The 115,343-nt window shown below is 45.1% G+C and carries 103 protein-coding genes, 11 tRNA genes, 1 pseudogene and 1 riboswitch (2 of these 116 cut by a window edge); of the genes and pseudogenes, 23 read left to right on the top strand and 92 right to left on the bottom strand.

The annotated features are described in order from the left end of the window. From ARA78_RS10795 to ARA78_RS10680, 24 genes are all read right to left on the bottom strand, one after another. Positions 1 to 1,441: the 5' portion of an O-antigen ligase family protein gene (locus tag ARA78_RS10795; protein ID WP_055280503.1), read on the bottom strand. Its footprint begins 341 nt before the window's first position; 1,441 of the gene's 1,782 nt are visible here — the first part of the coding sequence; it begins with the start codon at positions 1,439 to 1,441; its stop codon lies off the left edge, out of view. A gap of 15 nt (positions 1,442 to 1,456) precedes the next feature. Continuing rightward, positions 1,457 to 2,989 (bottom strand): cardiolipin synthase, encoded by a 1,533-nt coding sequence (cls, locus tag ARA78_RS10790; protein ID WP_022216246.1) that lies wholly within the window; start codon positions 2,987 to 2,989, stop codon positions 1,457 to 1,459. Between the two features lie 13 nt (positions 2,990 to 3,002). Further along, positions 3,003 to 5,555 (bottom strand): heavy metal translocating P-type ATPase, encoded by a 2,553-nt coding sequence (locus ARA78_RS10785; RefSeq protein WP_055280502.1) that lies wholly within the window; start codon positions 5,553 to 5,555, stop codon positions 3,003 to 3,005. A gap of 65 nt (positions 5,556 to 5,620) precedes the next feature. Next, positions 5,621 to 5,956 carry a metal-sensing transcriptional repressor gene (locus ARA78_RS10780; RefSeq protein ID WP_022216248.1) on the bottom strand — a complete coding sequence of 112 codons (336 nt, stop codon included), beginning with the start codon at positions 5,954 to 5,956 and terminating at the stop codon, positions 5,621 to 5,623. Positions 5,957 to 6,279: 323 nt separating this feature from the next. Continuing rightward, positions 6,280 to 7,851 (bottom strand): hypothetical protein, encoded by a 1,572-nt coding sequence (locus tag ARA78_RS10775; RefSeq protein ID WP_055273349.1) that lies wholly within the window; start codon positions 7,849 to 7,851, stop codon positions 6,280 to 6,282. Positions 7,852 to 7,927: 76 nt separating this feature from the next. Continuing rightward, positions 7,928 to 9,046: an ABC transporter ATP-binding protein gene (locus ARA78_RS10770; RefSeq protein WP_330376001.1), complete on the bottom strand. Its 1,119-nt coding sequence runs from the start codon at positions 9,044 to 9,046 to the stop codon at positions 7,928 to 7,930. Next, positions 9,036 to 9,716, bottom strand: coding sequence for an ABC transporter ATP-binding protein (locus tag ARA78_RS10765; protein ID WP_015533878.1), 681 nt, complete (start codon positions 9,714 to 9,716; stop codon positions 9,036 to 9,038). Before ARA78_RS10765 ends, ARA78_RS10770 begins: the two co-directional genes overlap by 11 nt. Positions 9,717 to 9,719: 3 nt before the next feature. After that, positions 9,720 to 12,551 (bottom strand): ABC transporter permease, encoded by a 2,832-nt coding sequence (locus ARA78_RS10760; RefSeq protein ID WP_055280501.1) that lies wholly within the window; start codon positions 12,549 to 12,551, stop codon positions 9,720 to 9,722. A 15-nt stretch (positions 12,552 to 12,566) separates the two neighbouring features. Continuing rightward, positions 12,567 to 15,017, bottom strand: coding sequence for a biotin/lipoyl-binding protein (locus ARA78_RS10755; RefSeq protein ID WP_055280500.1), 2,451 nt, complete (start codon positions 15,015 to 15,017; stop codon positions 12,567 to 12,569). Next, positions 15,017 to 16,048: an efflux RND transporter periplasmic adaptor subunit gene (locus tag ARA78_RS10750; RefSeq protein ID WP_022216253.1), complete on the bottom strand. Its 1,032-nt coding sequence runs from the start codon at positions 16,046 to 16,048 to the stop codon at positions 15,017 to 15,019. The genes ARA78_RS10755 and ARA78_RS10750 overlap by 1 nt, the downstream gene beginning before the upstream one ends. A 138-nt stretch (positions 16,049 to 16,186) precedes the next feature. After that, positions 16,187 to 16,270 (bottom strand) — tRNA-Leu (locus ARA78_RS10745). 71 nt (positions 16,271 to 16,341) lie between these two features. After that, a tRNA-Leu gene (locus tag ARA78_RS10740) sits at positions 16,342 to 16,425 on the bottom strand. An 83-nt stretch (positions 16,426 to 16,508) separates the two neighbouring features. Beyond that, on the bottom strand, positions 16,509 to 16,814 hold the full coding sequence (locus tag ARA78_RS10735; RefSeq protein ID WP_015533881.1) for a hypothetical protein: 306 nt from the start codon (positions 16,812 to 16,814) through the stop codon (positions 16,509 to 16,511). 172 nt (positions 16,815 to 16,986) lie between these two features. Continuing rightward, positions 16,987 to 17,343: a 50S ribosomal protein L20 gene (rplT, locus tag ARA78_RS10730; RefSeq protein WP_004849136.1), complete on the bottom strand. Its 357-nt coding sequence runs from the start codon at positions 17,341 to 17,343 to the stop codon at positions 16,987 to 16,989. A gap of 22 nt (positions 17,344 to 17,365) precedes the next feature. After that, positions 17,366 to 17,563 (bottom strand): 50S ribosomal protein L35, encoded by a 198-nt coding sequence (gene rpmI, locus ARA78_RS10725; RefSeq protein ID WP_004849138.1) that lies wholly within the window; start codon positions 17,561 to 17,563, stop codon positions 17,366 to 17,368. 39 nt (positions 17,564 to 17,602) lie between these two features. Beyond that, the gene (gene infC, locus ARA78_RS10720; protein ID WP_015533882.1) at positions 17,603 to 18,097 is read right to left on the bottom strand and encodes a translation initiation factor IF-3; all 495 of its coding nucleotides are present in this window, start codon (positions 18,095 to 18,097) and stop codon (positions 17,603 to 17,605) included. Positions 18,098 to 18,393: 296 nt separating this feature from the next. After that, on the bottom strand, positions 18,394 to 20,514 hold the full coding sequence (locus ARA78_RS10715) for an RNA degradosome polyphosphate kinase (RefSeq protein ID WP_015533883.1): 2,121 nt from the start codon (positions 20,512 to 20,514) through the stop codon (positions 18,394 to 18,396). Between the two features lie 3 nt (positions 20,515 to 20,517). Continuing rightward, positions 20,518 to 22,050 carry an HD domain-containing protein gene (locus tag ARA78_RS10710; RefSeq protein WP_022216254.1) on the bottom strand — a complete coding sequence of 511 codons (1,533 nt, stop codon included), beginning with the start codon at positions 22,048 to 22,050 and terminating at the stop codon, positions 20,518 to 20,520. Between the two features lie 26 nt (positions 22,051 to 22,076). Next, on the bottom strand, positions 22,077 to 23,135 hold the full coding sequence (locus ARA78_RS10705; protein WP_242849714.1) for a prephenate dehydratase: 1,059 nt from the start codon (positions 23,133 to 23,135) through the stop codon (positions 22,077 to 22,079). Next, positions 23,089 to 23,907, bottom strand: coding sequence for a 2-amino-4-hydroxy-6-hydroxymethyldihydropteridine diphosphokinase (gene folK / locus ARA78_RS10700; protein ID WP_022216256.1), 819 nt, complete (start codon positions 23,905 to 23,907; stop codon positions 23,089 to 23,091). The genes ARA78_RS10705 and folK overlap by 47 nt, the downstream gene beginning before the upstream one ends. Before the next feature lie 19 nt (positions 23,908 to 23,926). Further along, positions 23,927 to 24,736, bottom strand: coding sequence for a dihydropteroate synthase (folP, locus tag ARA78_RS10695; RefSeq protein ID WP_055280499.1), 810 nt, complete (start codon positions 24,734 to 24,736; stop codon positions 23,927 to 23,929). A gap of 59 nt (positions 24,737 to 24,795) precedes the next feature. Next, positions 24,796 to 25,287: an HD domain-containing protein gene (locus ARA78_RS10690; protein WP_015533888.1), complete on the bottom strand. Its 492-nt coding sequence runs from the start codon at positions 25,285 to 25,287 to the stop codon at positions 24,796 to 24,798. Then, positions 25,287 to 26,636, bottom strand: coding sequence for a bifunctional folylpolyglutamate synthase/dihydrofolate synthase (locus ARA78_RS10685; RefSeq protein WP_242849713.1), 1,350 nt, complete (start codon positions 26,634 to 26,636; stop codon positions 25,287 to 25,289). The genes ARA78_RS10690 and ARA78_RS10685 overlap by 1 nt, the downstream gene beginning before the upstream one ends. Beyond that, positions 26,611 to 27,492, bottom strand: a complete 882-nt coding sequence (locus ARA78_RS10680) for a polysaccharide deacetylase family protein (protein WP_238051350.1) — start codon at positions 27,490 to 27,492, stop codon at positions 26,611 to 26,613. Before ARA78_RS10680 ends, ARA78_RS10685 begins: the two co-directional genes overlap by 26 nt. Positions 27,493 to 27,632: 140 nt before the next feature. Between ARA78_RS10680 and ARA78_RS10675 the strand changes: the two genes are divergently transcribed. Beyond that, a complete protein-coding gene (locus ARA78_RS10675; protein ID WP_055280498.1) occupies positions 27,633 to 28,181 on the top strand; it encodes a hypothetical protein in 549 nt (182 codons plus the stop codon). 74 nt (positions 28,182 to 28,255) lie between these two features. On the opposite strand, the gene ARA78_RS10670 is transcribed toward ARA78_RS10675, so the two are convergent. From ARA78_RS10670 to clpX, 9 genes are all read right to left on the bottom strand, one after another. Continuing rightward, a complete protein-coding gene (locus tag ARA78_RS10670) occupies positions 28,256 to 28,585 on the bottom strand; it encodes a hypothetical protein (RefSeq protein ID WP_055280497.1) in 330 nt (109 codons plus the stop codon). Between the two features lie 24 nt (positions 28,586 to 28,609). Then, complete coding sequence (locus ARA78_RS10665) at positions 28,610 to 28,963, bottom strand: hypothetical protein (protein WP_055273339.1); 354 nt, start codon at positions 28,961 to 28,963, stop codon at positions 28,610 to 28,612. Positions 28,964 to 29,004: 41 nt separating this feature from the next. Continuing rightward, a complete protein-coding gene (locus ARA78_RS10660; protein ID WP_015533893.1) occupies positions 29,005 to 29,499 on the bottom strand; it encodes a hypothetical protein in 495 nt (164 codons plus the stop codon). 14 nt (positions 29,500 to 29,513) lie between these two features. Continuing rightward, the gene (gene thrH, locus ARA78_RS10655) at positions 29,514 to 30,116 is read right to left on the bottom strand and encodes a bifunctional phosphoserine phosphatase/homoserine phosphotransferase ThrH (protein WP_015533894.1); all 603 of its coding nucleotides are present in this window, start codon (positions 30,114 to 30,116) and stop codon (positions 29,514 to 29,516) included. Positions 30,117 to 30,217: 101 nt separating this feature from the next. Beyond that, complete coding sequence (locus tag ARA78_RS10650) at positions 30,218 to 30,628, bottom strand: hypothetical protein (RefSeq protein ID WP_015533895.1); 411 nt, start codon at positions 30,626 to 30,628, stop codon at positions 30,218 to 30,220. Between the two features lie 9 nt (positions 30,629 to 30,637). After that, the gene (locus ARA78_RS10645; protein ID WP_055223325.1) at positions 30,638 to 32,299 is read right to left on the bottom strand and encodes a S8 family peptidase; all 1,662 of its coding nucleotides are present in this window, start codon (positions 32,297 to 32,299) and stop codon (positions 30,638 to 30,640) included. Between the two features lie 138 nt (positions 32,300 to 32,437). Beyond that, positions 32,438 to 34,276 carry a DUF885 domain-containing protein gene (locus tag ARA78_RS10640; RefSeq protein ID WP_055280496.1) on the bottom strand — a complete coding sequence of 613 codons (1,839 nt, stop codon included), beginning with the start codon at positions 34,274 to 34,276 and terminating at the stop codon, positions 32,438 to 32,440. A 97-nt stretch (positions 34,277 to 34,373) separates the two neighbouring features. Further along, positions 34,374 to 34,940 (bottom strand): manganese efflux pump MntP family protein, encoded by a 567-nt coding sequence (locus ARA78_RS10635; protein ID WP_015533897.1) that lies wholly within the window; start codon positions 34,938 to 34,940, stop codon positions 34,374 to 34,376. Between the two features lie 276 nt (positions 34,941 to 35,216). Then, positions 35,217 to 36,704: an ATP-dependent Clp protease ATP-binding subunit ClpX gene (gene clpX, locus ARA78_RS10630; RefSeq protein ID WP_022215922.1), complete on the bottom strand. Its 1,488-nt coding sequence runs from the start codon at positions 36,702 to 36,704 to the stop codon at positions 35,217 to 35,219. A 303-nt stretch (positions 36,705 to 37,007) separates the two neighbouring features. Here clpX and ARA78_RS10625 point away from each other — a divergent pair, with 303 nt between their 5' ends. Continuing rightward, the gene (locus tag ARA78_RS10625; protein WP_015533899.1) at positions 37,008 to 37,346 is read left to right on the top strand and encodes a P-II family nitrogen regulator; all 339 of its coding nucleotides are present in this window, start codon (positions 37,008 to 37,010) and stop codon (positions 37,344 to 37,346) included. Positions 37,347 to 37,417: 71 nt separating this feature from the next. On the opposite strand, the gene ARA78_RS10620 is transcribed toward ARA78_RS10625, so the two are convergent. Continuing rightward, positions 37,418 to 38,176 (bottom strand): helix-turn-helix transcriptional regulator, encoded by a 759-nt coding sequence (locus ARA78_RS10620; RefSeq protein WP_022215920.1) that lies wholly within the window; start codon positions 38,174 to 38,176, stop codon positions 37,418 to 37,420. Positions 38,177 to 38,487: 311 nt separating this feature from the next. Between ARA78_RS10620 and ARA78_RS10615 the strand changes: the two are divergent. After that, positions 38,488 to 39,744: pseudogene (locus ARA78_RS10615) on the top strand (ammonium transporter); the annotation flags it as partial. A gap of 312 nt (positions 39,745 to 40,056) precedes the next feature. Here the strand turns inward: ARA78_RS10615 and ARA78_RS10610 are convergent. The 14 genes from ARA78_RS10610 to ARA78_RS10545 form a co-directional block, all read right to left on the bottom strand. Further along, complete coding sequence (locus ARA78_RS10610) at positions 40,057 to 40,509, bottom strand: DUF6465 family protein (protein ID WP_022215918.1); 453 nt, start codon at positions 40,507 to 40,509, stop codon at positions 40,057 to 40,059. Positions 40,510 to 40,739: 230 nt separating this feature from the next. Then, positions 40,740 to 42,107 (bottom strand): UDP-N-acetylmuramoyl-tripeptide--D-alanyl-D-alanine ligase, encoded by a 1,368-nt coding sequence (locus tag ARA78_RS10605; protein ID WP_022215917.1) that lies wholly within the window; start codon positions 42,105 to 42,107, stop codon positions 40,740 to 40,742. Positions 42,108 to 42,212: 105 nt separating this feature from the next. Continuing rightward, a complete protein-coding gene (locus ARA78_RS10600; protein WP_055273334.1) occupies positions 42,213 to 44,681 on the bottom strand; it encodes an ATP-dependent DNA helicase in 2,469 nt (822 codons plus the stop codon). Beyond that, positions 44,681 to 45,226: a DJ-1 family glyoxalase III gene (locus ARA78_RS10595; protein WP_055273332.1), complete on the bottom strand. Its 546-nt coding sequence runs from the start codon at positions 45,224 to 45,226 to the stop codon at positions 44,681 to 44,683. The genes ARA78_RS10600 and ARA78_RS10595 overlap by 1 nt, the downstream gene beginning before the upstream one ends. Then, the gene (locus ARA78_RS10590; RefSeq protein WP_015533906.1) at positions 45,226 to 45,756 is read right to left on the bottom strand and encodes a CYTH domain-containing protein; all 531 of its coding nucleotides are present in this window, start codon (positions 45,754 to 45,756) and stop codon (positions 45,226 to 45,228) included. The genes ARA78_RS10595 and ARA78_RS10590 overlap by 1 nt, the downstream gene beginning before the upstream one ends. Positions 45,757 to 45,793: 37 nt before the next feature. Beyond that, positions 45,794 to 46,615: a DUF1189 domain-containing protein gene (locus tag ARA78_RS10585; RefSeq protein ID WP_015533907.1), complete on the bottom strand. Its 822-nt coding sequence runs from the start codon at positions 46,613 to 46,615 to the stop codon at positions 45,794 to 45,796. Between the two features lie 45 nt (positions 46,616 to 46,660). Continuing rightward, positions 46,661 to 47,479 (bottom strand): Cof-type HAD-IIB family hydrolase, encoded by an 819-nt coding sequence (locus ARA78_RS10580; protein ID WP_055273331.1) that lies wholly within the window; start codon positions 47,477 to 47,479, stop codon positions 46,661 to 46,663. 144 nt (positions 47,480 to 47,623) lie between these two features. Beyond that, the gene (ribE, locus tag ARA78_RS10575) at positions 47,624 to 48,085 is read right to left on the bottom strand and encodes a 6,7-dimethyl-8-ribityllumazine synthase (protein WP_015533909.1); all 462 of its coding nucleotides are present in this window, start codon (positions 48,083 to 48,085) and stop codon (positions 47,624 to 47,626) included. Between the two features lie 56 nt (positions 48,086 to 48,141). Continuing rightward, the gene (locus ARA78_RS10570) at positions 48,142 to 49,347 is read right to left on the bottom strand and encodes a bifunctional 3,4-dihydroxy-2-butanone-4-phosphate synthase/GTP cyclohydrolase II (protein ID WP_055273329.1); all 1,206 of its coding nucleotides are present in this window, start codon (positions 49,345 to 49,347) and stop codon (positions 48,142 to 48,144) included. A gap of 25 nt (positions 49,348 to 49,372) precedes the next feature. Further along, on the bottom strand, positions 49,373 to 50,056 hold the full coding sequence (locus ARA78_RS10565) for a riboflavin synthase (RefSeq protein ID WP_055273327.1): 684 nt from the start codon (positions 50,054 to 50,056) through the stop codon (positions 49,373 to 49,375). 24 nt (positions 50,057 to 50,080) lie between these two features. After that, positions 50,081 to 51,229 carry a bifunctional diaminohydroxyphosphoribosylaminopyrimidine deaminase/5-amino-6-(5-phosphoribosylamino)uracil reductase RibD gene (gene ribD / locus ARA78_RS10560; RefSeq protein WP_055273325.1) on the bottom strand — a complete coding sequence of 383 codons (1,149 nt, stop codon included), beginning with the start codon at positions 51,227 to 51,229 and terminating at the stop codon, positions 50,081 to 50,083. Positions 51,230 to 51,415: 186 nt separating this feature from the next. Then, positions 51,416 to 51,543: riboswitch (FMN riboswitch) on the bottom strand. 94 nt (positions 51,544 to 51,637) lie between these two features. Beyond that, on the bottom strand, positions 51,638 to 53,287 hold the full coding sequence (locus ARA78_RS10555) for a vWA domain-containing protein (protein WP_055273323.1): 1,650 nt from the start codon (positions 53,285 to 53,287) through the stop codon (positions 51,638 to 51,640). A gap of 12 nt (positions 53,288 to 53,299) precedes the next feature. Continuing rightward, positions 53,300 to 53,878 (bottom strand): hypothetical protein, encoded by a 579-nt coding sequence (locus ARA78_RS10550; RefSeq protein ID WP_022215910.1) that lies wholly within the window; start codon positions 53,876 to 53,878, stop codon positions 53,300 to 53,302. Positions 53,879 to 53,905: 27 nt separating this feature from the next. Continuing rightward, complete coding sequence (locus ARA78_RS10545; RefSeq protein WP_055273422.1) at positions 53,906 to 55,078, bottom strand: hypothetical protein; 1,173 nt, start codon at positions 55,076 to 55,078, stop codon at positions 53,906 to 53,908. A 282-nt stretch (positions 55,079 to 55,360) separates the two neighbouring features. Here ARA78_RS10545 and ARA78_RS10540 point away from each other — a divergent pair, with 282 nt between their 5' ends. Continuing rightward, entirely contained in the window at positions 55,361 to 55,867 is a 507-nt protein-coding gene (locus ARA78_RS10540; RefSeq protein WP_015533916.1) for a YqeG family HAD IIIA-type phosphatase, read from the top strand. A 140-nt stretch (positions 55,868 to 56,007) separates the two neighbouring features. Here the strand turns inward: ARA78_RS10540 and hisS are convergent, their stop codons facing one another. The 4 genes from hisS to ARA78_RS13540 all read right to left on the bottom strand — a co-directional run bounded on the left by hisS (position 56,008) and on the right by ARA78_RS13540 (position 61,800). Next, positions 56,008 to 57,273, bottom strand: coding sequence for a histidine--tRNA ligase (gene hisS / locus ARA78_RS10535; RefSeq protein WP_015533917.1), 1,266 nt, complete (start codon positions 57,271 to 57,273; stop codon positions 56,008 to 56,010). 161 nt (positions 57,274 to 57,434) lie between these two features. Beyond that, the gene (locus tag ARA78_RS10530; protein WP_015533918.1) at positions 57,435 to 59,492 is read right to left on the bottom strand and encodes a hypothetical protein; all 2,058 of its coding nucleotides are present in this window, start codon (positions 59,490 to 59,492) and stop codon (positions 57,435 to 57,437) included. Between the two features lie 229 nt (positions 59,493 to 59,721). Further along, entirely contained in the window at positions 59,722 to 61,500 is a 1,779-nt protein-coding gene (locus ARA78_RS10525) for a MutS-related protein (RefSeq protein WP_055146945.1), read from the bottom strand. Between the two features lie 30 nt (positions 61,501 to 61,530). Beyond that, positions 61,531 to 61,800, bottom strand: a complete 270-nt coding sequence (locus ARA78_RS13540; protein WP_015533920.1) for a hypothetical protein — start codon at positions 61,798 to 61,800, stop codon at positions 61,531 to 61,533. 172 nt (positions 61,801 to 61,972) lie between these two features. Between ARA78_RS13540 and ARA78_RS10520 the strand changes: the two genes are divergently transcribed. Next, positions 61,973 to 62,653 carry a YtxH domain-containing protein gene (locus ARA78_RS10520; RefSeq protein WP_022215906.1) on the top strand — a complete coding sequence of 227 codons (681 nt, stop codon included), beginning with the start codon at positions 61,973 to 61,975 and terminating at the stop codon, positions 62,651 to 62,653. 71 nt (positions 62,654 to 62,724) lie between these two features. Here the strand turns inward: ARA78_RS10520 and ARA78_RS10515 are convergent, their stop codons facing one another. The 3 genes from ARA78_RS10515 to ARA78_RS10505 are packed head-to-tail and all read right to left on the bottom strand — an operon-like array spanning position 62,725 to position 65,514. After that, positions 62,725 to 63,639: a hypothetical protein gene (locus tag ARA78_RS10515; protein ID WP_022215905.1), complete on the bottom strand. Its 915-nt coding sequence runs from the start codon at positions 63,637 to 63,639 to the stop codon at positions 62,725 to 62,727. Between the two features lie 30 nt (positions 63,640 to 63,669). Next, positions 63,670 to 64,545: a TPM domain-containing protein gene (locus ARA78_RS10510; protein ID WP_015533922.1), complete on the bottom strand. Its 876-nt coding sequence runs from the start codon at positions 64,543 to 64,545 to the stop codon at positions 63,670 to 63,672. Then, entirely contained in the window at positions 64,546 to 65,514 is a 969-nt protein-coding gene (locus ARA78_RS10505; protein WP_207641799.1) for a hypothetical protein, read from the bottom strand. 258 nt (positions 65,515 to 65,772) lie between these two features. Here ARA78_RS10505 and ARA78_RS10500 point away from each other — a divergent pair, with 258 nt between their 5' ends. The 4 genes from ARA78_RS10500 to ARA78_RS10485 all read left to right on the top strand — a co-directional run bounded on the left by ARA78_RS10500 (position 65,773) and on the right by ARA78_RS10485 (position 67,474). Beyond that, a complete protein-coding gene (locus ARA78_RS10500; RefSeq protein WP_055273319.1) occupies positions 65,773 to 66,060 on the top strand; it encodes a hypothetical protein in 288 nt (95 codons plus the stop codon). 168 nt (positions 66,061 to 66,228) lie between these two features. Next, entirely contained in the window at positions 66,229 to 66,711 is a 483-nt protein-coding gene (locus tag ARA78_RS10495) for a hypothetical protein (protein ID WP_055146954.1), read from the top strand. 2 nt (positions 66,712 to 66,713) lie between these two features. Beyond that, complete coding sequence (locus ARA78_RS10490) at positions 66,714 to 66,968, top strand: hypothetical protein (RefSeq protein ID WP_015533925.1); 255 nt, start codon at positions 66,714 to 66,716, stop codon at positions 66,966 to 66,968. Positions 66,969 to 67,120: 152 nt separating this feature from the next. After that, entirely contained in the window at positions 67,121 to 67,474 is a 354-nt protein-coding gene (locus tag ARA78_RS10485; protein ID WP_082423626.1) for a helix-turn-helix domain-containing protein, read from the top strand. A 79-nt stretch (positions 67,475 to 67,553) separates the two neighbouring features. On the opposite strand, the gene leuS is transcribed toward ARA78_RS10485, so the two are convergent. Then, positions 67,554 to 69,971, bottom strand: a complete 2,418-nt coding sequence (gene leuS, locus ARA78_RS10480) for a leucine--tRNA ligase (protein ID WP_055273314.1) — start codon at positions 69,969 to 69,971, stop codon at positions 67,554 to 67,556. A gap of 133 nt (positions 69,972 to 70,104) precedes the next feature. After that, a complete protein-coding gene (locus tag ARA78_RS10475; protein ID WP_055280494.1) occupies positions 70,105 to 70,605 on the bottom strand; it encodes an NUDIX hydrolase in 501 nt (166 codons plus the stop codon). A 191-nt stretch (positions 70,606 to 70,796) separates the two neighbouring features. Between ARA78_RS10475 and ARA78_RS10470 the strand changes: the two genes are divergently transcribed. From ARA78_RS10470 to typA, 3 genes are all read left to right on the top strand, one after another. Further along, positions 70,797 to 71,609: a class I SAM-dependent DNA methyltransferase gene (locus ARA78_RS10470; protein ID WP_055280493.1), complete on the top strand. Its 813-nt coding sequence runs from the start codon at positions 70,797 to 70,799 to the stop codon at positions 71,607 to 71,609. A 142-nt stretch (positions 71,610 to 71,751) separates the two neighbouring features. Continuing rightward, positions 71,752 to 72,636 carry an Hsp33 family molecular chaperone HslO gene (gene hslO / locus ARA78_RS10465; RefSeq protein ID WP_015533929.1) on the top strand — a complete coding sequence of 295 codons (885 nt, stop codon included), beginning with the start codon at positions 71,752 to 71,754 and terminating at the stop codon, positions 72,634 to 72,636. 130 nt (positions 72,637 to 72,766) lie between these two features. Beyond that, positions 72,767 to 74,593 (top strand): translational GTPase TypA, encoded by a 1,827-nt coding sequence (gene typA / locus ARA78_RS10460; RefSeq protein WP_055146965.1) that lies wholly within the window; start codon positions 72,767 to 72,769, stop codon positions 74,591 to 74,593. Positions 74,594 to 74,836: 243 nt separating this feature from the next. Here typA and ARA78_RS14300 read toward each other — a convergent pair whose 3' ends face one another. From ARA78_RS14300 to ARA78_RS10445, 4 genes are all read right to left on the bottom strand, one after another. Next, on the bottom strand, positions 74,837 to 75,028 hold the full coding sequence (locus ARA78_RS14300; RefSeq protein ID WP_242849712.1) for a hypothetical protein: 192 nt from the start codon (positions 75,026 to 75,028) through the stop codon (positions 74,837 to 74,839). Beyond that, positions 75,009 to 76,181 carry an ABC transporter permease gene (locus ARA78_RS10455; RefSeq protein WP_242849711.1) on the bottom strand — a complete coding sequence of 391 codons (1,173 nt, stop codon included), beginning with the start codon at positions 76,179 to 76,181 and terminating at the stop codon, positions 75,009 to 75,011. The genes ARA78_RS14300 and ARA78_RS10455 overlap by 20 nt, the downstream gene beginning before the upstream one ends. A gap of 74 nt (positions 76,182 to 76,255) precedes the next feature. After that, positions 76,256 to 76,600, bottom strand: a complete 345-nt coding sequence (locus ARA78_RS10450; RefSeq protein WP_055273308.1) for a hypothetical protein — start codon at positions 76,598 to 76,600, stop codon at positions 76,256 to 76,258. A gap of 208 nt (positions 76,601 to 76,808) precedes the next feature. Then, a complete protein-coding gene (locus ARA78_RS10445) occupies positions 76,809 to 77,168 on the bottom strand; it encodes a helix-turn-helix transcriptional regulator (protein WP_022215893.1) in 360 nt (119 codons plus the stop codon). 221 nt (positions 77,169 to 77,389) lie between these two features. On the opposite strand from ARA78_RS10445, the gene ARA78_RS10440 reads away from it, so the two are divergent. The 3 genes from ARA78_RS10440 to ARA78_RS10430 are packed head-to-tail and all read left to right on the top strand — an operon-like array spanning position 77,390 to position 79,946. Continuing rightward, positions 77,390 to 78,064 carry a response regulator transcription factor gene (locus ARA78_RS10440; protein ID WP_015533934.1) on the top strand — a complete coding sequence of 225 codons (675 nt, stop codon included), beginning with the start codon at positions 77,390 to 77,392 and terminating at the stop codon, positions 78,062 to 78,064. Beyond that, positions 78,052 to 79,374 carry a HAMP domain-containing sensor histidine kinase gene (locus ARA78_RS10435; protein WP_055273306.1) on the top strand — a complete coding sequence of 441 codons (1,323 nt, stop codon included), beginning with the start codon at positions 78,052 to 78,054 and terminating at the stop codon, positions 79,372 to 79,374. Before ARA78_RS10440 ends, ARA78_RS10435 begins: the two co-directional genes overlap by 13 nt. Positions 79,375 to 79,430: 56 nt before the next feature. Further along, complete coding sequence (locus ARA78_RS10430; RefSeq protein ID WP_022215889.1) at positions 79,431 to 79,946, top strand: immunoglobulin-like domain-containing protein; 516 nt, start codon at positions 79,431 to 79,433, stop codon at positions 79,944 to 79,946. 142 nt (positions 79,947 to 80,088) lie between these two features. Here ARA78_RS10430 and ARA78_RS10425 read toward each other — a convergent pair whose 3' ends face one another. From ARA78_RS10425 to ARA78_RS10345, 17 genes are all read right to left on the bottom strand, one after another. After that, positions 80,089 to 80,508, bottom strand: coding sequence for a hypothetical protein (locus ARA78_RS10425; RefSeq protein WP_055146970.1), 420 nt, complete (start codon positions 80,506 to 80,508; stop codon positions 80,089 to 80,091). 4 nt (positions 80,509 to 80,512) lie between these two features. Continuing rightward, on the bottom strand, positions 80,513 to 80,974 hold the full coding sequence (locus ARA78_RS10420) for a hypothetical protein (RefSeq protein WP_055273304.1): 462 nt from the start codon (positions 80,972 to 80,974) through the stop codon (positions 80,513 to 80,515). 123 nt (positions 80,975 to 81,097) lie between these two features. Next, positions 81,098 to 81,313, bottom strand: coding sequence for a hypothetical protein (locus ARA78_RS10415; protein ID WP_015533935.1), 216 nt, complete (start codon positions 81,311 to 81,313; stop codon positions 81,098 to 81,100). 297 nt (positions 81,314 to 81,610) lie between these two features. Continuing rightward, positions 81,611 to 83,362, bottom strand: coding sequence for an aspartate--tRNA ligase (gene aspS, locus ARA78_RS10410; RefSeq protein WP_055280492.1), 1,752 nt, complete (start codon positions 83,360 to 83,362; stop codon positions 81,611 to 81,613). A 561-nt stretch (positions 83,363 to 83,923) separates the two neighbouring features. Beyond that, the gene (locus ARA78_RS10405; protein ID WP_015533938.1) at positions 83,924 to 84,286 is read right to left on the bottom strand and encodes a YccF domain-containing protein; all 363 of its coding nucleotides are present in this window, start codon (positions 84,284 to 84,286) and stop codon (positions 83,924 to 83,926) included. An 89-nt stretch (positions 84,287 to 84,375) separates the two neighbouring features. Further along, complete coding sequence (locus ARA78_RS10400) at positions 84,376 to 85,344, bottom strand: tRNA dihydrouridine synthase (RefSeq protein WP_055146980.1); 969 nt, start codon at positions 85,342 to 85,344, stop codon at positions 84,376 to 84,378. Positions 85,345 to 85,470: 126 nt separating this feature from the next. Next, positions 85,471 to 86,892: a sodium-dependent transporter gene (locus ARA78_RS10395; RefSeq protein WP_055280491.1), complete on the bottom strand. Its 1,422-nt coding sequence runs from the start codon at positions 86,890 to 86,892 to the stop codon at positions 85,471 to 85,473. Between the two features lie 23 nt (positions 86,893 to 86,915). Further along, positions 86,916 to 87,767, bottom strand: coding sequence for a PHP-associated domain-containing protein (locus tag ARA78_RS10390; protein WP_055280490.1), 852 nt, complete (start codon positions 87,765 to 87,767; stop codon positions 86,916 to 86,918). A gap of 38 nt (positions 87,768 to 87,805) precedes the next feature. After that, positions 87,806 to 88,846, bottom strand: a complete 1,041-nt coding sequence (gene lepB, locus ARA78_RS13690) for a signal peptidase I (protein ID WP_015533941.1) — start codon at positions 88,844 to 88,846, stop codon at positions 87,806 to 87,808. 132 nt (positions 88,847 to 88,978) lie between these two features. After that, positions 88,979 to 90,430 carry an IMP dehydrogenase gene (gene guaB, locus ARA78_RS10380; protein WP_015533942.1) on the bottom strand — a complete coding sequence of 484 codons (1,452 nt, stop codon included), beginning with the start codon at positions 90,428 to 90,430 and terminating at the stop codon, positions 88,979 to 88,981. Between the two features lie 151 nt (positions 90,431 to 90,581). Continuing rightward, complete coding sequence (locus tag ARA78_RS10375) at positions 90,582 to 92,717, bottom strand: LTA synthase family protein (RefSeq protein WP_055280489.1); 2,136 nt, start codon at positions 92,715 to 92,717, stop codon at positions 90,582 to 90,584. Between the two features lie 174 nt (positions 92,718 to 92,891). After that, positions 92,892 to 92,963: transfer RNA gene (locus ARA78_RS10370), tRNA-Gly, on the bottom strand. 98 nt (positions 92,964 to 93,061) lie between these two features. Beyond that, a tRNA-Gly gene (locus ARA78_RS10365) sits at positions 93,062 to 93,133 on the bottom strand. A 99-nt stretch (positions 93,134 to 93,232) separates the two neighbouring features. Continuing rightward, on the bottom strand, positions 93,233 to 93,589 hold the full coding sequence (locus ARA78_RS10360) for a heavy-metal-associated domain-containing protein (protein WP_015533943.1): 357 nt from the start codon (positions 93,587 to 93,589) through the stop codon (positions 93,233 to 93,235). 21 nt (positions 93,590 to 93,610) lie between these two features. After that, complete coding sequence (locus ARA78_RS10355) at positions 93,611 to 94,093, bottom strand: transcriptional repressor (protein ID WP_015533944.1); 483 nt, start codon at positions 94,091 to 94,093, stop codon at positions 93,611 to 93,613. A gap of 107 nt (positions 94,094 to 94,200) precedes the next feature. Continuing rightward, the gene (locus tag ARA78_RS10350; RefSeq protein WP_055273294.1) at positions 94,201 to 96,633 is read right to left on the bottom strand and encodes a sensor histidine kinase; all 2,433 of its coding nucleotides are present in this window, start codon (positions 96,631 to 96,633) and stop codon (positions 94,201 to 94,203) included. Next, positions 96,633 to 97,322, bottom strand: coding sequence for a response regulator transcription factor (locus tag ARA78_RS10345; protein ID WP_022215879.1), 690 nt, complete (start codon positions 97,320 to 97,322; stop codon positions 96,633 to 96,635). The genes ARA78_RS10350 and ARA78_RS10345 overlap by 1 nt, the downstream gene beginning before the upstream one ends. A 213-nt stretch (positions 97,323 to 97,535) precedes the next feature. Between ARA78_RS10345 and ARA78_RS10340 the strand changes: the two genes are divergently transcribed. After that, positions 97,536 to 98,729 carry a DUF4317 domain-containing protein gene (locus ARA78_RS10340; RefSeq protein WP_015533946.1) on the top strand — a complete coding sequence of 398 codons (1,194 nt, stop codon included), beginning with the start codon at positions 97,536 to 97,538 and terminating at the stop codon, positions 98,727 to 98,729. A gap of 64 nt (positions 98,730 to 98,793) precedes the next feature. Here the strand turns inward: ARA78_RS10340 and ARA78_RS10335 are convergent, their stop codons facing one another. The 6 genes from ARA78_RS10335 to ARA78_RS10310 form a co-directional block, all read right to left on the bottom strand. After that, on the bottom strand, positions 98,794 to 99,741 hold the full coding sequence (locus ARA78_RS10335) for a magnesium transporter CorA family protein (RefSeq protein ID WP_015533947.1): 948 nt from the start codon (positions 99,739 to 99,741) through the stop codon (positions 98,794 to 98,796). A gap of 123 nt (positions 99,742 to 99,864) precedes the next feature. After that, positions 99,865 to 101,406, bottom strand: coding sequence for a sodium:solute symporter family protein (locus ARA78_RS10330; RefSeq protein ID WP_055280488.1), 1,542 nt, complete (start codon positions 101,404 to 101,406; stop codon positions 99,865 to 99,867). 317 nt (positions 101,407 to 101,723) lie between these two features. Beyond that, the gene (locus ARA78_RS10325) at positions 101,724 to 102,686 is read right to left on the bottom strand and encodes a calcium/sodium antiporter (RefSeq protein WP_015533950.1); all 963 of its coding nucleotides are present in this window, start codon (positions 102,684 to 102,686) and stop codon (positions 101,724 to 101,726) included. Positions 102,687 to 102,771: 85 nt separating this feature from the next. Continuing rightward, entirely contained in the window at positions 102,772 to 103,281 is a 510-nt protein-coding gene (locus ARA78_RS10320; protein WP_055146992.1) for a shikimate kinase, read from the bottom strand. After that, positions 103,278 to 103,736, bottom strand: a complete 459-nt coding sequence (locus tag ARA78_RS10315) for an Lrp/AsnC family transcriptional regulator (protein WP_022215931.1) — start codon at positions 103,734 to 103,736, stop codon at positions 103,278 to 103,280. The genes ARA78_RS10320 and ARA78_RS10315 overlap by 4 nt, the downstream gene beginning before the upstream one ends. A 24-nt stretch (positions 103,737 to 103,760) precedes the next feature. Then, positions 103,761 to 104,705, bottom strand: a complete 945-nt coding sequence (locus ARA78_RS10310; protein WP_022215932.1) for an AEC family transporter — start codon at positions 104,703 to 104,705, stop codon at positions 103,761 to 103,763. 217 nt (positions 104,706 to 104,922) lie between these two features. Here ARA78_RS10310 and ARA78_RS10305 point away from each other — a divergent pair. The 7 genes from ARA78_RS10305 (at position 104,923) to ARA78_RS10275 (ending at position 105,693) form a co-directional block, all read left to right on the top strand. Continuing rightward, positions 104,923 to 104,997, top strand: a tRNA-Pro gene (locus ARA78_RS10305). A 30-nt stretch (positions 104,998 to 105,027) separates the two neighbouring features. Then, positions 105,028 to 105,098, top strand: a tRNA-Gly gene (locus ARA78_RS10300). Positions 105,099 to 105,139: 41 nt separating this feature from the next. Beyond that, positions 105,140 to 105,213: transfer RNA gene (locus ARA78_RS10295), tRNA-Arg, on the top strand. 79 nt (positions 105,214 to 105,292) lie between these two features. After that, a tRNA-His gene (locus ARA78_RS10290) sits at positions 105,293 to 105,366 on the top strand. A 33-nt stretch (positions 105,367 to 105,399) separates the two neighbouring features. Further along, a tRNA-Gln gene (locus ARA78_RS10285) sits at positions 105,400 to 105,471 on the top strand. Between the two features lie 20 nt (positions 105,472 to 105,491). After that, a tRNA-Lys gene (locus tag ARA78_RS10280) sits at positions 105,492 to 105,564 on the top strand. Between the two features lie 49 nt (positions 105,565 to 105,613). After that, positions 105,614 to 105,693 (top strand) — tRNA-Leu (locus ARA78_RS10275). 134 nt (positions 105,694 to 105,827) lie between these two features. Here ARA78_RS10275 and ARA78_RS10270 read toward each other — a convergent pair. From ARA78_RS10270 to ARA78_RS10235, 8 genes are all read right to left on the bottom strand, one after another. Continuing rightward, positions 105,828 to 106,097 carry a hypothetical protein gene (locus ARA78_RS10270; RefSeq protein WP_015533951.1) on the bottom strand — a complete coding sequence of 90 codons (270 nt, stop codon included), beginning with the start codon at positions 106,095 to 106,097 and terminating at the stop codon, positions 105,828 to 105,830. A gap of 169 nt (positions 106,098 to 106,266) precedes the next feature. Further along, positions 106,267 to 108,615 (bottom strand): DNA helicase PcrA, encoded by a 2,349-nt coding sequence (gene pcrA / locus ARA78_RS10265; protein WP_055280487.1) that lies wholly within the window; start codon positions 108,613 to 108,615, stop codon positions 106,267 to 106,269. A 131-nt stretch (positions 108,616 to 108,746) separates the two neighbouring features. Further along, positions 108,747 to 109,727: an SPFH domain-containing protein gene (locus tag ARA78_RS10260; protein WP_055223264.1), complete on the bottom strand. Its 981-nt coding sequence runs from the start codon at positions 109,725 to 109,727 to the stop codon at positions 108,747 to 108,749. 39 nt (positions 109,728 to 109,766) lie between these two features. Next, entirely contained in the window at positions 109,767 to 110,444 is a 678-nt protein-coding gene (locus ARA78_RS10255) for a PspA/IM30 family protein (protein ID WP_015533954.1), read from the bottom strand. A gap of 237 nt (positions 110,445 to 110,681) precedes the next feature. Then, positions 110,682 to 111,641 carry a hypothetical protein gene (locus ARA78_RS10250; protein WP_055280486.1) on the bottom strand — a complete coding sequence of 320 codons (960 nt, stop codon included), beginning with the start codon at positions 111,639 to 111,641 and terminating at the stop codon, positions 110,682 to 110,684. 80 nt (positions 111,642 to 111,721) lie between these two features. After that, positions 111,722 to 112,405, bottom strand: a complete 684-nt coding sequence (locus ARA78_RS10245; protein ID WP_015533956.1) for a gamma-glutamyl-gamma-aminobutyrate hydrolase family protein — start codon at positions 112,403 to 112,405, stop codon at positions 111,722 to 111,724. A gap of 5 nt (positions 112,406 to 112,410) precedes the next feature. Continuing rightward, complete coding sequence (locus ARA78_RS10240; RefSeq protein ID WP_055280485.1) at positions 112,411 to 114,801, bottom strand: PEP-utilizing enzyme; 2,391 nt, start codon at positions 114,799 to 114,801, stop codon at positions 112,411 to 112,413. A gap of 93 nt (positions 114,802 to 114,894) precedes the next feature. Next, positions 114,895 to 115,343, bottom strand: partial view of a nitroreductase family protein gene (locus ARA78_RS10235; RefSeq protein WP_015533958.1) — the 3' portion only. Its footprint extends 94 nt past the window's final position; only the last 449 of its 543 coding nucleotides appear in the window; its start codon lies off the right edge, out of view — the gene reads right to left on this strand; the stop codon is at positions 114,895 to 114,897.

The following is a 115,343-nucleotide window of genomic DNA, read 5'->3' as shown; positions in this document are numbered from 1 at the left end:
CACCTGTGGTAACCAGCAGTCCTACGTAACTCACTGCACCGAATATTCCTGTGGTTATCAGATACTGCAGATACTCATTGTGAGCATTATCATATATAACACCCACCGTATTCATCATATCGTCATAGTACCTGTCAGTCATGATCGCCTTCACTGATTCATTTCCATAACCGAACAGCCTCTGTGGAACACTGAAATCACTATACGCCTCCATGAGTCTCCTCCACACAAAACCCCTGTAGTTTCCCCAGGAATCTTCAAATGAAAATATACCCATGTGGTTGTGCGCCGCATATATAACAACAGCCACGATGCCTGCAAGTGATACGCCGACCGATACAGCAAGAGCTGCCTTTCCGCGGAACTTCACAGTCCACTTTGAAGCCAGCCTTATGGCCGCCCATACAACGAGAACGACCACGGACACTATCCACACCATCCGGCTGTCACTCACAAAGTAGCTCAGTCCGTCAAGCTCCGAATATCCACTGTCCGTCTGTCCCAGAATAATACTGATCGCCAGGACTCCGCACGCCATGACCAGGCATACATCCGCAAATTCTTTTATCTTTCCTCGGTATGACGCCCATATCCACGCAGCTATCATGGCACCGCCCACACCTGCGTATGCAAGGTTTGCATTGGATATGATCACCGCACCTGTTCCTGTGAGCACAGCGATGACTGCTGTTATCCGTATCACTATGCTCTCTTTTCCCTCCGAGCTGATATACGCCCCGGCTGCCACCGGAACCAGCACGCACAGGAAGCTTGCAAATATGTCGATATTGCCCAATGTGGATATGTATACATTTCTTATGCTCTGCATCAGCCCTTCCCTGAGTCCAAGGAAATCATATCCCATGAACTGGCATATGCCGACAATTCCCACAAATGAGCCCGCAAGCATGAATATGACCACCACATACCGCCTTATCCTGCAATATCTCGCCATACACACATACAGGAAAAAGGCCAGCAGCACGAACTGAAGTCCGCACCTTCTGCCCTCCTCGCCTGTATATGCTGCTGCCTTATTCCCTGACATAAAGAATGCCAGAACATTTGCCAGAACAAATCCTGCCATGAATATATCCATGGTCATGATATTATGCATATCCATAAAATGTCTCAGGCGTCCAATAAACCTGCTGCCATGTGCCGCCCCTGCTGAAGCATCTACATTCCCGCCTGAGCTCTGCAACCCATGCCCTGTGCTGACATTCCGTCCCAGCACATCCACCAGCACCGCCAGCACCATGAGCACCGCATATATGCACAGCGCAATATAGAACGCCCTGTACTTGGTTACTGTTATATCAAAATATTTGTCATGCATTATCAGGGGATATGCAGCCCCCATATATATAAGAAATAATGTGGTTATTCCGTTCTGAAGTTCCCGCCTGCCGTCTCCTGCAATGTTGTCTTTTCTGCCCATACGGCTATACTCCTTTTATAAAAGCGGTGACAATAATCTGAGTATCGCACCAAGTATATTCACCCTGCTTATGTTATTTCTGCACCACGGAATATCTATCTCCTCCGACTCGGCAAATGTATCCATCATATCCTTCTTCACATCTTCTATGGCCTTGCAGTCATACAGGAGAGTTCCACACTCAAAGTGGTGATAGAAGCTCCTGTTATCCAGATTGATGGATCCCACAGATGCAAGCTTGCCATCCATGAGCAAAGTCTTTGAATGTATAAATCCAGGCGTGTACTGATATATCTTCACACCCGCCAGAAGCAGCTCCTTGTAGCTGAACTGGGTCATCTTGTATATATATTTCTTGTCCGGAATGGCCGGCGTAACAATACGCACATCCACGCCCCTCTTGGCTGCCAGCTTCAGTGCCAGCATGAGCTCGTTACACACGATAAGATATGGGGTAAATATATAAATGTACTCCCGTGCATCATTTATCATCTGCATGTACAGATTCTCACCCACATTCTCTCCGCTCAGAGGACTGGACTTGTACGGCTGAACATATCCGTCACTTACGCCACTATAGTCGATCTCCACCGGTCTATAGTTGTTGTAGCTTCCCTCTGAATATCTGAAGCTGTTCCACATCTGAAGGAACATAACAGTGAAGCTCCAGGCGCCCTCGCCCTCAAGTCTCACTCCACTGTCCTTCCATTTGCCGTACTTCTCTATCTTGTTGATATACTCGTCAGCCATGTTGTAACCGCCGGTGTGAGCTATCTTGCCATCAATAACAGTGATCTTCCTGTGATCCCTGTTATTGAAGATAGTGGCAAAGAATGGAACCACCTGATTGAACGCCATACATTTGATACCGTAGGATTCAAGTTCCTTCCAGTAATACTTCGGCACATTGAACACAGATCCGATGTCATCATACATGAACCTGACATCAAGTCCCTCCGCAGCCTTGCGCTTCAATATCTCAAGTATGGTATCCCACATATAACCCTTGTCCACGATGAAATATTCCATGAATATATACTTCTCCGCACTCTCCAGGTCTCTGATGAGATCATCCATCACATCATCGCCTATGGCATAATACTTTACACTGGTATGCTTGTACAGAGGCGCCTCAGCCACATTCTCCATATAATTACATATCCTGTATGTAGGCTCCGACTTTAAATTCTCCGCTGGGACCCAGTTGTCCCCCTTGACGTTCTCATATACCTCCTGCTGGAGAACCCGCAGAAAATTCTTTCTGAGTTTTTTAGGTATCAGCACATGTCCATAGAGCACATACATGAGACCTCCCAGCACCGGGAATATGAGTATCGGCACCATCCATGCCATCTTTACCATAGGGTTAGTATCCTTTGTTATAAGATACATTACAACTATTACGCTGAGCAGCTTGAGAGCACCCGATATATAGATATATCTGTCCTGAAGAAAAACAACCCCCAGTATCATGATCGCCAACTGGACGACCACAAGAAAGCACGTTATTACCATTCTGCTTAGCAATCTGTTCAGTATCTTCTTCATATATTTCCTGCCTTTACTGAATTGATGTCACCTTATAATCCTGATCCTCTACTGTCTTCTTGAGCACGCTGTCATCAACGTCTGCCTTGAGAGTGACAACCGCTGTTCCTGTCTCATGGCTGACTACAGCCTCCTGCACCTGGTCAAGGGCCTCAAGACTCTTCTTGACTCTGGCTTCACAATGTCCACACATCATACCTTCGATCTTCATTGTCTTTGTCATAACTTTGTCCTCCTTGATTCTATACCTTTTATTTTTATCATAAATGTCTGTCAAATTCAACCTCAGCGCATTTGTAACAACACAAAAACTTGACAGGCTCATGGCAAACGCTCCGAACATAGGATTGAGCGTCCAGCCAAATATCGGGATCCACACGCCGGCGGCAAGTGGTATTCCAATTATATTATATATAAATGCCCAGAAAAGATTCTCTTTTATGTTCTTAACTGTTGCCCTACTGAGTCTTATGGCCGCCGGAACATCTGTGAGCTCACTCTTCATGAGAACAACATCCGCAGCATCTATGGCTATATCCGTGCCTGCACCTATGGCTATTCCTATATTTGCCCTTGTGAGTGCAGGGGCATCATTTATTCCATCACCAACCATGATCACATGCCCCTTCTGCATGAGATCGCGCACAACGCTCTCCTTGCCGTCCGGACGCACGCCCGCTATTACTCTGTCCACGCCGACCTGCTCTCCTATGGCTTTTGCGGTTCTCTCATTATCACCGGTTAACATAACTACTGAAAGTCCCATTGACTGAAGCTGGCTTATGGCCTCAGCGCTGTCCTCCTTCACAGTATCCGCCACGGCTATTATTCCAAGGACTCTGTAATCTCCGTCAGCCTCCTCGGCAAAGAACATAGGTGTCTTTCCCTGCTGTGATACCTTCTCCGCACTGTCCTTCATCGTCTCAGGTACATCTGCATATCCCTTTATATAATCCATATTTCCGCCGATGATCTTTCTGCCGTTCAGACTTCCCATCAGACCGTTGCCCGCAACAGCCTTGAAATCGGATACCTCATAATTTTTATCCTTCTGTGCATCACCTGTCTGGTAATTCTCACTGTAGTATCCAACCACAGCTCTTGCCAGAGGATGCTCTGACAGCTTCTCCAGAGCCGCAGCCTTCTGCATCAGCTCGTCACCACTGACATTCTCGGCTGCCAGTATATCCGTCACTACAGGCTCTCCCTTTGTGATCGTTCCGGTCTTGTCCATGACCACTATGCTGCTCTTTCCTGTCTCCTCAAGAGCAGTCGCAGTCTTGAACAGTATTCCGTGCTTGGCACCTATTCCATTTCCCACCATGATCGCAACAGGTGTGGCAAGTCCAAGTGCACATGGGCAGCTTATAACAAGTACCGATATTCCTCTCGCCAGCACATAACCGGCATCCTTACCCACTATTATCCACACTATCATCGTGATAAATGCTATCAGTATGACAACAGGTACAAACACTCCCGAAACCTTATCAGCAAGCTTTGCTATTGGAGCTTTGGTAGCCGCCGCATCACTTACCATATCTATTATCTTGGACAGTGCGGTATCCGCACCTACCTGTGTAGCACGACATTTCAGATAACCCGACTGGTTGATCGTCGCCGCAGACACACGGCTTCCTGCAGTTTTATCCACAGGTATACTCTCACCCGAGAGAGCTGACTCGTCCACAGCGGAATCCCCCTCAAGGACTACTCCGTCCACAGGAACGCTCTCACCCGGTCTAACGGCAAATATATCTCCAACCGCAACTTCATCTATATCCACGGTGACCTCCTCACCATCTCTGATGAGAACGGCTGTCTTCGGGGCAAGATCCATCAGACCTTTGAGTGCGTCCGTGGTTCTTCCCTTTGAATATGCTTCAAGCGTCTTGCCGACTGTTATAAGCGCCAGTATCATGGCCGCAGATTCAAAATAAAAATCATGCATGAGCGTCATGACACGCTCACCGTCACCTGCTGTCTGCGCCGCTGTCATGGCATAGAGCACGTACACGCTGTATATGAATGAGGCACCTGAGCCCATGGCAACAAGTGTATCCATATTAGGCGAGCCGTGTATAGCTCCCTTAAATCCACTCACAAAGAATCTCTGATTTATCACCATCACGATTATGGTTAGCAGCATCTGCGTGAGTCCCATCGCCACATGATTGCCGTCAAAGAAGCTTGGCAGCGGCCAGTTCCACATCATATGTCCCATTGATATATACATGAGGGGAATAAGAATTATAACTGATGCCACCAGTCTCTTCTTCATTTTTCCAAATTCTTTGTCCGCCTCACTCTCACCGGAACCGCTGCTCTTCCCACCTGAATGTGAAGTATTTCCGCCAGCAGATCTTCCACCCGCCAGACTCGCACCGTATCCTGCCTTCTCAACTGCAGCCACTATAGTTCCGCTGTCGGCTGTTCCATCCACCATCATGGAGTTGGTCAGGAGATTCACCTGACACGAGGTAACTCCCTCAACATTGGATACGGCCTTCTCGACTCTTGCACTGCATGCACTGCATGTCATTCCTGTCACATTGTACTTGTCCATATATTTCACCTTCCTTTATCAAGCATCAGTCAGTTCGTAACTGCACTTGCCAATAACTGACATATCTATTTCATAAGTCTGGTAACCGTATTTACCAGATCCTCTATAGTATCATCCTTGCCATTTCTTATATCGTCTGCAACACAGGTCCTGATATGTTCGGCAAGGAGCTGTCTGTTGAAGCTGTTGAGTGCCGCATTGATCGCCGACACTTGGAGCACGATGTCTGTGCAATATGCATCATTTTCCAGCATACTCTTCACGCCTCTTATCTGCCCCTCTATCCTGTTCAGTCTGTTGAGAAGCTTCTTATACTCCTCGTCTGTCCTTGTCCTCACCCTGGCTTCCACGTCGCTTATCTCTCCGCCATGATGACAGCAGCATTTCTTCTGTTCTTCCATATATCTTTCCTCCATCCTTATTGAACTCCAGCCATGCAAAATTTGCCTTCGGCAAATGGCTGGAGCTACATGTCAAGTTTTCATAGAAAACTTGACACATCCCTTGTACATCAGCCATTTCTGTTCACATTTCAAACGACGCTGCATATATGCCATCTGTTTATTATCTGCACATTACGGCTGTTAAATTCTCTTTTCATCCACGGATTATATACCCCCTAGGGGTATGTGTCAACAATAAAAAATCCTCATAGACCAATATTTATACCACTTTATCAGTCTATGAGGTTTTTTCTCCTTTAACCTATATGTATGAGTTTTATTTACTCTGTTGTATCCTGATCGCCCATGTCGATATCAGCATCTCCGATATCAATCGCATCTGCGCTTGACTCATCACTGCTGTCTGCATCGTCAGTATCAGTTATATCAGTCTCATCAATGAGGCTGTCGTCACTTATATCAAAATCTGAATCACTGTCAATAACAGAATCAACTACAGATGAATCATATGTCTGCTGGTTCAGGACATCCTTAAGATCTATCATATCTCCTGTGGTAGCATCTAACATGATGAGCTGTATTGGATAATCCTTATCGAGGCTTCCATCCTCCATCTTGTCGCACTGTGCAAATACCCATACAGGGCTGTATGTGTACTTATCTCCATCCTTGAGCTTGTAGTATGTAAGTCTTACATCGTTGAACTCAATGGTGCTGTACTGTGTCTTGTTGTCTGTGTAATACTTATTTACAGCCTCTGGAAGCTTCTTGAGTGCATCTTCCCAGCTTATCAGATCAACATTGTCCTTCTTGTCTCCTGTTGCCCTGAAGGAATCTAGGCAATATGCTGAGATAAGTCCATTGTCATCAATGCCGAGCTGGAATGTCTCATCCATGGTGTCATACCACGTTTCATCACTTGTTGCGAGTGTGTCAAGGCCGTATACATTAGGTGTATATGGAGCCACGCCGTCCACAGAACGCTTATATGTTACCATGTAACCATTCTTCTCTGCGGCAACTGTGCTGTTTGATGCATCGCTGTAATCCCACAGCAGATCAAAATTACTTGTTTCTATGACATCTGAGATTCCACATGATGCAAGGAAATCTGTTCCCTTCTGCTCAGCATCTGCCGCACTGATGGAAGCTGTGTTTGCGGAAGCCTCCTCGTCAGAATATTCACTGCTGTAGCAGTATACACTTGTTGCGCCATCCTTAGGTCTGTACTGTATAAGCTGATCCGATGGATAGTAATCCAGTGAGAATCCGCCGCCTGTGGACATGTCATCGCCACTTCCATAGAATGTTACCATGAACTCGTTGTCCCCTACAGATCCGATGAATGTGTCTCCACTGTAGTCTCCGGCTCCCTCTCTCGTATCAGACGCTGTCTTGAGTTGATCCTTAAGTGACTTCATGTAATCCTCATAATAGCTCTTATCATCATCCGATGTAGCCTGATCCATCATGGACTGAAGTGAATCTATCTCTCTCTGTATATCCTCCTTGTACGGCTTATCCCAGTTATATACATATACACCTGCGCTCACGTCAAATATATTCTCGCACACACGCTTCTTGTAGTCATTGTCTACATTGTTAAGCTCATAGTAAAGCACTGACATCTTATCTGTGTCAGGCACCTCTATCTCTGTGGCATTTATGGATACATCTGTGAGACCTGTATCTGCATTGATGCCCTCAAGCTTGCCATTGTATGACTCTGGTACGTCGAGTCTTGATGCCAGCTTACCGCCACCACCGCCGTTCTCGTCGTCTCCCATGTTGTAATCCACCTTCTTCTTGCCACATCCTGTAAGCGCAGTTCCTGCCACAAGTGATGTCACCAAAAGCAGCGCCGCCGCTTTTTTGTAACCCGCTTTTCTCATATAAAATACCAACCTTTCCTTACTTAATTGAAGTAATTATAATATATTTTCCCCGCTGACACAACACCATCTGCTATCACTCTTTTGTGATGATGACCTTGCCGTCAACAACCTGAACCTTGACCTTATTGCTGTCGATTCCGGCAGCCGCCAGCATATCAGGGCTTATCTGTACACGATTTGCCTTATCGAGTATCGAGAACTCCTCATGTGAATCATCAGATGAGAAGCCGTCTGTCGTCAGCTCGTTCATTCTGTCCTTGTAAGATTCCTTCATGATCTTCTCTGTGCTAATCTTGCCGTCCGCAATCATAACCACACGTCCCACCTTATTTGCAAGGCTTATATCATGTGTAACTATGATTATCGTTATCCCGAGCTCTTCGTTCAGCTTTCTGAACAGATCCTGTATCATGTTGGATGTCTTGCTGTCCACGGCTCCCGTTGGCTCATCCGCAAGAAGTATCTTCGGATTATTTGCCAGGGCTATGGCTATGGCAACTCTCTGCTGCTCACCACCTGACATCTGAGATGGATATGAATTTATCTTGTCCTCAAGTCCCACTCTGCAGAGCAGATCATGGGCTCTTGCATACTTGTCTTCCTTGTTACTCTTGTCGAAGTACATAGGTACCTGAACATTCTCTATGGCTGTCATATATGGCAGAAGGTTTCTGGAGTTTTTCTGCCACACAAATCCTACAGTGTGCTTTCTGTACTCCACAAGCTCCTTATCCGTCATCGCAAACAGATCCTTGCCGTCGACATACAGCTTTCCGGCCGTAGGTCTCTCAAGTCCTCCGATCATATTGAGGAGTGTGGACTTTCCTGATCCCGACTTTCCGATGACCGCCATGAGCTCGCCGTATTTGATGTTGAGCTCCAGGCCCTGAAGAGCCATGACCTCCACATCGTCAGTCTTGTATATCTTGACAAGGCTGTCACACTCTATGATATTCTCCTCAGAACCAAGGCGTTCCCCGCCGGCTTCTTTATCTGTGCCAGCCTCAGGATCTGCTTCCACGTCTTTCCCGCTGTCAGTGCCCTCGTCTTCCTGAAGATCCATGCCGTACACGAACTCCTGCGTCTCCTGGCCATCCGTGTTCTCCATGTCCTGTGTCTCCACATCCGGTGCTATAGTTTCAGGCTCCACAGCATCGTTCTTCTTTTTTCTGAATAAATGCTTATCGCTCAACTATCTCACCATCCTCTATCTCATATACTACATCACCGAGCTCCATAAGCTTCGGATCATGTGTCGTCATGACTATCGTTATTCCTTCCTTGTACACCAGCTCCTGGAACAGCTTCATGACTGCAAGTCCCGAAGCCGTATCAAGGGCTCCTGTAGGCTCATCCGCAAATATTACCTTTGGCTTATGAGCCACCGCTCTGGCTATGGCAACTCTCTGCTGCTCACCACCTGACATCTGATTTGGGAAATGCGTCATTCTGGATGACAGTCCCACCAGATCGAGCACCTCTTTTATACGGGCATCCCTGTTGCCCTCATATTCCGCAAGTCTGAGTCCGAAATCGACGTTCTCATACGCACTCATAATCGGGATCAGGGCAACCGACTGGAATACAAATCCTATATTGTATCTTCTCAGCTTCTCCTTTTCCTTCTCGTTCATCTCGCTGTACACGTGGCCGCCGACTATCACTTCGCCCTCAGTAGGCTCATCCAACGCGCTCAGGATATTGAGCAGTGTCGTCTTACCCGATCCTGAACGACCTTTGAGTATAGTGAGCTTTCCAGCCGGGACTGTTATATCTATTCCCTTGAGTGCATAGAAATCTTCTCCGCTTCCAAGTCTGAAACAGCGTTTGATTCCATGTGCCTCTATCATAATTTCATCCATAGATTAATCCTCCCCCAGCTTTAATGCCTGTGTTATATTCATCTTCTTCAATATAGTTCTTATGACTACGAAACATACAACAAACATAAATACAACAACCGCTGTGAGCTTTATGATGTCGTAAGGATCCACAGCTATCGATATCGCTATGTTGTGTGATTCCGGCAGATAAACCACGGCAACCAGCTTGACGAAAAGCACCGTAGCCGCAGCACCGACTCCGTATCCCGCCAGACTGGCAAGTACCGAGCTGAATATCTGCTCATTTATGAGCATCTTGTTGATCTCACGCATGCTCATACCCATAGCTCTGTAGATACCAAACAGAAGTTCTCTCTGTTTGATGGATGTTATCCAGTATATCAGGAATCCCACCGTACAAAGTATGATCGCTATGATAAATGACAGTGAGAACAGACCATTTGTTATGAGCACCAGAGGTGACTCCTGCATCTCTGACACATCCTTATCCACACTCTCATACTGCACTATATTGACATCCTCATCACTGAGTGCCTGAAGTACATCCTTGTAGTCCACACCATCCTTGAGATGCATCCATACCTGGTATGGTGTCTGACTGAATGCACCAACAACATATGCATAGTTGGCAACTACGAGGTATCTCTCCACCTCCTGCATCTCTCCCTCGGAATCCTTCTCATACACATACTGTTGGAATCCCGGGAATGCATCCACTATGGCACATACCGTTCCGCTAGGAGATGCGATCTCCTCCTTCTCCTTGCTTGCAATAGGACTGTATCTCGCATAGTTTATTGAATCTCCAACCTTTATATTGTACTTCTTTGCAAGGTTTGATGAAATGATGACTCCATTCGACACTGTTGCAAGATCATTCAGGTAATTGTACCAGTGCTCCTTGTTGAGTCCGCTCTGCAGTCTGGCCGTCTCACCGAACTCCTTGGTGTTGATACCCATGAGTACGCTGCCCGCCAACTCCTCGCCGCCCGCTTTTATGACGGCATTGTCGTCGTATATGACTCTTGTCACCTTGTCACACAGGCTGTCCTCGAGCTTTGTAAATCTCTCAAAATCCTGCTCTGTGTAATACCAGTGGGTCTTCTTGTCTTTGTCTATGTATGTTCCTCTGGTCCACTGCTCCTGTACCACAAGATCCGTTCCCAGATTGTAATCTATTCGCTGTGTCTTGTTCTTATTTATGGTTCTTGCCATGTTCGAGTTGAACATACCCATGGCTATTGTCATTACAAGGAACACCGATATGAATCCCTGCTTCTTGACCGTACGTGTGATCTGCAGGAATGATGCATACACAGCCGGTGACCATCTCTTTCTTCCGATCCTGTATATCAGTCTTATCAGATATTTGATGAGTCTGAGCACCAGAAGTCCCACTGCAAATATAAAGAGTGAGGAGTTCAGGAAGATGACCGGATCAGGTCTTGAACCCGCAAGTATATCGAGTGCTATCGTCGATTTCTGCTTGTTGTAATTGTACAGAAGGTATATTGAAAGTGCCACAAGGATGACGTCCACAAAGAACTTCTCCCAGAATGGCTTGTAATTTACCTTTCCTATTCTGCTCTTCTGCTCCACTATGGAGTTCTTGGCATATTTGAACACCGGAAGTGTCACAAATAATATAGCTATAACAGCGGCAGCCAGACTGTATACTATCATCCACGGATCTACTCCATAGAAATGTGTATCCTTAAATCCAAACTGCAGGAACGAATCCGTGCTTGCTGCAAGCTTACACAGAAGATATCCTATAGGGATTCCTATCACTATGGCTATCGCCGACAGTATTGCCGACTGTCCAAGGTATATTCCGAGAACCTGCTTCGTGCTGGTACCACGGCTCTTGAGCATGGCGATCTCTCCATCCTCCATCTCAAGTATCTGACTTGATACCATGTAAATGAATGCCAGAAGCAGAACCAGTATTGGGAGCTCCAGAACCCATATGATTATACCGATGGTTCTTGCATCGCCTTTATAATCTATGAGCACACTGCTGAAATTCTGCTCAAAATATTTATCTGACTTCTCAAATGACTGGAGATAATACAGCGTGTCCATGGCATTCTTGTGTGTTATCTGTGAGTAGTCAAGCATGACGTGATCCACGTAGTATATTGTGAGGAAGCCGTACTTGCCTATCATGTCGTTGAAGTCATCCTTCTTCACATATACCTCGCTGTCGAGATCTGCAAGCTGGTCATACCAGAAGCTGTCTGAGTAATCCTTCTCCTCAAATACACCTACGATCTGATACTTCATAGGATTGCCCTGTGAGTCAACGGCATCGCTGAGTCCGGTATCTATGCTGAATACCTCTCCAACGACAAGGCCGTATTTGTCAAGGTTTCTCTGTGAGATGATACAAGGATACACACCATCCTCTGTCTTGGCATCCTCGAGTGACGTTCCATATGTTATGTTCACATGATCCTCTATCTGTGGCATATATGTCATGTTGAAGCTGGTCCTGTGATTCAGGTTGCTCTGGGTGTACCCCGCCTGAAGTGACAGGCTGGTCTGCTTCTGCAGAGCATCTATCTCCATGTAGTAGTTCCACATGTCCTCATATTTGCCGATCCTGCCAAGCACTGCATCGGCATCGGCATAATCGTCTACCGCGCATGAGCCTGATCTGCCGATAGTTGCCGGATACTTGTTCTGCTCTACCATCGCCGCGCCAAACTTGGACGACATGAGCATATCCAGCGCTCCGTTTTTGAACATTGGGTTGCACGATGCAACAGCCACCAGCAATATGATTCCAAGCAGGAGACATGCATTTAACCACTTCTTGTTCAATAATTTATGTGATAAAAATTTAAACATTATATCTCCTCTCTGCTACTCTGCTGCCGCCGCATCTCCGCCAGATGAATCCGATCCGCCATCCGACTGGCTGTCTGCGCCTGACTTTGAATTATCGGAACCATCTGATGAACTCGATGAGCCACCGGTGGATGTTGCTCCTGATTCCTTAGCTATGACATCGCCCTCTGAAAGACCTGACAGTATAACCGTCTTGGTCTTGTCTGCCTCGCCGAGAGTGACATACTGCTTTATGATCTCATCATCCTTGATGAGCCATACATAGTCATACTCATTTGAATTGTTCTTGCTCGTCTCATGATAGATCATGTTGTTAGGTATCATGACCACGTTCTCATAGGACTTTGTCGGGTAGCTGACCTGATATGACTTCGGCTTCTTGTAAAAGCTTGCATCATCAACCTTTATATAATACTTCAGTTCATCACTGCCTGAACACTTGGTTACGTGAACCCCACCCTCTGAATCAGTACTTATATATGACTTGGAGCTGTCTCCGGTGCTTCCGACACACACTCCGCTTATCTTCTTACCGCTGTTGTTCTTATTTGATATTGAAACCTTCTGGTTTACAGCAAGTTTTCCCTCTGATATGGATATCGCCAGGATCACATTGTCGTTGCTTCCGACTGTGAGTACATTTGCACCTTCCTTGACAGCCACATCAGTCTTCGCGCCAACCGAGAGGACTGTTCCCGCCTGGTCAGCGTAGACAGTTATCTTTCCGCTTCCATCATTGTTCTTGTTGAGCTTTTCTCTCTGTGCGTTTAAGCTCTTGATGGTTGCATTGTGTGTATATATCCTAAGATCCTTGTTGTATGTAACAACATTTCTCTGGCACACGAGCTGCTCCGCCATGTAGAGAGTGTTCTCTGCATCCGTCGGCGTTGCCACCTTACCCTTCTGGTATCTCGTGATCTCATTTGTAAGCTCATTTATCTGATCATCAAAATCCTTGAGATCCGAACTATAAGTCTGGTTCTCCTCGCTGATCTGGTTATCTATATCCTTGACCGCCGCTGTTCCGCCGCCACTGTCAATGACAAACAGCACATCCCCCTTCTTAACCTTCTGGCCCTTCTTGACGTTGAGTGACGTGAAACGTCCATCGCATGGTGCAGTGTAGCTGACACTGTTGAGGTCCTCCACCGAGAACGAATCGCTCTTCACCGTTGCTGTCTTCGTATATGAATCGAGTGCCACCGTGTATTCTGTGTAATCACTAGGCATGACCGCATCTGAAGCGTAGTAGATAAGATCTCCTTCCTTGAGTCCGCTGACTACCTCTGTGTAGTTATTGTCGCTGGCACCGGTCTCTATATCCCTGCGCTCCTTCTCACTGGAATCTGTCTTGACATATACAAATTTCTGGTTGTTCTCCTCGTATATGGAATCATTTCCCACTGTGAGTACGTCCTTTGCATCGGATGTACTGAAATACAGTGACACCGTGTTGCCCACGCTGAGGATCTTATCTGCATCCTTCACACCCTTGAGCTTAAATCTTGTGTATGGAAGACTTGACTTGCTCTGTGCCACAGCTATCTCCTGATTGGTGTAGTTGTATGGCACTATGTCATACTGCTTTCCATTTATCACAGTGTACATGTTCTTATACATGCTGTATGTATTCTTCTTGAAGCTCTCACCGGTTATCTCTATATATGGATCACTGTAATCTGAAACCACGACCACGTTCTCACCGCCGCCGACAGTATTCTCACTGCCGCTTATCTTCTTGGCGTATGTTACCGTGCCCGGACGGTCTGCCTTGAGCGTTCCGCTCTGCTTGACCTTGTCCTCATCCTCGTCCTGCTGTGTGAGCTTTTTCTGCTCATACTCATATAAAAGATTATCGTACCTGTTGTTCTCCTCATTTATGGCTTTTTCTGTTCTGGCCTCTGCAGCGCCCTTTGAATCACCGATCTCTTCGCACGCCTTTATCTTCCAGTCCAACTCAGCCTGATTCTGCTCATATATCTTCTGCTTGATCTCATGTGAATACTTCTTCACATCCTGGGAATCAGCTCCAGAGCTGTCGTCCCCATCCATCGATGTTGAAGAATCATCCACTATTGAGCCTGAATCTGTATCACTGCCATCGTCTCCCGATGCTGTGGATGCATTGCTGTCGGTCTCTGCAAGAACCGTGTCCTTCTTGACCTCATCGCCCACATTCACATACACCTTTGACAGAGTCACAGATGTGTCATAGTAATAACAATAGTCAGTTGGGACTATCGTTCCGGTCTTGATGACCTTTTTGCCTATATCTCCATATGTGACCGGTCTGTATGCCTCGTTTGTACTTACAGGTTCAACGAGCTCAGGAACCTTCTCGCTGTTCTCCTTGCCACAGCCCGCCATTCCTCCTGCCATGACAAATGACATTACCAGGCATGCTATTCTGGCGGTCATATTCTTTTTTGTCCGTGTGCTGCCTTTATGCATAATATTCTGTCTCATCAATTTATCACCACCTGCTCTCCGGCCTTCAGTCCTGATTTGATAACTGTATAATCATCCACCGTATCTCCAACGGTAACTTCTACCGCATTCCTGTATCCGTCCTCATTTACAGTGTACACATACTTCTTCTCACCCGAGCCGTCAAACACAGCCTTTTTATTCACATATACAACGTTCTTTACAACCGGCTTATCTATGACCATCTTGAGGGTATCCGCTTCGGTCACTCCGGTCATATCACTGACAGGCTGAAATGTAAGTTTCTGCATCTCCTCTCCGGTGGCAGAGCTTGTATACTTCTCACACTTCGTGAGCTTCAGTGTAAATGTTGCCTCCTGAAAATCAGCATCGTAGGTCTGCCCCTCCTTGAATTCGTATGAATCCGCAGTCTCTGATACATAATCAGACGAACCCGAATCCACCGTTATGAGCGTATCACCCGCTGTGACATATCCATACTGCAGATCTGAGTTGACATAAGTCACTGTTCCGTTCTTGTCTGCAATGACCTGATACTCCTTCATTCTCTCGTTCTGCTCTTTGATGTATGTATCCGCCAGATCCATATCCTCCTTCGCCGCGGATATGTCACTGGAGTAATCCTGGCTGCTGTCTATGCTCGCCAGCCTGTTGTAATGGTCTATAAGAAGCTGATCCCGCTCCTTCTGATCCGTATACTGATCTATGGTCTTCTGGATATCCTTGGCCTCAAACTGAATCATCACATCGCCTTTGGCCACCTTATCGCCCTCTTTTACCTTGACCTCCTGAACCTTGTAGTCAGACTGCTGTATCGAGTAATCATTGCTGCTGTAACCATCAGGCTTGAGCTCCAATGTCAATGAGGACTGGATATCTCCGCTCTTAACCTGATCCGTATTGAATTCCACCTTGCTATACGGCTCTATATTTATTCTGGAACTTCCTGTCTGTCCACCGGTACTGCCTCCACAGCCAACCAGCGACACGGACATCAGACCGGCAATCGCTGCCGCCAGAACCTTCTTATTGAATATCGCTTTTGACACGCTCTATTCCTCCTGTTTTTATGAATATATTTGATTCTACCCCCTGTCAGCCCATATATCAAGGAAATCTCCCGGGAGTTAATATTAGTTAAAAAAAAGAGAAAGCTTATGTTTTAAGCTTTCTCTAGAAATAAAAAATGCGGGAGATGGGACTTGAACCCACACGCCGTTTCCAGCACTAGATCCTTAGTCTAGCCTGTCTGCCAATTCCAGCACTCCCGCATATTCTATATGTAATTGATAACCGCCCATTCTCTCACATCCGAAATTCCATAGGACTTTCAAAATAAAAATGCGGGAGATGGGACTTGAACCCACACGCCGTTTCCAGCACTAGATCCTTAGTCTAGCCTGTCTGCCAATTCCAGCACTCCCGCATATTTATGTGATGTCGACTTCTGTGCTCGTCACCAACGAATAAGATAATACCATCTATCGAATACAAAGTCAACAACTTTTTTCAGATTTTTATCATATTAGTGAGCTTTCTGTCCACATCCTTCATAAGGTACTCCTTGAACGCTGTGTAATACTCATGTGTGAACTGTGTATACAGGAACTTATTCCAAAGATTACTGCAGTATGTACTGTCAAAATCATAATATGAATCAGTATATACCAGACCATTGCTGAACCTGGTCACATCCAGATACGGTTCCTTTCCTGCATAGTTAAGTCTCATAACGAGGTTCTTCTGCTCACTACAGCAAGCAAAAGTCTCAAGAAACATCTTCATCTGATCCTTTGTTATTCTCTCTACGAACATATGTGCCTCCTACTCTGTGTCTTTACTCTCATTGGTCATCCCCCTAACCTCTATAATTATAGCATACGCCTCCGAATTATAAAACCTTTTCGCGCAACAAAAGAACCGGATGTGTAAGTTTATACCACATCCGGTTCTTTTTACTTATATATAGAAGATTCTATATTCTATATTATGATAACTGTGCCTTTGCAACCTCAACAAGCTTTGCAAATCCCTCAGCATCGCTGATAGCCATCTCTGAGAGCATCTTTCTGTTGATGTCAACACCTGCCAGCTTAAGACCATGCATAAGCTTGCTGTATGAGATGTCATTCATTCTTGCTGCTGCGTTGATACGAGCGATCCAGAGCTGTCTGAACTGTCTCTTTCTCTGCTTTCTGCCAGCGTATGAAGATGTAAGTGCTCTCATAACTGACTGCTTTGCTACTCTATACTGCTTGCTTCTTGCTCCTCTGTAGCCCTTTGCAAGCTTTAATACCTTATTGTGCTTCTGCTTTGCGTTCATTCCGCCTTTAACTCTTGCCATTGGTTTTCTTCCTCCTGATCTATTAGATATAAGGTAATATCTTCTTCATTACCTTCTCGTTTGTTGCGTCTGTCATTGTAGCCTTTCTAAGATTTCTCTTTCTCTTAGTGGTCTTCTTTGTTAAGATATGACTCTTATAAGCTTTAGATCTCTTTAAACCGCCGTTAGCTGTTTTCTTGAAACGCTTAGCTGCTGCTCTTTTTGTCTTTAATTTAGCCATTTTACTTACTTCCTCCTTGAATTATATGTCTATAATAATTTAACGCTTTTGTGTTAAAAACATTATCATGCTTCTTCCTTCAAACTTAGCAGGCTTATCGATAACTGCTATCTCTGCAAGCTTCTCAGCAAAGTTGTCAAGAATAACCTTTGACTGCTCTACATGCGCAAGCTCTCTTCCCCTGAATCGCAGTGTAACCTTAACCTTATCGCCATGCTCAAGGAACTTTCTTGCCTGATTGATCTTGGTATTAAGGTCATTCGCATCGATGTTCGGTGAAAGTCTGACTTCCTTGACTTCCATGGTCTTCTGCTTCTTCTTGGCCTCTTTCTCTTTTCTGGCCTGCTCATAACGATACTTACCATAGTCAACTATCTTGCACACCGGTGGCTGTGCCTTAGGTGCTATCTTCACAAGATCAAGTCCTGCATCCTGAGCCATCTTGTATGCATCCCTGGATGACATTATTCCAACAAGCTGACCATCTTCTCCGATGAGTCGTACCTCTCTGTCTCTAATCTGTTCGTTGATCATTAAATCGCTAATGACTCTCTACCTCCACACTTTTAAAATTCAATTCTCTGACATAAGAAAAGTGGATAGAACCATCTATCCACTTTCTTAATACAAAGCATATTCAAACTCAGGAAAACCCTGTAAATCTTCTAAGCTAAATATTAACCCGAGTCATGTCAGACCATGCTGAGGTGAGAGTGGATACTCTGCTTCTATGTTCACTGTTTCACACAGCAATGGTAGAATACCACATCGCCAGCCGTGTGTCAACTGTTATTTTTCTTTTGTCGATATGCCTCTGTGCTGCCTTTATATCACTCATTATCGCCGTGGGATTCAACCGGGATGAACACCCTGTCATTGTCCTCTTCCTTCACCGGCTTCTGACTCTCCTGCGCAAGCTTCACAAAATACATCTGTGAATCAAGCTTTGCCTTGCCCCTGAGATCCTGCTTCGCATATGAGCCGTCAGGCTGCATGATGTGAGCCTTGAGTGTATCCTCAAGCTGTATCTTAAGGATATTCTTTATCTTCTTCTTAAGCTCCGGATCCTCTACAGGGAACGTTATCTCAACTCGCTTGTCCAGATTTCTAGGCATCCAGTCCGCACTTCCCATGTATATATCCTCAAATCCGTCATTATAGAAATAGAATATTCTCGAGTGCTCAAGATAATTTCCAACTATGGATCTTACTGATATATTATCTGAAAGTCCCGGAACTCCTGCCTTGATACAGCATATTCCCCTGACGATGAGTTCGATCTTTACGCCTGCCTTTGAGGCATCGTAGAGCGCATTCATGATCACCGGATCACAGAGACTGTTCATCTTGGCAACTATCCTTGCCTTTTTGCCCTGTCTCGCATTCTCTGCCTCACGGCCTATCAGCATGAGGAATTTGTCCTTCAGCCAGATCGGGGCAACTGCAAGCTTGTTCCACTTCTTCGGCTCTGAATATCCTGACAGCATGTTGAACACCGCCGTCGCGTCCTCTCCTATGGCATCACTGCAGGTGAGAAGTCCCATGTCAGTGTAAAGCTTTGCGGTCTGATCATTGTAATTTCCTGTTCCCAGATGCACATATCTTCTAATTCCGTCCTCCTCGCGTCTGACAACCAGTGCGATCTTGGAATGTGTCTTAAGACCCACAAGGCCATAGATAACATGACAGCCCGCCTGCTCCAGCTTCTTGGCCCACGCTATATTGTTCTCCTCGTCAAATCTTGCCTTGAGCTCGACGAGAACAGTTACCTGCTTGCCATTTTCGGCAGCCTGTGCAAGTGCCGCGATGATAGGTGAATTGCCGCTGACACGGTAAAGTGTCTGCTTGATCGCCAGGACATCAGGATCATTTGCCGCCTGTTTTATGAACTCTATGACCGGTGTGAACTCATAATATGGATGGAACAGAAGGATGTCTCCCTTCTTTATCCTGTCAAATATATGGCTGTAATCGCCCATTCCAGGTACAGGCTGCGGTTTGTACTTAGGATACTTCAGATGGTCAAAACCATCTATGCCGTTCACCTTCATGAGGAATGTGAGATCCAGAGGTCCGTTGATCTTGTATACGACCTCGTCATCGACTCCGAGATGCTTCTTGAGCTCCTTAAGGAGCTTCTTGTCCATGGCCTCGTCCACCTCAAGTCTTATGACCTCGCCCCACTGTCTCTGCTTGAGCTGCTTCTCGATCTCCTTCAGCAGATCTGCGGTCTCCTCCTCATCTATGGAGAAGTCTGCATTTCTCATGATACGGTATGGATATGCACACACTATGTCGTAGTTCAGGAACAGCTTGTCAAGGTTCTTCTCGATAACCTCCTCCAGAAGAATTATCTCGGTAACGCCCTTCTCCTCAGAAGGAAGTCTCACGATCCTTGGAAGTACAGATGGAACCTGGACGGTCGCTATATCCGTCACGTCCTTTTTCTTATCGTATATGAGTGCACCTATATTCAGTGATTTATTGCGCACCAGCGGGAATGGTCTGGACGAGTCCACCGCCATAGGTGTGAGTACCGGGTATACATCCTTCTCAAAGTATTTGTCCACATACTTTGCCTGCTTTGGAGTGAGATCCTCATGGTGTCTCACAAGCTTCAATCCGTTCTGGGCAAGCTGAGGGATGAGGGATCTGTTCAGTGTCTGATACTGGTTCTTCATGAACTCTTTGGTGCTGGCATGGAGTGCGTCAAGCTGCTCCCGCGCCGTCATTCCGGCTATATCCTTCTTGGTGTATCCGGCATGCACCATATCCGTGAGTGATGCTATTCTTACCATGAAGAACTCATCCAGATTGGATGCCGTTATACTCAGGAACTTTATTCTCTCAAACAGAGGAATGGTCCTGTCCTTCGCCTCGGACAGACATCTCTTGTCAAATTCAAGCCAACTGAGCTCTCTGTTATAAAATATCGGATTCTTATCTGCCATCCTTTACAACCCCCTTTTCTGTTTTAACACAGGCTTCACTCCAAAGACCTTTCTGAACAGTTCAGTCTTGGTCTTGAACACCCCTGCCTCAAGCGTAATATCATTCAGTGTATCTACCGTCATCGTGAGCACGTAGTCCTTGAAGCTGAACTTCATATCACTTATCTTCTGCCTGTGGCTCTTGTCAAGGACATCCGCAAGTCTCAGTATGGATGCCAGCTTGGCGACCTTCATGTAATCCGCAGTCATCAGCGATACCTGTGCCTTTGTCTGTGAAGGGAGATAATACTCGTTGAACTTCACGATATTTGCAATCTCCTCCCTCTCCTTGTGGGACAGTCCAAGTATCTCCGTGGACATGATTATGTGATAGGACATCATGGTGCCCTCGTTCATATTTACAAATTTGCCACAACTGTGGAGCATGGCTGCGATCTGAAGCTGCAGTCTCTCTCTCCTTCCGAGTCCGTGGACGCTCTTGAAGGAATCAAATATATCCAGTGCGTTCTGCGTCACATTCTGTGTGTGCTTCCTGTTGACCTTATACTTCTTGGCTATGCTGTTTGCCGATGCAATGATATCCTCGTCGAAATTCTTATTCAGCAGAAGCGTTCCGTTCTTATCCATATAATCGGCAACTATTCCGTCACAGAACGTAACATCCGGCGTGATGATATCCTCCGCCCTTGAGTTGTCGAGGAATGACTGGTAAATGATCGCCATCGGAAGCATCAGTGTCGCCCTCTCGTATGGCACACCGTATTTTTCTGAAAGGACCTCCGGGGTGGTCTCAACTACCTTGTGATAAAGCACGCGGAACTGATCTCTTGTGATCTTGTCTGTGATATTCAGCTCCGGTCCGACCTTCTTCAGATTTGCGATTCCGTCTCCTATGGCTATTATGCTCTTGATGTCCTTATCGTTTATAAAGAGGTTCCTGAACTCCTCTATGAAGTTCGATACGAACTCCTCCATGATATTCTCCAGAGCCACCGTGTCTGCGCCGTATTTTGCCAGATAATCCCTTATTCTCACGGCTCCTATAGGAAGGTTCTGTGTCTGGATCAGATTCTGCTTGTCAAATATAGATATCTGAAGACTTCCCGCTCCTATGTCCAGAAGCGCCCTGTTCTTCGTGTCGGCATCCTCAAACTTTGACTTTGCCGCATACGCCTTGTAGTTCATGAATCTCTGCTCCGAGTTGCTGAGCACTGCGACGTCGATGCCTGTGTGCTGCTTTATCCTCTCAAGGACCATGACTGAATTCTCCGCCTCACGCACAGCGGACGATGCATACGCCTTGTATTCACGCACATCGTATTCCCTCATCTTCCTGCGGAATTTGTTGAGGATCTCACATACCTTCATTATGGAATCCTCGGTTATCCTGCCACTGTTGTAGGTATCACTTCCGAGCTCAACTGTGCTGTTGACGTAATCGATCTCCCTCGCCCCTTTTTTGGGAGTTATCTCATACACCTTCATTGACAGCTCGTTAGAACCTACATCGATGGCTGCAAATACCTTACTTGCCATATCTACCCCACCTTTCATGTTACTTATCAGTATGTTCCAATTATCTTGAAATCCATAGAATCCTTATTTATATGATCCAGCGCATCTATCGTCGCCGGATCCATGAGACTTCCCTCAAGAGTTATGAAGAATGAATATTCCCATTTTCTTCCCCTGAGAGGCCTCGACTCAATGCTTGTCATATTGAGCCCGTTATGTTTTATATGTCCAAGTATACTGTAAAGGGTTCCACTCTCATGTGGCAGTGCAAAGCATACGGATATATTTCCCGCACTCTTCACATACTCCTTTTTCTTTGACAGTATGATAAATCTCGTTGTGTTGTTCTCATTGTTGACTATATCGTCCTTGAGTATCTCAAGTCCGTATATATCTGCGGCAAGAGCGCTCGCTATGGCAGCCTGAGTAATATCACCTTCATCCCTGACCTTCACCGCACCCACTGCAGTGTTCGCAACCGGGCACTGTGCGTATCCGGCTCTGTTTAGGAATTCACTGCACTGCAGAAGCCCCTGCGGATGGGAATATACAGTCTGTATATCAGAAAGCTTTGAGCCCGGAACTCCCATGAGCATATGTGCCACCTTGACCTCGTCTCCGCCCACGATGGTCAGGCCGCTGCTGCCAACCATATCATATATACCACTCACAAATCCGGCAGAGGAATTCTCTATAGGCAGGACTCCGTAATCAGCCTTGCCGCTCTTCACCGTCTCTATGACATCCTCAAATTTTGCAACATTTACATTCTTTATATCCTTGCCAAAATAGTCATGCATAGCCTGATGACTGTAAGCCCCCGGAACACCCTGGTATACAACCACCGTGTCTTTATCGACCTTCAGATGATCCACGGGCACAAACCCGCTCACCACATCAGAGCTTATATGTGCCAGCGCAATATCTCTGCCCTCAACACACGCTCTGTCGATAAGCTCATTCTTTCTGGTGATAAGCTGCTGTATCTGCTCCTCCAGACTGTTTATCTCTTCCAATGTATTCATTCTATCTATCCTTCCACTTGAAGTGTCAAATTTGTCACTGTTTGTCCAGCCCGGCACGAAGCTCGGATATCGTCTTGCCAAGCAGCGGGTGCCTCTTGTATCCCGCTATCATGGACAACGGTTCAAGTACAAACTCTCTCTTGTGCATCTCCACGTGTGGTATGTGAAGATCCTCACTGTCATACACGACATCATCATAAAGCAGGATATCGATATCCAGAGTTCTCGGTCCCCAGTGGATCAGCCTCTCTCTTCCCGCCGCTTTCTCTATTCCATTCACCAGTCTCAGCAGTTCCTCAGGAGTCCTGAGCGTCTCTATCTCCAGACAGCCGTTCAGAAAATCGTCCTGCTCAACGCCGCCATACGGCTCGGTCTCTATAAAATCTGATACTCTTGTCACCTTGGTGTATTTATCCTTGTTCAGCTCATCTATGGCCATGTCCAGATATGATTCCCTGTCGCCGATATTTGACCCAAGTCCAAGATATGCTGTGTGCTTTTTTCTGCTTATGGACACGGACACTGTATCTACATGTACCATGACCGGAGCCCACGGCTTCTTCACCGTCACATTTACCCCTCTCACATCATCGTAAGTGAGAAGTATCATGTCTGCTATCTCCTCAGCCACAGTCTCTATCAATTTATAATTTCTGTTCTTCATGACCTTCTGTATGCCATCGCACACGCTGCCATAGTTCACAGATTTTCTTATATCATCACTTCTGCCGGCCTCCTGGGTCGACACCTGCATGGATACGTCCACCACGAACTTCTGTCCAAGGACATTCTCCTCCCTGTACACTCCGTGATGTGCAAATACCTCAAGTCCTTTTATATTGATACTGTCCATACCGCACCTCCGCTATATGTTATCTGGCACTCAGCATCGCATGCGTCATCTTGAGTGCTCTGTAGTTGCTCTTCACATCGTGTACTCTGAAGAAATCGCAGCCCTTCACAAGCCCAAGCACTGATGTGGCAACTGTTCCCTCCTCGCGCTCGGTCACCGGAAGATCAAGTGTAAGTCCTATCATCGACTTTCTCGACGTTCCGAGGAGTATCGGGAGATCCCATTTGTGGAGCAGCTCCAGATTGTTCATGAGGAGCAGATTCTGATGCAGATCCTTTGCAAATCCTATTCCCGGATCCACCATGATCTTGTCCCTGTCTATGCCTGCTGCCAGAGCCATGTTAACCGACTCATCCAGATCTGATACAACATCAGCCAGATAGTCTGTGTAATCTGTGTTCTCCCTGTTGTGCATAAGACAGCACGCCTTGTCGTACTTCGCTATGACAGCCGCCATCTTCTCATCGTACTTCAGTCCCCATATATCGTTTATGAGATCTGCACCTGCATGTATACCCGCCTCAGCCACCGCAGACTTGTATGTGTCGAGTGATACTGCCACGTCGAAATCTCTCTTTATCGCCTCTATGATCGGTGCGGTCCTATCTATCTCCTCCTCATCCGATATCTTTGTATATCCAGGTCTTGTGGACTCACCGCCAACATCTATTATCACAGCACCCTCAGTTATCATCTTCTCTGTGGTAAACAGAGCTGTGTCCATGGTGTTATGCTGTCCTCCATCCGAAAATGAATCCGGGGTCACATTCAGTATCCCCATCACATAAGGTTCTTTTCCACTCTCAAATGTCTTGTTTCCTATTATCATCCTTTTATCCTCCAGATATAAAATATCCGCACATGACGTGCGATCCCTTGGTACTTCCCTTAATATTTTATCCCTGTATTGCGTGCACTCTCCAGCCAGTAACACTGGTCTGATGCCTTGCAGTCAAAACAGTTTCGAGACAGCTTATCCGCATTATACAACACATATGCCAGTCCTTCCCGCTCTGCACCGTCTGTATTGTGTGAGCCTATGGCATCACATATCTGCTCATTCTCCTGCGTGGAAAATCCGCACTGCTCCAGTATCCTGCCCGCATACTCAACACTCAGCTCATGATGCTTCCTGCCGGTGTCATCAGGATCTGCCCGTCCCACATCGTGAAGAAGTGCCGCGGCATATATGATCTCCCTGTCTATCGCATATCCCTGTTCGATATTCATTATATACGCTATCCTGGCAACATCCAGGCAGTGCTCAAGTCCATGCCGGCAGAATATCCTGTCGGTCTCCTTGTTCCGCACAGTCTCCATGAGACGTCTGTATTCATCGTTGTATATGATCCTGTCCACTCTGTCCATCTCTGTCTGCATCAGCTTTCTATATATCCTCCATGTTCCGCACGGTCTATGATCGGCCCAATAAATGACAGTGAGCCAAATACCATCACCACCGGATCCTGTCTGTCATCAGCCAGCGTCATCGCCTGCCTCACGGCATCGTCCACATCTTCCTGCTCATAGACTTCATCTATATATGTCCCTGCCAGCCTTTTCAGCTCATGCCTTGAAAGTGCTCTCGGGTTATCCGGCTCAACTGCTATGAACGCAGAAGCCCCCGGCATCATGATCCTGAGCATCTGCTCATAGTCTTTGTCCTTGAACACCCCACATATATATATGAGGTCTCTTCCGGCAAAATACTCATCTATGTTCTGTCTAAGTGCTCTCCAGCCTCCCGGATTGTGCGCGCCGTCCACATACATGAGAGGTTTGTCCATAAGCTTCTGGAATCTTCCCTTCCAGAACGTCGCTTTAAGTCCTCTCCTTATGTCATCCTCAGTCAGCTCATATCCAAGCCTCATGAGAACATGTGCGGTCGCAGCCGCTGTGGCACTGTTATATATCTGATATATGCCCGGGACCTGAAGTTCGTATCTCTGTCCGCCATATATATATTCACTTCCATCAACAGACTCTCCGCATATCTCTATATCCTTCTCCCTGATAAGTACCGCCAAGTCCGATATATTATTCTGCTCACATGCCATATCCCACATATCCTCAAGCTCTGAGGCAAGCGGGTACGCCACACATGGGCAGTTCTTTTTCAATATTCCAAGCTTCTGTCTGTATATATCCCTCAGGGTGTTCCCGAGAAAATGCATGTGATCCATGCTTATACTTGCTATTATCGTACAGACCGGATGACTGCACACATTTGTGGCATCCTCCAGTCCTCCCATTCCGGTCTCAAGCAACAGGAAATCGACCTTTTTGTCGCAGAAATAACAGAACGCCACCGCTGTCTCCGTCTCAAACGATGTGGGCCTTCCCCAGCCGTCCGACACCATGTCATCCGCTGCATCTTTCACCGTCTCAAGATATACGGCAAAATCCTCCTCAGACATATATTCCTTATCTATCTGAAATCTCTCAAGATATGTAAATATCGTCGGAGATATATATCTTCCCACACTGTATCCTGCACTCTCAAGTATCTCGTCCAGAAATGCGCATATTGAACCTTTGCCATTTGTTCCTGCTATATGTATAACCGGGACTGCGTCCTGCGGATCGCCCAGCCTTCTCAGCAGCTCCTTTATACTGTCAAGCCCCAGAACGCTTCCCATGGTGTCCGTATATTCTATATAACTTCTTGCCTCTTCATAAGTCATGGCATATATCCGTCCCTTCTCATCTGTGCCTGATAAGTGGTGCATTCTCATCTATAGGCAGCAGCTCATACCCGTCATCCCGGAGTCTTTCAATGAGCATCGGCAGTGATTCCACCGTGGTGTGCCTCGACTCAAGATCATGCATCAATATGACCACATCGTCGTGCTGCAGTGCATCCTTCATGATATTGTCGACAAGCTGCTCCGGCGTGTAGCTGCCACACACGGCATCATTGTTCAGCGCATTCCAATCATAATATATAAGCCCCTCGGCATTCACATAGTCTATCAGGGTGTTCATATCCACTCTGGATACCGTATTTGAACTGCCGCCCGGGAATCTGTAATATACACAATTTACACCTGTTACATCATACAATAAATTTCGCAATTCCTCAATATCTTCGGAGAAATCAGCAAGGCTTCCATATATTTTATCGTAATCATGGGTGTACGAATGAAGCCCCAGTGTATGTCCCCTATCCACTATATCCCGGTAGGCATCATAATAGCTCTTGTCGCGCCCCACGACAAAAAATGTTGCCTTCACATCGTATTTATCAAGGATATCCAGTATCTCCACTGTGTTCCCGGATGGCCCATCGTCAAATGTGAGATACGCCCTCTTCGTTATCTCCGGCTCCGCATCAGACTCCGTTTCGTCCTTCTCCGGCTGCATCTCCCCGGTATCATTTGCCCCATCCACCTCCGATGGTGTGCTCTCATCCGCCCCCAGGACATTTGCCTGCTGCCTGACCGGCCCTCCGGCAGTATAAAAGCCCCACCTCGACTGGCTGATTATGTAATAACAGCAGAAAATTATGGCAAGAAATATGGCAACCGCCAGCATAATATACTGCCATCTGTCAGTCACCTCCTGCACATTGTCAATTTTTTTCAAATGATCCTCGCCGCCTATAGCATTTTTTCTATTATATTATTTTTTATTTTTAATTATGTGTCTATTTTTTATGCCATGAATATTTCTCAGATATACGGAGAATATAAATAGCAAATATTAAAAAAAGGAGAACATGTACAATGAAAAAATACTTTTTACTTGTGATGTGTATGACACTCACCATGATCCTCTTCTGTGGTTGTGGCAATTCAAACGGTGCTTCAAGCACTGGCTCATCTTCAGCAGCCAGCACCCAGACAACATCTGAGGCTCAGAATGGTAACAGCTCTGAAGGAAACAGCACCGACTCATCTGACAAAGGCGTTGTAGGCGGAGCAGCCGACGCTGTAAAGGATGTCGCTGACGGCGTGGCCGACGGTGTAAAGGATGTCGCTGACGGCGTGGGAAACACCGTGTCAGGCATCTTCGGTTCATTCGATGATGCCCAGGACTGGTTCATGGATCAGCTTCCCGCAGGTGACGGAAGATTCGAGGTTGCCAACAGTGACAAGGATCTCACAGAATTTTCCGGTGGAAAAACAGGCTACCACATCGAGCTCCACGACAACAATAAAGAGGGCGACACCAAGGTCGGTGATTTCTATATCGACTCCAGCGATGGCAAGGTGTACAGATCCGATGAGCACGGGAAGACATTTGCAGAGTATGATTTCTCTGATTATAAATAGATGAAATATCCCGCATGAAAAAACAAGCGGCACGGAGGTATCTAAAAACCTCCATGCCGCTTTATTCTATGTTCTTATTCTGCCACATCCGCTGCATCATCAGCTTCAGTAACAGTCACTTGTTCGTCTTCACCCTTATTGTCTGAGCTCAGCATCTCTCCTGTGAGCGGATTGATCTTGACTCCCATCTCCGACGCAATGAGATTGTACATGTCAAACTCTCTGTCTCTGGCAGCCTTCTTTCTGGCCTTTACGCCCCTGGATCTGACCAGCTCCACTATTCCGAATCCGATCATCAGTATGCCGAAGAATATGAAGCCCGCCATATTTTTTGAAAAAAATGCATGAGCCACACTTATTGCGCCTATTCCGATCATCACGATACCCATAACGAAATTGAACATATATGCTTTACCGCCTTTCACCAATCATCTGTTTACAAACGCATCTATGCCCGCCTTCTCGAGCATTCTGTCGTATTGCTCATACATATACTGGACACTGTTCTCAAGAAGATGATAGTGCATTATATATGGAACAAGCAGCACCATGAATGCAAGTGCAAGTATCAGCAGCGATATATTGGCCGTCACTACAAATGTTATACATGTTGCAACCGTCAATACGGCAAACAATACCAGCACTATGAGGTGGATAAGTCTCTCATGCATGAAAAATCCTACCTGCGTGAGATGTCTCTCTGCCTCCCGTGCAAAGTCCACATCATTCCTCTTTAAAAGCTCATCAATATATGCTATATACCGGCGTATCCTCTTTGCCATCTGCCGCATCTTCCTTTCCTGATCCCTGCCGAACCGTCAGGCTAGTTCATCACCTTGTTCATAAAGTGCTCCCACTGTGCGATCACCTTATCATAGTAAAAACTCAGAACATAGGATTCCTCATCCACATCTATTATCATCTGATAGCATTTTCTGTCAGCATTCTCCGAAGACTTGAGCATCTCCTTTGGCTGGCCCGAATAAAATACAACCTTGCCCTCAAAGCTCTTCAGCACATCCTCATAGTCCGCCCTGTCCACAGGCTTATCCGGTACTGACTCCTGGAGGACATCGTTCGCATCGTAATACTTATGACCCTCGAGCAGAAGTGCCTCAATCTCAGGCTCAGTGAATCTGACCTGCATATCACTGGCATATCTGTCAGTATAGAGCTCATTTGCAGAGTTGTCCTCTCTGACTACCGCGCCGTCAAATTCAAATTCCAGGATTCCCTGCTTCTCCGAATATATACATCTGATCAGAGTCGCATCCCTGAAAGAGAGCGTCTCGATCTCATCTACACTCTTGTACTTCATATCTGTATCTCCAACTAGTCCATTGCCTTCTTGATGGCCGCAAGAAGCTCATCGTATGTCTCAAATGCCTCAAGATCAGGATTGTCCGCCTTGATCTGATCTGTGCTCTTGAACAGGAAGCCTGCCTTGCTCGCATAGATCATTCCCAGATCGTTGTGGCTGTCACCGCTTGCTATAGTGTCGTAGCCGATTGACTGCAGAGCCTTGACTGTTGTGAGCTTCGACTGTGGGCATCTCATCTTGAAGCCTGTGATCTCACCGTCATCTGCAACGATCAGCTCATTACAGAATATTGTAGGGTAACCGAGCTTCTTCATGAGAGGGCCTGCAAACTGTGAAAATGTATCGCTTATGATTATCACCTGTCCTATGGATCTCAGCTCATCCAGAAACTCCTTTGCTCCAGGGATAGGATCTATCTTTGCTATAGTCTCCTGTATCTCCTTGAGTCCAAGTCCGTGCTCCTTAAGTATACCAAGTCTCCAGTTCATGAGCTTATCGTAGTCAGGCTCATCCCTTGTTGTTCTCTTAAGCTCAGGTATTCCGCTTGCCTCCGCAAATGCGATCCAAATCTCAGGCACCAGTACTCCCTCTAAATCAAGACATGTTATATACATATTATATTATCCTCCGTTCTTATAAATAGTGTGAATTAATGCATGTCATACTCCTCCCGTTTCTGACCACACAGATGCATTATAGCACAGTATCACGCAGACTAACAATCACTACTTTCAGGCATTTGCCCGGACTTCTTCCATCTGTCCAGAGCGTATCCATAATCCCGGATTATCATGTCGAGCTGCACCCTTTCCGTCACTCTCATGTGGCTTCCCTTCAGGTATACTCCGTCCATGAAACCGGTCCGTATCGTCATTCCGCACTCACCTCTCATCGCAGCCGGTCTCTTCACCACACTTGCACCCGCCGCCTTCTGAAGCTCTTCGTACCTTTCATAATTCTTCTGCCATGCCCTCATATAGGTCTCAACTTTCCTTCCCGGAATATTGACCCTCACTCCACCATAGCGTCCATCCGGGCCCGGGAAGAAATACTCTATCCTGAAGTCATTCTCACTTATTATTAGCGTACCGCCGCTCGCCAGCTCTTCTCTGCATGTTCTTCCCATAACTTATCCTCACACATTCCTGAGACTTTCAAATGTATTGTAAATGTTCAGCAGGCCATATCCCCACTCGGGATTCGGATACTGCCTGATCTCCAAAAGCCCGCCCGAACTTCCCGGTCTCACCGCTCCCCTTATCAGGTAGCCCCTTATCTGGTTGCCGTTTATATTCCTTATCATCTTTCTCCCATACGACCACTCAAGCATGATGGCACTGCAGCCCGCAGTGTATGAAGCCGCCACTGAGGTGCCGCTTCTTATAACCGTCTCCCCGCTGGCTCCTTCTCCCCTTATATTCACTCCGGGAGCGAGAAGATCCGGTTTCACCCTGCCGTCCGCCGTATAGCCTCTGCTGTTGTCTATATACAGATTACCATTTGAGTGATCATATGCGCAAGTGCATATCGCAGTCTCCGCCACCGCCGGGCTGGTTATGGTCACCCCCGGATCACTTGACACAAATCTCGTTCCCGGGGATACAAAGCTGCTTATGGGCAGCCACGCGTTAAAGCTGAGCTCCGTGGTTCCAACACCGTACACCCTTATCCGCCATATACCATTTGCCGGGGTTATAAATCTGAGCATGATGAGCTCCTGCCCAGCAGAATCCTCTACGAGAAAATAGTCGACATATATCATCCCACCTCCAAATATCGGACGGATGATCGAACTCCTGTCATACCTCGGCGATATCCTCTCTATAAATTCCCCGCCGGGAATCTCTATGGCCACCGAGTAGGTATTGGTGGACTTACCCCATATCTCAAGTGTAAAGCTGTTGTGATCTGCCACATCGATCTCAACGACATCATATGCCCCTGTGACGATCCCGGAATAATGATGTCCTGCTCTCCCCTCGTTGCCACCGGCAGCAGATACCGCAAACCCCTGAAGATCTCCTATGTTGTTTATATATTTGTCCAGCGCTCCCGCCCCCGTATGGCTTCCACTGTTGGTCCCAAGCGTCACGAGTATGCTCATAGGTATGCGCAGCTTTTTCTGCTGCTCAAGCAGATATGCTATCGCTGTCATTATGTCAACCTCACTGTACGCATTTGCATCCGATGGAATACCATAAAAACTGCGAAGATTCTCCTTTGCCTGCTTTAACTTCACCACCACCAGGTCTGCCGACGGAGCCACGCTCACAGCCGTTCCCGCGCAGAAGCTTCCATGCCCGGTGGTATCCGTCAATATCCTTTGTCTCTCATCCACAGCAGCCTGTATCTCCTCCGTGCTATACTCCCTGCCGTAGCCGTATGATGCGTTGTCAGCCTCCTCCATAGTCTGATCCCACGCCGCAAGTATCTTTGTCTTACCCCCATCCCGCACAAATGAACTACCAAATATATCGATCCCCGTATCAACGATGCCAAGCAGTATCCCCTTTCCGGTGAGTCCGAGTATATTTTCCTGCTGGATATTGATAACCCCTATAGCCTCAAGAGCTCCCACGTCGTCCATCAGGCCGTACACTTTGGGGAAAAGATTGTACTCAAGCCTTGAAAAGCTCTCCATATACCCGGCCGGAAACGGCTGATATGCCACCGCATATCTGTCGTCTATTATGTTGAGCCCGTATGGCTGATACAGATCCATCAAAGCTTCCCTGTCTCCGTTGTATTCTATTATATATTCCACATAATCCTCTGAGTAAGCAGCATCTGATATCACCGCACATCCCTCCAGGGGCAATCTATATAGTATATGCAGCAAATTCCGAATCTTTACACAAAAATACCGCAGCACGGAAATTTCTCCGGCTGCGGTATGTCTCCATCTGTACATTATATGTACCGGCTATATTCTATTTTATTGTTTTGTTTCAATATACTTCTGAACCTGCTGCTTCAGGATATTGAACTGGCATGGACCTGTCTCGAGAACGACTGTATTGAACTCCTTCAGGTCAAACTTTGATCCAAGCTGTTCCTCAGCATAATCCCTGATCTCCTGCATCTCATAGAAGCCTGTTGAATAACTCTGGTATACGGCAGGATCACCTATCATGGTAGTATACAGATCGTCGGCGGCATCGCCGTTGAATCCATTTTCATTCAGGTAATCTTTTGCTTCCTGCAGTGACCAGCCCTCATAGTTGATTCCTATATCGATCCTTCCACTTATGAGATAATTGATCTCATCGTTTAACCTGTACAGTTTTGCAACGGTGTCCGAATCAGATGCCCCATCAAATGTGTAATAGTTTATGGCATCATAGCACGCATACATTGCCCAGCCCTCCTTGTATCCAAGGAAGCTTAATATGGTACGTACCGGTTCAGGATCTGTTGACATGTAGTATGCATTCTGCAGCATGTGTCCCGGATATCCCTCATGGGCAAGTGTGGTCCACATACCATCCGTATGTTTGCCATTTACCCTGATAAGGTTGTTGTCTTGGTCATCGATCGCAGGTGACATATAGTATGCCAGCGTATTCTCCTGAATATCCTCAAGGCTCTTATCAAGCTTCTTCGCCTGATACTTTATCTCTCCAAAGTCTGGGTAGTTCTTGGTGGCTGTATTCATGAGTATATCTATTATTTCTGAAGGCTCCTTTGAGTCACTGTCTCCAAAGAGGTCATCGTAGTGCTCCACAAAATATTCATATGAATCGTACTGTGTCATGGCTATGGAATACAGATCTGTCATGAGATCTGACAGGTTGTCATCCAGCATCTGTGCCACTTCCTCAGGTGTCTTATCAGTTCCCGCAGCGTCCTTCAAAAGGTAAGCGTAATACTCTTTACCACCTTCATAGCCACACACACCGCCCTGGTTCTTACCGGTTCCCTTGAGCGATGACAGCACATCTATAACATCCTCATATGCAGGTATAAGACTTTCCGCAACGGCCTTCTTATTCTGTTCCTCAAAGTCCGCTATCTCGTCCGCAGTCAGGAAGTCCAGCGCCTCGATGTTATCGTTGAACACCTGTATCATGAAGTGATTGTCCTTGTCCTTGATGAAGTCTTCGCACTGCTCGATGACCTTATCGCACACGGCATCACTCATAAAATATCCCTTCTCGGACTTTGTCTTCTCAAACTCTAGATTGTCATCAAAATAATCCCTTACCATTCCAAGCACCTGGAGATATCTCTCCACATCACCCTTGTCGTCAAAACGGTAGTCTGTGAAATATGTGGATATATTCGACTGCAGTCCCTTCATAGGTGAGAACGGCTCGCTGAGGTATATGTTCAGATAACCCTCTGACTCCGTCTCCAGATACTGATTAAGTATATCGTATGTGAGCTGCTGGCTCTCCGTGAGATCGTCCCTGTCAAATGACTTGAGCTTGTCAAAGGACTCATCAAACTCAGCCTTACGTTTTTTGATTCCCTCATCGCTCATATCCGAATCGCCCAGAGATACCTCCGGCTCAGGAATACCAAGGGCATCCCCATCCTTTATCTCATAGTTGTACGAGAGTGTGTCCGATGTCACACTGTCCACATACTCATCGTGCAGATATTCCTCGAACTCCTTCTGCACCTTTGTGTAGTCGTCCGCATTATCCTTTATTGTTCCTGTGATAGTCTTCTCATCAAACATATGAGAAGTACATGCAGTCATCGACATGGCCATGGCTCCGACAACAGCAGCCACGACAAATCTTCTCATATTCTTTTTGAATCTGGTCATACATCTACTCCTTACTTAATATATTTTCCCTTCACATAACCTATCTACACATTGTATGCCATAAACCATACTATTGTCCATTTATTTTATGTTAAGGTTACAATATACCGAGTCCGTCCAGAACAACCTTTACTCCTATGAGTATAAGTATGATACCTCCGGCAAGCTCAGCCTTTGACTTGTACTTTGTTCCGAATATACTTCCGATCTTCACTCCGACCGCTGAACATATGAATGTGATACATCCTATGAATAATACCGCAAGTATGATATACAGAGTGGACAGCTTGAGGAATGCAAATGACACTCCAACCGCCAGTGCGTCTATGCTGGTTGCAACCGCCAGAAGGAACATGACCTTAAAGCTCATATCTGCATCTACTTCCTCTTCCTCGCCAAACGACTCCTTGATCATACTTCCGCCGATGAACAGGAGGAGCACAAATGCGATCCAGTGTGACCATTTGCTTACCAGATCTGCAAAAAAGCTTCCGAGGACATATCCTACCGTCGGCATAAGTGCCTGAAATCCTCCAAACCACGCACCTGCGATAAGCATGTGCTTCACCTTGATGTTGCGCAGGGACAACCCCTTACAGATAGACACGGCAAATGCATCCATTGAAAGACCAACTGCCAACAGGAATAACTCTGCAATACTCATAATTTTTCTCCTTGATATAGATTTGACGGATGCAGTCACAGACACATATAAAAAGAGACCTCCCGGGCAGCTAAAAGCTGTCCAGAAAGTCTCATCATCTACAGTAATACCAGATTCACGCCATCATCGACCGATGGCTGCCAATCATTATGTTGATATCACAACGCAAGCTCTGCGCTGACTACTCCCTTAATGAACGGTGATATTCTAGCATATTGATAAAATATTATCAAGTAGCATTTTCCTGTTATCGCATTATTGTCATTACAGATCTGTTCAGTCCTGCTTATCGATCTGAGTTGCGCTTGCCTCCTCAAGTGCCGGTGTTCCGCGCAGTTCTATGATAGGGCTTCCCTTGCCCTTTATATAATCACCTGTGATGGTCACCCTTCCTATGGTGTCATCCCTTGGGATCTGGTACATGATATCCAGCATGAATTTCTCTATAATTGCACGCAATGCTCTGGCTCCCGTCTTCCTCTTGATCGCCTCCTCGGCTATCGCCTCGTATGCCGAATCGTCAAATCTAAGATCCACCTCATCCAGTGCAAGGAGCTTCTTATACTGCTTTAATATCGCATTCTTAGGCTCTTTGAGTATGCTCACGTACATATCCTTGTCCAACGCATCAAGTGTGAAGAGTACCGGAAGTCTTCCAAGAAACTCAGGTATCATGCCAAACTCACGGAGATCCTCGGTTGTAACCTGTCTCAGCAGATTCGGATCATCATCATATTTGTCCTTGAGCTCAGCCTTGAAGCCCATTGACGCCTGCCTGCTTATTCTCTGCTTTATAATCTCCTCTATATCAGGGAATGCTCCACCACATATAAAGAGGATGTTTCTTGTGTTGATCGTAGTCATAGGAACCATGGCATTCTTGCTTCCTGATCCAACAGGCACCTCGACATCCGCGCCCTCGAGGAGCTTCAGCAGTCCCTGCTGTACGGATTCACCGCTCACATCCCTGCTGTTGCTGTTCTGCTTCTTGGCGATCTTGTCTATCTCATCTATGAACACGATTCCTCTCTCTGCCTTCTCCACATCATTGTCGGCGGCGGCGAGAAGCTTTGACAGAACACTCTCAACATCATCGCCTATATAACCGGCCTCTGTAAGAGTTGTCGCATCAGTTATTGCGAGAGGCACCTTGAGAAGTCTTGCTATGGTCTTGACTATATATGTCTTACCACAGCCTGTAGGTCCCACCATCAGCATGTTGGACTTCTCTATCTCTATATCATCCATGGTATCTGTGAGAACCCTCTTATAATGATTGTATACAGCCACGGATATAACCTTCTTGGCATATTCCTGTCCCACAACATACTCGTCCAGCATAGCCTTGATCTTATGAGGAGCCGGAATTGTCTTAAGCGTGAGTTCTTCCTCCTGCTTCTTTTCCTTTGGCGCCTTCTTCTTGACTTTCTGTGACTTTGGCACGTCATTCTGTGCCTTGAACTTGGACATATCTATATTGCCAAATGGCATATTTGTCAGATCTATGAACTGCATATTGCCAAGCCCCGGCATGTTGCCAAACCCGGAATTGTTGAAGCTGTCAAATGATCTCTGCATGCAGTCTGCACATATATTTATATCTCCAGGCATATGTATCAGCTTGCCGGCCACGCTCTCCGGTCTCCTGCACAGGTAGCAGTATTTCTCGTAGTCGTCATCGTTGTCCTTATCATCCGATGCATGTCCATCGGTATCCACCGTATCCGGTGTCTTCTTATCTATATCATCATAATTCTCTGCCATATCTCATTTTCCTTTCCTGATTATACATATAGTCTCAGTCAGAAATATAATAACACACATATACCACATTTACCAACACCTGCAAATATGAAATTACTGTAAATTAACCGCTGGCACGCAGCGTCGCCCCGCTTCCGTCCTTAATATTATTAAGTCATTTGTCTGTTTTTTGTATTATTTTACCGCTGGCATCTTTCGAATCGTTTTAAAATTTCGGCATTTGCGAAGTGCTATGGAATTGGATTTTTCGCTATGCTATAATCATAAAAAATAAATCCAACGGGTAAAAGGAGGACTGTAATTATGAAGAAACTTGAAATCGTAGTTCGTTCAGAAAAGCTTGATGATGTAAAGTCAATACTTGATGAGTGTGAATCAACAGGTGCCATGGTATCAAACATCATGGGTTACGGTAATCAGAAGGGATATAAGACAACTTACAGAGGAAGCGAATATGTTGTAAACCTTATTCCAAAGGTAAAGATCGAGACCATAGCAGCAGACGATGTTGCGGACAAGATCATTTTCAAGGTTTGCGAGAGAATATCCACAGGTAAGATCGGTGATGGTAAGATCTTCGTATATGATGTGGCAGATGTCGTTCGTATCCGTACAGGCGAGCGTGGAGAGACAGCGCTCTAATAAGCACAGGTATCCAGTATCATTCCTTTTTCTAAATTGGCAGGCAGTGGCATTTGTCCACTGCCTGTTTTTTATCGTTCAGCTCTGTCTCCCAGTATCTTCAGCAGACTCCCCGGGGTCATCCCTGTATACCACTTAAACTCTCTCTGGAAATGCGCCTGGTCAGAATATCCCATGTCATCCATATAATCCGTGACATGTCCGCCCGGATGCTCCAGCATTTTTCTCACAGTCTCCCTGATCCTCACGATGCGGGCAAACCTCTTGGGGCTGACCCCCAGCTCCTCCACAAATCTCCTATGCACATGTCTAACGGTGCATCCCATCTGCTCAGCAAGCTCTAATATGCTTATCTTCCCTTTTGCCGCATATATGACATCCGCCTGTTTCACGATGTCCGAATCAGCCATGCCATTCCTCTGCCACAACGATCCGCATTTCTCTATATGCTCCGTGATCTCCTCTGTCGCACTCTCTATCGGATCTTCTGCACCATTTCCTGTAAATGCATGATCAGCCGTCAGCAGTTTTTCAAGCAGACGCATATCTTGGGTATCCAGAGTCTCCCTGCCAAATCCAAGATCCTGCTCCACAGATATGAAGCTGCAGCTCTCCTCAATGCAAACAGCCGCCTCCAGTTCACCCGGATACACCCTTTTGATGTGTCCATCCATACATATCACACATATCCCAGCATTCTCCTGTGGCACTATTCTCAGCCCACCCAAGCTGTAACCAGCTCTCACATACACAGACTTCTCATTCTTTTCTATTAAATTAGTATGTACTTCACTGCAAAAATTAACATTCAATAAAATCTGACTATCCATACGCCATCTCCGCATAACTTTATTTATCTTTACCGTATCTTTGCTTTATTATATTAAGTCCGCGCAAAATATAATAAGGTTTATCGTTCCACGTCCGATTTTTTCAATATTTTACCATATCTCAATACTATACTCAACCCAAGTTAGTAATTGAGGTGTGGCACTGAGATACTTATTATCAGTCATATCTCAGTGACGTACGATCAGATATAATGTGCACAAAGATGTGTTTTGTCAGGAGCATACCTGGCGGGACGCATCTTTTTTTATTATCTGATCACTTCCACAACTACAATGTATTAAAAGGAGGAATGATTATGGAAGACGTAAGCACAATTGTATTTGGAGTATGGTTCCTTGTCGGAGCCGCACTGGTATTCTGGATGCAGGCCGGATTTGCAATGGTTGAGGCCGGTTTCACAAGAGCCAAGAATGCCGGAAACATTATAATGAAGAATCTCATGGATTTCTGTCTCGGTACAGTTTCATTCATGATCCTCGGTTCATCACTTCTGCTCGGCAGCAGTGACTGGGCACTCGGAGGTTTCATCGGAAAACCATCATGGGATTTGTTCCTTCACTTTGAAAACTATGACTGGTCAAGCTTCGTATTCAACCTTGTGTTCTGTGCAACAGCAGCAACCATCGTGTCAGGAGCTATGGCAGAGAGAACAAAGTTCTCTGCATATTGTGTATACTCAGCTATCATCTCACTGCTGATATATCCTATTGAGGCTCACTGGATCTGGAATCCAGGTGGCTGGCTTGTAAAACTTGGCTTCCATGATTTTGCCGGTTCATGTGCCATCCATATGGTAGGTGGAATCTCAGCACTGATTGGTGCCGCATTACTTGGACCTCGTATCGGAAAGTTCAATAAGGATGAGAATGGCAAAGTAGTAAAGGTTCACACCTTCCCTGGTCATAACCTTCCACTCGGCGCACTCGGTGTATTCATCCTGTGGTTCGGCTGGTACGGATTCAACGGTGCAGCCGCAACATCTGTTGAGCAGTTAGGTTCTATCTTCCTCACTACTACTATCGCACCTGCACTTGCAACAGTTTCATGTATGATATTTACATGGCTCAAATATGGCAAGCCTGATGTGTCAATGTGTCTCAACGCTTCACTCGCTGGTCTTGTTGCCATCACAGCTCCTTGTGATACAGTCGATGCTTTCGGCGCAGCTATCATCGGTATCGTTGCCGGACTTCTCGTAGTATTCGGAGTATGGCTCTGTGACCACGCATTACATGTTGACGATCCTGTCGGTGCCGTAGCCGTACATGGTGTAAATGGTATCTGGGGAACAATCGCTGTAGGTCTCTTCTCCACAACAACTGTTCCTGGAAATGATACATTAAACGGTCTGTTCTACGGCGGTGGCATTCATCCACTTCTCATCCAGTTACTTGGATTTGCAGCAGTTGCAGCATGGACAGCAGTTACGATCACCATCGTATTCCTGATCATCAAGAAGACTATGGGACTTAGAGTATCTGAGGAGGAAGAGATCAAGGGACTTGATCCTACAGAGCATGGTCTTCCTACAGCATACGCAGATTTCCTGACAACAAAGTAATTCATAATATATAGTATTATCTGCAAGCAAAAAGCCTGTGGTATGAATCAAAGTTCATATCACAGGCTTTTTAATATATTCACATCCACATGCCATGTATAAGCAGTATATGCGGATTCTTCCTGTCTCCATACTCGTGTATTGTCATCTCTTACCCCCTGTAAAAGCATTAGTTAGATTGTCCTAACCCATGACATATTATCACAGAAAGGCACTTATATACAACACAATATTGCACAAAGAAAAAAGATCCCAGTCATTACGACCGGGATCCGTCTTAAAACAAACATCTATAGATTAAAGACTGTAAGAACCTGATTCTCCATCAGCTGTATAATATACCATGCCTGTTTCTGGCTGGTAGTATACGTTCAATTCCTTAACTGTCTTATTGCCAATAACTTCCTTCACCTTAGCAACGATTGCTGCCATCTTGATCTGACCGCCAGCGAACTCAACAAATACATTCTCTGTTGTCTTAGCTGGAGCTGCCTTCTTTGCTGTAGCCTTCTTTGCAGGTGCTGCTGCCTTTGTCTCTTCCTTCTTAGCTGGTGCTGTTTTCTTTGCAGGTGCTGCCTTTGGCTCTTCCTTAACTGGAGCTGCCTTCTTTGCAGGTGCTGCCTTTGTCTCTGTAGCTGCTGTCTTCTTTGCAGCTTCCTCTTTCTTAACTGCCTCAACCTTAGCAAGTGCTGCTGCAGGTGTTGCCTTTGTTACCTTCTTTGTCTCATCTGCCTTCTTTGCTGTAGCCATGATTCTTTCCTCCCAAATAAAAAGTATCTATGTAATCTTATGTATTTATTTTCAAGCTAGGTTGATATTACTCCATTTTTTATGTTTTTTCAATATAACCAAATTCTTTTCTCCCTTTTGTATCGTTTTGGGAATTGATTTACAATAAATGGCAACACTTTACACAAAAAGGCGGTCACAGATCGTTGTAAATCCGTGACCGCTTTTGTCATTTTGTACAAATACACACACTAATTCGTGAGAATATTAACCACTTCACTCAATTTCATTCCGTTTGATCCCTTCAAAAGCACTATATCCTCAGGCTTCATGAGCGCCATAAGGTATATCGCAATCTCCTCCGTGTCAGTGAATGACACAGTCTTGGCATACTTCGTATCACAGGCATCCAGAGCTTCCTTGATCTTCTGGGCATGCTCTCCGATGACTATGACCTCATCTATCTTCTTATCTCTGAGATACTCTCCGACTTCATAGTGGTACTCATCGCTCTTCTCTCCGAGCTCAAGCATATCGCCGAGCACGATATACTTCTTGCCCTCGCACTTCATGTCACAGAGGACATCGGTGCTGGCCTTCATGGAATCAGGGCTTGCATTGTATGTATCGTCTATGATCGTGTATTTGCCAGGAAGCTTGATGACCTTCTGTCTGAGACCTCTGAAATTCTCAAATGCCTTCGACGACTTCTCATATGGAACTCCAAGCTGATGCGACACAGCCATGGCCACCAATGAATTGCGCACGTTGTGCAGTCCCATCACTCCTACCTTGACAGTTACAACGTCATCCCCATGTACCATATCGTATACAGAATATCCATCCTCCATGCGGATGTTAGTTGCTCTGAAGTCCATGCCCTCGCCGCAGCCATATGTGTATACCTTACATGGTATCTCATCCTTGACCGCATACAGCATAGGATCATCACCGTTGATATACAGTGTTCCATTCTCGCCCATGCCCTTGATGATGCTGAGCTTCTCCTTGCGGGTGTTCTCCAGTGAACCCATATATTCTATATGTGCAACGCCTATGGTCGTTATAACGCATATATCCGGCTGAGCTATATCAGTGAGGATGTCCATCTCACCCGGCTCGCCGATTCCAAGCTCAAGAACAGCCGCATCGTACTCGTCTGTCATCCTTGACACCGTGATAGGCTCGCCGTACACCGAATTATAATTGCCCTCTGTGTGGAAGCACTTCATTCCAGCACTGACAGCCGCTGTGATCATCTCTCTTGTCGTGGTCTTGCCCACGCTTCCTGTAACCGCCACAACAGGCATATCGTATCTGTTCCTTATATACTTTCCAATGGCCTGCAATGCCTTAACAGTATCATCCACCCTGATATACGCCTTGTCCGACACCACAACATTGTCATGCTCCGATGTGAGTGTGGCTGCTGCAGTCTGAAGTGCTGATTCTATAAATCTGTGTCCGTCGGTTCTTGTTCCTATGATCGGCACGAACAGATCGCCCTCCTTGGCCTCCTTAGAGTTTATACAGATGTCAGTGAGAACAGTGTTCTCATCTCCGCAGAGGAGTACGCCTCCTGTAGCTTCCAGAATATTTTTTACTGTTATATCTACCATCACTATCCCCTTTTTTCATATTGATAAAATATATACAACCGGGCTTTACCGCCGCTCCGGCTTCATCAGGTGTCCATTATAGCACTGTATTATGCTTTTGTATATTTAAATCTCTTTACTTTTATAATCCCAGAACTGTTCAAGGATCCCGTCCACATTTTGCATGTTGCATATCACGCTGTCATTCCATTCCACAGGAAACAGCTCCGTGTAACGCCTGGTGGCAAATCTCTCGTCTATCAGAAGTATTATCCCCTGATCCGTCTCCGTCCTTATGACTCTTCCGGCAGCCTGAAATACCTTGTTTATTCCCGGGTACTGGTACGCATATCTGAATCCATTCCTGTCGGATGCAGCCTCTTTTTCGTCCGCCGTGGTTCTGCTGTCGAAGTAATCCATCATCAGCTTTCTCTCCGTGCACACCTGGGGAAGACCGGGTCCGACTATTATCGCTCCTATCAGCCTGTCACCAGTCAGATCGATTCCCTCGGAGAATATTCCGCCCATGATACACAGTGCCAGCACATTGTCCTTCTCCTCAAATGCCCTCAGAAAGCTCTCTCTGTCGCTCTCCGTCATGTATTGTTCCTGGGCTATAACTTCCACCCCAAGAGACTCTGGAAGCTCTTCAGTGAGCACATGCACCTTCTCCAGCATGGCATACGATGGAAAGAACACCATATAGTTGCCCGGTCTCGCACTTATCACGCGCTCTATATAGCTGTAAATGTTCCTGTACATCGCCTCATTACGGTTCGTGTATCTGGTCGTGACATCATTTGCTATCATTATCTTCCTGTTCTCCGCAGAAAATGGAGACGGGATGTATATTGCCCTGTCCTCCGGGCAGTCCGACAGCATCTCCATATAATATCTGACAGGAAGTATCGTAGCCGAGAAAAACACCGTGGCAAGCCCTTTGTCCAAGCAGTTTCTTATGTTAACTGCAGGCTTGACGCAGTACAGTCTCACCACAAATCTTCCGTCATCCCTTATCTCGTCATACACGACATAATTCTCATCCATCATCTCCGCAATGTTCAGAAATGAGGTGAGATTAAAATAAAAGTTCAGGACTTCCTTTCTCTCCGGGATCTGCCTGTGCTCCTCCAGAAAGAGCTGTATTGCTTCATGGAGGCTGAGCAATTTCAGGTGAAGAGGTGCTATGCTCGAGAGCACCCTGTATCCCTCCTCAGGAACCTCCTTCTTCATCGTAAGCAGCTCTCTGTTGCAGCTTCCTATATGTCTTGCCATACGGTCGCCATACTGGGCTGTGAGCTTCTTGAGCTCCAGAAAGTCCTCCTTCACAATCTCCGCACTGTACATGGACGAAGCCCTGTCCACAAGGTTGTGCGCCTCATCCACAAGGAATACATAATCTCCCGGCTTACCGCCCTCTGCCGCAAAGAACCTCTTGAGGCTCGCCCTCGGATCAAAGACATAGTTATAGTCACATATCACCATGTCAGCAAACAGACTCACATCTAGGCTCAACTCAAACGGACACACCCTGTGAGCCTGTGCGTACCGTATTACCACATCTCTGTCAACCACCGTCTCATGTAATACCACGTCGTACAGCGCATCATTTACCCTGTCAAAATGCCCCTCGGCATACGGACATACCGCAGGATTGCAATCCACCTGTTCCTGACAGCATATCTTCTCTTTTGCCGTGAGTATTACAGTCTTAAGCCTGAGACCTCTGTCCTCCAGCAGCTCCACCGCATTTCTCGACACAGTGTGGGCTATGGTCTTGGCTGTCAGATAGAATATTTTCGACACATGTCCCTGAACCATGGATTTTATGGACGGGTACACCGCCGCCATGGTCTTTCCGATTCCAGTTGGTGCCTGGACATACAGATGTTTTTCCTGCTCAATAGCCCTGTACACATACAGAGCCATCTCCTTCTGGCCCTTCCTGTACTCAAATGGGAACTCCATGTCCGAGATGGACTGATTTCTCATGAGCTGATGCTTTTCCACCAGATCAATCCATTTGCAAAGCTCCGCCATCATTGATCTGAACCATTTCTCCAGATAGCCAAATGAATATCTCCGCCTGAAGAACTTCTCCTTCTCGCTGTCAAGGTTTACATAACTTATCCTTACATCTATCCAGCTATAATTATTCTCTTTTGAATATATATACGCATAGCACATCGCCTGGGCCGCGTGGACGCGCTGCGGGCTCTCCATGTCATCGAGGTTCCTGTATATGCCCTTTATCTCATCTATAAGCACATCGCTGTCATGGAAGTCCACAGCATACCCCTCTGCCATGTCAAAGCCGTCGTCAATATCCCCGGACTCTTCCTGTTCGCCACCGCATCTGTCTATGATTCCATCAGCCCGGCCCTCCACAGTTATCAGATGTCCGCCAAGCTCCTCTGTATACCGGAGCGGCACCTCTGAATTATAATGAGACCCTGCCCTTTTCTGAAGCTTCCTGTGAATCCTGCTACCCGCATTCATCGCTTCTCTGGACAGAGTCCCACTACTGCTATCACTTATATCGCCACTGCGGAAGATGAATTCCACCAGGCTCCTAACTGATATTTTTATATTCATTATCTCTTATATACTATCTTCTCTGCGAGATCGTCCGCAGTATGTCTGTCTATGAGTATCTCAACCAGCTTAAGTGCAAATTCTATGGCTGTTCCCACTCCTCTGCTGGTGATCACATTTCCGTCCACCACTACCGGCTCCGTGCTGTGGCGCTTCGCCATGAGCTGATCCTCACATCCCGGATAACATGTTGCATTCTTGTCCGCAAGCACGCCAAATGCGCCAAGTGCTGTAGGTCCCGCACAGATAGCAGCCACATAACCGCCTCTGTCATTCTGTGCCTTGACCATGGCCTGAACCTTTGAATTTGTCTTGAGGTTCGGAACCCCCGGAATACCTCCAGGAAGAACTACAAGATCGCACTGGTCATCGATCTCTGATAACTTCTCATCCATCGTGACCTCCATGCCGCGCGCTCCTGTCACTGTATCCTGATCGTCAGCCGACACCATCAGGCACTCAACTCCGGCTCTCCTCAAGAGATCCACCACCGTGAGAGCCTCTACCTCTTCATAACCTGTTGCAAATAAAACTCTTGCCTTCATCACTTTTCCTCCTTATTCGCACTCTTTACAAAACTGTCTATATCACGTCTGTCCATGCCGCTCAGGGCGCTGTTCTGATAGATACCGTCCTCAGTCACATCCCTACCAAACCACGTTGGCGGCACAAATGTATTTGCAAATTTCTCCTCCGGGAATTCAACCTCAGCATAGGTGAGTCCGCCAAATATCCCGTCGAACACGTCCAGCTCGATCTTCAGTTCCCTGTCCACTTCACTGTCACCACAGGTTCCGTCTGTATCGGAAAGCGGTATTATATACCGGTCCTTCTCTATTATATTGCCGTCTGCCTTACATCTGAGATTCCTGTATTCATCCTCGTCCAGATCCATCTCGAATTCCTGCCTGCTGAGCAGTCCCTTGGATTTGACCGTGAGCACACGTCTGTCGTCCGTTCTCCTGATCCTTATGACCGGCTTCACGGACACATACATCTGTTCCATGTGCTTCACCTGATATTTTGTCAGATCGACAGGTATCTCATGTACAAGGTATTTTCTCTCTATCTCCATATATGCCTCCACCTATTCAAACCAAATGACCGCCTTATCAGAACACATCTCCCGGCGGTATATCTCCACTCACATAGCTTCCTATAGCTTTGTTCATAAATACCATGGACACGACAAGTGCGATGATCCATACAACAAACGAGGATAACAGATATCCAAGAGCAGTGTTGACCGACATTATGAACACCGCCAGAGTCTGTGCATAGACACATATCGTAAATACCTTGCCGTAGGACAGTCCCGTGTTGAGAATTCTTGCAAGTCTATTGCCCGCTATACTGAATATCAGCGCAAGGAGAAGCTGTCTGCCCGCCGATGCCACCATCACCGCAATGAACATGATCACCATGTACATATAAAATACCGGTGTCAGTACCGCCAGCTTGCTATTGTTGAAGCCATCCGGCAGGAACATGTATTTGAGCGGTGTCTCCATGTAATCATAGCCCTTGCCATCTGAGACCATTCCCATGACTATATTCTCACTTCCTATGGCGATGTACACTCCATCCGTTTCCATGGAGTCAAGGTTCACTGACGCATTCTCCGTGTTGATGTACAGAGTAGCATTTCCTATCTCAAGCTGCATATCGTGTTCCATGTCGAGCTTATTGTCATGATATGTGAATGCCGGGATCTTATTTGTTATGAGATTCCTCAGACCTCCGACCTTGCCAACCCAGAATATGGCGTCTATTCCAAACTCTATAAATGCCAGTAAAAAGGATATGATCACCACAAACCACACAAGGCGTCCCGTCTTCAGCTTAACCAGTTGTTTGTAATTCTTCGGACTGCTGACCGCTATCGACAACTGATCGAGCAGCGTCACCTTCTTGTTCTCTTCCTGTTCTTCCATATAAATCTCCAACTCTAATAATTATTGACCGGCAAAATGAACCAGCTACTCCATCGGCTCTATGATCCCAAGCTTCACCATAGCCTTATATATTCCATCATTCTCCGCATCGTCTGTGACCATCATAACCTGTCTTTTGAGCTCCTCCGGCCCCTTCTCCATGATTATGCTGTTCGGACAATATAATAACATAGGTGCGTCATTGTTGCCATCACCAAATGCATATGCATTTTCAAGCGGAATATCAAAATAATCCAGAAGATACTGTATACCTGTCGCCTTACTGAATCCCTTGGGAACTATCTCGCAGAAATTTGAACCTCTGTCGATATAGTCAAAATGCTGTGATACATACTCGCGGAACTCAGGAACATTTTTATTGTCATCCGCGAACCAGCAGCAGAACTTGTCGAATTCAAAGTCATCCGAGTCCACATCCTCCCCAACAAATATTCCATTTGCCCGGAAGTATCTGACCATCTCTGCAAGGAGTTCATTTCCCATGTTCTGACCGTCCACGTACACCTTGTCTCTGTGCTCATACATTCCAAACATGTCATATCTGCGGCATGCATAAGCTATATCCCTGCACACATCCCTGCTGACATCATTGTGGAACAGCTCTTTGCCGTCATAGTAAATGGATGTTCCGCAGCCACACACAAAGCCGTCAAAACCCGCATCCTTGATCTCATCAGTGACATTACAGTAAACTCTGCCAGTGTTGATGAACACCAGATGTCCGTTGGCTCTCGCCTGCGCCAGCGCACGCCTTGCGCTGTCCGGGAAGTATCTCCTTCCGTCCTCGGTTATAAGCGTTCCATCTATATCAAAGAACAATATCTTCCTGTCTGTGCTTTTCATATATTATATCCATCCTGTCATATATTTACAGGCACATGTATTATAACTACACGTGCCTGTATCTTCTGTACGCATTATATTTTCACTTGATAACCTGCGCATGCATCAGCATGCTTCATTATATCGCATTTTCTGCAGTCTGCATTACAACTGCTTCATGAGGTCGATCATCTCAAGAGCTCCCATAGCGCAGTCATAACCCTTGTTGCCGGCCTTTGTTCCTGCACGCTCGATGGCCTGCTCGATATTCTCTGTTGTAACAACTCCGAACATTACAGGTACACCCGTCTCAAGTGATACTGAGGCAACGCCCTTTGAAACCTCGTTGCACACATAATCATAGTGGCTTGTCGCACCACGGATAACAGCACCAAGACAGATAACAGCGTCATACTTGCCGCTTGCAGCCATCTTCTTTGCGATTACAGGGATCTCAAATGCACCCGGAACCCATGCAACTGTGATGTCGTCTGCATTCACATCATGACGGAGAAGCGCATCCTCTGCACCGCTGACGAGCTTTGAAACTATGAACTCATTGAATCTCGCTGCTACTATACCTATCTTTGCTCCATTTGCTACTAACTTTCCTTCTACCTTATTCATCTGATTTATCCTCCTTATTCTATATCGGAGCTTACCCAGCCCCTCCTTATGAAATATTAGACTTCGTGTAACATATGACCCATTTTCTCTTTTTTTGTCTTGAGATAAAATGCGTCAAACTTGGTTGGCTCTATCTCTATAGGAACTCTCTCCACGATCTCAAGATTGTAGCCCGCAAGGCCGTATACCTTGAGTGGGTTGTTGGTGAGGAGTCTGATCTGTCTGATTCCGAGATCCACAAGTATCTGTGTTCCTATGGTGTAATCCCTTGCATCATCAGGGAAACCAAGCTTGAGGTTTGCCTCAACGGTGTCAAGCCCCTGATCCTGAAGCGCATATGCCCTGATCTTGTTGATAAGGCCGATTCCTCTGCCCTCCTGTCTCATGTACAGGAGCACGCCTCTGCCTTCCTTGGCAATGGCCTTCATGGCCGCATCGAGCTGCTGTCCGCAGTCACACTTCTGTGAGCCGAAGCAATCGCCTGTGAGGCACTCGCTGTGCACACGGCAGAGAACAGGCTTGCCATCAGCTATATCACCCATTGTGAGTGCCACGTGATGTTCACCGTTCAGCTTGTTGATATATCCACAGATCGTAAACTCACCATACTTTGTTGGAAGCTTTGCCTTGGCTACGCACTCAACGAATACTTCATGCTCTTTTCTGTACTGCACAAGCTTCTCTATGGTCGATATCTTAAGGCCATGAACCTTTGCAAATTCCACAAGGTCATCCTTTCTCGCCATGGTTCCGTCATCCTTCATGATCTCACAGCACAGTCCGCAAGGCTTAAGTCCTGCAACCTTCATAAGATCAACTGTAGCCTCTGTGTGGCCGTTTCTCTCTATGACTCCGCCTGCAACTGCCTGAAGTGGGAACATATGTCCCGGCCTTCTGAAGTCATCCGGCTTTGCATTCTCATCCACAAATTTTCTGGCTGTGTAGCCTCTCTCCTCGGCTGAGATTCCTGTGGTTGTATCCACATGATCCACTGATACTGAAAATGCTGTGCAGTGGTTATCTGTATTGGTTATACACATCTGTGGGAGATTCAGCTTATCCGCATATGACGCATCCATAGGCATGCATATGAGACCTCTCGCCCACTTTGCCATGAAGTTGACATTCTCCGTTGTAGCAAATTCTGCTGCACAGATTACATCTCCCTCATTCTCTCTGTCCTCGTTATCGAGCATGACAACCGGCTTTCCCGCCGCAAGATCTGCAGCGATCTCCTCTATCGAGTTGAATTCAAAACTCATCACTCTACCTCCTTAAAATATCTGTCTACATAAATCCATTTTCTGCCAGAAACTTCATATCAAGTCCTGATCTATCTGAAGCATTTCCATTTGAAAGCTTTTCATCTGTATCGTCACCTTTGTATGGCATAAGCAGTTTCTCAACATACTTTCCAACCACGTCATTTTCAAGGTTGACCACCTTGCCCGGCTTGCCATCCAGCAGCGTCGTCTCTCCCGCCGTGTGCGGAATGATCGACACCTTAAAGCATGTATCATCGACATACGCAACCGTAAGGCTTATACCGTCTATGGCTATTGAGCCCTTCTCAATGATGTATCTGAGTATCTTCGGAGAACAATCTATTGTCACCCACACTGCATTGCCCTCCCTTTTGAGCTCTCTGATCGTTCCGGTTCCATCTATATGTCCTGACACTATATGTCCGCCAAATCTTCCTCCGGCCGCCATGGCACGCTCAAGGTTCACCCTGCTGCCACCGGTAAGCTGTCCAAGTCCGCTTCGTCTCAAAGTCTCAGGCATGACATCCGCAGTAAAGATATTCCCCGATATGCCGGTTGCAGTAAGACACACACCGTTTACCGCTATACTGTCTCCAACCTGGCTTCCATGGAGGACCTTGTCTGCCTGCACCGTGATGCTGCAGGAGCTTACGCCTTTATCTATCTTTCTTATAGTTCCTATCTCTTCTACTATTCCTGTGAACATGTATGACCTCTTTTCTATAAGTTCTTAAACCTTTTTGTATCTGAGCATCACATCTTCATCAAATCTTCTGACCTCGTCAAGTCCAAACATATGTGCATCCGCAGGCACATCAACACCCGTTCCGGATACCGGACTGTACTTGCCCTCGCCGCCAAATATCTTCGGGGCAATGAATACACACGCCTCATCCACAAGACCTTCAGACACCATGCTGTAGTTGAGCTCGCCGCCGCCCTCAAGCAGTATTCCGTCTATGCCTTTCCCGCCGAGGATCGTCATGAGCTGCCTTAGATCCACCTGTCCATCCACATCTTCGGTCTCTATGATGCTTACACCTTTATCCTTGAGTCTCTCACACTTTGCTGAGTCTGAAGCTCCCGCTGCCGTCGTGGCAACTATGGTCTCTATCTCCCCGGCTGTCTGTACGATCTGTGAATCCTCCGGAATCCTGAGCTTGCTGTCACAAACTATCCTGATCGGATTTCTGACATTATCAGTATCCCTGTCCGTGCTTTTCTCTATTCTGCATGTCAGCATCGGATCATCCGCAAGCACTGTTCCTATGCCCGCCATAATACCCTTATGTCTGTTTCTGAGTTCCATGACATACGCCCTTGATGCCTCACCGGTTATCCACTTGCTGGCCCCTGTGTGGGTAGCGATCCTGCCATCCATGGTCATGGCATATTTCATGGTCACATACGGCTGTTTATTTACTATATACTTAAAGAAAATACCGTTTATGGCATCGCACTCGGCTTTGAGGCAGTGTGTGTACACCTCTATCCCGGCATCACGCAGTCTCTTAAAACCTTTTCCTGCCACCATAGCATTCGGATCATCGGAACCACAGTAGACCTTTCTGATCTTGTGCTCTATGATCGCGTCCACACATGGAGGCTGCTTGCCAAAATGGCAGCACGGCTCAAGCGTCACATACATGACTGCGCCCTCGGCATCTGCCTGATCCATAAGACTGGCAAATGCTGCGCGCTCAGCGTGGAGCTCTCCATATCTCACATGATATCCCTCTCCTATGATCCTGCCATCCTTCACTATGACAGCACCTACAAGCGGATTTGGATTCACTGCTCCAGTGCCGCGCCTTGCAAGCTCTATGGCACGTCTCATATATGACGGATCAAATTCATCATCTATATCATATTTTTCCATATGACCACCATCCTACTTAATACCTTTACAGACAGACTATCGGATATTGCTCATTCAAGCCTCCGAAGTATCTGTTCAAAACACAAGAGAAAACCCCGAAGATAACTTCGGGGTTTTCTCTTGTTCTGGTATCCATCACCGAAATCCATCACAACGGACTTCCATCAGATACCCTGTTCTGAATATATAATACTTCTCTCATCCAGACTATACTGTCGGTCCCGGAATCACACCGGATCATGCCTCATGGCTCACGGACTTAAGGTTTCCCTAACACCGTCGGTGGAGAATTGCACTCACCCCCGAAGATCTATCATCATATGCAGTTGTCTCTTAAAAACGACTATATTGTATTCCATATGCCAACGGAATGCAACTGTTTTTTATGATGTATTTTACCGATAAATTTTAAAGCTGTGAATTGAACAGGCTCTTTATCTTGTAGATAATATCATCACTGTCCGCATTTATAGATGCCGCCTCATTTATTCCTGAGAGCTTGGCAAGCTCATCCGTGTCAGCATCTCCGCCGTAACCTATCGTGTATACAGGTATGTTCGACTGTCTGAGCGCACTTGTTATCTCATCCATGGAATATCCCACATTGGCATATCCATCGCTGAGAAGGAACAGCATACACTTTGCATCCGGGTGCTCTGCCTTTGCATCGGTTATCATCTTCATCGCAACCACAACGGCATCATACGAAGCCGTTCCGCCTGAAGCCATCAGATTGTTGACCGATCCCTGGAAATATGATCTCTGGTTCAGGTCAAACTGGGCGATCGGAACCTCCACTGTAACTGAGCTTGAGTAGCTGACAAGCCCAACATAATTGTTGTCATTGATATACTGCGCACCGTTTGTCAGACTGTTCTTGAGCTGGTTCATAGGATCTCCGTCCATGGAACCGCTGCAGTCCGCAACAAACACCGCGATGATGTCCTTGCCGTTATCCTTTGTCTTCTTGTATGTCTTGAGTCCCTGTGTGACCTGTGCACCGGAGAATTCTTCCGTCGCAGTATAATCATCGTTGGCATTGAAGCCCTTCTTTGTCGCGATCGTCTGCATATCATCACTCTTGCAGTAATCCACAACGAGCTGTATGGCCTCAAGCTCTGATGCAGACTTTCCCGACTTATTACATATGTATACAGGATTGTCATGTCTCACGCCAAATGCAATGAAATCATACATTGACACGAGATTGCTGTCATTGATATATGCCTGATACTCTGACAGCATAGCATCGAGTGTTCCGTTTGATGCACTATCTCTCATCTGCTGTGTTGTATATGCAACGTATGGTATGTTTGAGTTAAACTTTGTAAAGTTATCCTCGCCGTCCTGAAGCAGCGTGAGCAGGAGGTTAAGTCCTGTGGCACTTGTCTGTGGGTTCGTGTATCCCATGGTGATCTTGTTGTCCTGAACGGCCTTTATGGCATCGGCAGCAGTAGTGTAACCGCTGTCCTTCTTCACAAGGATTCCCGCTGTATTTCCAACCAGTCTGTCCGCGTAAAGCTCAAGGCTGCCGCTGTTCGACATCGCATACTCTCCGAACAGGGTGTTGCTCGGGGTGTACAGATCCGGGAGATATTTGCCGGAAATGATATAGTCAGCGGCTGTACCGGATGGCACTGATCTCACGCTCATCGATACCGACTTGCCGTCCGCTGTCTTCACACCAGAACCGTTGAAGGAATTTGCAACATCTATAAGCCATGAGTCGTTGTCCTTTCCCGCCTTCTCACCTGATGTAAATATCTCTATATCCATGTCTCCATTGCCCTCAACTGCCAGTGGATATTTGTCTATCTCAGGCAGCTCCGCATACAGATCCGGAGTGTCCAGAGTGACCGTACCCTTTACAGGGGTCGCTTCATTTACATCGAGATCTGCATATAACTCATCAAGAGTCATATCCGATCTTGATGATCCTCCATTTCCACCGCCTGCTATGTTGATAACCTTCCTGCCGACTATTCCGATAATGACCGCGATCATCGCAATTATCACCAGCACTCCGACTACCACTAATCCTTTTGTCCTCTTATCCATTTCTTCCTCCTTTTACATTCCCTGACTGTGGACATCCTGCCTCATGCCATTCATGCACTCTATGACATCATCCACATATTTCATATCCAGCGAGCTCAGGTTGGTGTCAATATCAACCATCTTCTCCACCAGAATATTGAACTTTCTCACCAGCTCGTCGCCCTGTCTGCACAGATTGTCGAGGTATACCGGCTGGGGTCTAGTGTAATAATCGTATGTCTGTATAAAGCCTATGGCACTGTCCATGTTACTCTGTGCCTGCTGCTTTATATCCTCGTACAGATTGCGAACACCACTGCCCTCCTCCACATTCTCCTGGAAGTATTCCTCCCTGGACATTATGCTCTCATACTGTCTGTTGAGTCTCTCTATCTGTGCATCAAACAAATGTCCCCTGGCACTGTCCTTGAGCTTCTCCGTCGAGCGTCTTCCCTTGAGTATATGTACATTTGCTGTTATGGTGAATGTCAGCCACACTACACTGATCGCAACACCTATAGCTATTCCCACCATACTGTCAGCCAGCACAAACATTACTATTGCCAGTATGAACATTATCAAGCCTATGATATTGACCGCTATCAATCCCATCGTTTTTCCTCCTAAAGTCAATATATATCACACCGCATCTGCATGTTCATTGTCTCTCTGCAATACGCTGAGCCTTTGTTTTGCAGCATCGGTGACCGTAAGTCCCGAAAAGTCAGCAAATTCCTTCTTCTCATTTCTTATGAGCATGACCGCAAACTCCCTGTCCGTCTCCTCCGCGCAGGACAGCAGTTCATGGTAATCCACCGGCCTATCCTCATATATTCGAAGCGCAACAGCCTCCGGCACAACAATAAACGTCATGGACGTGTGCGTCTTATCCTCTATGTATATCTCCGCCTTGTCCGCAAATTTTGCAAATTCCTCCGCCTGAGTCTGAAAGCCTCCACTCTGAAGCTCCGCCAATATCCTGTCTCTGTCCTCCATGAGACTGTCGAGATACAGATAGCCCTTCAGCAGCAGGAGTCCCATAAGTCCATCTGACATATTGAAGTCAAGTATACAGCCATGTCCCTCGTCACTGTCCGTCAGTACATGACACACGCACTCCGCTATATCCTCATCGCTGAGTCCGCTGTATTTATACGCCTGCTCAATCCCATCATTTGTTATGAGCACGGTCTCTACATTTCCCCTTACAGACTTTTTCTTCCTGATGCTCTCAACAGGACGTGCAGCTATCTTGAACGCCTTCAGCGCATTTATAGCATCATCTATGCTCTTCTTCCCTGATATAGAGGTCTCAAACCGTCCCTGATCCGTAGCTACCGCCTGCACATTCCTGTATATCCTTTGTACAGAGATCTTATTTCTCCTCATTATCGCACTTAAAATGTCAATATCTGACTTCTGACCGGCCAGATATCTCTGAAGCTCCGCTCTGAGCTTTCTCCTGAAATCAAGCTCGTACTCAGTGTTGGTTATATCCGTTCCTGAATACCACCGTTTCTCCAGATATTTGTAATTATCCGGATCCCTCAGTCTGTCCAGCGCACTGTTCTTCAGACTGTTCACACCTTCCTCATCGGTCTCCAGCTCACAGGCAAGTTCCGGCACACTGCATCTGTCATGTCTGTAGCCATAGAGCTTATCTATCACTATCTTCTCCCTGTAATTCAGTTTGTCTATGAGTTCATCGAACATCCGCCTGCACATACCATCCTGTGAATAGGACAGCGTATCCGCCTGCACCCCAAATACAGAACTGTACAGTGCTTCATACGAACTGATAACATCCAGCATATATTTATTATTTTCTTTTCTTAGAACATACGCCCTGTGCAATATCCCACACCTCATTCTATATAAGTTCTTAATCCAATATGCAAACCGGCATACATATCTGATATGCCCATCATCATTTTTACTTATATCTGAACTTAATCATTTTCATTATACATGTTTTGCCACAAATTAAAAACATAAAAGTGACGGGATATGGTATTTTATTATTTTATTAAGTGTTTATACAACTGTCTGTCCACCTGTGGTATAATGAATCGACAACAAACTGGGAGGATATCTATGATCAGATTTTTGCCGGATGAATACTATTCATCCACATACAAGATAGATTTCAAAAAGTATTACGACATGGGATACAGAGGTATACTGTTCGACATAGACAACACTCTTGTGAGACATAATGAGCCGGCCACATCCAGAGCGATTCAGCTCATGGAACAGCTCAAGGCCATGGGCTTCAAGGTATGTCTGGTATCCAACAACAAGGAGCCAAGGGTTGCCGCTTTCAACAAAAAGATGAAGGTGAATTACATATTCAAAGCCGGCAAACCATCGAAAAAGGGCTACATCCGTGCCATGAACGAGATAGGCTGCAACATAGACAACACGATCGCCGTGGGCGACCAGATCTACACTGACATCATCGGAAGTGCCAGCCTTGGCATACACACTATCCTTGTCAAGCCTATAGACACAAGCCACGAGGAGATACAGATCACCCTCAAGAGGATCATTGAAAAGCCGTTTATTTTCTACTTCAGGAAAAAGCATGGCATGGTAAGATAATTTCTGTTATTCATAACGCAACACAAAAGGCCGTATTCACATATCTGCCTGATATGTGAATACAGCCTTTTATTAAATATCTCAGTAACATATACGTTCTGTCATGATGTTACACATCTGTGTGATCCACAGAACGTATGTTAGTCGTTGTACACCTTCTTGAACTCTGTGTATCCCTCTGACTCCAGCATGTTTATCTGCTGCTTCATGTTCTTTCTCATCATCTGGATAGTCACTGTCTTACCTGCCTGGCGAAGTTCCTTTGCCTCCTTGAAGATCTCAAGCTTCTTGTCCAGTGTCACATCCTTGTGAATGAGGATAGCCACGTTGTCAGAATCTATCTTGTATCCATTCTCAAGCTTGTCCTTGAGGATGGTGATTATTCTCTCAAAACCTATTGAAAATCCTGTTGCAGGAACATCCTGTCCACAGAAGTTCCCAACCATCTTGTCATATCTTCCGCCGCCGGCGATGGAGAAGTTGTAGTCATCTATTGTAACCTCAAAAATAGGTCCTGTGTAATATCCCATACCTCTCACAAGAGTAGGGTCAAATACGATCTTTACGCCATCTGCAACCATGGTCTTTGCACTTGATATGATCTCGTCCATATTGGTTATAACCTTTGGATCAAGGCACTCAGCGTCTATGTCCCTACAGAACTCAGCGCAGCTCATATCTCCAAGGTTCTGGTATATCTCAAGATACTTGTCCACCATCTCTGCGTCGTATCCGTTCTCTGTGAGCTCTGCTCTTATGCCATCCAGACCTATCTTGTCATACTTGTCAAGGCTGATGAGTATTGAAGCAATGTCTTCCTCTGCAAATCCCGCATTCTTCGCAGCACCACGGAGTATCTGTCTGTCGTTGATGTGGATAGTAAAATCTGTTATTCCCACCTCAGAGAATATTCTTGAGAGCATATCGGATGTGGCTGCCACAAGCTCTATCTCCGCAAGGTTTGTATTGTCACCAAGTATATCTATATCGCACTGGGTGAACATTCTGAATCGTCCCTTCTGTGGCTGATCCGCACGGAATACAGGTCCGATCTGGAGTGCCTTGAATGGGCTTGGAAGCTGCTCCTTGTTGTTCGCATAATATCTTGAGAGTGGAAGTGTAAGATCGTATCTAAGTCCGCTGTCTGCCAACTCTCCCTTACCTGCATCGATGGCTCTCGCAAGGTCTGCGCCTCTCTTCATCACCTTGAAGATAAGCTTCTCATTGTCACCGCCCTGCTTGCTTGTAAGATTCTCTATATGTTCCATAACAGGAGTCTCTATCTGTGTAAATCCAAATCTGGAATAACTTGTCTTGATCATTGAAAGCACATGCTCTCTAAGCCTCATATCAGCCGGAAGCTGATCACACATACCTTTTACCGGTGTCTTGATGAATTTTGCCATTTCTTATCCTCCTGATCTTATATCTTTATTAAATCCAACCTATTCTAGCATATACAACTATATTTTTCCACCCTTAAAAAGAACACCGGAACAAACTTATAGTTTGTTCCGGTGCTTTTCACATAATATATTGATATTTTTAATTGTCCTGTAATATCAGATTACTTGAGAAGATCATAGTTGAGCTTCTTGATAACAAGGAAGGCCTTGTTTCTGAGTTCCTCACCTGAGAATTCATCAAGCTGTACATTCATATCCCAGTTGTACTTCATGAGTGTATTCATAAGATCCTCAATGTAATCCTTTACATACTTGACGTTGCTCTCACTCTTATCCTTGAGCTGGACAACTATATTGTCTATAGCCTCGATGATTCCTGACTCCTGCTTCTCTAGTGCCTGTCCTGACTCATCGTTGAGCTCTATAACCTTACCTGTCTTGGTTATGATGACCTTCTTGTTAGGAGCTGCAGCAGCCTTGCTCTTCTTGTTGATCATATGGTTGATACACTTGATCAGACATGCTACAGAGTATGTCATCTCCTCGTTTGATGGCTTGTCTATTCCCTTGAGAGTGTGCTGATGGTACAGGTACTCTGACTTGCACAGCATCTCCTCAACAATAGCTACCTTACACAGTGATACCAGATCAGCCGGCATAGCCTGCTGCTTCTTACCGAAGAGACCACCGCCACCCTGCTCATTTTCCTCCTTATACTTCTCAGGAAGAGCTGTTCTGACATATGTCTCATGCAGGTACTTCTTGGCTGTGTTGATATCGTAGCTTGATGCAAGAACCATCTTCTTGGTACTGTTGAGTCCGTTAACGACCATATCCTCAGCAGCCATGAACAGAAGGATCTTCTGTCTATTGTCAAGCATTGAGTAAACCTCTTTGTTCTTGTTGTTCTTCTCAACAATTGACTTCTTTCTGACATCAAATACCTTTACCTTCTCCTTTACACTGAAGAATGCCTTCAGCATTGAAGGATTGGCGTTCAGGAAGTTGCAGCACCATGTGAGCTCTATGTACTGATCCTCGATCTTGTTCGATACCTCATACAAGCTGTATCCCTCAAACAGTACATTGAGTGCCTTGGAGAGGATCTCCAGACTCTCATACTTCTCCTCATATGACTTCTGTGTTATATCAGAGTTAACATATGCCTTGATTCCACACTCTATGAAGAGCTTGTTGTACTCATATGCTCCCTCAGGAATGTTCTGACGTCCGCTGAGCTGTGCTCCTGAACCAAGTGTCTGAAGTACCTTCTTGACCTCCGGCTCATTCTCGATGGCCTGATATACCTTCTTGGTAAATGCGCAGGTCTCATTAAGCAGTGAATCTATCCTCTTGTTGTATACCTCCTGCTTGGAGATCTCTGAAGCCACCTTGCTGCTGAGGATCTTTGCTGCCTCTGTGCTTGTGACATTCTTGATGAGCTCCTTGAAGTTGGAGTATACTGACAGGTTATCTATAGGTATGTACTCTGCGTTCAGTCCGTAGAACTGGAATGCCTTCTCATACTGCTTGTTCGCAATGTAGATAGAGAAGAGATTGATAGATAACTGTATCTTGTAATCGTTAGGTGCATGTGCATCCTCGATGACGTAATCATAAAGTACCTCGAGGTTGTTGATATATGAATCAGATCCTATGTCTTTGGCTGAGATATCCATCTCCATAACCACATTGATCAAATCCAGGTATCCGAGCAGAGCCTTGTCAAAGTTCTTTGGTCTGTCATCATCCTCAAGTATCTGGTATGAAATGTTTATGAGAAGTGGAGCGATCTTATCCCCGATCAGTCTCATGCACTCTGGGATCTTCTCAAGCTGTAAGAGATACAGCAGCCATACACTGTAACGATAAACACCTGTAGCTGATACAGGCGCATCTATATCGGTAGGGTCAATATCACCATATACAAATCTGAATAAAGGCTCTATCCACTCTTCGATCGCATAGTGTCCGGTCGCCTTTATATTGAAGTCTACAAACTCTGCAAGCTCATACAGCTTTGTACACTGAGCACGAACCTCGTCATCCACTGTCATGGTCGACAGATCAAAATTAGAATCCTTCAGGCTGTCTATAACCAATGTATAGAATCCGTCCTCAACCTGATCATTCAGATAACGAATAAGTGTTCCTTTATTACTGGATGCCGCTATTGATAATGCGTTATCCCCTGCCTGTCCTATATTTGCTGGTAACATAATATGTCTACCTCCTTTTGTTTTCGTATGTCTGGCTTACGAATATTCTTGTATTATTCCCCTCAAATCACTACTCCAAATATAACATATTTGGTAAAATCATTCAACAAAGTTTTTGGTTATTACTGATAACTGTCATTGTGCATAATTACCCAAAAATTATAGCACTAAAAAAATCGCATTTTTTGTGCATTTTTACTGTTATGCCAGATAATGCCATTTTTCAGCATCAGTCGAGTCCTGCCATGTGAAGTATCGCCATGGCATTTGTCGTGGTACACCTGCCATCCTTCTTCTTATAGTCGAATTTCAACTGGTCTCCCTCGTAATATTCCTCGAAATGATAGTTCGCAGCAGGTGTTCCGTCCTCCGCCTTGAGATCACACAGCTCAAAATCGTGTGTCGATACCAGTGTCATTGAACCCGCTCCCGCAAGCTTTCTGATGACCTGTGTTGCTCCCACTATTCTGTCAGCAGAATTTGTTCCCTTGAATATCTCATCTATAAGACAGAGCATAGGTCTGTTCTCTTTTCTGTACTCAACCATCGTCTTTATCCTGAGTATCTCTGCATAGAACGTTGATATTCCATTGCTGACATCATCGGTCACCCTCATGGATGTGAATATCTTCATCCTGTCAGCCTCCATATAGCCCGCACACACTGGAGCGCCCGCATATGCAAGCACCAGATTTATACCCAGTGTTCTGAGGAAAGTCGTCTTTCCGGACATATTACTTCCGGTTATTATCGTGGCACCGCCCTTGAAGTCCGCATCATTTGCCACGACTGTATCAGGGCTTATCAGAGGATGTCTCATATCCCTGGCGGTGACATGCACTCTGGCATTTGCGCCGACCTGTGGATAGCTCACTTCCCTCGTTCTTGAAAGGACAGCAAATGACATGAGTTCCTCCATATCAGAGACAGCCTTTATCCAGCCCTCAACGCTCTGTCCATTCTTCTGTTTCCATTTGTCCATCATCCTGCCTATGTGGAAGTCCCACATTATAAGTCCACACAGTATCTGATGAACTATAGGATTGTATCTGATATTGAACGCCGCACTTATCGTCCTCAGTTTTCTTATAGCCGCCAGGGCACCAGAGTCATTTGACAGATGCGACTTGATATCATTTAAAAGTTCACTGTCGAAATTCTCCCTGGAGATCAGCTCGAACATTCTTATATAGTCCTCTATCACATAGCCAAATGAGATCATCGGCATGACAGCCTGACCCGCAACTCCGCCAAAAAGCCAGGAGAACAAAAGCACAACAAAGAATGAGACAAGCGTCCAGCCTATGTTTATCTCACCCATTATTCCAAGTATAAATGCCACCAGTGTTATCGCCGGCAGTAAAAATCTCAATATGTTGAACACCGCAGGTATATGGTCATCGCCATTGCAGTATGCCACAAATTCATCCGCGGTATATTTCTTCTTTTTGCCCATTCCGGTCTTCACACCGAGGGTCTCAAAATCCATCGAGAACTCTCTCTTTGAAGTGAGCTCTTTTATCGCCTCCTGGCGCTTCTCTATGTCTGCTATATCGTACTTCGGATCGCGTATACTCTCGGCGAGAGCCCTTTTTCCCTCCTCGGTTCCCGCAACACAGATAAACTGATACAGAGAGCTCTGTCCAAGAAGGTCCATATCCCTTGCAACCAGATCGTCATCGCCGAGATACTGTGCACCGTTGTCCTCAAACTTCTTCCAGCCGTCGCCGAATCTCTCTATATACCTCCTGAGCACCTCCGACTTGGCTTTCTTATATTCCAGCTCCTCACTAAGCTTTCCGTGGATAAACACCATTGCGACAAATGCCACAGCGGCTATTATTCCCAGGATCAGCACTGTCACTCTGTTGTCATATATGCCTATTATCAGCCCTGCCAGAGCTGCAAGGAACATCACAAATCTAACCCCTGAATACGTTGCAGACTTCCCCTCAAGCGCCTTGATGTCCTTCTCCAAAATGTCCCTTTCGTCCTTGTATTCGTTCATGTTATCGTCCTTTCATAAAAAACAATATATTTACTTTTTGTCCGGCTTGTCCTTCTTCTTATATGACATCACACCATCCTCTGATACATCTATCATGTCCGGCTTGACAACGAGCACGATACCCATTACCCCAAATACCACACACAGCACGATGCATATTATTCCGATCACCTTATATGATGTAAATGCGAGCATTCCAACTCCCACTGCCAGTGTGAGTGCCGCACATAGAAAATAGTTTTTCTGAAGTGCCTTTATCGCCTGTTCTTCTTTGTTGTAATCCTGTCCACTATTATTCATGTTCCATTTTACCTCCACATATACATTCCATTATAGATGAATATATCATACACGGTATATCATTCGCAAATATTAATTCCTGTGAATCAATCCACCACACTTATTGCATTTGACACGAATACATATTAAAATAAATGGACAGGTTATATTCTATGGGAAGGAGATTTTTATCATGAACAAATTGGCAAAAATGGCGCTCACTCTTGCCGCTGCAGGAAGTGTCTGCTACTTATTCAAAGACAAGATCAAGACAACGAAAGCTTACCAGACAGTTGAGAACAATGATACTGTAAAGAAGGCAAAAGCCACAGCTACAGATACTTACCACAAAGTAAAGGACTCCGAGACAGTCAAAAAGATCAAGGACTCTGAAACATACCACAAGGTAAAGGACTCTGAGACAGTCCAAAAGGCAAAGGATACGATCAAGGATACCTACAATAAAGTAAAAGATTCCGAGACAGTCCAGAAAGCAAAGAATACAGTATCCGACACATATGACAAGCTCAAGGACAAGGTTAAGGAAAAAGCTGCTTCCACCGAAGATGGCGACCGTGAATATTTCACACTTCACGAAGACACCACCGGAGCAGAAGAAACCACATCCGAAGAAGCCGCAACCGAGGATGTTGTAACCCCGGAAGCCACAGCGGATATTCCGGATGAGACAACCGCAAAGGCCGTAACCGAGACCGTAGCTGAGGCTGAGGATGTTCTCGCCGAGGCAACTGGTGCCGTTGCAAATGCCGCTGCTGCTGAGACATCAGAGGTAATCGGCGATGAGTACATGGGACTTTCAGATGTATCTGAGGATCCATCAGTGCTCTCCGATCAGGACAAGCTTGACGTATAGTCTGCACAGTACAATAGGCAAAACAAAAACAGTATGTGCGATCCGTTTGATAACGAACCGCATATACTGTTTTATTTTTTCCCTGAATCTCTCAGATATGACAATGCTTCATCTATGGCAGCCTCCGTCTTGAAGTCCTGCTCATATGTCACGCCATCCACATCCACCATGAGTAGTTTGTATATCTTTTTGTCTGCCGGCCCTATATTCGCCGATGTTCTGAGCTTCTTGAACGTCTCTATGGTGCTGAGTTCCACCACATCCGTATGCCAGGTTCCGTGATATACCAGATATTTGTCTGTTATGGCTATACCATCCTGATCATAGTAGAGATTGTATCTGAGCTGTTCATCTATATCCCTGACAGTATTTCTGTCTGCCTTTCCGCCCGATACGACCTGCATTCCTGACACCTTCCATGGACAGCACACACTGTATATACATCTGACTATATTATATAACGCCCACAGAGCCGTCAGCACAAGAACCAGCAGCATCATATTATAATAGATCCTCGGAAAATCCACCTCACTTATTATGAGTGGATATACCTTGCTCTCAAGCTGCTGGGATGGTATCCCCATGTCCTGTGCAAGGCCATCAACTATCGATGTATACACATCATCCGCAGAGACTACTCTGCCTCTCAGCGTATAATTCAGCAGTACATCTTCGTTACTCCTGATGAGCAGGATGGCATATCTGCCATCCTGCTGACAGTAGTAGTACCTGCCCTGCCTCTCAGAATCCACATAATAATCGTATCCTATATAATCCGCCCGATCCACGGTTATCGTCACATCCCTGTCGTTCGGATTCGCCCTGGATTCCACATCAGCTATACTTCTGTATGTCCTGCTCCTTATCCTGTCCGGCAGACTGAAATGCCACGCCATGATGATCATGCATCCCACCATGATCAGTGATAGAATGATCCCGGGTATTCTGTTTTTTAGAATATAACTTTCAAACTTCCTGTTCTTCATAATATGTCTTTCCCGCGTACGGTCAGATTTTTAGAAATGGCTTCCGCCACCGCCATGACCACCGCCACCGCCTGATCCACCAGAATCTCCTGAGCTGCTCTGGATAGTCACGCTGGTTACTTCCTTACGTATAAATATATCTCTTCTGTCAAGCTCCTTGGCATTTCCATCGCTGTATGTAGAAGCTGTTGTGGTATCTTTTCCTGCTTTCTTCGACAGATTCACGATGCAGAATGCGATGGCTGCTCCCAGAGATACAAGGAAGCATATAAATGGTGACAGGAACTTTAATCCTCCTGTGCTGCTCTTCATAGCCGTCTCTGTTCTTGACATCATTCTCTCAAATGCTCCAAGAGTATCCGATCTGAGTATCTTTCCACCGTATTCCGTTATGGATGTCGCCTTGGAATCACTTATTCTCTTCTTCGCCTTGCCGGCTGTGCACAGATAAACATATCCGTCGTTCTCCTGCCAGTTGGCAACTATAACTACGCTTGTGCTGGCATCCCTGCCGTCAAGATATGTTCCTGCAGGCCACTCTTCCCAGCCGAATCTGTAATAATCACAGATCTTCTCTGCTATATCCTTTGTGTTAGACTCTATGTCATATGAAACTGCATCGGCATCATATTCTGACAGATCTGTGTACTGATCCATGGTAACGACAACAAAGTCCATACCCACTTTATCTTCCAATTCTGCTATCTCCCCGCGGAGAGTCTCCTCCTCTGAATCAGACAGCTTATCTGCATAGTCAAACACTCTCTCATTTGTCTTACATTCTGTATTATTTCTGGCGTCATGCTTGAGATTGGCATTTGATTTCACAAAGTATCCTATAAAGAACACTATTCCAAGTCCAAGTACCACGAGCATTGCCACGATAAATTTCTTTACTGCATTCATTTACAACACCCCCAATAACATAGACAAGCCATCAAGCAATACAAATGCTGCGCCAAACAAAAGTGCGGTAAGTCCAACTGCCTTACTCATGCTCTTCGGCTCTGTTCCAACACATTTTCCAGTCTGTCCGTTGACATAGAACTTATAGTTTTTGCCCTGGAAACGGTACTCATATACCCACACCGGCATGAGTCCGAACTTTGTTCCCGTGAGTCTGTTGTTGTTTCTGAATCTCTCATTTGTAAGTGATGAATATCCGGTTGTGGTGCTTCTCACCCAATCTCTGTTTGCCTTCTCCGCCTTTGCCTGAGCCCTCGGCTCCACCTCATTCGGCGGCATATTGTAAGTCTCCGCATCGAATCCCGAGAGGTACTTGTTGTCATGCTGCATGAGCTCTTTGTAGTTGTACGGCTCCATGAGATCCATGATTCCATCCTCCATGGCTATGGATGCATCAACCGGTATGCCCTCATAATTCACATGCAGGCTTCTTCCGACATCAAAATATGAAGTCTCTGTATATCTCTTGTCTCCAGACGTCCATGATCTGACCTTTGTTCCTATGGCCTCATAAGCCACATCCGAATCATAATCGTACATCCAGAATGGGACATACACTCCCTTAAGCGCCTCAAGCGTCTTCTGTGAAAGGAATGTTCCCGGTATAAATAGCTTTTTACCAAATTCATTCCTCAGCTTCTCCTCAGCCTCATGCTTTGATATCTTAAAAGGAAGTATCACATCAGCCCCATACGGATAATTTACTTTGTCATCCCTGAGCAGATATGTTCCACATGAAGGGCATCTTCCCGCAGACTGATACTCCGTGTAAGGTATCTGTGAACCACAGTTTATACATATTACAGGCTCCTGTGATGGAACCAGTTCCTGACAGTCGCTTCCCCCGCAACTAAGGCAGACCATCTTTTTCTTCGCAGGGTCGTACACTACGTTACCCCCACAATTCACACAACGATATAGCAAGTTATCTTCCCCCTGTCCTTTTTTATCGTTTTCCTTCCAAACTTCCTACGCTGATTCTCAGCGTACCTGCGCTTATTATAGCATAGTAAATCTGTTTTTAGAACATCGAATTGGATGCCTTAAGGCGGCTTTATAACACATTTTAGATATCTTAAATGAAACAAAATATTTTTTGAACAAATGTGTAACACATCATGTTCATGCGAATATGTTAAACCATGAACAAAATAATGGAGGCTTACCATGAGTGATTTATCAGCAACACAGTGTGCCTGTGGCGGTTGTGGCTGTGGCGGCAGAAATGGACTTTCTTGCGGAGGTTCATGTGGATGCAACAGTTGCACTCTGATCATCATCCTTCTCCTCTGCTGCGGTGGCTGCGGCGGCGATGGTTTCGGTTTAAACAGCGGTTGTGGCAATGACAATAGCTGCATCTGGATCATCCTTCTCTTATTCTGCTGCGGTGGCTGTGGCAATAACAACGGATGTGGCTGCGGTGGCTGCGGCGGCAATGATTGCGGCTGCTGCTAACAGCGGATTCACCATTATCCATAAACGGGATATCGGGCAGAAAGGTTGTCCGGTATCCACAGAAAGTGGCCAGCAGAAGCAATTCTGCTGGTATTTTTTTTACTAAAAATCAATAGAATATAGTATAGCTGTCTTACCAAGTGATCACTGCATGAAACGGAGCTTCATATGTTTAATGGCAACTTCCATCATCCACTGGACAACTTAATAAAAGATGACCGCCTGTTCATGATGGAGGCCATTCTCCCATTTGTGGACGACCGTATGAAAGCTCCTCTGGCAATGTACATAAAGATCATGGAACTTCAGACCATATTGAATGCTCTGCGCGATACAAATTATGTAAACTCCTGTGGACTCCACAAAGATATAAACAATCAGGATGATATACTGTCATCCCTTGCCGGGTGTGGATTTCCCGATATCAGGAACCAGTTTGCCAGCATGAAAAAAGCCATGGATATGATGAAGACCATGGAAGCCATGAACACACAACAATCCACGGATTCTCTGTACCGGCACTATCAAAGCAGAACTGCCTCTGAAACCGAGGGCGAAGAAAACTACGACAACACTGAATCCCAGTCATCCCAGGATATATACAGCTCCGTCAAAGACCTGTTTGAAAAATATGATATGGAGGGATATTAAACATGAATCTTCAAAATGACCCAAGACTAAAAAACATGCATCCGCTAAAAAGGGAAATTCTTCTCAGATTATCCAACTCCCAGTCCACCATGACTCCGGAGCAGATGCTCCCCCAGCTAATGGAGATCAACAAAGAACTGCAAAAAAGGGATCTCTCCTTCAGCAGATCCGAGTCCGAGATCGTTCTGGATGTTCTGAGCGAAGGCATGTCTCCACAGGAAAAACAAAAGATAAATATGATAAAGTCCATGCTGTAAAAAATGCATCTCACTGAATGTAACACAATTTCATTTTTGTAGCTATCAGCTATAGTTTCACATTTTTGTACCTGATAGTTTCTGGCTGACGATACCGTTATTGGCAGATACTATTTGCATAAAATGTAGCTGATAGATATTGTTTCAGCAAGATGGAGGTTATTGTGATAGATATCTTTGACTTGAGATTGCGGATAAGAAATGTGAGAAAGGCTCATAATCTTACTCAGGAACAGCTTGCCGAGAAAATAAAAGTGTCTCCTCATTATGTGTATGAACTGGAACATGGATACAAAAGTATGAGTATATATACTCTCGCCAATATCGCAACTGTTCTTGATGCGCCACTGGATTTTCTGGTGTTCGGAAAGGAACCGGCCACCACCCCCGAGAACAAGGATTATATCACTCATGACGATCTTGACAGACTGGTGGAATCGATACCACTGTACAAACGTGACAGTGCATACAGCGCACTCAAGAATCTGCTGCCTTATCTGAAATAAATGATAATCCGATATATATTTAACATCAAGAAAGCCACATGGATTTTTCTCCATGTGGCTTTCTCATGTTTATAGTTTTTTATTTCATAACAATATTCACAATACGTCCAGGAACATAGATCTCCTTGATAACGTTACCTGTGAGCTTGTCGGCGATCACTTCCTTAGCCTTTGCGATAACCTCATCCTTTGGATCCTCCTTGCCGATCGCAAGTGTTGCCTTAGTCTTACCGTTGATCTGTACAGCGATCTCTACTGTTGACTCTACTGTCTTTGCCTCATCGAACTCTGGCCATGTCTGCTGATATACATATCCGCCATAGTTCTTTACTGACCACAGCTCCTCTGTGATATGAGGTGCAACAGGGTTTAACAGGATGAGCAGTGTCTTGAACTCATCTGCTGTAACGCTTCCCTTCTTGTAGAAGTCGTTGAGAAGTGCCATCATGGCTGCGATAGCTGTGTTGTACTTCAGGTTCTCGAAGTCATTTGAAACCTTCTTGATAACCTGGTGCATCTTGGTCTCCATATCCTTGGAGTAGCCCTTCTCGTCTGTCACACTGTCCTGAAGCTTCCATACTCTGTCGAGGAATCTTCTACATCCCTTGACACCATCCTCTGACCATGAAGCTGCAAGGTCAAATGCTCCGATGAACATCTCGTAGGTACGAAGTGTATCTGCGCCATATACATCTACGATGTCGTCAGGATTTACAACGTTGCCTCTTGACTTACTCATCTTCTCACCGTTCTCACCGAGGATCATACCATGTGATGTTCTCTTCTGGTATGGCTCTGATGTAGGAACTACGCCCTGATCGTACAGGAACTTGTGCCAGAATCTTGAATACAGAAGGTGGAGTGTTGTATGCTCCATTCCTCCGTTGTACCAGTCAACAGGAAGCCAGTACTTGAGTGCCTCCTTGCTTGCAAGAGCCTCTGTGTTGTGAGGATCTGTATATCTCAGGAAATACCATGATGATCCAGCCCACTGTGGCATGGTATCTGTCTCTCTCTTTGCAGGACCGCCGCAGCATGGACATGTGGTGTTTACCCAGTCTGTCATAGCTGCAAGTGGTGACTCGCCGTTGTCTGTCGGCATGTAGCTGTCTACCTCTGGAAGAAGCAACGGAAGCTGGCTCTCGTCGATAGGTACATAACCACACTTATCGCAGTGAACGATAGGAATTGGCTCGCCCCAGTATCTCTGACGTGAGAATACCCAGTCACGGAGCTTGTAGTTTGTCTTTGCCTGACCGATACCCTTCTCCTCCAGGAACTTTATCATCTTCTCCTTTGCATCCTTTACCTCAAGGCCGTTGAGGAAATCTGAGTTGATGAGCACTCCTGTTGCCACGTCTGTAAATGCAGCCTCATTTATATCTACTTCCTCGCCATCCTTTGCAACAACCTGGATGAGTGGAAGTCCGAACTTCTTTGCAAATTCCCAGTCTCTGTCATCATGTGCAGGAACCGCCATGATAGCACCTGTTCCGTAGCTCATGAGTACATAGTCTGATACGTATATAGGGATCTCCTTGCCATTTACAGGGTTGATGGCTGTGAGTCCGTCTATGCATACACCAGTCTTATCCTTTGCAAGCTCTGAACGCTCAAAGTCGCTCTTCTTCGCTGCCTGCTCACGGTATGCCTCGATGTCTGACCAGTTGCCGATCTCGTCCTTGTACTTGTCAAGGATTGGATGCTCTGGTGAAACAACCATGTATGTTACTCCGAATAATGTATCGCATCTTGTTGTATATATGCGGAGCTTGTCCTCTTTGCCCTTTACTGAGAAATCTACCTCAGCTCCTGTTGAACGTCCGATCCAGTTCTTCTGTGAAACCTTTACACGCTCGATGTAATCCACGCCGTCAAGTCCTTCAATGAGCTTGTCTGCGTAATCTGTGATCTTGAGCATCCACTCAGACTTAACCTTGCGGACAACCTCGCTGCCACAACGCTCACATACGCCATTGACAACCTCCTCATTTGCAAGACCAACCTTACATGATGTACACCAGTTGATAGGCATCTCCTTCTTGTATGCGAGACCTGCCTTGAAAAGCTTAAGGAATATCCACTGTGTCCACTTGTAGTACTCAGGATCTGTCGTGTTGATCTCTCTGTCCCAGTCAAATGAATATCCAAGTGAGTGGAGCTGTTTCTTGAATCTTGCAACATTGGTCTTGGTTACTTCCTTTGGATGGATCTTGTTCTTGATCGCATAGTTCTCTGTAGGGAGACCAAATGCATCCCAGCCCATTGGATACAGAACGTTGTAGCCCTGCATTCTTCTCTTTCTTGCCACTATATCCAGCGCTGTGTATGGTCTTGGGTGACCTACGTGAAGTCCCTGTCCTGATGGGTATGGGAATTCAACTAACGCATAATACTTTGGTTTTGAATAATCATCTGTAGCAGCAAATGCCTTGTTGTCATCCCAGACCTTCTGCCACTTTCCTTCAACGACTTTGTGGTTGTATGTCTCAGCCATTTTTGAAAATGCCTCCTTGAAATTTATCTTTTCAGGCTTTATAACGCTTTTTCGCCCGATTCCTCTCTAATCTTAACTATATTAGCATATATGCTGTGTTTTTCAAACTGTTTTTTGGTATAAGCAACCCGGCTTATTCAAACACTTTCTTGATACTGTCATAATGAAGGAAGATTCCCTGCTCTGCATATTCTTTTATCTCATCCAGCGTTGCCAGTTTAAAACCATCGGTCTCCGCCTCCTGAGGCCTGATATCTATTTCCGAAAAATCTCCAGTAAACTTATAGACATCCACGAAGTAGTTGTCCTTCTCTTCCGGATTATCTCTTCTATATGTAAACTGAAGTCCACCCTCGAAATCACTTACGTCTATGCCTGTCTCCTCAAGCACCTCCCGCCTGACTGCCTCTATTGAGGACTCTCCTGCCTGCACTCCGCCGCCGGATACCTCCCACCAGCCTGCTGCCCATGCCTTGGTCATGACACGCTTTGTTATGAGATATTTGCCCTCTTTATTCTGGAGAACTCCAAGAACCGTAAGGTGATAATCTCCCGGCTTCATGTTCCAGTCATTTCTCTTCATAGTGCGGCCTGTCGGCTGCTTGTTCACATCATAGATATCCCAGTATTCCATCTCTGCTTGTCCTCTTTCTGATTTTTATATTTGTTCTGCCCAGTAACATAATAAATGCTATTTTAAGTTTCTTCAACAATCATTCGAATTTTATGCATAATTATTTATTGCAGTTTACTATAAAACTTAAGCTGTGGTACAATTCAAACTGTTATCAAGAGATTTGACCAGCGCAGGCTGAAGGAGGAAGCATGAACGCTTATGAGGTATTTGCCAGTGTCTATGATGAACTGATGGACAACATTCCATATGATGACTGGTGCACATATATAATAGAAGTTTTGAGAAAATACGGAGTGGACGAAGGGCTCATATGTGAGCTTGGATGTGGCACCGGAGAGATAACGGAAAGGCTTGCGGATGCCGGATACGACATGATCGGTATCGACAATTCATATGAGATGCTTGAGGTGGCAAATGAGAAAAAGCTGGATACAGGACATGAATCCATCTTATATCTCATGCAGGACATGAGGGAGTTTGAGCTCTTCGGCACGGTGAATGCCATCGTGTGCGTGTGCGACAGCATCAACTATCTTACGGAGCTTGCCGACATAACCCACGTATTCAGGCTGGCAAATAACTATCTCGAATCAAAGGGCATATTTATCTGCGACTTCAAGACTCGCCACTATTTCAAGGATGTGGTTGCCGACAGCACCATAGCCGAGGACAGGGACGACGTGAGCTTTATCTGGGATAACTACTACGATACGGAAACCGATATAAATGAGCTGGCTCTCAGCCTGTTTCTCCCAGAATACCCAGAATACCCAGAATCAGGCATTGAGCCGGATGATGAGTGTCCTCTATACAGGAAGTATCAGGAATTCCATTATCAGCGAGGCCTGACCCTTGATGACATGAGGAAATGCGTTGCTGACTCAGGCATGGAGCTCGTCGCCATGTACGATGCATTTACATGGCAGCCAGCCACAGATTCCAGTGAAAGGGTATACGTGGTTGCAAGGGAGACACACCAGGATAACAAACACTATGAATAGGCTTGTCTTATCACCATTCATAATATAAAATGGTGAAGATTGTCCAATATATCATTATTATAATGCGATTATATATATATATAACCGGACAGATTTCAAAATGTAACAAAACTAATCAACATAGAATAGCGAGGTATACAACATGAGCGATCATATAATAAGAGGTATGGCGGCGAACAATCAGGTAAGATTCTTCGCCGGAACAACAAGAGATATCGTGGAAACCGCAAGATCTATCCACAACACAAGCCCTGTGGCTACAGCCGCACTTGGAAGACTGCTCACAGCAGGAGCACTTATGGGAGCACAGTGCAAGAACGAGTCCGACGTACTCACACTTCAGATCCAGTGCAACGGACCGATCGGAGGACTTACCGTAACTGCAGACGCACATTCAAGAGTCAAGGGATATGTCAACAATCCAAACGTTATCCTTCACGCAAATGACAAGGGTAAGCTGGATGTTGCCAAGGCACTTGATCTCGGCGTGCTTTCAGTTATCAAGGATATCGGTCTCAAGGAGCCTTATGTCGGTCAGACACAGCTCGTGTCCGGTGAGATTGCCGAAGATCTTACTTATTACTTTGCGACATCTGAGCAGATTCCTACATCTGTTGCCCTTGGTGTTCTCATGGAGAAGGACAACACCGTCAAACAGGCAGGCGGCTTCATCATCCAGCTCATGCCATTTGCATCGGATGAGCTCATCGATGTCCTTGAGAAGAGACTTAACGAGTTCTCTTCTATCACCAGTCTCCTCGATGCGGGCAAGACTCCTCTTGACATCATCAAGGATGTATTTGAAGGATATGACGTTGTAGTGACCGATGAGTTGCCTACCGAGTGGCACTGCAACTGCAGCAAGGAGAGATACTACAATGCGGTACTCAGCCTTGGCAAAAAAGAGATCGCAAGTCTTCTTGAAGAGGGCGAGCCTATAGAGGTCAACTGCCAGTTCTGCAACTCTCATTACAAGTTCTCACCTGACGAACTCAAAGAGATGCTGCTCAAAGCGGCTGCAAAATAATCATTTTTCCGCCATTTGCCCTCATTTTTACAACATTTTTGTATATTATAATTATTGCATTGGTTTTTTCACTATGCTAGAATGTTAACCGTTGTAAAGTAGACTAAATTTGAAAGAAAGAGTGAAAATTATGAAGATAACAAGAGATGATATCAGAAATGTGGCTATCATCGCCCACGTTGACCACGGTAAAACAACACTTGTAGACGAGCTCTTAAAGCAGAGCGGTGTGTTCCGTGACAATCAGGAGGTCGCTGAGCGTGTCATGGATTCCAACGATATCGAGCGTGAAAGAGGAATCACTATCCTCTCCAAGAATACTGCCGTAACATATGGAAGCACCAAGATCAACATCATTGATACTCCGGGTCATGCAGACTTCGGCGGTGAGGTTGAGCGAGTTCTTAAGATGGTAAACGGAGTAATCCTCGTTGTTGATGCATTTGAGGGTCCTATGCCACAGACCAAGTTCGTTCTGAAGAAGGCTCTTGAGCTTAATCTTGCAGTTATCGTATGTGTAAATAAATGTGATCGTCCTGAGGCACGTCCTGACGAGGTAGTTGACGAAGTTCTTGAGCTCCTCATCGAGCTCGATGCAAATGAGGATCAGCTTGACTGCCCATTTGTATTTGCTTCTGCCAAGTCCGGTTATGCAACACTTGACTCATCCAAGCCAGGCACAGACATGAAGCCTCTGTTCGACACTATAATTGATTACATTCCTGCTCCTACAGGCGATCCTGAGGCAGGTGTACAGATGCTTGTCAGCACAATCGACTACAACGAGTACGTTGGACGTATCGGTGTCGGCAAGGTCGACAATGGTGTCCTCAAGGTAAATGAGGATCTTGTCATAGTAAATGAGCATGACCCGGACAAGCTCGAGAGGGTTCGTATCGGAAAGCTTTTCGAGTATGAGGGTCTTAACAAGATAGAGGTTAAGGAAGCACAGATAGGTTCTATCGTTGCTGTTTCAGGCATCGCAGATGTACAGATAGGTGATACTCTCTGCTCCCCTGAGAATCCTGACCCAATTCCTTTCCAGAAGATTTCTGAGCCAACCATCGCCATGACATTCATGGTAAATGACTCTCCTCTCGCAGGCAAGGAAGGTAAGTTCGTAACATCAAGACATCTCCGTGAGAGACTTTTCAGAGAGCTGAACACAGATGTCAGCCTCCGAGTTGAGGAGACTGACACAACTGAGGCTTTCAAGGTTTCAGGCCGTGGTGAGCTTCACCTGTCAGTCCTCATCGAGAACATGAGACGTGAAGGTTATGAATTTGCAGTAAGTAAGGCTGAGGTTATCTACAAGGAAGATGAGCTCGGACATAAGCTTGAGCCATTTGAGATCGCTTATATAGATGTTCCTGACGAATTTGCAGGTACTATCATCAACATGCTGAACCAGAGAAAGGGGGAGCTTCAGGGAATGGCTCCTACAGGAAATGGAACCACAAGACTTGAGTTCTCTGTTCCATCCCGTGGACTTATCGGATTCCGTGGTGACTTCATGACAGCTACCAAGGGTACAGGTATCATCAACACAACATTTGACGAGTATCTTCCATACAAGGGTGACATGAGCTACCGTTCAAAGGGATCACTCATCGCATTCGAGTCAGGTACTTCGATCACATATGGTCTTTTCAACGCACAGGAGCGTGGAACACTGTTCATCGGACCTGGTGAGCAGGTTTACGCCGGTATGGTTGTAGGTGAGAATCCTCGTGCTGAGGACATGGAGGTCAATGTCTGCAAGAAGAAGCAGCTTACCAACACACGTTCTTCAGGATCAGATGATGCTCTCAAGCTTTCACCTCCAAAGGTGATGAGTCTTGAGCAGGCTCTTGACTTCATCGACACTGATGAGCTTCTGGAGATCACACCAAAGTCATTCAGAATCCGTAAGAAGATTCTTGACCATACTCTCCGTTACAGAGCCAACAGGAAATAAGGACGGACGAAAAGTCCTTTTAGATAGTGAAGCCCGTACACTGTAAGGATGTGGATCCATCACGGGATATACAACAAAAGCAGAGACAGTTCACACATTCTTTGTGTTTTGTGTGAGTTGTCTCTGCTTTTTTTGTGCGTAAAACTGTATCTTTTTTGCTTATTTTCCTCTGAATGATTCAACTTTTCTGTTTTTTGTATCTTTCTGGCTTTTTCTTTATGTTTGCGATAATTTTGTGACCTTTTACCTCCTTGTCACGGCGTCTATTGGTCTTAGTTTTGAGGCCCATATTGCTGGGAAATAGCCTGCTGCCACTCCGAGGATCACGGAGCCGAGGACTCCGGCCAGTGCAAGCCACCATGGGATCATGGCTATCTGGGTTTCTTTTGCAAGGTTGAACATGGAGACGGCGGCTTTATTCACCACTATTCTCACTCCGTAGGAGTGATAATACTCCGAGGACGCCTCCGACAAGTCCTATCACTGCGGCCTCCATGAGGAACAGAAGTCTGAGCTCGTCTATGTCGCAGCCGAGGACCTTCAATATACCGATCTCGTTTACCCGGTCGAATACAGAGGTCGTCATGGTGTTGCTTATTCCTATGACAGCCACAATAAGTGCTATCATTCCGATTCCGCCGAGAAGAAGCTGTATCATCTTGAGGTACTTCTGTATCGTGTCCAGATATTCCTTGAAATTCTCTGTCTGATACCCCATGTCCTGAAGCTTTTTTACCATCGCATCGACGTTATTTATATCATCTACGATCACCACCGCTGATGTGTAGACAAATTCACGGTAGCTGTTGCCATTGCCATCCACCGGCTGACCGTAAAGCTTGCCATCGGCGCTGACCTTTCTGAGCAGGCTTTTCAGTGAATCCATATCACAGTATATCGTCTGAGACTTCTCGCTGTAGCTGTCAGAGATGTCCAGCGATTCGTCAGACTCTTCATCCTGAACTTCACTGTCATAAGAAGTGTCAGCAGAAGCATTGTCAGAGCTGTTATCCGTATCTCCATCAGATAAAACCCCGGCGAGTTTCAGTTTGAATATCCTGTCACTTTCACCGCTCCATCCAACGGTCGTGTCAAATCTCTTTCCGACAAGGGATGCAATACTCTTCTTCTCTCTCTTCTCGTAACTGTCAAATGTCTTTTGATTGAAGAACATTTTGCCCACACTGCCGCCCGAGATCAGTTCAGGTGTCCCATGTGAAGAATTGCTGTTTTCCCCATAGGCCAGACTCCAGCCATCAAGCTCATTTCCCGGCACACCCACAAGATTGCCAAAGTATTCATACTCCTCATACTTCATACTCACAGGCACCTCATACAGAGGATAACAACCATCCACATTTGCAAGATCTGTCAATGTAGATATCGTTCTGTCCGTTATCATTCGATCCTTATGCTTACTTCCGGTCTCACTGTATATCGTTATCTGGTTGACACTTCCACTTGCAACCGCAGAATCTATCATCTCGTTCTTGACTCCGATTCCCACAGCCAGAAGTGCTACAACCGATATAACACCTATCATCACGCCGAGAACGGTGAGAAATGTTCTGATCTTTCTTCTCTTCATATTCATAAGACACAAATGCCATATCCACCCCATACAATCTATCTCCTTATAAACTCTCTCTCCGTGACCGGAATCTAAAGTTCATCAAGAATCTCCTTTTTTCTCCTGTGCTTTCTTATCGCACATATACAGAACAGAGCTATCACTATAACCACAGCAATTACACCATATAACACCTTCTTATCACTGCTTTTTGTGCTGTCCTTTATCTTCTCTACATTGGCATACACCGAAGATTCCACAGTCGCCTTGAAATTCCCCTCAATCGTCGTCTCATTCCCCTCTTTGTCCTCATATGTAACTATCACCTTTGACATATCACCGCTCGCAGCAGTCGTCGCCACGGCATTCGTGAGGATATCTATGCTTCCGCTCTTTCCAGACTCTATATTGCCTATATACGTCTCAATCTCCTCCATACTTCCCAACAAGCAATTTTCAACCGACGCACCGCAGGACGGGAGGGCGAAAATACGGAAAAGGGTACTCTTTTCCTATGCTTGCTAAGAAAGTTTTTTCCTCACTTATCACTACAACGGAACTCCCAGTATGCCAAAAAGCGCAAAAGAAAAACGCCGCAATTCTGCGACGCTTCATTCACTTTATGCAGACAAAAACGAGGGAACTTTATTCCCCCGTCCTGTCATTGTTGGCTTCCTCTATGCCTTTTGCAGTAGCAGACATGATTTTTAAGTCTGTTTCGCTCATTGTGTCAAGCATGGTATCGAGCTGACGGCGGCGTGTGGACTTCTCTTGTTCCCGTTCCGGGAAAAAGAACTGGTCTACTGATACGTCAAGCAGGGTTACAAGCTCATATAAAATCTGTAAACTTGGGTGCTGCCCGCTGTTTTCAATGGACGCGATATACCGGGGCGCAATATTCAGTGTGTCGGCTAACTGATTGCGTGATATTCCCTTTGCTTTTCTTGCTGCTTTAATGGCTTGCCCGAAAGCCTTAAAATCATACTTCACTTTATCCTGCTTCATATTTTTCACCCTATTACATTTTACTGTTCCTCTTTTCTTTGAGATATGATTACACATATCATAGTATTGATGGTAATAGAGCATAAAACATGCAGAGTAAGGTTGCTACAACTCATATTGCCATATATAATATCTAATGACATCGAAAATTAAAGAAATTGATTAGAAATAGATTTTTGTTTGATAATCTTAAATCAGATATTCACAATGGAGGCACATTTATGTCGCAGAGTATTTTAATTGTAGACGATGAAAAAGAAATTGTATCAATGCTGTATTGCTATTTCAGCAAACTTGGATATACGGTATATACTGCAACAGCAGGAAATGCTGCATTAAAAGAAGTAGAAAAAAAACCTGACATTATTTTGTTAGACGTTAATATGCCAGATATTGATGGATTTACTGTTTGTGAAAGAATACGGGATTATGTTTCATGCCCTATAATTTTTTTAACAGCACGCATTGAAGATAGTGATAAAATAAAAGGATTTTCTATTGGCGCAGACGACTATGTAATAAAACCATTTTCTGTTGATGAATTAGAAGCTCGCATTGCAGCACATCTTCGCAGAGAAAAAAGACACAATACATCTTCAAAGGTGCAATTTGATGAAGATATGGTTATAGATTATTCCTCACGTATTGTGTTTTATCATAATAAGGATATGGCTTTTACCAAAAAGGAATTTGATATAATATCTTTCCTTTCACAAAACAAAGGAATTGTTTTTGACCGGGAAACTATTTATGAAAAAGTTTGGGGATTAGACGGCATTGGTGATAATACAGTTGTTACAGAACATATCAGACGTATTAGGGCAAAATTTTTATCTTTAGGCGATAGACCTTACATTGAAACTGTTTGGGGGTGCGGATATAAATGGAAAAATTAAAGAGAATCAGATGGTTCAATCGGTTAAATAGCATGAGTATTAGGATGTCCTTTGTTCTTTATGCTTTGTTTTCGTTGTTGATTGGAATAATTATTTGTATACTTTTAATTTCAATGGTTGACAAATACAGAATAAATTTGAACTATAAGTATGAAAATATGTCAACAAGGTATGATATACCGGAAAATGGTTCATTTACCGCCGCTTATAGTAATGACCAAACAAAATACACAATATTTGATACGAAAGGAAACGAGATATGCAAGTTCAATGTTGATTATCAAAAAGAACGCCCAGTACACGAATATGTCTATCCGAACCATGTTTCATATATCGAAGTTTCACCTAATTTTACAAACCGGGATAGGCTTATTGACAGTGTTTTAGGTTCATTAAATGTTGCAATTATTCCTATCGTATTATCTATTAATATGATATGTTGTGTAACATTTTTTTATAAAAAAAAAATATCGAAACCTATTAAGCTATTAACTAATGCGTATCATAAAATTGAAGCAAATGACTTAGATTTTACGTTATCATATCCATTAAATGATGAAATGGGAAAACTCTGTCATGCCTTTGAAAAAATGAAAGACTGTTTGGCGAAAAATAATGAAACTATGTTTCGACAATTTGCTGAACAGCGCCGTCTAAACGCTGCTTTTTCACATGACTTACGCACTCCTTTGACTTTACTAAAGGGTCATGCTACTATGCTGCTTTCCTTTATTCCCAAAGGCTTAGTATCACAAGAAGAAATATTAGATGAAATATCAGTAATGTCAAAAAATGTTTCACGTCTTGAAAAATATGTAAATGCTATGACGAACTTATATAGGTTAGAGGATATTGATATTCCACGGCAACAGATTACATTTCATGCACTTATTGATAATTTTAATAACACAGCAGAAGCACTTTGTTATGACAAACATTTTTCAATTACTACAAGCGGTGATAATATAACCTTGTTTATCAATTTAAATACAGTCATGCAGATTTATGAAAATTTACTCTCTAATAGTATTAGATACGCAAAAAGTGATATTGCTATTAGCGCAGTAATAGAGAATAATAATTTAGTTATATCTGTTTCAGATGATGGTTGCGGGTTTAAAAATATTGATATTGAAAAAGCGACATTACCATTTTATAAATCATCGAAAGATATATCTACTGAACATTTGGGATTAGGGCTGAATATTAGTAAGATTTTAAGTGAAAGACATGGCGGAAATATCCAAATTGCTAATAATGAAGCAGGGGGAGCATGTGTTACAGTAAAAATAAATTGCAATGAAAGTTGATTGAAAATAGACATTTTATTGCTATTATAAATTTAAAAGAAAGGAGATAAGGACAAATGAAAAAAATAATATGTATGTTTCTAAACTTATCGTTATTGGTGTGTATTGTTGGGTGCAGTCAAGCAAAGGACAGTGATAACCATGTAGTACAAGATTATTCCGAAGAATATGAGGTTTCTCCTTATGGAAGTGAAGAAGCACTTGACACTTTGGGTGATTTGAAGATTTCAATGAGTACAGAAAAGGATTTAGATTTGAAGCACCTTTCATTTCTAATAGAAAATACTTCTGATAAAGAATACCGATATTCACCAAATTATTTTGAAATAGAAGCTGAACAATCCGGCACTTGGTATCAACTTAAACAGCTTGATGACCCCTCAAAGAGCAATGAAAAGGATTGTTTTATTAAGCCTAACGAACGATTAACATTAGAAATTGATGTTAAAAGTTTTTATGGAGAATTGCCTGCTGGACACTATCGTTTGATTAAACAATTTGCGTTCTTTGAAAGTGAAAGAGATTGGGATTACGATACATATAATTTATCTTGCGAATTTACGATAAGGTAAAAATTCTCTACTTCATAAGCATGAAATAAAAAAACGCTTATGAAGTAGAAAGTTCGACTCAGAACTTTTGAAAAGATAGCCAAAAATTACTTTGTGATTTCAGAATAAACATCATGGACTTTTCACACGTGTTTTCTTTTTTCTACATCCCTTCGTTTATGATAACACTCTTTATACCTGAGACACTGTTAAGTGCGTTCAGTATACCCGTTACCGCCATGTTGCTATTTTCTTCTGATACACCGCCAAGGTCAAGGTATATCATTATCTGGTCTTCACCCTTATATATATCAATATACCCCATATAGTTTTCTTCATCACCATTTTGTGAAGAATAACCCGACATCACCTGCTGGATCTCTTCAGCTTTCTCATCTGTCACACCGCCGTCAAAATACACACTATATAAAAAGCTCTCTCCGTCAAATCCTGCAACATGTGCCTCGTAGTTCAGGTCAAGCTGATCTATCCCCAATATACTGTCAAAGTCGAATTCTCCGTCTTCTCCAAATCCATATTCTCCATAATTTTCTGCCATAGCATCATCCATATTATCTGCCATTTCACTATTCCCCCTCTATCTCATTTTCTTTCTCTGCAACCTCCGTCTCATCCTGTTCTTCCGCTGCAGCATCCTCAGGACTTCTCTCAAACCTCGCATATCCGCTGTCATATTTCAGATAAATGACATTCTTCTCAGTTGTGCTGATATATATTTCCTGTCCAGCTTCAAGATCCACGCCTGCTGCCGCAAAATTCTCTGCAGGATAGTCTTTGCTGTCGACCTTTTTTATCGTTCCCGCGATCTCGTATCCTTCCGGCAATTTCTCATCTCTTCCGGTTGCATTGTAATAATAGATATACCCATCATACATAACCTGTGGCTGCTCTATCATTCCGCTTTCCACACCGGTCGAGGTCTCCACGCCATTTGTTCCTGAAACATTTCCCTCAGAACTACCGCAGGCAGTACATGCCATAATCGAAAGCGCCGCAGCACATATAAATATTTCTTTTCGTATCCCCATACAATTTTCCCCTTTTTAATACTTATTTATGGATGTTATTGTAAACCAGCTAACTGTATGTCCATATTAACATGGCTTTCCCAGCTCTGCAACATACATATTATTAAAGTTGTCACCATATGCTCACTTCCGTCCATCCATATCCTCATCCCGGACATATCTCGCATTGAACTCCATATTGATCTCACGGAGCTCCTTCTTCCCATCAATATAATCCTGGTACATCTCTGTGATACCGCACATGCATCCATCGCAGTAAGCATCTATATTTCCCAAAGAATCGGCAACTATCTGCTCTCGTTCTTCCCTAGTTGTGTCCTTTATAAGAAAACCTGCCATCGTCAAAAGCCTCCTCTTACAATTCTCATAAAAACAATTAAAACCGTTTTTATACACAAGTACATGTCAAAAAAACAGGCACTTGTAGTTCTTGATACATAAGATATGAAACATATATACAAACGATAGTGAAAGCGACTGATCTTCAGCGCTTACCTGCTGATGTGAAAGCCGCAGCGCCCTTATCGCGGCTGAAACATCACGCAGATGTAAGCAAGCTGAAGTGAAGGTAACTGAATGTGTTTGTATATATGTTTTCATATCCATATCTCGAACTACAAGTGCCGTCCGGCCTTTTTACTGTCTGACCTTAATGTGAACCTCACGGAGCTGCTGCTCTGTAACCTCGCCAGGTGCTCCGCACATAAGATCCTGTGCATTTCCATTCATTGGGAATGGGATGACCTCTCTGATATTCTCCTCGTTTCTGAGAAGCATGATCATTCTGTCCACACCAGGAGCCATACCTGCATGAGGTGGTGCTCCGAACTGGAATGCATTGTAGAGTGCTCCGAACTTCTCCTTCAGATCATCCTCTGTGTATCCTGCGATCTCAAATGCCTTAACCATGATCTTCATGTCGTGGTTTCTTACGGCACCTGATGAGAGCTCGATACCGTTGCAGACGATATCGTACTGGTAAGCCAGGATATCAAGTGGATCCTTCTCATTTAACGCCTCAAGTCCGCCCTGTGGCATTGAGAACGGATTGTGAGTGAAGATGATCTTCTTGCTCTCCTTGTCGTACTCGTACATTGGGAAGTCATTTATATAGCAGAAACGGAATGCGTTCTTCTCGTTGAGATCAAGTCTATTACCAAGCTCAACTCTGATCTGTCCTGCAAATGACGCTGCAAGCTCCTCCACGTCTGCGATGAAGAAAATAGTATCTCCAGGCTGAAGGCCTGCAAGCTCTGCGATCTCACCCTTCATATCATCAGGAATGAACTTGTCGATAGGTCCCTTGTATGACATATCCTCAAGTATCTCCAGATATCCAAGGCCGCCCATGCCGATGCTCTGTGCAAACTTGAGCATCTTCTCATGCTGTCCCTTTGAAAGCTTCTTGTGTACATTGATGGCACGTACCGTCTTGCCGTGGAATGGCTTGAATGTACATCTCTGGAAGAAATCTGTAAGATCTATTATTCTAAGTGGGTTTCTGAGGTCAGGCTTATCCGTACCGAACTCAAGCATAGCCTGCTTGTAGCTGATGATCGGATATGGAGCCTGTGTAACAACTGCGCCCTCAGGTGCAAACTTCTCAAATGTTGCTGAGAGGACTTCCTCTCCAATCTTGAATACGTCCTCCTGTGTTGCAAAACTCATCTCAAAGTCGAGCTGGTAGAACTCTCCTGGTGAACGGTCTGCTCTCGCATCCTCATCTCTGAAACAAGGAGCTATCTGGAAGTATTTGTCAAATCCTGATACCATGAGGAGCTGCTTGTACTGCTGTGGTGCCTGTGGAAGTGCATAGAACTTGCCCTTGAACTTTCTTGATGGCACGATGTAATCTCTTGCGCCCTCAGGTGACGAAGCGCAGAGGATAGGTGTCTGGATCTCAAGGAATCCCATCTCAGTCATCTTCTGACGAAGGTAGCTGATGACCTGACTTCTGAATATCATGTTGTCCTTAACCTTCTTGTTTCTGAGGTCAAGATATCTGTACTTGAGTCTCACATCCTCACGTGTCTCCTTGGATGTCTGGATCTCAAATGGAATCTGCTTGTATACCTTACCGAGTATCTCTACAGTCTTCGCCTCAAGCTCGATAGTACCTGTAGGGATCTTAGGGTTGTATGTCTCCTCATCTCTGTGTTCAATGATACCCTCGATTGATACACAATCCTCCTTTGTTATTCCGTCAAGCAGTGATGTGTCTCTCATTACTACCTGGAGCACGCCATACATATCACGAAGATCGATAAATGATACTCCACCGTGGTCACGGATATTCTCTACCCATCCGGCAACCTTAAGTGTCTTTCCCACATCGCCCTCAGTGATCTCGTTCATTGTTCTGTTACGATAAATATTCTCGATTGTCATCTGTTCTCTCCTTTTCTTTACTATTTGCCTGTGGCTTTATGTCCACTTTGGCTTTTTCAGGATTACGCACTGGCTGTTATTTCTCTTGCAAATAGAAAAAGCTTATGTTCATCCTGAATCAGATGCACATATACATATGCAAATATTCAGGACGAACATAAGCTCTCTCAAACTACCTGTCGGTTACTTGTCTGCTTTAATGTCCGCGGTACCACCTGATTTACCGTTACACGATCTTCGTATATTCAAAGCATCGCGTCCCAGTCCCTCTCAGTCACCTTGCTCATGACCTCTCTGCGTATCGTGCAGCTACGGCTCCCCTACTCGACATAAAACACGTATCCCGCTATGGGCTATATCTTTCAGCTTGCGGCTGGTAAAGTGTTATTCACATATATTCACTCCGCCGGACTCCCACCACCACCGGCTCTCTGTGGGCGATAATCTATGCTACTTCTCTTCGTCATTGCCTTATATATGGCGTCAGCACATATCTGACGCCACATTATTATATTCTAGTGATTCAAGTTCTGTCAACTATATTTATGTATATTTCCACCATCATCCCACAATCTCTGCACCAAACGGCATGAGCGACAGTTTGGCGATCTTAAAGAACTGAAGCCCAAATGGAATTCCGACTATCGTTATGCAAAGCAGCAGCCCCAGGCAGGCATTCTCTACCGCCATAGGTATTCCGCAGCAGAGCAGCCATATGATATTCGCGATCAGCGAGCCAGCCCCGCCTCCATACACTATCTCTTTTCCAAATGGAAAGAATGCAAGTCCTGCAAACTTAAAGCACTGCATCCCAATCGGAATCCCTATTATCGTTATACAGCACAGCACCCCGCTTGCCACCCACGAAAGCCCGCTCAATATTCCGCCACATAAAAACCATATACAATTTCCAAGACATCCCATGATATCATCTCCTAATCATCAAAACACAACTAACATATAGTAATCCAAGCATACACTCATACAATACACCCCATCATACTAAATTCATTTCATCTGCACAGTGCAGCCAGCATCCTGACTGCCGCCTCATACTCACCATTATCTCTAGTCTTCCGGATCTTCTTAAGAGCCCTCTCAGCTCCCTCCACATCATAAAACAGCCTCGACCAGTAAGCCCACAGCTCCTTCATCTTGAACATCGTGTTGCCCCTGCCCACATCCGACTCACAGTAATTCCTGTAAAGTTCATCGTGGAATATGAAGAATCTGTTCCAGTCATATGTACTGTCGCCACACTCTTCTTTTATCCGCTCCGCCAGACAAGGATCAGCTATTATCCCCCTGCCTATCATAACCTTACTTATATCAGGAAAATCGCCCGTGAACCTGTCATAATCCGCCACACTGTTTATATCTCCGTTGTAGCACACTGTGTCTGGTCTTCCATATGAAGCCACACCTTCGGCAAACACTTCCATGTTTGGCGTATTCTTGTAGAAATCCGTCTGTATTCTCGGATGTATGATCAGCTCACTTATCGGATACTTCTTATATATTTCTATGATATCCTCAAACTCCACAGAACTGTCTCTTCCTATTCTGGTCTTTATAGACACATCCATCACGTCGGCGGCAAATACTTCATATAAGAAGTTGTCAAGCCTCTCCGTATCGTATATCAAACCCGAGCCTTTATACTTCGTGACAACAGTTTTTGACGGACAGCCGAGATTGATATTCACCTCGTTATATCCAAGCTCCTTCAGGAACTTTGCGGCCTTCACAAATCCCTCGCCGCTGTTGGTCAGAAGCTGCGGCACCACATTTATCCCCTGATTGTTTTCCGGCAGCACATCCCTTAGTTCCCTGTTTCTGAGAGGACGTCCCTTCGCCGGGGCAATGAACGGCATAAAGTATTTGTCAACGCCGCCGAAATATTTGTGATGTGCATTTCTGTATATGTATCCTGTTATCCCCTCCATCGGGGCAAGATATATCAAATCATCCCTGTTGTTCATCCATCATTCTCCCATTAAATCCGTAAACCCGGTATAAATATCCTGCAATGACATTCCTTATGACAAAAATATAGAGGCCTTCATCACTCACATGACAAATGCCTCTACATTATAAACTATATTGTTCTATTTGAACAGATTTGTAACAAACTGTACAAAGTCAATTCCAAACGACTGGAGAAGCAGCAATGCAAGCAGTATTGGTGCCACAAACTTTACCATGACAATATAGAGCTTCTTTCTTCCAAACTTCTCGCCATTTCTTGTAACCTCGTCTATAACCGTCTTAGGCTTCACTACCCAGCCGATAAGTATACATGACAGGATAGCCACAAGCGGCATGAAGATGTTGTTACTCAGGTAATCCATCACATCGAGGATCTGGGCTGTAGCTCCATTTGGAAGCTTGAGCTCAAAGTACCATATGTTGTAACCGAAACATACGACCAACATTCCGACAACCGCATATACAGTTGTTATGACCGCACTCTTCTTTCTCGTGAGATGGAACTTATCCATAAGTCCTGACACTATCGCTTCCATGACCGATACTGAGGATGTAATCGCCGCAAATGTAACCATGATGAAGAACAGGGCTCCGATGACTGTTCCGACCTTACCCATGGCATTGAATACCTTTGGCAGAGATATGAACATAAGTCCAGGGCCCGCTGACATGCCTTCCGTTCCAGAGAACACATACACCGCAGGGACTATCATCAGACCAGCAAGGAAAGCCACTGCCGTGTCAAATATCTCTATCTGATTGATCGACTTCATAAGGTTAACATCCTTCTTAACATATGAGCCATACGCAACCATGATACCCATAGCGACACTTATCGAGAAGAAGAGCTGTCCCATGGCATCCATTACAACCATGAATATATCCCTGAATGTCATTCCCTTAAAATCAGGAATCAAATATACCTTCAGTCCATCAATTCCTGTTCTGATCGTACCATCATCACCGGTATGCTTGATCGTCAGCGAATAGATTGAAATTCCAATTATAAGAATTACCAATATCGGCATGAGCACCTTGCTAAACTTCTCTATTCCCTTTTCAACACCACAGAATACGACAACGCCTGTGGCCGTAAGGAATATAAGTGCAAATACTATAGGCGCAGTCTGGGCTGTTATAAAACCGGTGAAATAACCGTCACCAGTGGCAGCCTCTGTCTGACCTGTAAAATATGCTGTCATATACTTCAGAACCCATCCTCCGATAGTACAGTAATATGGAAGGATTATGACCGGTACGATCCATGCCAGACCGCCAAGCCATTTCCACTTCTTATGTATAAGACCATAAGCGGTGAGCGGTCCCTGCCGAGTCTTTCTTCCTATTGCAATATCTGTTGTGAGCAGTGTGAATCCAAATGTAAGTGCAAGTATTATATACACAAGTATAAACACGCCTCCGTTGTCCTTTGCCGCAAGATATGGAAACCTCCATATATTTCCAAGTCCTACCGCACTTCCCGCTGCTGCCATAACAAAGCCCAGCGTCCCCGTAAAATTACTTCTTTCCTTCTTATTCATAATCGCCCTTTCTGTTTTTGCTTTTATTTTTTGCTATCCAGTCCCCTGTCTGGACATTTACTTTTCCTTTTTGCCTTCAGCTTTGCCGATGCCGCAAAGTATGCGCGACATCTCGCAGGATAATTTCGGAATGCGCCATATATATTGTATAAATAAAATCCATACGTCAGGAATTTACCGGCAGGTCCTATCTTGTCCTTCAAGGTCTTCGGGTATCTCTTTCCGCCAACCTCGGGATGATTGCCGTCATTTATATAATTTATCAGATCATCCTCCGAATGTATATAATCCGGAAGATATGTACCTGCAAGTCCGACACAGTTCTCCTTATGGGCATCGCTTCCACCAAAAACAGGTATATCATAGTATGACGCAAGCCTTCTGGCCATCTTATTCCTCTTGGCTGATTCACAGCAATTATATCCCTCTATGAAGTCAAAATGCTGTGCATATAGTCTGTGCTCTATCATGCCAAGCCTTCTCGTGCTGCCAAAGCTCATGAACTTCTCGCCAAATGGATGAGCTGGGCCAAGTATACCGCCGCACTCGTGCACAAGCCATATCACCCTGATAAGCGCCATGCCCCTATGTTCAAACAGGTCGTACACCTCCTCAGGTGTATCTGATGGCAGTACGATGAGGAAATGTCCATAGTCAAACGTATCATACTCGATACCTCTGAGCACAGAGAAATCCTTCACCTTATCTTTCTGCCTTAAGTACGCTTTGTATCCGGAATATGAATCATGGTCTGTGACCAGCATTCCGTGAAAACCACGCTGCTTTAACAGATCAATATAATCAAGAATCTTTACTTTGGCATCGGGTGATCCCTCAGCCGTATGACAATGCATGTCAAATCTTACTCTGTTCATGTGACCATCTCCTCTGATTATCCATCATGACATACAATCTAATACTCTGCTCCGTTTCCTAGCCATGTTATCTGTGAAAATGGGAAATACACAAATTCTGCTTTGGCAAGTATCTTGTCACGCTTCACATAGGTATTCTCCCAAAGTCTGGCATCCGCTGAGTTTGGTCTGTTGTCTCCCAGCATAAAGTAACAGTCCTCAGGAACCTGATACGGTCCAAACGATCTTACGTCAGTCCTTGCCTCATCACTCAGATAATCCTCCTTGAGCGGAGTATCACTTCCATTTATATATACCTTACCATCTATGATCTCCACGGTCTCACCCGGCAATCCTATGATTCTCTTGATATATACCTGGGACTCATCGTCCGGCCACTTGAATATGGCTATATCGCCACGCTCAGGATCAGAGAACTTATATGTAAGCCTGCTTCCTATTATATTGTCTCCAAGCTGTATTGTCTCAAGCATGGAACCAGTAGGTACATTACAGTTTAATATCACAAATCGTCCCAGCAGAAATGCCAGTACGGCGGCCACAACTACTATCACTATACAATCAATCACATCCTGCTTATAATCACGTTTTATATCTCTGCGCCTTATCCTCATCTGATGCCAGACGACACCGCCATGCTCAGATTCACTCACGCCCTCATCCACAAAACCAAATTGTTCGTAGAATGGGATCATGTTCTCTTTACATGTGAGGACGACTCCGTCGAGTTTACATTTGACCGTCTCCTGAAGAACCTCATGCATTATCTTCGCCGCATATCCATTGTGCTGATAGTCCGGCAGAGTTGACACACCGAATATCATAAGCCAGCGACCCTTCTTGTCGTAGAAGTCCTCGCCCGTATACATGGCATCGCTCAAATCCTTCTCATTAGTAGTAATGCCATTTATACCTGCTATTATTCGTCCGTCCTTCTTGAGCACCCAGAAGGTTTCTCTGTGTGCCTTCAGTCTTCGCTCTATAGACTCCCGGCTTGCTGCCTCAGCCTCAGGAAATGTCTCCTGCTCAAGCATCACAAGCTGGTCAAGATCTTTTTTACCTGGATTGTTTACCTTCATAAATATCCAAACACCTCTTTTCTAAGACACCTATTCTCCATTATCTCACATAACAGAACGGTGTCAAGAAAAAAGGATGCATATCTGACAGATATGCATCCTCTTATCTGAAATCATCTATGCAAATTTCTATTACTCTACACTGTAGTTAGGAGCTTCCTTTGTGATATGGATATCATGTGGATGGCTCTCCTTGAGTGAAGCTGCTGAAATCTTGACGAACTCTGCCTTCTCATGAAGCTCTGCAATGTTCTTTGCTCCGCAGTAACCCATACCTGAACGAAGTCCACCGATGAGCTGGAATACTGTATCCTCAAGTGATCCCTTGTATGCCACACGGCCCTCAACGCCCTCTGGGACAAGCTTTCTTGCGTTCTCCTGGAAGTATCTGTCCTTAGAACCATTCTCCATGGCTGCTATAGATCCCATACCTCTGTATACCTTGTACTTACGTCCCTGATAAAGCTCGAAATCACCAGGAGCCTCATCTGTACCTGCGAACAGGCTTCCCATCATACATACGTTGGCACCTGCTGCCAGAGCCTTTGTGATATCTCCTGAATACTTGATACCGCCATCTGCGATAACAGGGATTCCGGCATTCATAGCTGCATCATATGCCTGCATGATAGCTGTGATCTGTGGTACACCGATACCTGCAACAACTCTTGTTGTACAGATAGAACCAGGTCCGATACCGATCTTGACTGCATCTACACCCATGTCGATCATAGCCTGTGCGCCTGATCTTGTTGCAACGTTACCGGCAATAACCTGAAGGTCAGGATACTTCTCCTTAACCATCTTGAAGGTTCTCAGAACGTTGGCTGAATGTCCATGTGCTGTATCTATAACTATCGCATCAACCTTTGCTGATACGAGCTCTGCAACTCTGTCGAGGATGTTGGCTGTACATCCTACTGCTGCTGCACAGAGAAGTCTGCCCTGTGCGTCATGTGCTGAATATGGGTACTTGATCTGCTTCTCAATATCCTTGATCGTGATGAGTCCCTTCAGATGGAAATCGTCATCAACGATAGGAAGCTTCTCCTTACGAGCCTTTCCAAGGATCTCTCTAGCCTCGTCAAGTGTGATTCCCTCCTTTGCTGTAACAAGACCCTCAGATGTCATTGACTCCTTGATCTTCTTGGTGTAGTCCTTCTCAAACTTCAGGTCACGGTTGGTTATGATTCCAACAAGCTTGCCATCCTCTGTGATAGGTACACCTGAGATTCTGAACTTGCTCATAAGCTCGTCAGCATCTGCCAGTGTATGCTCTGGAGATAAGTAAAATGGATCTGATATTACACCGTTCTCTGAACGCTTTACCTTGTCAACTTCCTCTGCCTGCTTCTCTATGGACATGTTCTTGTGGATAACTCCGATACCACCCTGACGAGCCATGGCAATAGCCATTCTGTGCTCTGTAACTGTGTCCATACCGGCACTCATAAGAGGAATATTCAACTTAATCTTCTGTGTCAGCTTTGTTGTAAGGTCAACGTCATTTGGTAATACCTCAGAATAAGCAGGTACCAATAAAACGTCATCAAATGTAATTCCTTCGCCAATAATCTTACCCATTTTCTTCTCTCTCTTTCTGTAAAATATTTAATAAGAGCATTGTGCTCATTATGTACGTCAATTAGCCTTAATAGAGAAAACACATCACCCAACACTTATCGCGTTGGGTGATGTAACTTTTTAAACATGCTAACAAATTATATAGTTCTTGTCAAGGCAGTTCTTCCGTCTCCGTGGTCACATTTGTCTCTGTGTCCTCCGGATCTTCAGGATCTCCCTTATATACATAAGTGTCTTCCACTCCGAAATCTATACTGTCGTCTCCGACCTGCGCCACGGATATCTCCTTGCCCGCCTCAAACGAGTCCTCATATGGAAGAAACAGCGTATCTCTGTCTATATAGATAGTCTCCTTCAAAAAGGCATCATCTATCCACACAAATGTACATTCATTGAAGTTGCTTCCGTGGATATAATATCCATTCATAGGCTGTGGCTCCTCAGCACTCTCACCGTCCCCGGAACCATCATTTGCCGTGAAATCCGCTTCTTCATCAACCGGTGGCACATACACGCCCTTTGTGATCTCCGAGATCCTGATCTTGCTTATGCCGTATTTCATATTCGTCGGCTCATATGGCCATCCATCAGGATACATGTATCTCTGTCCATAAAGCATATCATACTCAATGTTCTCGAGATCATCATCATAGTTTGCATAGCCCGGCTTGTACTTTGACTGGAACTTCTGCACATAGCTCTTCTCAAATCCCAGCATATCAAACACCTTTGTGCTGAGCTGATATGCCTCTATATCCTCATCCTCAACCGGGAAGTTCTTCATATTGCTCCAGACAAAATACTCTGTCTGGTAAAGGTCTCCGTTGGTTATATCGTCCTCTGTGATCTCAAATCCAGGAAGATGGTCTCCATACATAACGAGAACGACCGGCTCATCGTACGCCTTAAGTCTGTCTATAAGCTTGCCAATGAAATCGTCCATCTCGTGGAGCTGGTTACAGTAATATGTCCACTGTGTATCAAGGCTCTCATCGCCTGTTCCGGCAACCTTTATAGGGTAACTGTAATTCTCCTCGTCAAGCTCTGATGGGTATCTTCCATGTCCCTGTACGCTGACGGTGAATATGAAATCCCGTCCAGTGGTGGAGTACAGAGTCTTCATGATCTCACCAGTAAGGACATTGTCCTTCTCCCAGTTCTTCTGAGTATGCTCCAGATTGTACATATACTCCATCGGGGTAAATGTATCAAATCCCATGTTTTTATACACCTTGTATCTGTCATAGAATGTACCATCGTGATTGTGCATGGCATGTGTTGAATAACCATCAAGCTTCAGCTGTGTCGCCATGCTCTCTATGGTCTGCTTGCCAAGTATGGTCTTATATGGATACTCACCTGCACCGAAATATGCCACGTTAAATCCCGTGAGCACCTCAAATTCCGAGTTGGCTGTACCTGCACCGATCGCCGGCATCGTCAGGAATCCTGATGTACATTCCTCCTTCAGCTTTGTGAAATTCGGAATAGGATTCTCATTGAACGTGAGGCATTTTACATATGACGGATCCATGAATGACTCAAGCTGTACAAATATAACGTTTGGCTTGTCCTTGCCAAGCTTTGAATCCGTTGTGCCAACACTGTCCAAATCGTCCTTTATCTCAAGCATCTTATCCTCGCTGTAATCACTCGGCTGTCCTATACCTACATCGACCACACTGTTTGAGAAACAGTATACAAATCCATAATTGTTGTATGCCGTTGCAAGGTTTGCAAAATTATCTGATATAGTCTGTGCATTGAGCGCGATCTTGGTGAAGAGCATTACACAGAAGAATGTCGCAACTATAAACACAGTCGTTCTCGTTCTATATATATTGCCCGTAACCGTCGGCGATTTTATGAACAGAACTATGATGGCTGCCAGCGCAACGAACAGAAGCGCAGCTATGAGCACGATCTGCCATACATTAAAATATTTGTCTATGATAGTTATCGTATTCCTCGCCATAAGCATATCGATAGCTGAAAATGGCGTTATTCTGAATCCCAGAACTATGCAGTTCGTGATTCCAAGTATCAGCCATGCAAACGATATAACGCAGTATCCGAATATTCTCTTTCTCATGAGTAGCGAAAGTGTCAGCGTAAAGAAAATGATCGAACAGTTATACAGGAATATGAGCGGCTGACTCCACACATACGATATCGCCTTAAACAGCGAATGTCTTCCAAGAGCTTCCAGAACAACGTCCAGAACAATTGCAAGAACCAGACAGATAAAAACTGCTGAATGATGAAAATTCTTAAGTCTCTCTTTCATAATTTAATCATTACCTCGTAAAAATTATACTTTTTCTGATATTCAACGATTGTGATTGATTATATCACTACATGTCATTTATTCAATAGTAAAAATGTTTAAATTTTATTACCAATCGCTTCTGAGGGCAAAAAAAAATCAGGATTGAATCCTGAGTGTGAATTAATATAAAAGAGCGCGAGACGGGAATCGAACCCGCGACCCTCTCCTTGGCAAGGAGATGCTCCACCGCTGAGCCACTCGCGCTTATCTGCTGTGCTACCAACAACAATATGGATAATATCACACCGCCAGCAAACTGTCAACAACTTTTTTAAAATTTTAGCAACATGGAAATTATCCAGAGCGCGAGACGGGAATCGAACCCGCGACCCTCTCCTTGGCAAGGAGATGCTCCACCGCTGAGCCACTCGCGCTTATCTGTTGTGTTTTCAACAACAATATGGATAATACCACATCTTATTCGAATTGCCAACAATTTTTTGAAAATTTTTTACAATTTTTTATTCAAGACTTTATCCTATACCGGTTACTGAGTATCCACACCTCTCTACACAGCTCTTAAGCTCATCATCAGATACTTCTCTTCCGAGCTTAACGACAGCCTGCTTCTTCTTGAGGTCGACTTTTGCGTTCACCTGGCTCAGACTGTTCAGTGCATTCTGTACACGATCTGAACAGTTGCTGCAGTGCATTCCCTCTATGTAAATAGTCTTCACGGCGACAACATCCTTTATCTTGTCACCCTTGACCTTGACGGAACCACCGCCGCCACAGCAGCCTCCTTCTCCTTTAAAGTGCTTTGCAGAACTGATAACTGCACCCACTACTATAAGCACCAGTATGCACACTACCAATATTGTTCCACCCATTGTAGATCATCTCCTTCGTTATTAACAACATGAGCCACAGCCACAAGGCTTTACATTGACACCTGTCACCATCTGATTCTCAATATATCCGCCAGCCATAAGTCCTGCACGGATTATCCTGTTCCACTCTTTGGCCGAAAGCTCAATGCTGGATGAATCATCAAGCTCAATGACACAGGCATCCTCTATACCACAGTTGGCACCACAGGCAACCTTATACATGTTTTTACGGTTGATGGCTCCTATATCCTCCAGTGTATTCACCATTCTGTACACTGTAGCCGAGCCTATACGACTGTCCTGCTTGACCGCCTTATAATAAATCTCCTTGCAGGAAGAACACTCTTCCCCGAGTATTATGTCAAGGAGTATCATTCTCTGTCTGGTTATCCTGCATCCCCTTTCCCTGAGTCTGCTGATAACGATCTCTTTCTGCATCTCTGTACGCTGGATACCTGTATCATCTATACTCTTCTTGTCCGTCTCTAATCTTTCGTTAGTCATCATACACGCCTCCTTCTGATTGTTGATAATATTATCATCAAGGTTAGTATGCCCTAACTCAAATTAGTTGTCAATAACATTTTTCAATAAATCATGTTAATTTAATTTTATAAAGTACCATTATCTGTAAATATTATGGCCGCTTTGAACAGATCTCCGTCTATGCTTATAGTAAATCTGGCATTCATCAGAGTACACAGACTGTTCGCTATAGATAATCCCAGTCCGCTTCCCTCCGTATTTCTGGAGCTGTCTCCACGGACAAATCTCTCCATGAGCTCATCACTGGACACATTGAGCGGATCTCTGGATATATTCTTAAACTCCATCCTTACCTCGCCATCTCCGCGGATAACCGATGCGTAGACTCTCGTTCCCGGCATCGCATATTTGCTTATATTTGCAAGGAGATTGTCGAATACTCTCCACAGATGCTGTCCATCTGCCATAACCACCGCAGGTGTATCCGATCCCGTAAATACGACCTTAAGCCCTGCCTTGTCCAGTTTGTCTCCATACTCTCCTATTGCCTGTTCCAGAAGCATATTTGCATCTATCTCTGCCCAGTTTATCTGGATATTGCCGGTGGATGCCTTGGATGCCTCGACCAGATCCTCTATGAGTTTTTTCAGTCTCGCGGACTGCCTTGAGAGAACTTCTATATATTCCTGTCTTGTCTTCTCATCCATATCGCCCTTCTGCAGCAGATCAACATAGTTGATTATGGATGTAAGCGGGGTCTTTATATCGTGGGATACATTTGTTATGAGTTCTGTCTTCAAATGCTCGCTCTTTATTCTGGCCTCAACAGCCTTTGACATGCCGTCTCTTATCTGGTTGAGGTGTTCACCATGTGCGCGGAATACCCAGAACATTTTGCTTGTGTCCGCTTTCCTGTCCAGATTGCCCTCCGCCATCTCCTTTGCGCACTTGTATAACTCTTGTGTCTGTATGAGATATGCCACTATTCCGACTATGCACAGCCATTTTAAAATGATATAAATCACCACCCAAAGAAGGCCTCTCATGCTGCCTGCTGCCAGGATTGCCACAAAAATTATCTCTACTATAGTTATACCTATATAAGCCCATACGCCCTTCTGCGTCAGGGACATATGACTTTTCACATACCTGAAACAAGATTTCGTCTTTCCTGCTATCCACTTCAGTGCGCGGATTATCAGGCAGTCTGCCCAAAATGTTCCCGCCTTCACCTTCGCAACCATATTGTTAAAGAAAAACAACGCCACAGAATATAGACATGCCACCGGCACCAGAAACGCAATGTACTGTATATTTTCTGATACAAATGTGTAGTTCCTATACTGGTTCACACACATGGATGCAATACCGCTTTCAACGCAGATCCCTACTGCTGCTGCAACAGAGCATACTGCCATAGCCAGCACAAGCTCAGTCGGAGTCCTCTCAAATCTGCCGAGAGTTATCGTCTCCTTCCCTGTCTTTACGCCGGCGTTGACCATTGAAAATATTGACATGACGATGCACAGCAGCAACATGACTGCAAATCCTGCCAGTATCCCCTTGCTCTTCGTCCTCCATATTCCAATGTATTGAACCATTTCCGGATTTGACGCTTTGATGTTGTCTACAGCAGCCGCCACGTCCACATAGCACTTTCCCGTGATATTTATAAATGAATATGCATCATAGCTTAGCACAAGACAGTAGCCATTCCCAGATGAACTGCCAATCTCGTCTGTGTCGTCAAAATACAGTTTTTCAACTGAACTCGGGTAATAATCGCCATACATGATATCCTGTGTGGTGATAGACTTTCCATCCGCTGTCAATACAGAATCTGTATCATTCTCCACAGTATCATTTTCGTCATTTTCTTCATTATACGTGTATTCGTCATAATATGGATCGTTCTCCCCCAGCAGGGCATTGATATACTGCTCACCCTGTTCCATATCACCTAGATTGTTAAACACAATATATCTTTTAACAGGCACTTCTATCGTGCTGTCATAATCGTTCGTATATATATTGTCGTCCAGTCGGGCTTCGTCATTTATCAGCTTTATATTTCCGGTCGTTACTTTTATCTTTCCAGTATTTGCATTTGCATCATCACTGCAGGCTGCCGTCAGCATATAGCCGATATCGCCTCGTTCGCTCATATCCGCATACCGGTATGACGACTTGATCGCAGATGTTGTATCCGCGTTGGTCAATCTCCGGAAAACATCAGCCGCGGTTATAACCTTATCTCCGTTATGATCGGCGCTCACGAGCTGACTATATGTTGTAATGCTTTCCAGCTGCGACCTTGTATCCTGGATGTAAGCATTCACCTTTTCGGTAAGCGCATAATTTGTGTCCTCCACATAATCATTTACAAGCCTCTCATACGGCGTCGCGCCCTGATCATCATCACTGTACACTCCAAGGTAGCTTCCCTGCAGCACCAGACCGCCTGTATACAGCGTTCCATATGCCAGCACCGCCACAAGAATATATATTCCAAGTTTAAAGAACACATTTCCTCGTATCTTATAAATCGCCTTATCCACTATTGTACCTCCATTTTATAACCTCTTCCCCAGATAACCTTTATATATCTTGGGTCTGAAGGATTTATCTCTATCTTTTCTCTAAGATGTCTTATGTGTACTGCAACAGATCCTTCCGCTCCCATAGGATCCTCCTTCCACACTGCCCTGTATATTTCTTTTGTAGAAAATACCTTTCCCACATTCTGCATAAGAAGTTTTAGGATGTCATACTCCGTTGGGGTGAGGGGCATAACTTCTCCATCAAGTGTGACCTGTTTGGATTTGTCGTCAAGCTCTATTCCTCCGATAACCAGCTTATCTTTTGGTGTCTCTCCGCCTCCCAGCTGCATGTAACGCCTGAGCTGGGACTTTACCCTTGCCAGAAGTTCCACCGGATTGAATGGTTTTGTCACATAGTCATCTGCGCCGACCTCAAGTCCCAGCACCTTGTCGGTATCCTCACTCTTTGCCGTAAGCATGATAACCGGCACATTGCTGCTCTCTCTTATCTTTGCCATGGCTGTTATACCGTCCATCTGAGGCATCATGACGTCCATGAGTACAAGCTGTATGTCATTAGAATTTACCATATCAACTGCCTCCATACCATTGTAAGCTTTATACACCGAATACCCGGCTGTCTTAAGATATATCTCTATAGCTGATACTATATCTTTTTCATCGTCACATATTAATATATTGTACATTTTTCATATCCTCACCTTTTTCGTATTTATCCTTAGCTTACCACAATCACCTCCTGTTCTCAATTATCGCCATACTGCCATTAAGAAACAACCATTATAAAGTTTAAGATATCTTTAAGACTTGTCATTATTTGTGGTATACTTAGGAGGCGGTCTGTCATTGCAGATGTTATAACGCAAAATATATCACTATATAGAAACGGAGTTTTATTTATGACAAAAAAAGACGTACTTGAGATAAGACACCTGTTTGCTCCAAAGGAATGCTCCATAAGCAAGATCCGCGGATGCTACGTGGACGGAGACTGCAACAAGGTGGCGACCATCAACGAACAGTTTCTCACCATGCCGGAAGAAGAAACATACAAATATTTTGAAATACTGAAAAAGACTTTATCAGGAAGCATTGGCAAGAATCTTGTCACCATGCCATTTCCTACCTCACAGGAGTTTGAAGGCGGCACACAGGAATTCCTGAATAAACTCAGGAAGAGCAAGCTTGAGAACGATGAGCTGATAAATGAGTTCTATGACAAGGTCATCGAGAACTACGATTACACCGGCAACTACCTCATACTGCTCATCCACGATACATATGATGTTCCGGGCAAGACAACCGACGGCATCATGATGGACGATGCATCAGACGAGGTGTATGACTATATCATGTGCTCCATTTGCCACGTCAACCTGTCCAAGGCGGGACTCAGCTACTTCGACGTTGAAAGCACATTCCACAACAGAGTCCGCGACTGGGTGGTCGACATGCCGGACATAGGCTTCCTGTTCCCGGCATTTATCGACAGGAGCACGGATATCCACAACGTTCTGTACTACACCAAAAAGCCGGAGGAGCTTCACGACAGCTTCATAAGTAACATCCTTGGCACTTCTCTTCCTATAACTGCGGGAGAACAGAAGGATGTATTTCAGGAGATTGTTGCTGAGACTCTGGGAGATGACTGTAATTACGATATGGTAAGAACCATCCACGACAATCTGAACGAGATGATAGAACAGAGAAAGGACAGTCCGGAACCGCTTACTCTCTCAAAAAACACTATAAAGAACCTGCTGACAGAGAGCGGAGTATCAGACGAGAAGATGGCAGATTTTGACGCCCACTACGAGAAGGTAACCGCTGCGGCAGCACCGCCTGAGCAGCCATCTGAGAACCCGGAGGATGAACCGGCCATAGTTGTACCGCGTGAGAAGTCAACTGTCATGTACGCGACAAATGTTGCAAACACAAAAACATTTGAGGTAAAGACTCCTGATGTGGTCATCAAGGTGAATCCTGAGAGAACTGATCTGGTAGAGACCATGGAGATCGACGGAAGGAAATGCATCGTCATCCAGATATCCGATCAGGTCGAGGTAAACGGAATACCTATCAACAACAAATAACAAAGGCACAAAAAAGGACCACCGGCAGCAACAAAACCGCCGGTGATCCTTTTTTCTATCTGCCCTACTGTTTGAGCATCTTCTTTTTCTTCAATATAATAGCGATAACTATGCTTATCACAAGTATGATACCGCACACTATCTCAAATCCATATGGTACATTCGCAAATGGCATCCACTTCGTGCCCACATTCATTCCATACACACCGGATATAACTGTAGGCACAGCCATGACGATGGTTATGGCCGCCAGAAACTTCATGGCGTTGTTCAGTCTGTTGTTGATGATGGTCGTCATGAGCTCTCTCGTACCACTTATGATATCCCTGTATATCTGTGTCATCTCGATAGCCTGCTTGTTCTCCACCAGAACATCGTCCAGCAGTTCCTTATCCTCCGGGTACTGCTTGATCCTGCCGTATCTTGTCAGCTTATCAAGAACTACTCCATTCGCTCTCAGTGATGTGGCGAAGTATACGAGGTTGGACTCCAGCTCGTGAAGATCTATGAGATCCGCATCCTCGGTCTCCTCCTGGATACGCTGCTCAATAAGGGTTCTTCTTCTGTCCATGACTCTCAGATAATACTGGTATGTGGTACAGTTCCTGTAGAGTATCTGGTACATGAACCTCATCCTCTTCTTGGTGCTGAACTCTCTCACCTTGCCCTCCATAAAGGCCTCAAGCACAGGAGTCTCCTCGGCGCATATGGTGATGATGCAGTCTGCAACCAGTATGATACCAAGAGGGATTGTTGTATATGCCTCTCGTTCATTTCTTATCTCTATAGAAGGAATATCCACGATTATCAGTGTGTAGTTGTCCTCCACCTGAACACGTGAGCTCTCCTCGTCATCCAGTGCGGCTCTGACATCCGCCAGATCTATCTCAAACCTCTCGGCTATGCTCTTACTCTCATCTATTGTTGGCTTAGTCATGACTATCCAGGCACCAGGACCATATTCCTGTATTTCACTCAAAATTCTGTCATCCGTTCTGTACAGTGTGATCATTCCCTGCGCCTCCTGCCACATAGATTACAGCATGCCTCAAATGCACATTACCGCCTGATAATATTAACATAAAAAACACGGCCTTTCAACAAAGTTTTGTGTAAAGACCGTGTAATATCTATGTTAGTCAAGTGCCTTTCTGTGGGCTACTGTAACCGTCTCCTCGTAGCATGAGAAGGCATCCTCGACCTTCTTCTGGTCAGGCTTCTTTGTGAACAGGCTCACAATAGGAACTATGATGAGACCGCCCACCATTGCAACTGCACCGCAGTTGATAGGTGACTGCATCACTGCCGGGAACTTGAACAATCCCCATGTATTGCTTATAAAGTTCAGCGTCATGATTCCTGTTCCCCATATAAAGCATGTCCAGCAAGCCGTAACTGTAGTCTTCTTCCAGTATAAGCCATATAAAAATGGAGCAAGGAACGCACCTGCTATAGCCCCCCATGAAACACCCATAAGCTGTGCTATGAACGTTATCCTGCTTGAGTACTGCACGATGGCTATGACAGCCGATACGGCAACGAACATGACAAGCATGATCCTCATGATAAGTATCTGCTTCTTCTCATCCATCTTAGGCGCAATGACTGGCTTTATAAAGTCTATTGTAAGCGTTGAGCTTGATGTAAGAACCAGAGATGAGAGTGTGGACATAGATGCTGAGAGCACAAGTATGACCACTAGGCCCATAAGGGCTGCAGGAAGCTTCTCAAGCAGATGTGGAATGATAGCATCAAATCCCTCTGTCGCAACATCTGTACCTGTGAGTCTTCCAAATCCGCCGAGGAAATAACATCCTCCGGCAACTATCGTAGCAAAAAGTGTCGACACAACTGTACCTGTCTTGATGGATCTCTCATCCTTGATGGCATAGAACTTCTGTACCATCTGTGGAAGTCCCCATGTTCCAAGGGATGTCAGCACGACAACACAGAACAGATTGAATACGTCAGGTCCCAGGAATGATGCAAATACACCCGGTGTATCTGACACTGCAGGATCATTTATCCTTGCCAGGCTGTCAAGTGCTCCTGTGAGTCCGCCGTAGTTGTTGAGTACCGCATATATGACTGCCACGATTCCCACCAGCATGATGAGTCCCTGGATGAAATCGTTGATAGCAGTCGCCATGTATCCACCAACGATTACATATATACCTGTAAGGGCAGCCATGACGATTACGCATATCTTATAGTCAACATTGAACGCCATTCCGAACAGTCTTGAAAGTCCGTTGTACAGTGACGCTGTATATGGAATGAGGAAGATGAAGATGATGATCGACGAGAAAAGCTTCAATGACTTGCTGGAGTATCTCTTCTCGAAGAACTCCGGCATAGTTCTCGTGTCAAGCTCCTGTGTGAGCAGTCTTGTTCTTCTTCCGAGAACTACCCATGCCACCAGTGAGCCAAGCAGCGCATTCCCAATTCCTATCCATGTGGAAGCAATTCCGTACTTCCATCCAAACTGTCCGGCATATCCAATGAATATAACCGCTGAGAAGTAAGATGTTCCATAGGCAAATGCTGTGAGCCACGGGCCAACGCTTCTGCCCCCAAGAACAAATCCATTCACATCCTTTGTGTGTTTTCTCGAGTAAAATCCAACTCCAAGCATGATCGCAAAGAAAACAACAAGCATAATAACTTTGATTACCATAGTATCCTCCCAATACATTTTTTATCCGCGGTTTGCTTTATCACGTCAAAGCGTGTCAACTTTAAAGTTTTGCGGTTTAAATTGCTATGTCTGATTATAAGTTATACCCATACCATAGTCAAGAAATATCCACAAAAAATACAGCGTGCGGCAATCGCTACACGCTGTATTTTTTATTGAGATCTAATCAAGTTCATCTAAATCATAAAAATCATCCATACTGTAATAATCCTTGTCATCGTGACTTGTTATACACACCAACTCTTCCGGTTCATAATCATCACATAAATGACTATACCCCATTCATTTGATATCTGCTACATATAATTCTTGTACATAATATAAGCAAAATATACCGCATACACAGCCAGCATCACTATTCCGCCCGGCCTGGTGAGCTTCTTCTTTCTGACGCTGCACACCCAGAGGAGAACAGCAGCCACTATTGCCATGATGCCATCCAACAGGAAGTTCTGCTCAAACTGCACTGGGGTTATGAGCATTGTAGTTCCGGCAACGAAAAGTATATTGAATATATTGCTTCCAACTATGTTGCCTATGGCAATATCTGTCTGCCCCTTTTTTGCCGCTGTGCATGATGTCACAAGCTCAGGAAGAGATGTGCCAAATGCCACTATTGTAAGACCTATGAGTCTCTCTGTCATACCGAGCTTTCCAGCTATATATGATGCCGCATTTACAGTGAAATTACTTCCGACCACGACCAGCGCTAATCCTATGATTATAAACAGTATAAGTCTCGGAGTCTTATCCTTCTCCGTGAGTTCTATAGAATCACTCTCGCTGTTGCCATTCTTCGCGCTGATGATCAGATATACCAAAAATCCAATAAACACTACATAGAATATCACACCCTCAAGTCTGCTGAGCACACCATCAAAATATCCCATGCAGAGTATCATGATCGACGCCACGATAACAAATGGTATATCTATCCTAAGTGTATTTTTCTTTATAGGAAGTGCTGCTATGAGTGCTGTCACTCCAAGGATGACAAGTATGTTAATAATGTTGCTTCCAAGCACATTTCCAACAGTGATCCCGGCTCCCGCAGGCGAAAGTGCCGCCTTTATGCTGACAGCTGCTTCTGGAGCACTAGTGCCCATGGCAACTATTGTTAATCCAACTACCATCTCTGGTATGTTGCATTTGACAGCTATTTTAGACGCACCATCTACAAATACATCCGCTCCCTTTATCATAAACACAAATCCAAGCACAAGAAGCAGTATCTGACCTAACATTTTTAATATCTCCATACATTCCCTCCATTGTATATATGCTACATTTTCACCTCAGCTATATAAGCAGCTTTTCTATCTCTATCATGTGGCATATGACGTATTACAGATCTCTTCTGACAATTATCATGCCCGCAACGCTGTCCAGCAATTCCTCAATTCCAAGGCCTTCCGCTTTGATATTGATATGACAGTACTTCTCATAAAGCTTTGTCCTCTCATTATACAAATCTTTCAGAGTCTGTCCATCCTTCAGCACCACGCCTCTTCTCTTGATATTGCCAAGTCTGTTCGCTATCTCCTCATATGGAAGATTGATATATATAACTGTATCCTCCGCCATGTATTTCTTCATGGCCTCAGTACAGTACACAGCGCTTCCACCTGTGGCTATGACTGCATGTTGGTCTGTGATACCCTTGTTCACATCATTCTCTATCTTTAAAAACCCATCATCGCCATACTTTGCTATGATCTCCCTGAGCAGCATTCCCTGACTGTTCTGTATGAGAATATCTGCATCGATGAACTTATAACCGAGAACCTTTGCCAGAAGAACCCCTATAGTGCTCTTGCCCGCTCCCGGCATGCCTGTAAGTACTATGTTGTTCATTTCTCTTTTACCTCCGGTATAACTGATACTTCGTCCTTGAGCGTCTTGAGAACAAAGTGCGTTTCAGTTGCTGACACACCCTCATATCCCTTCACAAATCTATACACCTCGTCCAGACCTGCAGCGGAATCAGTCACTATCTTCAATATAAAGTCAAAATCTCCTGTCATATAGAAGCATGCGACTATGCTGTCATTTGTCTGTATAAGCTGTGCAAATTCATCATAATATTTCGGATGTTTCAGTCTCACTTCCATGATGGCTACCATCTCATTGCCCAGCTTTTTCTGGTCAACCTCAATGGTATATCCCTTTATTACCCCGCTGCTCTCCATCTTCCTTATTCTCTCTATCACGGCCGAGACAGAGAGATTGATCTCCTCACTGATGGCCGATGCTGTAAGTCTCGCATTGTCCTTCAGGCATCTCAGTATCTTGTAGTCAATGTTATCCATTAGTTAAACCTCTGTATAATAAAATTAGATTACTCCCAAACATTTTAACACAAACACCCACAGAGTCAACGTCACTGACGATAATAATGTGGATAAAACGATAATATTCGATGACAGCACATAATCATTGTCCATATTCTTCGCCATGATGTATCCCGACACCGTAGCCGGTGCTCCAACCATTATAAGTATAGCAACAATCTCACTCGGCCCAAAGCCCATACCAATGGCAACCGGAAGGAATATGACAGGAAGAATCACAAGCTTTATGACCGTTGCCACAAGTGACGGCTTGAGCCTGGTCAATGCCTGCTGTGAGTCAAATCCAGCACCTATGGCTATGAGCGCTATAGGAGTCGCCGTCTGTGCTATATAACTGATAGTTCTTGTCGGTATGGCTGGTATCGGTATGTCAAATACAGAGAACGGGACTCCAAGCAATATTCCTATGATGATCGGATTCTTCAATATATTGACGAACGCTTTCTTGATACCCGCTGTTCCCCTCTGTCTGTCGTTTCCGCCAAATGTCAGAGCTATTACAGATATAATATTGTACATCGGCACCGCTGACACTATCATGAGAGGCGCCATGCCCGAGTTGCCACAGATATTCTCCACAAATGCAACGCCGAGAACCGCAGCACTTCCTCTTGCTCCCCCCTGCACAAATGCACCGATCATGGTTCTGTCCTTACAGTATATCAGTGCAAACACCCATACCAGCCCAAACATTATGATCGTTCCAAAGAAGCAGAACAGAACAAACTTTACATTGAGGTCGTCCAATATGGAGGTCGTCGCAATATCCCTGAACAGCAGAACCGGAAGGGCTACCTTGAACACATATTTATTCGCCACGTTGGCGAACTCTTCTGTTATAATATGTATCTTCATCAGAAACCATCCCAGAAGTATCACCAGAAATATCGGTATCGTTGCATTTATGCTGAATATAAAATTATCCATTACTACACATCCTCACAATTTTCAATTTTTTTCAAAATACCTATTGACTTTCGCTCCTATAATGCATATAATGCAAAAGTCGGTTTGATGAATAGGCGATAACGTCTGATTCAATATAACACATCAGCAACTGATTTTCAAAAAAAAATCAAAAAAGTTGTTGACAAACATTACCGACTTGTGTATAATAGGTTTTGCGTTGGTCGCAAAGGACTAACGGGGTGTGGCTCAGCTTGGCTAGAGCGCTTGATTTGGGATCAAGAGGTCGCAGGTTCGAATCCTGTCACCCCGACTTATAATCCAAAACACTGTTAAGCATTATGCGGGTGTAGTTCAATGGTAGAACACTAGCCTTCCAAGCTAGATACGTGGGTTCGATTCCCATCACCCGCTCTTTATTTTCGCTAACATATACATATAGCGGGAATTGGTACGTGTCCGTAGCTCAGCTGGATAGAGCAACGGCCTTCTAAGCCGTGGGTCGGGGGTTCGAATCCCTTCGGGCACATTTTTGTATCTTAGCTACTACTACTGTTAGCAGGCTAAGATATATTTTTATAAAATAGCAATTATTTTATAAGCCTATGGTGGGTATGGCGCAGTTGGCTAGCGCGCCAGATTGTGGCTCTGGAGGCCGAGGGTTCGAGTCCCTCTATCCACCCTTTTTCTTTATCGCACATATTAGCGATGCTATTGGGTTATCGCCAAGCGGTAAGGCACAGGACTTTGACTCCTGCATTCGCTGGTTCGAATCCAGCTAGCCCAGTTATTAAAGTCCAGACTTATGGGCCATTAGCTCAGGCGGTAGAGCACTTGACTTTTAATCAAGTTGTCCGGGGTTCGAGTCCCCGATGGCTCACTATTTCCCTTCTGATATGAGGGGCTATTTTTATTTTATGAAGAATTAAGCGGATATGGCGGAACTGGCAGACGCGCTAGACTTAGGATCTAGTCCTTCGGGGTGCAGGTTCGATTCCTGTTATCCGCATTTTTTATACCTTTTATCATGACGTTTCGTCCTATCTTCCATTTTTTTAGTAGATGACAAAAAAATACGCTCTATCCTCAATGGATAGAGCGTATCTTTATACTACCATATTCTTCTATATAATACAGTACGAATTACTCAGCGTCTGCCGCCTCGGCTGCTTCTGCTGCTGGCTCTGCCTCATCTGTATCTTCCTCATCATCGAAGAAGTCATCGTCGAAATCATCGTCGAAGTCATCATCAAAATCATCAAGGAAGTCTGGTGTAAGATATGAATATACTGCATATGCAATACCTGCAATAGCAGCAACGGCACCAATGATAACCAAGATCACAAATAATGTGCTCTTTGCCTTCTCTTCTGTTGCATCGCCTTTAACTAAGATTACGTCACTACTCTTCATCGTTACATTCCACCCTTTCTTAACCCTGTAACGGGTTTCATTATATTATATTGATTTGAGAGAAGAAACATACAGTTATTATCTCCCAACACATACCAAAATTATAGCATACGGTTTTGATTATTTCTATATGTATTTTATAAATAAATCTAACATGCGGTTTAATTGACTACTCGCATTTTTTGAGCTTTGCAAACGAAGCAAACATCTTCCTGACACCGCATCTGTCGAAATTCACTGTAACCTCGTAATCCTTATCGCCCTTCTCCAAAGTCTCCACAGTACCCGGACCAAACTTAATATGTCTGACTCTGTCTCCAACAGCATAATCAGGCTTGCCAACACTGTTTACCACAAAGGCTTTGCCGAACGAAGGCTGGGAAGACGGCTGCCCGTATGACTGCTGTTTTGCATAGCTGCTGTATGGATTCTTCTGTCCATAGCTTCTGCCTGAGGCTGCTCCAGCGGTTCTTCCACCGCCATAGCCGGCATATGTATCACCATATGAACTTCCATACGCATCTCTGCGTCCTTCACCTCTGTTATATCTGTCGACAGACTCCGACTCTCTTCGCTTTGCCATATTCTTCATATCAGCTTCATGCTCAAACAGCATAGGCGGGATCTCTCTTATGAATCTGGACACATCGCTGTACACCCTGTTACCATGCATCATTCGTTCCTTCGCCGCACTCAGGTACAGCTTTTTCATGGCTCTGGTTATACCCACGTAACACAGACGTCTCTCCTCCTCAAGAGCATCGGGATCATCTGAGTTGAGTGCCATTCCACTAGGAAATATTCTGTCCTCCATTCCGCATATAAATACGTATGGGAACTCCAGACCCTTGGCACTGTGGAGAGTCATCAGCTTGACCTGATTGTCATCCTCCGACATGGCATCGAGGTCAGACACAAGCGCAATCTCCTCCAGGAACTCGCTGAGCCCTGCCTCCTCATTATCCTCTGTGAATTCCACCACCTTGTTGCGGAGTTCATCGATATTCTCAAGTCTAGTCATGGCCTCCTCTGTGTGCTCTGCTATGAGCTCTGACTCATAACCCGTATCCTCAAGGATCCTGTCGTACACCGAGTCAAGGCTCTCACCATCCGCCAGCATATCCCTGAATGATGTGATAAGCTCCGCAAACTGCCTGATCTTGGCCGAGGTCTTGGCAGCCATTCCCGGTATCTCGTCAGCTCTCGCCGCAGCATCCATCATCGACAATCCATACGCATCCGCAAATGACTCAACCTTGCTGAGACTCGCCTCGCCTATACCTCTCTTCGGAACATTTACCACTCTCCTGAAGTACAGGTTGTCAGTGGAATTGTTGATGACCTTGAGATATGCCAGAACATCCTTGATCTCCTTTCGGGCATAGAAGTTTGTGCCGCCATATACTCTGTATGGTATGTTCGCATACACCATCTTCTCTCCGAGCACACGGGACTGTGCATTCGTCCTGTAGAGGATAGCTATATCCCTGTAGTCCACTCCCTGTCTGACAAGAGTCTTGATACGGCTCGCCACCATATCTCCCTCTGCATATTCCGAATCGCACTGCTCAAACGAGATCTTCTCACCGGCATCCTTATCCGTCCACAGAGCCTTATCCTTACGGCCTGCATTGTGCTGTATGACTGCATTTGCTGCGGCAAGTATATTGCCACAGGATCTATAGTTCTGTTCCAGCTTGATAACCTTCGCATCCTCATATTCCTTCTCAAAGTTCAGGATATTGGTTATATTCGCTCCTCTGAACTTGTATATGGACTGATCATCGTCTCCCACCACACACAGGTTCCTGTATTTTCTCGCAAGCATCTTGACCAACAGGAACTGTATGTGATTAGTATCCTGATACTCGTCAACCATGATATATCTGAATCTATTCTGATATGTATCAAGGACATCAGGATTGTGCTCGAACAGCTCCACCGTCTTGTAAATAAGATCGTCAAAGTCCATCGCATTGTTCTTCTTAAGACGACTCTGATACTCAGTGTACACCTCTGCAGCCTTTGTTCCTGCATAGTCTGCAGCATTCTTTTTTGCGAATTCGTCAGGTGACAGATACTTCTCCTTGGCCTTGGATATCTCCGCCATGAACATCTTCTCGGGATACCTCTTCGGGTCTATCTGAAAATCCTTGAGTATACTCTTCACCGTACTCTTCTGGTCATCCGAATCATATATATCAAAGTTCTTGCCATAGCCGATCTTATCAGCATATCTTCTGAGTATCCTCACACACAGCGAATGAAATGTGCTGACCCATACCCTGTCAGCTCCGTCCCCAACTATCAGATCAACTCTCTCCCGCATCTCACGGGCCGCCTTGTTGGTGAATGTGATCGCCAATATGTTCAGAGGATTAACTCCTTCGTGCTCCATGAGATAGGCTACCCTGTGTGTGATAACCCTGGTCTTTCCGCTTCCTGCTCCCGCAAGTATGAGCAGTGGCCCATCCACATGCTCACAGGCCTGTTCCTGCATATCGTTAAGTCCTGCCATAATTCCTCCTGTATCCTGTGACGTAAAAAACGCCGTTATATATACCAAACATATGTTTTATTCCATCTGCCTAGTATATCATAACAGCGTTTATTTGAAAATATCATTATTCAATTATAATGTATTTGTCTTTAGATCAGCTTCGTTCCACAGTTGCCACAGAACTTCGCACCGTTAGTTGGCTGTCCACAGTTAGGACAGAACTTTGGAGCTGTTCCGGTTCCTGCTGTCTGTGTTGCTGCATTGTTCATCTGGTTCATAGCTCCGGCCATCTGACCTGCCATAGCCATTCCCATCTGCATTCCTACCATGGCATTTGCCATATCCGTTGCATTGCTTCCGGCTGTTCCTGTACGGCCACCCCTTGCCATGGAATCAACCATATTCACCTGCTGGAATCTGTTCATATCCCCTATCATAGAATACTCAGCAGCCTGATCAGCACGCTTCTGTATATTCTCAGGATATGTAAACTCGCTTATTCTGAAATCAGTTATCGTAAGTCCGATTCCCAGGAGTTCCATGTCCAGATCTTCCTTGATACCCTTAGCTATATCAACGGAATTGGCCATAAGATTGAATACGTCTCCGCCAACCTTTGTGATCCACTTCATCAGCAGTCCGTCCAGGATACCCCTTATCCTGTCTCTTATGTCATCGACTGTGAACTGCTGCTTTATACCTGCAACCTTCTCTATTAGAACATTATAATCGTCTATCTTGAATGAGAATTTACCATTTGATCTCACAGGAAGTCCGCCCGGAAGTCCCGGTGCCTGAAGTCTGATCGGTGAACTGGTTCCCCAGTTACATGTAAACTCTTTTGTATTCACAAACAGAACCTCTGCGCGAAGTCCTGAATTGAATCCGAACTTAAATCCCTTCAATGTTGAAAGGAATGGTATGATCTGTGAATCAATAGTGTAGTTTCCAGACTCGGTAAATATACCTTCAACCGCTCCGTTATAAAGGAATATAGCATCCTGTCCCGGTTTGATTATAAGCTTTGAATCCTTCTTGATCTCTCTATTTGTCCACTTCCAGAAGATGACGTCATCTCTGTACTCTTCCCATTCTACAACATTAGCAAACTGATTTGAAAATAAACCCATGTAGTGCACTCCTCTCTGTTCTGCAATATGTTTGGAATATTATAATCCCATCTTTGCCTTAAGTGCTGCAAGCTCATCCTGAACGTCTGCATTTGGAGCTGCATCATACTTGCTTGCAAGATCATCTATTGAATCTGCGCTTGATGAATTGAGCTCGCTCATTGCATTTGCCTTGTCAAGCATAGCGTCTGCCTTTGCTTCCATTCTTGAAAATGCATCAAGTGAAGCTGATGAATCGCCGATACCGCTCATCATCTTGTTCATACGCTCCTGAGTCTTAGCAACCTGAACCTTTGCCTTGATAGTCTCTTTTCTTGCATTGAGATCGCTGACATCCTTTGTGAGCTTGTCATGCATCTGTCTCATCTTGGCTGCGTTAGCTGCTGCTGCATCATATGCCTGCTGAAGAGCTACCTGCTTCTGCGTGAGCTGGTTCTTCTTCTCGAGGAACTTCATTGCATCGCCCTCGTTGCCTGCTACAAGTGCCTTCTCTGCATATGTCTGCATCTTTGCGATCTCTGCGTCACACTCATCAAGCTGTCTCTTGCATCTCTGCTCCTCTGCCATAACAGTTGCAGTCTCTGACTTAACCTTTCTGAGATCCTCCTGAAGGTCTCTGAGGTACTGATCTATCATCTTCTCAGGATCCTCTGCCTTGTCAAGAAGTGCATTGATGTTTGATGACATAATGTCCTTAAATCTCTTTAAAATTCCCATAACTTTTTACCTCCGCGTTTTAGGTTGATTTATTTGTATATAATATTAAATGTTGCCTCCTGTCGACGACACCACCATTATATGATCTCCCATGCTCCGGCGCAATGCCATGCATGCTGTGTTGCTGCATCATATAATGTGCTATTCGACACGTTACCCCCTGTAAAGTATCAGCCGCCAACTTATCAGGCTTTAATATTCAAAACTAGCGCGTCCCCTGCATGTTGCACGAAACTTTTATACGACTCCGTCATCCACGTCATCATAGGCATCGGATATACGTCCGCCTATTCTGAAATCAGGTCTGCCGTTCTTGTCTGAGTCGCTTCCCTTGGCACTCGCATCCGTTATCGACTCCTCAAGTCTCACCGGTGTTCTGTCTCCAAAGCGTCTCATCTTATCGTCATGATCACTGTCTTTTATGACATGTATCGAAGAATCCGCATCGTCAGTCTCCCTCTGGACACTCTTGACCGGTTCCCTGGATGCCTTCACTCGGATCGGTTCAGGATCCTTCTTATCTTCAAAATCGAACTCCCACTGAACCATCTCCGGCTCACCGTTCTTATCCTTGTGCTCCTCATCCTTGGCTTTGTTCTTCTCATAATACAGCTCATTCGCCAGAAGCTGGCTGATCTCCAGTATATCGGCATAGCGCTCCTGCTTCTTCATATCCATGAGACCTTCCATGAGCTCCTTCTTGTTGTTCTCAATGATCTCAGATTTCTTTCTCAGAGAATCAAGGACTCTGTCGCTCTCCATGCTTATCATATTATATGCCTGGTTCACGGTCTCGTTGATCTCCATCAGCATCTCATTTGTATAAATGATAGATGCCGCATATATCTCGTTGGCCGTTCTGAGCGCCTGCCTGTCCTGCTTGCCAAGGCTCTTGACATTGCGGTCCACAAAGAGCGGGCTTGGCTTTGTAAGCCTGATCCTGGATGCGGTCTCCTCGGCCTCTGCGATGATCTCATCGGCCTCCTGCTCTGCCTCCTTGATGATCTTGCTTCTCTTGTCTGTGATCTCATGATATGCCTTGAGTTCCAGATCTATAGTAGTCTTGAGCTCCTCAACGATCTCAAGAACCTCTTCCTTGTTGACCAGTACCTTACCTGCTGCAAATGGAACGTTCTGTCCATCTCCAACTATATCCTGTATTCTATCTAAAAGCTGTTTAGCTTTTCCGTTCTCCATAATAGTGCCTCCATCGCAACTTTTCTATCTCATAAGTATACGCTAGTTTATTTTAGCATCTTTCATATGGCATTTCAACGTTAATCTATCGCCGGTTTCACATCATCTCTCGGAAGCCCAAGGAAATCCTGTATAAGATGTCTTGTAAAAAGCCGTCCTTCCTCGCTCTCAAATATACGCTCAGGATGCCACTGGAAGGCAAGTATGCTCATCGTCGGTGATACAAATGCCTCGACAGATTCATTCTCCTCATCGACCACTATCGGATAGAACATCGTCGACAGATTTTCCAGATAGACACAGTCGCTGTGGAAGTTGTTTACCTTGATATATCTGTCCGTCTTGACTATCCTTGCCATGTGGTCTGTGCCTCTGGGTCTTGGCACCTTAAAGCGCGCGGAATAACTTATCTTACCGCCAAACAGCGCATTTATGTGCTGCATTCCCCTGCACACGCCTATCACTGGGATCTCATTCTGGACGCAGTACATTATGAGCTGCTCCTCTAGCGCATCACGGTGCGGCTGCAGCTCTGCATTGTGCGGCTCCACATAATGTCTCGGATGGAGCGTTCCGCCCCCTGTCACTATCAGGAGATCAAACTGTTCATCCACTATCTCATCAAAGTTTTTTGTAAAGTTGGATACCGGTCTGAGTCTTATTCCAAGGCTCTCATAGAACTCCACATAAGCAGCCTCGAGAACGTCCGTATATTTTCCATACATATTGTGTCCTTCCCGCTGTGTTATAAGTGCATGTAACATAAAACCTATACCCCCTTTGTTATCTTACCGTGTGCACAGTCGAGCGTCACCGTCTGCTGTTTTTCCACGAAACTGTATATGCAGTCTCCGCAGCCTATTGCCGCCGGGATGTTGAACTCCGCACACCTTATCGCCATGTGGGATGCAACTCCGCCGTATTTCGTTATAAATCCTTTTATCCCCTTTGCAAATATCCAGTCGTATCCCGGATCCGCCTTCGGGAGAACTACTATCTTATCCTGAACGTCAGCCACATCCTCGTGATCCTCATTCTCATAATTTTCAAGCAGGAGAATGTCACCCGTGACGCATTCAGATGTTATGAAGTTAGGTCTGGCCTCCCATATCTCTATGCATTTTAACTGCAACGGATCATATATGACATCCGGCAGTATAAGCATGGACGCCCTCTGGAATTTCTTTTTGTTCTGATCTATGATCTTTCTCCATATATCGCCTGTGAATTCCGCAGGTCTGTTCACCATAAGCTGAATATCCGGCACCTCAAGATATGCCATGTCTTCCTTGCTTATGCCAAGTTTATCGCCTATATCTATAAGTATGTCTATGGCAAGGCTTAATGTCTTGGTGAACTCGAACTTGAAGAATTCCCTCTCCTCCATGGAATCCTTGAGGAAATCCAGAAATTCCCTGAGGTCCACATAAAAGCCTATATCCTCAAGTGCCTCCATGAGCTTAACCGAATCCAGAGGATTATGCTTAAGCTCCTCTATGGTCTGCCTCTGCTTTCTCGCAGCAGCGCTTCCCTTGGACAGGTCGAACTCGCGCTGGGCGTATGTCTCGCAGGTTATGTCGTATGTGCCTGAACGCAGATGTCCATATTTTTCATCAAATGTACCTCTTGTTATCCTGCCGTCCACCAGATCCTGAAAGTCAGAATCGTACTCCGACGCAACAGTATATATCGACATCATAAAATCGTCTATCTCTTTGTCCGTAAAATATCCTCTGTACACAAGGGATCTGCTAATCGCCTTCGATATGAATGCCAGTCTCGCCTGTCGCGCAAATTTCGGGGTTCCGTAATGCTTTATGCTCTCTATGAGCTGTACAAAATACTGTATCAGCGTTACCACATCATTGTGCGCCATAAGCCAGTTGCTTCTCGTATTCTCACGGTGGACACGAAGGCCGTTAAGAGCCCTGAGATCCTTCATCCTGTTTCTATTGAAATTGCATATCGCATTGTTTGTCAGATTGAACAGCGAATCCGAGAGGTCCGCAATCTCCTCCCTGGTGAACCCGGCTTCCGTCAGTGTCCCCAGCTTGTCCTCCGTCGAGAAGTCATATTCGGAAAATGCTATCTCAAATTCTATCTTGTCATGGGCGGTCGGATCATCTATAAGCTTTTTATCGTAATACTTCAGAAGCTTCGCCTCCAGCCTGTCATCCAGTTCATCCGGCATCAGCCCCAGGAACGACTTCTTAAGAGATATGTACGGCTTGTTGCCAAGCTTATACATGAGGTCTCCATCCACCTCTCTGTAACCAATGTAGCTGAGTCCCTGATTCCATGCCGCAGACGTGATGATCTCCCTGTACAGGGAATAGTCAAGCGGATGGGGATTTTCACCTATGATCTCCGCAGGATTCCAGAATGCCATATCCGACAATATGGTGTTCCTGTCCCCAACCAGGCTGCTGATCTCCCTGTATGTATCCTCAGCCTCCAAAACAGTCCTGAACACCTCTTCGTCATCGACATCGGAGTGAACACCATTGATGCTGGCTGCAAGAGGTCTCATCTGAAATATCGTGACTGTATTGTCCTCATCTATTGCGAACTCCACATCCAGTGGATATTCAGGGTGCATCTCCTCCAGCTCACGCATGGATCTGATGAGCGCAGCCCAGTTCGCCGGCAGCTCATCACAGTCCACATTCCTGATTATGTATACCGTCTTTCCTCCCCTTCCGCTTGTAACCGCGTCTGTGGATGAATCATCGTAGGTTATCGTATAATATGGCCTGTCCTTCTTGATCTCCCTTGAAAATATAACGCCGCTGCAGCTGATATTCGTGATCTGTCTCTGTATGAGAACCTGTTCGCCGGACACATCGTCCAGATCACATTTATATGAATCCAGCACTTCCCTGACTGCCCTTACTACCGCCTCTCCGTCTGAAGGGTCCACTCCCAGAATACTCTCATAGTGACCGGCATTCGAAGTGTTGAGTCCGTCTTCATTTGAGGACGAGCTTCTGACCACGATATACCCTCCGGCAAATTCTTCTGCTATCTCCGCCGCAAGTCCATATGGATCGGCATCAAGCTCAGCTCCGGTTACTATCTTCAGCTTTTCCACTCTCGAATACTTCAATTTTCCATACAGGCTCTTAAGAACATCAGCCTTTGAAGAAATCCTGTCTGTCATGTTGCCTCCTTATTAAAAAAAGCTGCACTTAGTGTATACTAAAGTGCAGCTTACATCAATTTCTTTTTATATGTAATTGTACCGTTCTGTGATCTACTTCACTGTGAGAAGGTCGTCCACTGACTTTCTAGGCGGCATCTCCGGTGCAAATGCAGGATAACCCATAGCCACAACTGCGGCAACGGTCTGTCCATCAGGAATACCAACTATCTCTCCTACCTTTGCATCGTCAAATATTCCGAGTATGACTGTTCCAACGCCCTTATCATGAGCGGCAAGACAGAATGTCTGGGTTGCTATACCGGCATCGAACATCTCCCACTCGCTGCCCTTGCTTGTGCTGAACTCTCCTGACTTCTCATAGCCACATATTCCGTCCTTCTTGGTGACTATCATGAGCTGCTTCGCTCTGCTGACTGTCTTCTGGTTGAGAGGGAAATCCATAACGCCCTCTGCAGCTATCTTAGCGATGATCTCCGGATCCTCCACAAGTGTATATCTGATAACCTGTGTATTCTTCCATGATGGCGCATATGACGCCA

This window comes from Coprococcus eutactus (assembly GCF_001404675.1).
Lineage (GTDB): Bacteria > Bacillota > Clostridia > Lachnospirales > Lachnospiraceae > Coprococcus > Coprococcus aceti.
Note: the sequence above shows the minus strand (reverse complement) of the source record. Positions and strands in the feature narration are given on the sequence as shown.

What these genes read in the sequence shown, in the direction of transcription:
- ARA78_RS10755 (WP_055280500.1), bottom strand. Translation starts at nt 15,017, where the DNA reads ATGAGACAGAATATTATGCATAAAGGCAGCACACGGACAAAAAAGAAT.
- hslO (WP_015533929.1), top strand. Translation starts at nt 71,752, where the DNA reads ATGAGCGATCATATAATAAGAGGTATGGCGGCGAACAATCAGGTAAGA.
- ARA78_RS10375 (WP_055280489.1), bottom strand. Translation starts at nt 92,717, where the DNA reads ATGAAAGAGAGACTTAAGAATTTTCATCATTCAGCAGTTTTTATCTGT.
- ARA78_RS10665 (WP_055273339.1), bottom strand. Translation starts at nt 28,963, where the DNA reads ATGGCAAAGAGGATACGCCGGTATATAGCATATATTGATGAGCTTTTA.
- guaB (WP_015533942.1), bottom strand. Translation starts at nt 90,430, where the DNA reads ATGGGTAAGATTATTGGCGAAGGAATTACATTTGATGACGTTTTATTG.
- ARA78_RS10570 (WP_055273329.1), bottom strand. Translation starts at nt 49,347, where the DNA reads ATGAGTTTTGAATTCAACTCGATAGAGGAGATCGCTGCAGATCTTGCG.
- rpmI (WP_004849138.1), bottom strand. Translation starts at nt 17,563, where the DNA reads ATGGCTAAATTAAAGACAAAAAGAGCAGCAGCTAAGCGTTTCAAGAAA.
- ARA78_RS10675 (WP_055280498.1), top strand. Translation starts at nt 27,633, where the DNA reads ATGAAAAAATACTTTTTACTTGTGATGTGTATGACACTCACCATGATC.
- ribD (WP_055273325.1), bottom strand. Translation starts at nt 51,229, where the DNA reads ATGGAAAAATATGATATAGATGATGAATTTGATCCGTCATATATGAGA.
- ARA78_RS10430 (WP_022215889.1), top strand. Translation starts at nt 79,431, where the DNA reads ATGAAAAAAATAATATGTATGTTTCTAAACTTATCGTTATTGGTGTGT.
- ARA78_RS10320 (WP_055146992.1), bottom strand. Translation starts at nt 103,281, where the DNA reads ATGAACAACATAGTACTTACAGGCATGCCGGGAGCGGGCAAGAGCACT.
- ARA78_RS10590 (WP_015533906.1), bottom strand. Translation starts at nt 45,756, where the DNA reads ATGGAGATAGAGAGAAAATACCTTGTACATGAGATACCTGTCGATCTG.
- ARA78_RS10650 (WP_015533895.1), bottom strand. Translation starts at nt 30,628, where the DNA reads ATGGGAAGAACATGCAGAGAAGAGCTGGCGAGCGGCGGTACGCTAATA.
- ARA78_RS10735 (WP_015533881.1), bottom strand. Translation starts at nt 16,814, where the DNA reads ATGTTCGTAGAGAGAATAACAAAGGATCAGATGAAGATGTTTCTTGAG.
- ARA78_RS10240 (WP_055280485.1), bottom strand. Translation starts at nt 114,801, where the DNA reads ATGACAGACAGGATTTCTTCAAAGGCTGATGTTCTTAAGAGCCTGTAT.
- ARA78_RS10345 (WP_022215879.1), bottom strand. Translation starts at nt 97,322, where the DNA reads ATGTACAATATATTAATATGTGACGATGAAAAAGATATAGTATCAGCT.
- ARA78_RS10435 (WP_055273306.1), top strand. Translation starts at nt 78,052, where the DNA reads ATGGAAAAATTAAAGAGAATCAGATGGTTCAATCGGTTAAATAGCATG.
- typA (WP_055146965.1), top strand. Translation starts at nt 72,767, where the DNA reads ATGAAGATAACAAGAGATGATATCAGAAATGTGGCTATCATCGCCCAC.
- folP (WP_055280499.1), bottom strand. Translation starts at nt 24,736, where the DNA reads ATGATAATAGGAAACAAGACATTTGAGAGTGGAAAAGAACCTTATGTG.
- ARA78_RS10540 (WP_015533916.1), top strand. Translation starts at nt 55,361, where the DNA reads ATGATCAGATTTTTGCCGGATGAATACTATTCATCCACATACAAGATA.
- ARA78_RS10550 (WP_022215910.1), bottom strand. Translation starts at nt 53,878, where the DNA reads ATGGGATTGATAGCGGTCAATATCATAGGCTTGATAATGTTCATACTG.
- ARA78_RS10325 (WP_015533950.1), bottom strand. Translation starts at nt 102,686, where the DNA reads ATGGAGATATTAAAAATGTTAGGTCAGATACTGCTTCTTGTGCTTGGA.
- ARA78_RS10245 (WP_015533956.1), bottom strand. Translation starts at nt 112,405, where the DNA reads ATGTTACATGCACTTATAACACAGCGGGAAGGACACAATATGTATGGA.
- ARA78_RS10670 (WP_055280497.1), bottom strand. Translation starts at nt 28,585, where the DNA reads ATGTTCAATTTCGTTATGGGTATCGTGATGATCGGAATAGGCGCAATA.
- ARA78_RS10405 (WP_015533938.1), bottom strand. Translation starts at nt 84,286, where the DNA reads ATGGGATGTCTTGGAAATTGTATATGGTTTTTATGTGGCGGAATATTG.
- ARA78_RS10510 (WP_015533922.1), bottom strand. Translation starts at nt 64,545, where the DNA reads ATGAATGCAGTAAAGAAATTTATCGTGGCAATGCTCGTGGTACTTGGA.
- ARA78_RS10260 (WP_055223264.1), bottom strand. Translation starts at nt 109,727, where the DNA reads ATGGGTTTATTTTCAAATCAGTTTGCTAATGTTGTAGAATGGGAAGAG.
- ARA78_RS10620 (WP_022215920.1), bottom strand. Translation starts at nt 38,176, where the DNA reads ATGGATAGTCAGATTTTATTGAATGTTAATTTTTGCAGTGAAGTACAT.
- ARA78_RS10610 (WP_022215918.1), bottom strand. Translation starts at nt 40,509, where the DNA reads ATGGCTACAGCAAAGAAGGCAGATGAGACAAAGAAGGTAACAAAGGCA.
- ARA78_RS10585 (WP_015533907.1), bottom strand. Translation starts at nt 46,615, where the DNA reads ATGGAAGAACAGGAAGAGAACAAGAAGGTGACGCTGCTCGATCAGTTG.
- ARA78_RS10400 (WP_055146980.1), bottom strand. Translation starts at nt 85,344, where the DNA reads ATGAACAACAGGGATGATTTGATATATCTTGCCCCGATGGAGGGGATA.
- ARA78_RS10565 (WP_055273327.1), bottom strand. Translation starts at nt 50,056, where the DNA reads ATGTTCACAGGAATAGTAGAAGAGATAGGAACTATAAGAAAGATAGAT.
- ARA78_RS10765 (WP_015533878.1), bottom strand. Translation starts at nt 9,716, where the DNA reads ATGGATGAAATTATGATAGAGGCACATGGAATCAAACGCTGTTTCAGA.
- ARA78_RS10530 (WP_015533918.1), bottom strand. Translation starts at nt 59,492, where the DNA reads ATGTTACCAGCAAATATAGGACAGGCAGGGGATAACGCATTATCAATA.
- lepB (WP_015533941.1), bottom strand. Translation starts at nt 88,846, where the DNA reads ATGAAGGTAAACAATCCAGGTAAAAAAGATCTTGACCAGCTTGTGATG.
- ARA78_RS10390 (WP_055280490.1), bottom strand. Translation starts at nt 87,767, where the DNA reads ATGAACAGAGTAAGATTTGACATGCATTGTCATACGGCTGAGGGATCA.
- leuS (WP_055273314.1), bottom strand. Translation starts at nt 69,971, where the DNA reads ATGGCTGAGACATACAACCACAAAGTCGTTGAAGGAAAGTGGCAGAAG.
- ARA78_RS10545 (WP_055273422.1), bottom strand. Translation starts at nt 55,078, where the DNA reads ATGCTGGATGTTATCAGTTCGTATGAAGCACTGTACAGTTCTGTATTT.
- ARA78_RS10360 (WP_015533943.1), bottom strand. Translation starts at nt 93,589, where the DNA reads ATGGGTGGAACAATATTGGTAGTGTGCATACTGGTGCTTATAGTAGTG.
- ARA78_RS10580 (WP_055273331.1), bottom strand. Translation starts at nt 47,479, where the DNA reads ATGAAAAGCACAGACAGGAAGATATTGTTCTTTGATATAGATGGAACG.
- ARA78_RS10595 (WP_055273332.1), bottom strand. Translation starts at nt 45,226, where the DNA reads ATGAAGGCAAGAGTTTTATTTGCAACAGGTTATGAAGAGGTAGAGGCT.
- ARA78_RS10640 (WP_055280496.1), bottom strand. Translation starts at nt 34,276, where the DNA reads ATGACCAGATTCAAAAAGAATATGAGAAGATTTGTCGTGGCTGCTGTT.
- pcrA (WP_055280487.1), bottom strand. Translation starts at nt 108,615, where the DNA reads ATGGCAGGACTTAACGATATGCAGGAACAGGCCTGTGAGCATGTGGAT.
- ARA78_RS10455 (WP_242849711.1), bottom strand. Translation starts at nt 76,181, where the DNA reads ATGAAGAGAAGAAAGATCAGAACATTTCTCACCGTTCTCGGCGTGATG.
- aspS (WP_055280492.1), bottom strand. Translation starts at nt 83,362, where the DNA reads ATGACAATCGAGAATATTTATCGTAACAGAACAATGAACGAGATCACT.
- ARA78_RS10600 (WP_055273334.1), bottom strand. Translation starts at nt 44,681, where the DNA reads ATGAATATAAAAATATCAGTTAGGAGCCTGGTGGAATTCATCTTCCGC.
- ARA78_RS10490 (WP_015533925.1), top strand. Translation starts at nt 66,714, where the DNA reads ATGAATCTTCAAAATGACCCAAGACTAAAAAACATGCATCCGCTAAAA.
- ARA78_RS10500 (WP_055273319.1), top strand. Translation starts at nt 65,773, where the DNA reads ATGAGTGATTTATCAGCAACACAGTGTGCCTGTGGCGGTTGTGGCTGT.
- ARA78_RS10250 (WP_055280486.1), bottom strand. Translation starts at nt 111,641, where the DNA reads ATGGAGAACGGAAAAGCTAAACAGCTTTTAGATAGAATACAGGATATA.
- ARA78_RS10525 (WP_055146945.1), bottom strand. Translation starts at nt 61,500, where the DNA reads ATGAACGAATACAAGGACGAAAGGGACATTTTGGAGAAGGACATCAAG.
- ARA78_RS10520 (WP_022215906.1), top strand. Translation starts at nt 61,973, where the DNA reads ATGAACAAATTGGCAAAAATGGCGCTCACTCTTGCCGCTGCAGGAAGT.
- ARA78_RS10775 (WP_055273349.1), bottom strand. Translation starts at nt 7,851, where the DNA reads ATGAGAAAAGCGGGTTACAAAAAAGCGGCGGCGCTGCTTTTGGTGACA.
- ARA78_RS10495 (WP_055146954.1), top strand. Translation starts at nt 66,229, where the DNA reads ATGTTTAATGGCAACTTCCATCATCCACTGGACAACTTAATAAAAGAT.
- thrH (WP_015533894.1), bottom strand. Translation starts at nt 30,116, where the DNA reads ATGTATATAACATGTCTTGATTTAGAGGGAGTACTGGTGCCTGAGATT.
- folK (WP_022216256.1), bottom strand. Translation starts at nt 23,907, where the DNA reads ATGGACAGTATCAATATAAAAGGACTTGAGGTATTTGCACATCACGGA.
- cls (WP_022216246.1), bottom strand. Translation starts at nt 2,989, where the DNA reads ATGAAGAAGATACTGAACAGATTGCTAAGCAGAATGGTAATAACGTGC.
- infC (WP_015533882.1), bottom strand. Translation starts at nt 18,097, where the DNA reads ATGATCAACGAACAGATTAGAGACAGAGAGGTACGACTCATCGGAGAA.
- ARA78_RS10335 (WP_015533947.1), bottom strand. Translation starts at nt 99,741, where the DNA reads ATGATCACACTGTACAGAACGGATGACAGAATTTTGAGTGAAATACAG.
- ARA78_RS10760 (WP_055280501.1), bottom strand. Translation starts at nt 12,551, where the DNA reads ATGTTTAAATTTTTATCACATAAATTATTGAACAAGAAGTGGTTAAAT.
- ARA78_RS10270 (WP_015533951.1), bottom strand. Translation starts at nt 106,097, where the DNA reads ATGAAGAGTAGTGACGTAATCTTAGTTAAAGGCGATGCAACAGAAGAG.
- ARA78_RS10635 (WP_015533897.1), bottom strand. Translation starts at nt 34,940, where the DNA reads ATGAGTATTGCAGAGTTATTCCTGTTGGCAGTTGGTCTTTCAATGGAT.
- ARA78_RS13540 (WP_015533920.1), bottom strand. Translation starts at nt 61,800, where the DNA reads ATGAATAATAGTGGACAGGATTACAACAAAGAAGAACAGGCGATAAAG.
- ARA78_RS10625 (WP_015533899.1), top strand. Translation starts at nt 37,008, where the DNA reads ATGAAGAAACTTGAAATCGTAGTTCGTTCAGAAAAGCTTGATGATGTA.
- ARA78_RS10415 (WP_015533935.1), bottom strand. Translation starts at nt 81,313, where the DNA reads ATGGCAGGTTTTCTTATAAAGGACACAACTAGGGAAGAACGAGAGCAG.
- ARA78_RS10715 (WP_015533883.1), bottom strand. Translation starts at nt 20,514, where the DNA reads ATGGCAGATAAGAATCCGATATTTTATAACAGAGAGCTCAGTTGGCTT.
- ARA78_RS10425 (WP_055146970.1), bottom strand. Translation starts at nt 80,508, where the DNA reads ATGGCAGATAATATGGATGATGCTATGGCAGAAAATTATGGAGAATAT.
- ARA78_RS10475 (WP_055280494.1), bottom strand. Translation starts at nt 70,605, where the DNA reads ATGGAATACTGGGATATCTATGATGTGAACAAGCAGCCGACAGGCCGC.
- ARA78_RS10420 (WP_055273304.1), bottom strand. Translation starts at nt 80,974, where the DNA reads ATGGGGATACGAAAAGAAATATTTATATGTGCTGCGGCGCTTTCGATT.
- ARA78_RS10445 (WP_022215893.1), bottom strand. Translation starts at nt 77,168, where the DNA reads ATGAAGCAGGATAAAGTGAAGTATGATTTTAAGGCTTTCGGGCAAGCC.
- ARA78_RS10470 (WP_055280493.1), top strand. Translation starts at nt 70,797, where the DNA reads ATGAACGCTTATGAGGTATTTGCCAGTGTCTATGATGAACTGATGGAC.
- ARA78_RS10330 (WP_055280488.1), bottom strand. Translation starts at nt 101,406, where the DNA reads ATGGTAATCAAAGTTATTATGCTTGTTGTTTTCTTTGCGATCATGCTT.
- rplT (WP_004849136.1), bottom strand. Translation starts at nt 17,343, where the DNA reads ATGGCAAGAGTTAAAGGCGGAATGAACGCAAAGCAGAAGCACAATAAG.
- ARA78_RS10310 (WP_022215932.1), bottom strand. Translation starts at nt 104,705, where the DNA reads ATGGATAATTTTATATTCAGCATAAATGCAACGATACCGATATTTCTG.
- ARA78_RS10485 (WP_082423626.1), top strand. Translation starts at nt 67,121, where the DNA reads ATGGAGGTTATTGTGATAGATATCTTTGACTTGAGATTGCGGATAAGA.
- clpX (WP_022215922.1), bottom strand. Translation starts at nt 36,704, where the DNA reads ATGGCAGAGAATTATGATGATATAGATAAGAAGACACCGGATACGGTG.
- ARA78_RS10440 (WP_015533934.1), top strand. Translation starts at nt 77,390, where the DNA reads ATGTCGCAGAGTATTTTAATTGTAGACGATGAAAAAGAAATTGTATCA.
- ARA78_RS10780 (WP_022216248.1), bottom strand. Translation starts at nt 5,956, where the DNA reads ATGGAAGAACAGAAGAAATGCTGCTGTCATCATGGCGGAGAGATAAGC.
- hisS (WP_015533917.1), bottom strand. Translation starts at nt 57,273, where the DNA reads ATGGCAAAATTCATCAAGACACCGGTAAAAGGTATGTGTGATCAGCTT.
- ARA78_RS10315 (WP_022215931.1), bottom strand. Translation starts at nt 103,736, where the DNA reads ATGGATAACATTGACTACAAGATACTGAGATGCCTGAAGGACAATGCG.
- ARA78_RS10555 (WP_055273323.1), bottom strand. Translation starts at nt 53,287, where the DNA reads ATGGATAAGAGGACAAAAGGATTAGTGGTAGTCGGAGTGCTGGTGATA.
- ARA78_RS10340 (WP_015533946.1), top strand. Translation starts at nt 97,536, where the DNA reads ATGACAAAAAAAGACGTACTTGAGATAAGACACCTGTTTGCTCCAAAG.
- ARA78_RS10450 (WP_055273308.1), bottom strand. Translation starts at nt 76,600, where the DNA reads ATGGAGGAGATTGAGACGTATATAGGCAATATAGAGTCTGGAAAGAGC.
- ARA78_RS10710 (WP_022216254.1), bottom strand. Translation starts at nt 22,050, where the DNA reads ATGGCAAGTAAGGTATTTGCAGCCATCGATGTAGGTTCTAACGAGCTG.
- ARA78_RS10355 (WP_015533944.1), bottom strand. Translation starts at nt 94,093, where the DNA reads ATGACTAACGAAAGATTAGAGACGGACAAGAAGAGTATAGATGATACA.
- ribE (WP_015533909.1), bottom strand. Translation starts at nt 48,085, where the DNA reads ATGAATAAGGTAGAAGGAAAGTTAGTAGCAAATGGAGCAAAGATAGGT.
- ARA78_RS10255 (WP_015533954.1), bottom strand. Translation starts at nt 110,444, where the DNA reads ATGGGAATTTTAAAGAGATTTAAGGACATTATGTCATCAAACATCAAT.
- ARA78_RS10395 (WP_055280491.1), bottom strand. Translation starts at nt 86,892, where the DNA reads ATGAATAAGAAGGAAAGAAGTAATTTTACGGGGACGCTGGGCTTTGTT.
- ARA78_RS10785 (WP_055280502.1), bottom strand. Translation starts at nt 5,555, where the DNA reads ATGGACAAGTACAATGTGACAGGAATGACATGCAGTGCATGCAGTGCA.
- ARA78_RS10690 (WP_015533888.1), bottom strand. Translation starts at nt 25,287, where the DNA reads ATGCAGACAGAGATGGACAGAGTGGACAGGATCATATACAACGATGAA.
- ARA78_RS10605 (WP_022215917.1), bottom strand. Translation starts at nt 42,107, where the DNA reads ATGGTAGATATAACAGTAAAAAATATTCTGGAAGCTACAGGAGGCGTA.
- ARA78_RS10515 (WP_022215905.1), bottom strand. Translation starts at nt 63,639, where the DNA reads ATGAAGAACAGGAAGTTTGAAAGTTATATTCTAAAAAACAGAATACCC.
- ARA78_RS10660 (WP_015533893.1), bottom strand. Translation starts at nt 29,499, where the DNA reads ATGAAGTACAAGAGTGTAGATGAGATCGAGACGCTCTCTTTCAGGGAT.
- ARA78_RS10685 (WP_242849713.1), bottom strand. Translation starts at nt 26,636, where the DNA reads ATGCACCACTTATCAGGCACAGATGAGAAGGGACGGATATATGCCATG.